The following is a 115343-nucleotide window of genomic DNA, read 5'->3' on the forward strand; positions in this document are numbered from 1 at the left end:
TATGCGTTGAACCAGTTTCAGGCCCCCAACGAATCGACCCTCTGGCTTCATTGCGAACAAGGCAGTTTGCGGATTGAGTTTCATCGACAACGCTGGGGCATTCTTCGTCACGGAGATTCGGACTGGGACTGGCATGCGGCGCCGACGGGGGACCGCGATGCCCTGTTCACCGCGCAAGCCCGGGCGTTTATCGACGCTTCCTGTGGCAAGGAGACCGACCTCTGTTCATTGGAGGAGGGGATTCGGACCCTCAAGTTCAATCTGGCGGCGTTGGAATCGGCTAGGACCGGAAGGAGGGTGGTCCTGTGAAGGCGCACGGCACCATCCGCCTCGCGATGTTGGGGATGATCGAAGGAAACGCTCATCCATATTCGTGGTCGGCAATCATCAACGGTTATGACCGTGAAGCGATGGCGGCGGCGGTCGGCCTCCGTTACCCGGTGATTCCGGCTTATCTGAACGCTCAACCGGCTGGTACGGTTGGCCTCCCAGGCGCGGAGGTCACTCATGTTTGGACGGACGATCCGCAGGAAGCGCCACAAGTGGCCGCCGCGGCGGGGATCGCCCATGTGGTAAACCGTCCCGAGGATGTCATCGGGGAAGTCGACGCGGTGATCATCGCCACCGATGACGGGGATGATCACGTGCGCCGGGCCTTGCCTTTCGTGGAGGCGAATATTCCGGTCTTCGTCGACAAGCCGCTGGCGACCAACCTTCTCGACCTTTGGCGATTCGCCCGCTGGCAGGAGTCGGGGAAGGTTTTCCTATCCTCGAGCGGGTTGCGATATGCTCCGGAAGTCGCGGCTCTCAAGGACCGGTTGGGAAATTTGGGCGAGCTCCGCTGGGTTTCGTCTACCACCGCGAAATCCTGGGCGCGTTACGGAATCCATGCCCTCGAGCCGGTGTATTCGTTGCTTGGACCCGGAATCGAGGCCGTATCCATGGTGAAATCGCGGAGTTCCGTGGTCGCTACGGTGACCCGGGCGGATGGCGTGCTTTTGACGATCGCGGTTCTACCGGAAGCTCCCGGGAGCGCCGGGCTTATCCATCTGTACGGAACCCAAGGGAATATCAGTATCAAGCTGACTGATACATACACCGCCTTCCGGCATCAAATGATGGCCTTTATCGAGATGCTGCGATGCGGAATGCCGCCGTTTCCCTTTTCCCAGACGGAAGAACTGATGCTCACTTTGATCGCGGGTGAATGCTCTTTGGAACGGGAGGGAGAACTGGTTTCGTTGGCGGAACTGCGCGGGCAACTGGCGAAGCTCTCGGCGGAAACGATCGACGTGCTACCGGGATGAGGAGCGTTGGAGGGATTTTGCAGTTTCAACGACACACACATTTATGAAACTTGAACGAAATAGCAGAGTATTGAAACGTCTTCGCGAGGGAGGGTCGGCGGTTTCAATGAAGATAAACTTGTCCGATCCCCGCGTGATCGAGATGTGCGGTATGGCGGGGTTGGACGCTGTCTGGTTATGCAACGAGCATGTCCCAAACGATTGGCTCAACCTGGAATCCCAGATCCGGGCGGCAAAACTCCACGATATGGATACGATCGTCCGGGTGGAACGGGGAAGTTACAGTGGCTACGTGAAGCCGTTCGAGGCGGACGCCACCGGCATTATGGTTCCGCATGTGACTTCGGCCAAGGAGGCGAGACAGGTGGTCGAATGGACCCGATTTTATCCGGTCGGTCGGCGGGCCATCGACGGAGGAAACGCCGACGCCCGGTTTTGCCAGACCTCGATTCATGATTACATCGAACATAGCAACCGCGAGCGTCTGATCATCCTGCAAATCGAGTCGCCGGAAGGCGTGGAGAATGTGGATGAGATCGCGGAGGTCGACGGGTACGACATCCTTTTGTTCGGTCCGGGTGATTTCAGCCATTTGATCGGCGAAGCGGGGAATTTGAGTCATCCGGAAGTCTTGAAAGCCCGGCGGAAAGTCGGAGCGGCGGCGATCCGGAACGGCAAGTTCGCCATGTCGGCCGGACTGATGGGAGCGCATCAGGAGTTGGAGAAAGAAGGTTACCGCTTCTTTAACATCGGAGCTGATGTGGTTGGAATCGGGGAATACTTCAAGACTACGCTGGGAGCCTTCCGTCAATCTGAAGCCAAACATTCGATCCCGCGCAACGGCGTGTCACGGGTCTACTGAACCCGACCGACCCATAGGATTTTTGGAGATGAGCACATTTCTCGATCGTTTTAATTTGCAGGGCAAGGTCGTGATTTTGACCGGTGGGGCCGGATTGTATGGACGCGGATTGACCACCCGGCTCGCGGAAGCGGGGGCGACGTTGGTGATCGCTTCCCGGGGAGTCGACAAATTGCAGGAGATTGCCCGGGAGGAAGCGGAGCGCGGCCATTCGGTGCATGCCGAGCGACTAGATCTCGTATCCGAATCTTCGATCAAGGAACTGGTCGAAAGAGTCGTCACGCGTTTCGGGCGGATCGACGTCTTGGTTAACAATTCTTATCTGCGCGTCGTTAAGGGCGGTCCCGAGGCTTCCATTGAGCAATGGGAAGAGTCTTTGCGCGCGAACGCGACCGGCCTGTTGACTATCACCCGGGCATGTGGCGAACAGATGTGCCGCCAGCGCAACGGAAGTATTATCAACATCGGATCGATCCTTGGCGTGGTCGGCCCGAATCCGTTCCTTTATGAGGGGACGGCGATGACGGCCCCGCCGGATTATTTTTTTAACAAAGGTGGCATGTTGTCGCTCACCCGATACTTCGCCTCGTATTACGGGAAGTTTGGGGTCCGGGTCAATTACCTGTCCCCGGGTGGCTATTTCAACCACCAGGATCCGTTGTTTCTCGAGCGGTATGAGAAGCAGACGATGCTCGGCCGGATGGCCAACGACGACGATTTGGCGGGGGCGGTGATCTTTCTCGCGAGCGATGCCGCGGGCTACATCACCGGCGTTTCGCTTCCGGTGGACGGCGGTTACACCGCGAAGTGATATCGAGGAGGTCCGGATGATGAAAAAATGGAAATCAACCTTGCGCCTGGGGCTCGCCGGTTTGGTGATGACGGGGGCGACGGTCGTAGCCGATGTGCCGTATCGACCGGTCATTTTACATCAAACGGTGGTATCCAAAGAGGAAGGACGATATCTCGGGTGGCCGAGTATTGCTAAACTTCCGAGTGGACGGCTTCTGGTGGTTTATTCGGGGGATCGGGATTGGCACGTATGTCCCTGGGGCAAACCGCATCTGGTGTATAGCGATGACGCGGGGCGGACCTGGAGCCAACCGGTCGCCTTGGCGAATACGCCGCTCGATGATCGTGACGCGGGCATCCTGGTCACGAAACGCGGCACGGTGATTGTCACCTGGTTCAATTCGGTGGCATTCGCCAATGAATACAGTCCCTTTTACGAACGGCGTTACGCCCAGTATGCCACTCATGCGGCGGGGCTCTCGCCGGAACTTCGGCAGCGATGGCTTGGTTCGTGGGCGGTCCGCAGCGAAGACGGCGGGACCACCTGGAGCGATCCCTACCGGATTCCTTTTCATACACCGCATGGTCCGATTCAGTTGCGCGACGGGCGGATTCTGATGGTGAGCGGTGCCGGCGTGGCCGAATCGATCGACGACGGAGTCACTTGGCGGGTGGTGTCCCGGTTTCGCTCAGGGTTCGGTCGATTGAGCGAAGTTTTCCCAGTGGAGCGGGCCGACGGAGAAATTGTGGTGTTGAGTCGAGCCCGGAAATTGCGGCAATTCGGCAGCAGTGACGGTGGTCGGACCTGGTCCGTGCCTTTCGAGACTGATATCCGGGGGTATCCGCCCCATATTGTTGAGCTGGAGAACGGATGGCTGGTGGCGGTGTATGGGCGCCGCGACGAAACGCCGAAGGGACAGTTTGCTTCCGTCAGTCGCGACGGAGGAAGATCCTGGGAGACCGACCACGAGATCACCCTCTCCATAGCCGAGAACCATCCCGGAACCGAGGAGGAACTTGGGTATCCGCCCAGTTGGGACTTGGGGTATCCAGCCAGCGTGGTGCTGGAGGATGGAACGATTTGGACCGTCTACTATCAGGTGGATCAGGAAGGGGAATGGCCGAGCATCCTGGGAACTCATTGGAAGCTCGAAAGCACCGGGGAGAATCAGGTCGACATCGATTTCAAGCACTTAGAACCGGTTGCGGTCGAGTCGGCCGGCGCCGATCGAACCGAGCGAATTCACCTGCAGATCGATTTTTCTGAATACATCCTCGGCGATGTTCGTGGACAACCCGAAACCGGGCCGGGAGCATGGACCGGTGGTCCGGACTGGGAGGGAATTGTGGTCGCGGTGGATGGACAGGGCGCGAGCGGGCGGGCGTTGCAACTCGGAAGCGTTTCCGGCGGAGTGGCGGGACGGGGAAGTTTTCCTATTTGCCCGGGAGCGCCCGGACTGCCGAATCGTAGCGTGTCGTTGGAATCTGAAAATAGAATCCATTGGGCGGTGGACTTTTTGTTACCCTCCGATGAGGGGGGCCTCGAATTTGTCATGAGCGACACCAGTCCCGGCGACGCCGCCCAGACTGGTTTCCGGTTGCGGATCGATTCCGCGGATCGGCCCGTGGCGTTCGCTTCGGCGGTGCGCGATGACGGCGGTCGGGTACGAAGCGAGATGGTGGAGGGCAAGTTCAAGCCGGAAAAAGGAAAGTGGCACCGGATCGAGTTCGAGATCGAACAAAGTGATGTACCTGGAGCTGGACGGTTCTCGGTCTACGTCTCGACACCTGAAAACCGGGAGCGGCGAGCGATTTTGGTCGAACACCCTTACGCCTTCCTGGCCAGGCAACTTACGACTCTGTTCGTTAATCCGTTGGGAAACCAAGCGGTTTCAAATGGGGTTCAGATCACCAATCTTCGAATCGCCAGCGGGCTCGCGGAATTTCCGGTCCGCGACTATCGCTGAACCGTTCGAGTCGCGTCCCAAACAGAGCAACCAACCCATATCCATGTTTATGAAACCAACCCGATTCAAGCAGTATTCCATGATAGCTATGGTCATCGTCATGACGTTTATGAAGTCCGGTCTGTCGGCGGGCAAAGCTGAGTTAATCGTCGATCATGTGACTGGTTGGCCGAATCTTACTCGCTTGCCGGATGGCACGATATTGTTGGCCGGCTTCGATCAACCGAGTCATGGGCAAGTGGAGGGGGATGTCGCTTGCTGGATAAGTGAAGACCAAGGCGAAACCTGGACTTGGAGAGGGCGGCTGACCGAGCACGAACCGCAAACGGTTCGAATGAATCATGCGGTCGGTCTGAACCGTCACGGCGAGATCATCGCGTTGGTTTCAGGCTGGAGCGATGTCCAGCAACCGGGGGCGATTAAGAGGAACGTCTTGCGGGATAAGATTCTCCGGCCGTGGATTTGCCGTTCCGACGATGGAGGGGAGACTTGGACGGTCGTGAGAAACGCGTTTCCCACCGATCCCATCGGTCGGGAATTAATTCCCTTCGGCGACATCCTACTCGCCGATGACGGCAGTCTCCGTGCCGCAATGTATTCAACTTCTTATTGGGACAGGCCGGGCCCGTGGGCGACCTATTTTCTCGTGAGCGAGGACGACGGACGATCGTGGCGGATTCGATCGCGGATCGGAACGGGCACGAACGAAACCGCGATTCTCGACCTTGGAAACGGGGAATGGCTGGCGGCGGCGCGGGACGCGGCCAGCCGGCTGTTTCGGTCGACCGATGACGGCGAGACTTGGGTGGACCTCGGGGCGGTCACCGAACCGCGGCAATTTCCCCCGCATCTTTTGAGGTTACGTGACGGTCGGATCGTGATGAGTTATGGCGACCGGAGGTCCGGACAGTTCGGCGTCGGCGCGCGAATCAGCGAGGACCGGGGCGCCACCTGGGGCGAGCCGTTGGTTTTGGCCCCCTTGCAGGATTGGGATGGCGGTTATCCGGCCAGTCTTGAGATGGACGACGGGCGGATCATGACGGTTTTCTATTCCAAGAAAGGTGACCTCGACGACTACGCCCTGTATCGGGTTTTCTGGGACGCCGAACAGACGAAGGCGGTCGGGAAAGTGTCGAAATGAAGGCGCTGAACCGGTTTACTGTCTTGGGGGCGGTCGGGCTTTTCGTCGGGTGGCTCGGGATCGAAGCGGACGTCCTCGAGCCCACCGTGCCTCGGCAACAAGGGTGGGCCGAAATATTGGAGGAGCGGGTGATCGCCCGCCAAGTCGACCGCTACATCGGTTGGCCGTCGATTGTGCGGGCGGAGAACGGCGACCTCGTGGTCGTTTTCAGCGGAGACCGGGATTGGCATGTCTGCCCTTGGGGAAAGACCTACCTGGTCAGAAGCAGCGACAACGGAAAAACCTGGTCGGAACCGGAAGTGATCGTTAACACGCCGCTGGACGACCGGGACGCCGGCTTGGTGCTGCTTTCTGATGGGAATTTGATGCTGACCTTCTTCACCTCGGTCGCGTTCGACAATCCCGCGGTGCCCCGTTACGAACCGTATCGGCAACACGCCGGTAAACTTTCGCCGACGATTCGCGCGGAATGGCTCGGCAATTGGTCGAAAGTTTCCTCCGATCATGGCAAGACCTGGGGGCCGTATCAGCGAATGCCATCGAGCACACCGCACGGCCCCGTGCAATTGTCGGACGGAAGGCTCTTGATGGTCCGGCAAGCGGTCCACGAGTCGACGGACCAAGGAAAGACATGGCAACAAATCGGGGCGATCCGCCGGAATCCGGAGACATGGAAAAGTCGATACGCGTTCCTGAGCGAGCAGCATGCGGTGGAGGCGGCGGACGGCCGGATCGTGGCTTTGAGCCGCTACGCCGATGGGGCCGACATCGATCTGCGGCAGATCGAGAGTGAAGACGGGGGGCGGACTTGGACGGAACCGCGTGCCACCGGGATGCGGGGTTATCCGGCCCATATTCTTCGATTGGAGAACGACTGGCTCCTCGCGGTTTACGGTCGCCGGGTGGCGCCGATGGGGCAGCGGGCCGCGATCAGCAAAGATCATGGCCGGAGTTGGTCGGTAGACGAAGAAGTCGTTTTGAGCAACGCCGTCCCGCAAGGGGCTGGCCACCTCGGATACCCTTCCAGCGCGCAATTGCCTGACGGATCTATTTGGACCGTGTATTACCAGATCGCAAACACGGAGCACGGCGAATATCCCAGCCTGATGGCGACCCATTGGCGGATCATTCATGCCGGAGATTAAAGATTGACGCACGTGTGTGTCTATGTATACATATTGAGTATGAAACCCATCTTCTTTCTGGTCATTGCCCTTTCCGTTCTCCTTCATTCACCGGTCCGTGGAGTTGTGTTGGTGCAGGAGTCGTTTGATTATTCCGGTTCCCAACTCAATCAAGCCGACGGAGGAATCGGGTGGCGAACGGCGTGGCAAAGCACCGCTCAATTGAATACCAGCAGTGTGGCGAATCTTGGTTCGGCCGGTTTGGATGCGCCCGGAAATTATCCCGTGGGAGGGGGCAGGAGCCTGATGTTGAATGATCCGGGCGGTCAGATCTCTGCCTTCCGTGGATTGGCGACGAATTCCTTTATCGATTTCGACACCGACGGTACCTACTACCTCAGCTTCTTGGCGCAGAAGACCTCGGGTAGTTTTGTGTTCCGGCTAAGCCAAGGGGCATCCACCAACGTGCTTTCGTTCACCGTGGCCACGGGGGGCGCGGTTACCATGGGATTGGGTAGCGAACAGGCCACGAGCGGAACGTTGATCGCCAACAATCACTCGTATTTGTTTGTCGCGAAGATCGTCACCTCCGCTTCCGAACCGGATCAGGTTTTCTTCCAGAGATACAGTCACACCCAGGACTTGCCGTTGGACGAGCCGCAATCCTGGTTGCTGCAATTGAGCGCGGACTTGGATTTGCTCGGTGAGCGGATCGCCCTGTTTGGGGGAAGTAATCGAACCGTCGAGTTCGACGAGATCCGCATCGGGACCACGTGGGATTCGGTCGTGGTTCCTGAACCGGCGGCTTACGCTTCCTTGGTGGGCTTGTTGAGCGTATTGGTGGTTTGGGGACGTCGGCGTTTGATGTCGAAGCGGGAAGGATGAAGAAGGAAAAACGATTTTGGAGGTCGGGGTCTTGGTGCCGGTCCGTATTTTTGCTGGGCGGGGTGATGACGGGTGCGTTGACTTGTCCCCTGCAGGCGGTCGAGGCCCAGGCGTTGGCTCGATGGGATCTGACCGGGCATTCAAGTGAAACCGGAGCGACCGCGACGTTTGCCTTGGCGCAAGAACCGACCGGGACGGTTGAGATCAACGGAGTCACCGTCTTCGAAGGTTTGTTGGCGGATGCCGGAATGCTGTCTGTGACCGGCCCGACCAGTTCGGCGGGTGTGAATCTCCACCCGCCGCGACCGCAATGGTATTTCCATGTTCCGATTGGGGACTCCGACGTTCTGCAAGTGGGGGAGAACACGGTGGTTCTCCGTTTCTTTACCGGGCAAGTGCCGCTGCTGGTGGAAGTCCAGATGGCGGTTTTCAGCGCAGAGTGATCCTTAGCGGGCGCGAGGTTCGATTCGGAGCCTGAAGGTTGCGTCTGACGGCAGGTTCTCGCGGAGGATCCGGCCATCGGGACCGGTCATTTCCGGAGTGATTTCAATCGGCATCCAGTTGCCCTGAGGGTCCAATTGTTCCAGGAGAATGGAGTAGGACGACTTGGCGGTGACTTGGATCGCCCCCAATTCGGAGTGATTGGTCAAGGACCAGACACCCGCTCCGCTCGCATGATATCCCCCGTAGATCCGGAAAGTCACCGTCCCGGTGAAATTATCCAACAGGGGAATATCGGTCAGGTCGAACGTGTAGTCGTGGGCAAGCAGGTCGGCTGGAATATGTCCTTGGAAAACAACTACATGGGTCGCGAATCCGTCGATCGACGCGCGGACGGTCATGTAGGTGGGGGCGTTCGCGTTCACCCGACGTTGGGCGAAGGAGAGGGAGCCCAGCTTCACCGGCAGGCCTCCGGTATTCACCTCCAGCTGGAAATATCGTGATTCCGCGATTTGGGCGGAACTCCAGCCGCCTGCGGCGATGCTGTTGGCGACGCCCGCCGTAGGATTGATCGCGGAGCTGTGGACGATCCTCGAAGGAATCAGGGTGTCGCCGCTGTATCCGGTGAGGCCGAGCCGGAGTGTCGGGGGAGCGGGCGCTCCGACGGGAGCGGAATCTTCCGCCAAAACCAGCGTCAATGGAATCGCCTGGCCGCTGACGAGTGGCACGGGCACCTGTTTTCGGTATTCGTAGGCGTCCTCATGATCGTTCCAGTGGGCGGGGGTGACTGCGTAAATCCGGTCGCCATGGGTCGGATTCGCCGCGGCTTCGAGGATTTCGGAGGTCAGGGCCGTGGGGGGAAGGTTGAAGTTGTAAGTCTCGATTCCAGTCGCGCCCTGAAACATATAATTGGATACGGCCCCTCGGACCTGGGCGGCGGAGACGAGCCGGGAGGTCGGAGCGGCGTAGGTTGCGGCGGTCGGTTCCGGGGGGAAGGGCCAGGAAAACTGGTTGCGGTTGAAGATCGCCGGATAGACCGCCACATCGTGCGGATCCGCGAGGGCGACAAACTCGGCGACCGGGAGATCGAAGGCGACGGTCATGGCTGGAGAGGGCACGATCACATCCACCAGGCCTTCTTCGATCCATCGTCCAATTTCGAGCCCGGCCCAGTCGCAGTTGCGCAACGAGGGCGGGACTCTCACATGCAGTGACAGAAATCTGCCCTGGCGAAGACTTTCCTCATCGAGAGATTCCCTGACCGCGGCGACCAATTCGGTCATCAAAGGAGCCCGCTCCCCGGCGGTCCCGGGGGGGAAGAAAATGGGATGGCGCATGAAATCGAGCTGCAGGCCGGCCATCAGATCGCCATATCGCTCGATCACTTCCCGGATAATAGAGAGGCGGTAGGCGCGCACTTCGGGATGCGAGAAATCGAGAAGGTATTGATAGGATGGATGACTGACGGGGGAAGCGCCGATGGTGAATTGTTCGTGGTGATTGACCCAGAATTCTCCCGTCAGCGGATTCTCCATCGGATTACTGGTGAAATGGGAATCGTTCATCCGGTAGGTGGGGATGAAAAACAGCCCCATATCCGCCGCCGCTTCGCCGGCGATCCGGACCGCGTCGGTCTCCGCTTCCACATTGGCGCGGAGTATTGGCATCCGTTCGTCCCAGGGAGGTTGGTTTTCTCCTTCGGTGAACCTCCATCCGTAGACGCTTCCGGCCGTGGACGGATAGAGCATGATGTCCGACCCGGTGGCGACCGAATGCACCAGGGTGGTCACCGGCGTTTCCGCCAAGGTATGGAGCATCGCGCGCAAGTTCGCTTCGGCCTGGACCGGATCGGCGTCCGTGAAGGAGAAATCGCCGTCCTCGTTCAGCATCAGTCCGAAATCCGGCAGCGGGCGTCGTTCGACGGAAAGATCCAATGCGGATGCCGGTCCGCAGGGAAGGAAAAGGGCGGCCAAGGTGGAGTAGAGCGCGGCGGGAAGGGCCCGGTGAATGGTGCGGGAAAAGATAATCACTGCTCCCATTGAATCGTATGCACATGCATGGAGTCAAGGCGGAAAACATGTTGACGCACTGTTGCATTCTAGTGTATGCATAATGATTCAAGAGCGGTTTCTTCGAACCAGAGTTCAACCATTCCCTTCAGCATTTCATGAAAAACAACCACTTCATCCTTCCGTTGAGCCACGTGATCCTCCGGTTTTTGGCGGTTCTTTCCGTGGTCTTGGCCATGACGCCGATCGCTTCGCTGCGAGCCGCGCCTTTCGTTCACGAAAGTTTCGATTACCCCGGGTCTCAGTTGAACGGGGCGAATGGCGGCGGGGGCTGGCGGGATTCCTGGAAGGCGACTCCCCAGCTTGACGCGGACAGCGTGGCTCAGTTGGGTGCGATCAATTTGCCGGCGCCAGTTGGGTATCCGCCGGCGACGGGCAAGAGTCTGGTGTTGGCCGATCCGGGCGGGCAACCGACCGCGTATCGGGGATTGAGCACAAACGCTTTCCTGTATTTTGACGAGGACCGGACGTATTTTGTGAGCTTTCTGGTTCGGCGAAACCAGGGAGGCTATGCCTTCGCTTTGCGCCAGGGGGCGAATACTACCGTGGTCGGTGTAAGTGTCAGCACCGGGGGAGCCATCACCTTGAGTCTCGACGGTCAATCCACCACCAGCGCGAACGTCATCGCCAATGATGTTTCGTATTTGATCGTTTTGAAAATCGAGACGTCGGCCTCCGGCCAGGACCGCGTTTTTCTCCGCCACTACGCGGAGACGCAGACGCTTCCGGCCGAGGAACCCGAAACCTGGCTGCTCGAGGTCGCCACCGCGACCAACCTGTTCGCCGAACGGGTCGCTCTTCTCGGCGGCGGGAACCGCACCATCGAGTTCGACGAACTCCGGATCGGTCCGACTTGGGCCCGGACGGTCTACGAGGTGCCGTCCACCTATGCGCTCACCTTGGAGCAATCGGGGGATCTGCAAACGTGGATTCCGATCAACGTCACCGCGGATATGATCGGTCCGGATGGACGGATTTTCCCCGCCGACGTCGACGGCAATAATTTCTTCCGCATGCGCATCGAGCGCCAGGACGATAACTGAGGTTCCCCGATCGCTGGGGGGCTCAGGAGGTCAGGTTCATTTCCCTGACCAAGTCCTGGAATTTCCCGAAAGCTTCCTCCGAGAGGCTGCTGTAAGGAGGTAGAAGTCGAAGAGGAAACTCCGGCAGGTGCAGGCGGCAGAAGAGCTGGTCGAACGCACCATCCATATGCGCTTCCGGCAGACCGAGAGCGACCAATCGTTCGGTGAAACGAATCCAGTCGCCTTGGGCGGCGAATAACGCAGAGGAATCGCGGGTTTGACCGGCTGAATGGTATTGGCGGGCCCGGGCGTAGTTTACCGTCGCGACCGACGCGAGGAACCCGCATCTCCCAGTCAGGGCGCCGTAGGCGTAGCCGGCTTCGGTGAAGAAATGGGTGAGGCTCGGCGCCCGGTCGAGCAATCCCCGGATACGGACCATGTCGGACGTGCTGTTCTTGGTCGCGACCAGATTCGGGTTCTCGTCGGCCAGGATCCCGTATTCCTCGGGAGTGACCAGTCGCTTGGTGCGAAGCAGATTGTAATGCAGAAAACGGCAGTCGGGAAAACTTCCGCAAACCTCGCGGAAGAATCGACGGGTCTCGGTCGGGGTCAACGCCCCCCAGGAGGGCAACGATATCTGGAAAACGGAAAACCCGAGATCGCGGGCGATTCGAATCCGTTCCATGATCTCCCCTTGGGATAAGCTGATCACCCCGATCATCGGCCGAACCTCGGGAGAAGCGGTTTCTTCCCGGAAGATCTCGCAGGTCCGGACGAATTGCTGGCGGGTCACCGCATACCCTTCGCCCGCCGTGCCGAAGAGATAAAGATCCCGGGTCAGACCCGCAAGAAGGCCCCGAATCGACCGGCGGAAAATGGATTCATTTAAGGTCTGGTCCGGGTTCCACGGCAGGCAACAAGCAGCCAACAAACCGGGCGGATAACGAAGGGGAGACTCACTCATAGAAAAAAGTATTGTGGTGCATGCATCCGAATGCAAGATTGGAACTCGACGGGAAACCGAGAACCAAAAACACCCACGACATGCTTCATTTCCTCGACTACGCACTGATTGTTCTCTTCCTGCTGGCGACGGCGGCCCTCGGTATTCTTTCCCGCGGACGGCAGACCCGGACGGACGATTACTTCATTTCAAAAAGTTCTCTTACGGGCGTGTGGGGGAGCGGGGTGATCGGCCTCAGTCTGACCGCCACATTTTTCAGCGGGATTTCCTTTCTGGCCTACCCGAGCGTGGTGATGAACCACGGGTTGGTGATCTTCGCCGGCACCGCCACATTTGTCATTCAGTATTTCATTGTCGTTCATTTTTTCGTCCCCCGTTTCACCCGGAAGACCTGGACCGCCCCTTACGCCATTCTCGAGGAACGGTTTGGCGCGGCGAACCGGAAAGTGACCAGTGTATTGTACATCCTGATGCGTCTCGGTTGGATGGCCGCCCTCATTTATGCTCCGGCGATCGCGATCATGGGAGCGACCGGAATCGGGATGCAGTATTTTTGGCCGATTGTGTTTTTGGTCGGGCTGACCAGCACGGTATATTCGGCGTTCGGCGGATTGAGGGGCATCATGATCACCGACGCCCTGCAGATGTTGGTTATCCTCCTGGGATCGTTCGTCACGGTCGGATTCATTCTCTTTCACCTCCCGGTTTCCTGGTCGGAAGCCTGGACCTCGCTCGGGGAGACCGGACGGTTGAAGCTGTTCGATTTTTCCTTCGATGCCGCGATACCGATCACAACGTGGTCGGCGATTTTCGGGACCTTTTTCGCGACGGTTGGGATGTATCTGGGCGACCAAATGTCGCTGCAGCGCTACATGACCGCGGACTCCCGTGAAAGCATTCGGCGCTCCTTCATCGTGAACGTGACCGGAGTGATCGCAATCCTCCTGATGTTGGCGGTGATCGGTCTCAGTCTCTCGGCTTGGTTCGCGTTTTCGCCATCGGAAGCCATGCCGGAAAACAGCGATCAGGTCTTCCCGTTTTTTGTGGCGAGTGAACTGCCGGTCGGAATCGCGGGGCTGATCCTGGCCGCTTTGCTCGGGGCGACCATGAGCAGCATGACCAGTGGAATCAATGCGCTTTCGGGAGCGATTCAAATGGATTTGCTCCCGAAAATGATGGACGGCCGGACGGATCGGGAGAAATTGAAAATCGCCCGCGGCTTGAGTTTCGGGATCGGACTGGTGGCGACACTCTCGACCGGCTTGGTGGCTCATTTGGGGCAGATTTTCGATATCGCGCAAAAACTATTGGGGGTATTTCTGGGGCCGATCGCGGTTTGCATTATTCTGGCGGTTTTGCCGGTGAACATTCTTCGTGGGTTTGTCGCGGGCGGTTTATTGTTCGGCTGCGGAGCGGGCATCCTGGTGGCGTTGTCTCCGCAACTGAGTTCGATCATCCCCGGTCTCCCGGTTTTCGGCGCGCTCTGGACTGCGCCGATCGCGATGTTCGCGGCGTTGGCGGTGATGCTTGCCGGAATCCGTCGCTCCTCGCCGCCGCCCTCCGCACGACCGGAGCGGCGGGTGGAGAGTCTGTCGGAAGGTTCCGGCCGCGTAGACGGAACTGTCTGATTCGAGTTCCCTCGCTGAAGGCATTCGATGTCAGGGCTATTTCATCTGGCCGCCTTATTGGAGTTCCGGCAAATAGCCCTGATTCGATGCTTCATCCGTGACTTTGTGGCATTGCATTTTCCGCGGTGGGCTTCCACTATCCGTCCAAATGGTAATGGATATGTTGAAAGGAGTAAAAGATCATTACGACGTGATCGTGATCGGCAGCGGCTTGGGAGGCTTGACCGGGGCAAACTGCCTGGCAAAGTGCGGTCACTCGGTATTACTCCTGGAGCACCATTATCAACTCGGAGGGTTGGCCACTTGGTTCAAGCGGAAAGGGGGGCACATTTTCGATATTTCATTGCACGGGTTTCCCATGGGAATGATCAAGTCGTGCCGGAAATATTGGACCAAGGAAATCGCCGACTCGATCGTCCAGTTGAAAAACGTCCGCTTCGTAAATCCGCAATTCAACATTTGGACGACTTTCGACCGGACCGACTTCACTCGGATCCTGCAGGAGGAATTCGGCATTGCCGCCGAAACCGTGGAGAATTTTTTCTCCACCCTCCGGGCGATGAATTTTTACGACAACGATCAGCGGACCACCGGCGAATTATTCGAAGAGTTTTTCCCGGGCCGGGATGACGTGAAACGGTTGTTGATGGAGCCGATCGCCTATGCCAACGGATCGACCCTCGACGATCCGGCGATCACCTTCGGAATCGTCTTTTCCAACTTCATGAGCAAGGGGGTCTACACGTTCACCGGCGGCACCGACACGTTGGTGAAGAAGATGCTGGCGGAACTAAAGCGCAATGGAGTCGATGTCCGCCGGAGTTCGTTGGTGGAAGAGCTTTTGGTGGACGAAGGGCCGGATGGGCGGCGGATCCGCGGGGTGGTGGCGAATGGTCGGACTATTCGCTGCGAGGCGATTTTCTCCAACGCCAACCTCAAGAACACGATTTTCAAATTGGCCGGGGAAGAGAAGTTTTCGCCGAAGTTCGTTGAAGAAGCCCGGGCGGTGCGGCTCAACAGCAGTTCCTGCCAGGTTTACCTCGGCCTGAAGAAGGGAGAGACGATCCCCGATATCGGCGACCTGGTGTTCACATCGGACGCGGAAAAGTTCTCCAGCGAGGAACTGGTCGACCTTCACACTCGGAGCCGGACATTTTCGATCTATTATCCGGATACACGCCCCGGGCACGACCGGCATGCGATCGTCGCGTCATTGAACGGCCGGTACGAAGATTGGAACCGGTTGACCGAAGAGGAATACCAAGCTGAAAAAGACCGCTTGATCGAGGAGTCCTTGGTGAGCCTGGAACGGTTCATCCCCGATATTCGTTCGAAACTCGACCACCTGGAAGCGGCGACGCCACGGACGATCCAATTTTACACCCATCACATGGACGGGACCTCGTTCGGGACAAAATTCGAGGGGCTGAAGGTTTCGATGGATTTGCCCGACCAACTCCCGGGACTTTATCACGCCGGATCGGTCGGGATTATCATGTCCGGTTGGTTGGGGACGATCAATTACGGGGTGATCGTGGCGAACAAAGTCGACCGTTATCTCTCCGGATTGAAACGAGCGGCGAAAGTCGGGTGCTCCGGCGGTGTCGAGGAGAATTGAATCATGAGCAACATTGAGGAAGTTTACCGGACGATCCCGCATCGTCCTCCGTTTTTGTTTGTCGACGAAATCGTCGAAGTAGGGGAGGCCCAGGCCGTCGCCCGGCGGGCGGTTCGGGCCGATGAAGCTTTTTTCGAGGGGCATTACCCGGGGAATCCGATCATGCCGGGTGTTCTGCTTTGCGAAGCGGTCTTCCAGACCGGGGCGATCCTGTTGGCCAAAACGGCAGTCGGCGAGAAGGAAGGGCTGACCCCGGTATTGACCCGGATTCGGGATGCCAGATTCAAGAACATCGTTCGGCCGGGCGACGAATTGACGATCAAAGTCAATCTGACGGAGACGGTCGGCCAATTTCATTTCCTGCGTGGAATCATCGAAGGAAAAGGAAAAAAGATTCTGACGATCGATTTCGGTTTGGCGATGGTGGAGGAGAAAGATAAGCCGGAGGTTTGAGGCTGTAGCGAATCTTCCTTGAAGATTCGAAGTCGGCGTCGGTGTCGGCGTCAGTGGTTTCGATGAAGGCGTGGCTTCATCGCTACCGATTGTAACGAATCTTCCTCGAAGATTCGAGCGACAGTATCTGTTTTTTTGCGTGTCTTTCGTCCGAGGGGCGGGCAATAATGGACGGTTTACATGAGTTTCCTGGACCTTGAGAACAAAAACATCCTGGTGATGGGGGTGGCCAATCGGAAGAGCGTGGCCTATGCCGTTGGGAAAACGCTCACCGCGGAAGGGGCGAACGTCATTTACAGCGTGCGATCGCCCGCGCGGCGCGAGTCGGTGGCGAAACTTCTTGGCGACGCTCCGACCTATATTTGCGACGTGGAACGGCCCGAGGAGATCGAACGGTTGGCGGCGGAAGTTGGGGCGAAGCATGGCCCCCTGCATGGGATCGTCCATTCGATCGCATTCGCCAATTATAGCGAAGGGTGGAAGCCGTTTCACGAAACGCGACGCGAGGATTTCCTGCAGGCGACCGGCATATCCTGTTTTTCCCTGGTCGAGGTCGCCCGGGCCTTCAAACCCCATCTCGATCCCAAGGCCTCGGTCGTCGCCATCGGGATTTCGTCGCTGTTGGTGACCGCCGAAAATTACGGATACATGTCGCCGATCAAGGCGGCCCTGGAAGGCGCGGTGCGCTATCTGGCCAAGTCGTTCAGCAGGGATTCCGAAGTGCGTTTCAATACGGTCAATCCCGCGCTCCTGAAGACCAGTGCTTCGGCCGGTATCCCGGGGTATTTGGAAAGCTATTTGTTCGCGGAAAAGATCACCTTCCGGAAACGGGCTTTGGAAACGCAGGAAGTCGCCAACGCCGTGGTCTTTTTGTTGAGCCCTCGGTCGAGCGGAATGAACGGAGTCGGAATGGTGATCGACGCCGGTCTCGGCTCCAACTACTTCGACGGCGAAGTGATTCGGCTGGCGATGCGTCCCGAGGAGAGTTGAACGATGCGTTTCAAAAATGTTGTCCTGGAGTCGATCGATTACAGCCTGGCCCCGGAACGCTGGACCTCGAGCGACATCGAAGAGCGTCTAAAACCGCTTTACGATCGGCTGAAGCTTCCCGCCGGACGGTTGGAGTTGATGACCGGAATTCGCGAACGGCGGTTCTGGCCATCCGGCACCGCGGCTTCGACCGCCAGCGCGGAGGCGGGAAAGGCGGTTCTGGGGAAAACCGCCCTGAAGCGCGAACAGATCGATTTGGTCATCCACGCCGCCGTCTGCCGCGACCGGCTCGAACCCGCCACGGCGGCCTACGTCCACCGCGAACTCGGGCTCGGTCGCCACACCCAGTTTCTCGACGTTTCCAACGCCTGCCTCGGCTTCCTCAATGCGATGACGCTCGTCGGCGGGTTGATCGAATCGGGACAAATCCGGGCGGCTTTGGTTGTGTCCGGCGAGAACGGCGGGCCTTTGGTCGAACGGACGATGGCGACGCTCTTGGACCGGGAATGGACTCGGCGCGAAATCAAACCGTTTTTCGCCAATCTCACCATCGGCTCCGGCGCGGTCGGGGCGGTGCTTTGCCGCCGTTCGCTGGCTCCCGAAGCCGCCCGGCTGCTGGGCGGGGCGGGGGAGGCGGCCACGGAGCACAATCGGTTGTGCGAAGGAGATAACTCCGGCACCGGCGCCCTGGAGATGTCGACCGACTCAGAGGAATTGCTGGTTGCCGGAGTCGAGGTCGCCCGCCGCACCTGGAGCCGCTTCAAGGATGTCACCGGGTGGAACGAACAAACGGCCGATTCGGTGATTTGTCATCAGGTCGGTTCCATGCACCGACTAAAACTCTTCGAAACGCTCGGACTCGATTTGTCGCGGGATTTTTCGACCTTTCCGGAATTCGGAAACATGGGCTCCGTTTCGCTGCCGTTCACCTTGGCCAAGGCGATAGAAGCGGGGCGGATTCAAAAAGGAAACAAGGCCGCTCTGCTCGGAATCGGAAGCGGGATTTCCTCCATGATGCTGGCGGTCGAATGGTGAACCTTTTTTTGCGATGAACAAAGACCAGGAGTTCGATCAACTGTATCCATTTTCCGGAGAAACTCTCGCGCTGGGCGAGGAACGGATGCATTACTTGGATGAGGGAAGCGGCGAACCGGTGCTGATGTTGCACGGCAACCCGACCTGGTCGTTCTTTTATCGCGATCTGGTGAAAGATTTGAGTCGTTTTGGCTACCGCTGCGTCGTGCCCGACCACATCGGGTGTGGCTTTTCCAGCAAACCGCAGAACTATCCCTACCGCCTGATCAACCACATCGAAAATCTGGAAGCGCTGGTCAAACACCTCGATTTGCGCGACATCACCTTGGTGCTGCACGATTGGGGTGGGGCGATCGGGATGGGCTTCGCCACCCGGCACCCGGACCGGATCAAGCGCATCATTATTTTGAATACGGCGGCGTTCCGGTCGCAGCGGATTCCCTGGCGGATCAACATTTGCCGGGCTCCGTGGTTCGGTCCTTGGGCGATTCGTGGTTTCAACGGATTTGCCTGGCCCGCGACCTTCATGGCGACGACGCGGAAAGGAGGCTTGCCCCGGGCGGTGGCGCGCGGGTTTTTGCGCCCTTACCGGAGTTGGCGGACCCGAGTGGCGACGTTGCGGTTTGTTCAGGATATTCCAATGGATCCGAATCACCCGACTTACCCGGTGCTGTTGGAGATCGAACGAAACCTCGGGTTGTTTCGGAAGACGCCGATGTTGATTTGTTGGGGAGGGAAGGACTTCTGCTTCAACGATGACTTTCTCGAACGTTGGCGGAAAGAATTCCCTGATGCGGCGGTCCATCGTTTCGCCGACGCCGGACATTACGTCCTGGAGGACGCCGGCGACCGGATTTTTCCCCTGGTGCGTGAATTCCTGCAAGGCCGTTGAAAACCTTCCAGTCCTTCAGAGGTCTGTCGGGCAGAAAGGCGCGGTCCCGGTCGATAATTCACGACTTCCGACAGACGTAAGTCCCCTTTCGAGGGCATCGCGGTCCTCGATGATCACATCATGCAGGTAAAATCGGCCGCCCGATCGCAGCATCCGGTGGATCCGTTTGAGGGCGCTCGATCCCATGCACCTTTGAAAGCAAATCCCGGATCTTCTTCGGGCCCCAGGTCGGGTGCTTTCGGCGTTCCTTCAAGATCAGCTTCTCGACGGACTCCACCGATGTCCTCAGATAAAGTGTTACCGATGTCCTCGGATCATACCCCCCTCTCAAGAGCCAATATCCGGGCTGCGCCCGACGAATTTACATGGAATGAAACTTCCTTGCCACTGGGAGGGATGGCATCCTGCCGTCCGCGGTCGGCGTCGTTTCAGGGTGAGGTCGGCTGGAAGCCAACCCTCCGATTTGCCCCCCAAGCCGTATAAACAGTGAACGTTTCATAAGAAAGGGGATCTTTTTGTAAGCAGTTCCCCCCCTCGCGCCGGGGGACCATGCGCGAGCATGGTGAGGTGTGTCGTCTTCACCGCTGTTTCAGCTAAGCGAACGCCCGAAACCCTTTTCGAATGGGGTCTAGATATCTAGCCGCAACGGAGCGAAACGAAGATGGTGGATTTTCGCCGCACGACGCGCAAGGATGCGATAATTGCGGAATGACGGTTATCTCAGGGTGGGGGGCGGGGGCTGTTGATTCTGTCAGGGAAGGTTGAGAACGGGTTCGTTGTGGTTCTTAAGTTGTTTCGAGCAAATGTTTTAAATTCGAGAGGTCTCGGGTGACGATCCGCAGGTCATTTTCAAATTGTTCGTCGGTCATGTCCGGTAACCGCCGGACGGTAAAAAGCACTTCGCTTCCTTCTTCGTTAGGCACGACTCGCATCGGCACCGCAACGACGACCCCGGGGGCGACGGTCACCACATGGTCGGCGATGAAGTATCCGTTTCGCGGGGAGAAAGCGATGGTGACCAAGCCATTGGGGGTAGTCGCGATCCAATTGTCCCCTTCCGGTCGAATGTCCATGATGAAATCACTCCAGTCCGGAAACCGCCGCGGTTCGGCCAACAACGCATAAACTACCTCTGGCGGGCGGGCGATCAAAACGCTGATGGTTCGGGATTCTTTCATAAATCGTTTTCCATGGGGGATAGTTATTGCCTGATCTCGAACGCCCTTTCACTCGTTTTTTCTCCACTGGCTGGTGTAATGGGTTCTCTGCACCAGACAGCCCATGCCGCTGCTGCATTTGCAAACAACCAGCCCCCGACAATCAGGTAATCTCATATCCGGGATACTTCAAACCAAAATCATAAAGGACTAGCCAAATCCAGAAGACGACCGATCCGCAAAGCAGTCCCCGCAGAAACAGCATTCCGTTTCGAATCCGCTTGATCTTGCTCGTCACCCATTCGGAGAAAAGAATTGGTTCAAAGACCAGCATCATGAACACTGAAAAACCCGTAATCAGGCCGAACGCCTCGCGGAATTCCATATCGAGAATTCCCAATTTAAATCGAACGTGCGCCACTAGCGTAATGCCCAGACAAATCGCCGAGAAATAGATAAGGTTCTTTTTGATCACGTTTGTTAATCCGGAACGCATGGTCCTGTTTTGTCGCTCTAATGGCCGCGATTTAAGACTATTGTAATCCCCACGCTTGAATCGATTGGGATTCCTCCATGATTCAAAATATGTTGAATCCAACGATTCCACCGAGGACACCTGTCACGATCCATAAAGAGAACTTTAAACTACTCCATTGATCGTCAACCCATTCACCTTTAAACGCCGAGATTATATCCGGTGTGAGAATGAACCTGACGGCATCAAAGAAGTCTGAATTATCTCTAAAAAACACCCTGAAAGTCAGAGCCAGGCACAAGCCTGCCCCCACCAGGGCAGAGACTATCGGAAGAATTTCAGACATATTCGTGCGACCTCAAATGATAGATTTAACCGTAAGTCCCGAAGGCAGAGTGCATGGAACGCGCCTGGGCCTCGCCTTCTCGCCGTTCCATGCGGCCCCTTGTGCGGAGACAAGGCCAACGCCTAATCTCTGGTTCCTAATTCTTCGAAACCGTCGTGAAACGGACCCGTATGTTCTGTGGTGTGGGGGCCGGGAGAGTTAATGCTCTCGGCTACCCGATTCGATCCTTGGTTTCAGATATCGCCGGGGCCGTTCACCCGTCGCTTTAATGCGTCTTCCGATTTTGCGAGCTCATCCGCTTTCTGCCCCTCATCCGGGCCGAAAAAGAAGAAAAGCAGGGTTCCGACAAGATTCAGGACTAGAACTATAAGAAGCCAAACAATTCTATCATGTGGATCTTCCGTCTTCGTGGTAGCAACGGAAACAACCGACCACAACCAGAGAAATAGGGCGACCAGAATGATCGCCAGCGTCCATCCTTCGATCTCAAATGCTATCTTTATTCCATCCATCGTATTTCCGTGATCGCATTGTTAGCCGATTTGTCGGTCATTGTCACGCAATACGCCACCCCAGCTTGCAGGATCGACGTCGGAAAGCGTTTGCGAGAACGTCCAGACATGCCCACCCACATCTCGCGCAGTATACTGCCTCTCTCCGTAAGGATAATCCGCGAGCGGATTCATTCTGTCGAACGTGAAGAGGACGATGACAAAGACCGACGTCGAACTCACGCTTACTATCCTTACAATCGAGCCGGGATACTCCCACACAAATAGTCCGGCAGCCGTAACCACGCCCACCAGGCCGAATAACACCGCTCCGAGGAGCCAGCCAGGATGAATCCACCGTTTTGATTTCATCAATATTCTCACCGACGTCGAGGACACTCGCGGGGATGGGCGCCAGCCTATTCTGTTGAGGCTCCGATTTTGTTGGCTCACCGGTTTTCCCAGTAGCCCGGCTGCCGCTTCAGGTGCATGACGGCGGCAATGAAGATCGTGTTGCCCTGGATCTGGTAAATAATTCCATGGGGAAAGCGCGAGAGAGGTGCCGCCTGAAATCGCCCCGGATGTTCGCGAAGCATGAGGGAAATCTTTGATCTCAGAAACCCCATCCCGAACCTTTGCCAAAAATGCTCTACCCAGCCCGTCAACTTCGGCTTCGTAATACGCAGCCGTTTCTTTGACTTCTTAAAGCGCGGCTGAGGAAAATACTACTTCCATCCGAGGTCGTTTTGGACGCGGTCGAAGAAATCCGCTTCTCTCATGCCCTGATCTTGGCCGGCCCGATAGGCGTTCATGCGCTCCTCCGCAACAGCGAGCCACGCCTCGTCCACCTCGGTAAGTTCCTTCCGGTGAACGCTCTCGAATAGCTTCTGGGCCAGCCGCTCCCTCTCGGGAGCCGAAAGCTTCTGCGCCTCTTTCTCAATCTCGCTGAATCCGCTACTCATGTGCCAAAAAGCAGAGCTATCGCGGTGAGTACGCATCCTCCCAATATCAAAGTTCTGGTTACGATCCTTTCATCTCTTCCAGAGAAGAACGCCCACCATGCCATCCCTGCTACAGCCAAATTCCCGGGAACTGACATCCAATCTAGATGACCGCAAGCGCACATAGTCATATTCACGTTTAGAAAGAGGATGATCAACGTCATGAACGCAGTCATTCTGGATCTATCTCTCTTCTGATTCATTTCTCCAACGCAAAAAGTAGTCACGGAGAGAGGCGACAGCCTCTCGGGATTGCCTACGGCGATTTGTTAGACCTCCTGATCTCCCGCATTCCGAACCTCGGCAGGGTCTCCTCTGATCTCTACATCGATCAGTATGTTTGGAAGGCGACGGCCCAAGTCAGATCGAATCGGGCGGGCTATCTCTTCCTGCGTCGATAAGAGGGTGAGGGCACCAACTTCATCGCCAAGCACCCAATATCGAACAGAAACGATTTCTTCGTCCTCGCGTTCCGCCACGAAGTAGGTTGTAAAACGGCTCGCCCCGTCGTCTAGATCTCCATGCAAGATTACGACTTCGGGCGGGATTGCACGGAGATGTTCCGCATTAGTCCACATCGCGACGATCGAAAATCCATTCTCTTCAAGGGAGGAGACAAGTTCACGTTCAAAAATTGAGTGATCGTGAAGATGAGTGATGCCCTCGGTATCGGGCCGGCATCCAGAGCTAATCCAAGCTGCACAGATGCTGAGTGCCAGGATTATGAATCGAAATAGAATAATCATTTTGGGTCTAACGTGGAGGACACTCGCAGAATAGGCGCCAGCCTATTCTGTTGAGTGCTCCGACTGGTTCGGCCCTTTCGGTTCAACCTCGCAGATGACCAACTCAGGGGAGTTCTCGTGAGTGATGATCGCTTTCTTGTTAAGGCGGTCGGCTAAACCTTGGACGAACTCAGATAAGCAATCCCACGCTTCCTGCGTCGCAAAATCCTCCGGCCGAAAATCCAACTCAATGTCTTCCTCAATGAAAAAATGATTGTTAACGATTGCCCCACAAACGGAAACCCCGAGGCAAATGGCATGGTCGCCGATAAGGAATTTAATCCCCTCGTATGATTTCGGCACCGGTCGCTCCTCGCCGTCGACCTCGAAACGAAGAGGCTGATAATTGGTAGCCACATAATCCAGGAAGTCGACCAAGTCTTCTTCTGCTGTATCTTTGATGTAAATGTCACGAAGTGCTCCATCGCGAGACAGATGCGGTTTTACTTCGAGAAATGATTTCATCTTCTTACTTCTGCCTAACGTCGAGCCTAGGCATTGAGCCTAGGCATCCTGAGAGGCGGCAGCCTCTCGGGATTGCCTACGGCGTTTTGTGTGCGCCCAGCATGGGCGCGTTGTAAACGGGGTGCAAGTCCCCTGTAGGAAAACCAAACATGAAAACTCATCATGACGAGACTACTACCTGAGGCCAAGGCGGAAAGGGCAACCGATCCGCTGGAGAAAGGCTAATTGGGAAACCTGCGAGCTTATGGACAAGAACCGCATAGAAGGCCGACACAGGGCGACGAGCTGGCACAACGCAGCGAAGTCGTTTGGTTTGTCCGTGGAGGTAAATGCGGAGGTTGTGCAGGGAAGCAACGCGCTCTTACCTGGGGAGATCCCGCTGCCCAAAAGGCGGCGGGAAGTCAGCAGAGGTCGTAGTAGTGAGCGAACAAGCCGGGGGCTGGAATACGCCCGTTTAAACTTGGAAACCGGAAGTCTTGATCGATCATGAAGGGCCGAACCGAAGAGGAATCTCCTGACCCCGCGAAGGACGTGGCAGACGCTCAAGCCGGACGGCCCGCGTCGCACGAGAGCCTTCGCGGCGGGAAGCATGAGGGGGTTCAAGATCGATCCTTGATGGAGCAAGTTCTCGATCGGGAAAACCTGAATACGGCCTGGAAACGGGTCAAAGCGAATAAAGGAGCCCCCGGTCTCGACGAGATGTCGATCGAGGAGTTTCCCGCGTTCCTTCGGGCCAACTGGACGAGGCTTCGCTTCATGCTGGTGAAAGGAACCTATCGCCCGGCGCCTGTGCGCCGGGTGTTTATTGCGAAACCGGACGGGTCTGAACGCCCGCTCGGAATACCGACGGTGCTGGATCGATGGATTCAACAGGCGTTGGCACAAGTGCTGGGGCCGCTCTTCGAGTGCGACTTCAGCGATAGCAGCTACGGTTTCCGTCCCAACCGATCCGCTCATCAGGCGGTGAGACAGATGGAAGCCTGTTGGAAGGAAGGACGCGTCCATGCGGTGGATTGCGACCTCAAATCCTTCTTTGATACCGTCAACCACGACCGGCTTATGGAGCAACTGCGAGAAAAGGTCCGGGACCCTCTGGTCCTTGGCTTGATTCGCCGCTACCTGCAAGCCGGCGTCGTGCTGCCCGAGGGAATCCGCGAGGCCACGCCTTGCGGCGTACCGCAGGGAGGGCCACTGTCGCCCCTGCTGGCCAATATCGTGCTCGACCCGCTCGACAAGGAGTTGGAGCGGCGCGGACATCGTTTTGTCCGCTACGCTGATGACTTCCTCGTCCTGGTCAAGAGCGTAAAAGCGGCCGAAAGGGTGAAAGAGAGCCTGACGCGATTCATCGAAGGAAAACTGAAACTGGTGATCAACCAAACCAAAAGCAAAGCCGCTCCCCTGCGCCAATGCTCCTTCCTCGGCTTCTGCCTTGGAAAGCGCGGCCAGATCATGTGGACGGACAAGGCACTCGCCCGCTTCAAGCTGCGGATCAAGGAGATTACCTCCCGAAACCGCGGTCGCCGGGTCGAGGACGTCATCCTTGAGCTTCGCCGGTATGTCACCGGCTGGCTCAATTACTTCGGGATAAGTCATACCTGCAAAACGGTATTTGCACTCGATAAATGGATACGTCGGCGGGTGAGGTTGTATTATTGGAAACAGTGGAAGCAGCCGCGGACGCGCCGTCGTCGCCTGATCGCCCTGGGTATACCGCCCGAGGAAACCAAACGGGCGACGCGCAGCCGGAAAGGCTACTGGAGAATGAGCAGCAACAGCATTCTCCAACGCGCTCTGACCAACGACTACCTGACAAAACAAGGGGTTCCCGATCTACGCAAACAATGGATCGTTCTTCACTACGGGCCAAAAGCCCGGGTCTAGTCGGAACCGCCCGGTGCGGACCCGCATGCCGGGTGGTGTGGGACCTGCTGCTGATTGACTTATCCGTCAGTCAGCGGTGGGGACCCGATTAGGCAAGCCTCGTTTGGGGGGTGAGCTGCTTTTGAAACGCGATTCTGCTTCCACCGTCGGAATAATACTTCTCAAGTTCGGCAAAGGCTTCGTAGCCCAAGCTTCGGTAGAATGCTGGCCCTTCGTGCCCCGCTGTCCATGTCCAAACCGTGTGAATACCCTGGGCATGTACAATTTCTTCGAGAATCTTCAGCAAACTTCTTCCGATTCCTCGGCGGCGATACTGCTCTTCCACAAAAAGGTCGGTAAGAAAGAACCAGCCATTATATTCATTCCCGTTCTTATAAGCGAGCCCCGAAGCGGCCCCAACAAACAAATCGCGAACTGAAGCAACTGTCCCAAACCGTTCCGGGCATTGGATCTTCAGTCCTTGTCGGATCGTGTTTTCATCGAACCCGGCATGAACTCGTTCGAGTTCGACTTCCGTCATATCTCGCGACCGAATCGTGATGGTATTGACGGTAATCTTCTCAGCCATGGGAAATCATTCCTTCTTTATTCTCTGCCTAACGTGGAGCGGAGACACCCGACCTGCGATGAGCGATAATCCGAAAACTCAAACGAATTGCGGCGCGGTCCCATCGGGTTGTCTCCCGCGTTTTGTTAGGCTCTTCAGTTCTTTTGTGCGTTGGGTTGATAGTGGGATCGATCGCCTAAATGCCCGATTGGATGATGTGTATGAGCAAAGTATTTTAGCATCAATGCGGGACAAGAATATTGATCGCGAGAAGAACCGTGATCAATGCAAATACGACCGCTGCATAAACTGCAAAGCTCGCGAAGATTAGTAGAAGGACAATTGAAAAACAAACGGGAGGTATCCATTTTAGCACGGCTTTGGTTCGTGCGTGACGCATCCCCTTTGGTCTTTGGAGAAACCACAGTGCGATTGATGAGGGAATTCCCACGGCAAAAAAGACCATCGTTTCAGACTGTAATAGAAACGCAGGGGATGCGAGGACGGCAAAAAGCGACGCCAACTGGACGCCCGCAAATCCAAGGCTCATCTTTTCTTCCATCTTATTTTTTAATCCTGCCTAACAGTTGTTTTTAACGTCCAAAAATGGACTTTTTCCCGGAAGGAGCAAATTCAAACTTTGGCGGAATCCGGTCGAAGCCTGCAAGTGATTGAGGCGAAATGGAAAGCATGGTGTTTGGCTCTTTGGTTTTGCTCGATGGCAAGGGATTTTAAGAAAAGATCTTTCCGATTGTCAACCAGGAAAAAGTCCACATTTCAGAAAAAATGAAACACGGGGGGAGGGGGCTGAAAACCGTCGCTCGGCGGGCAAAGTGACAGTCCGGGAATTGGCGGTATTCGGGTTATGGGGGGTGCCAGCGGACAAACCGGCGAAAAATCCGCTTGCCTTGTTGGTGAACATTTGTTCATTTGTTGTTTTATGAAAGCTGTATTTTTTACGAATTGGTCGAACGCTTTGGCCTCGAGTGACCTTCCGCCTCAAATCATCAAGTCCCACGAAATCGCGATTCGGTGGTTTCTGTCGTATTTAAAAAGGAATTGCCAACCGGCGACTGCTCAAGCGGCCCGCGAGTTCATTGATTTCGCGGTGGAGTCGAAAGCTCCGGCGCCTTGGATGGTCGACCGTTGGAAGGCCGGCATCCGCTGGTTTTTCGTCAACGCCACGGTGCGCAAGGAGTTGAACGATCCCGAAAAGGGTGGGGCGACCGAGGAAATGAATGAATCCGATGGATCGAGCGGCGGCGCGATGAAGCCGATCGAGCGGGTGGCGGCGGAAAAGACCGGGAGGGACATGGCGTTTCAGGAAAGGGCGAACGTGTTGAGTGGGGAGGCGCTCAAGTGGATCGAGGCGGCGCGGCGGCTGATGCGGGTTCGTCACATGGCTTTGGCGACCGAGCGGAGTTACCTTCAGTGGATTACCGATTTCTTCCGGTTTCACGGGGAAGTGGTGGTGGAGAACCTCGCCGAGGAGGACATAGCCTCCTTCCTCACCTACCTGGCGGTGGAACGTGAGGTCGCGTATGAGACGCAGCGTCAGGCTCTCAACGGCTGTGTTTTTCTGTTGCGCGAGACGATGGGCAAGGAGTTGGGCGACTTTTCGGACTTCAGGCGGGCGAAGAAGAACACGTATTTGCCGGTTGTTTTGTCCCAGGATGAGACGAGACGCCTGTTGGCGGCCTTTCCCGAAGAATGCCGCTTGTTGGCGCAACTGCAGTATGGAGCGGGCTTGCGGGTGAGCGAGGTCTGCCGATTGAGAATCAAGGATCTCGATTTCGACCGTGGTCAGATCATGGTGCGGCAGGGCAAGGGCGGGAAGGATCGGGTGGTACCGTTGCCGGAGGTGCTGGCCCCCGCGTTGCGCGCCCAAGTCGAGTTTGCCCGGAGTCTCCATGATGGGGACCGGCGAAGAAAATTGCCCGGCGTTTCTTTGCCGAACGCGTTGGAAAGAAAGTTGGGCAACGCCGGGGAAAAATTCCCTTGGTTTTGGTTGTGGCCGGCCCGGAAATTGTCGAGGGACCCCCGATCGGGAATCGTGCGTCGTCATCATCGATTGCCGAAGCCATATCAGCGGGTGGTGAGCGCGACGGCCGACCGGGTGGGAATCACCAAGCGGGTGACCAGTCATGTGTTGCGGCACTGTTTCGCGACTCATTTGCTAGAGAACGGGACGGATATCCGAACCGTTCAAGAACTACTGGGACACGCCAGCATCGAAACGACCCAAATCTACCTCCATGTGTTGGAAAAACCGGGAAGGACCCTTCCCTCCCCTTTGCGGTTGATCGCCTGAGCTTTCAGGTCCGGGCGAGCCCGTTCTCCGGGAAGGCTTCGCCCCGTCACTTCCCCGGGGAAAAGAGAATTTTGAATTATGAGGGATGAATGATGAAGGGGACTCCCGGGGAGTCGGTGGTTCCGGAGGGATCCTCTTGGTTCTGCGATTATTTATCCCACGGGTTGGGGGTCGTGGAAAGTCGAAAGTTTGTGTTTTTAGGGTTGATCGGCGGGCGGGGGGGCGATCACGGTGGGGGATGGCGACCTACATCATCGGGGATGTGCATGGGTGTTTCGAGTCGTTCCGGCGGTTGTTGGAGCGGGTGGGTTTCGAGGCGGGGAGGGATCGGGTCTTTTTCACCGGTGATTTGGTAAATGGCGGTCCGGCGTCGGCGGAGGTGTTGCGGTGGGCGATGCGGCATGGGGCAGGGGCGGTGCTGGGGAATCATGATTTGCATTTGTTGGCGGTGGCGGCGGGGGCGCGTCCGCCGCGGAGACGGGACACGTTTGCGGATGTATTGGAGGGAGGGGATTCCGGGGAGTTGCTGGAGTGGTTGCGGAATCGTCCGCTTCTGATCGAGGAGAGGGATTGGCTGTTGGTACATGCCGGGTTGTTGCCGGAGTGGGATGTGGAGGAAGCGGGGCGGCTGGCCCGGGAGGTGGAGGGGGCGTTGCGGGATGCGGGGGAGGAGGCTGGGTTTTTCCGAGGGATGTATGGGGATGAGCCGCGGATTTGGCGCGACGATTGGGGCGGGATGGACCGGGTCCGGATCGTGATTAATGCGATGACCCGAATGCGGATGCTCGGGGAGGATGGGGGAATTGATGCCGATTACAAAGGGGCGGTCGGGGATGCTCCCGAGGGGCTTCGGCCGTGGTTCACCGTCCGCCGGCGGCCTTTGGGGAAGCGGCTGTTTTTCGGGCATTGGGCCGCGCTCGGGTTCTACCGGGACGCGATGGTGACGGGGCTCGATTCGGGATGCGTTTGGGGAGGTAAGTTGACCGCGTGGCGGGTCGACGACGGGCGGGTTTTTTCCGTGGTTTCGGAGATGGCGTAGGGAGGCGGAGATGGGAGGCGGAGGGGGAAGGGATGTCCGGAGGAGGAGGGACGGGGTTCGCGGACGATTCCCGTGGTCGACGGTCTTCGGCTGAAGCACGAAGCTCCGGCTTGGGCTCGGGTTTCATCGAGTGAAAACTCGATGCTGCTATGAGGGTTTCGTGACAAGCGGAAAATGAAACCGTTGTTTGATTTATTTTTCTTAGGACATTCTTAAGATCTGCTTTCTTACCTTAGTTCCCCTAGCGGGGGTTTGGGGGCGGCAATGAGCCCCAATCTTTTGGCCTTTGGAGTTGCCCCCGGAAAGGAATGTCTCTCGTCCCCGGTCCCCTCGAACTGGCCGGGGGGACAAACTGCTATCCGCGCGTGCCTTAGAGGCAGCGCATTATAATTTATGCGACCCCCGGCGAGGCCGGAGGAAAAGAGGGACGGAGCAAGCGGCACAATCTACAGGAACGGATGAAAGTCCAAGCATCGAAACGTGCGCGCTCCACTCCGAAATCGGGTTCGCTTCAGGCAAAAAGATCAAAGAACAAAAAGGGAAGTTGGTTGCCCTCAGCCGACTGCAACCTCGGGCATCCTCAGGCCGAGCTTCTCAGGCGTGGTTTGACCGGTGGCCAACCGCCACAGATCGATGGCGAGCTTGCGGGCGGCCGCGACCGCGATCTTGCGCCGAGACCGGCCGCTGACAAGCTTCTCGACCAACTCGCGCACGGGCGGGTAATCGGGTTGCCATCGCACCATGCGCCAGACCGCTTCGATTAACAGGGCGCGTATTCGCGGATTGCCGTGCTTGTTTATACTCAGATCCCGGGAGGATCCTCCGCTTTGGTGAACCCCGGCACATAATCCGACGAAGCCGGCCACTTGACGCCGGTTCTTAAACCGTCCCCAGTCGCAGATCTCCCGCAGGAGCATCACCCAGGTCAGGGCTCCGATTCCGACCGGCAGAGGCTGTTTAACCTCCTCGACCAGTTCCTTTTTGATGGCCCTTTCCTTCTCGTCGAGCTTCAGCAGAATCTCACGCATTACCTCAAGTTGCTGGACCAGATACTCGGGTAATTCGAGACAGAGATCCTTCCATTTGCGCGGCCCCCACCAACGGCCTTTCACGTGGAATCCCTGCGCCAGCAACGCGCTTCGACCACGTGCCTCCCATCCACTCCGGCTCTTCTTGATCTGATCGCGCAGACGTGATCTCGCCCGCGCCTGTTCTTCCTCCTGGCTTGGCACACGAATGACCGTGAAGGCCTTCTTGTTGCCTCGCAAATAGCGGTCGAGTTGGTCGACCAGCCCCCGCGCATCAAGGTTATCCGTCTTTTGGTTGCGTCCGCCCGCCAGGCTCACCGGGGCAACCACGAAAACGGTGGCTCCCAATTCGGTGAGCTGGCGGTATAATCCATAGCCGCAAGGACCAGCCTCATAACAGGCATAAACCTTCAGGTCGGCGGCCACTAACTTGCCAACGAGGCGAACCAGTTCCTCGTGCTTCAAGCGCAACGGGCGTTGCGGCAAGCTGCCGTCCACCTGTAGGCAAGCCACGCCATCGCGGGCATGAAGATCGATCCCGAGCTTGACCTCCTGCCCATTGGACGAGACGATTCCGTTAATCAATTTGGAGAAGTTATTTTTCGATTGGTTATTCATATCGGGCGACATGTTGGAGAATTCTTTCCCACTTGTCGCCCTCATGTTATCTACGGGTAGCATCCGGCTTTCGCCGGATGAGGGGAGCGGCGCGCTTCAGCCGCCGTCGTTGGAGGGGTGGCCGACGGTCTTCGGCTAAAGCGCGAATCTCCGGCTTGGGCGCTGTCGGATTAGAACTTCAGGCCGCCGGGCATGCCGCCGCCCATGCCGCCGCCGCCCATGCGGGATTGGAGGGAGCGGAGCATTTTCTTTCCTTTGCCGCCGCGCATTGCCTTCATCATTTTACGCATTTGGCCGAATTGTTTGAGCAGTTGGTTGACGTCGCTCACTTTGGTCCCGGAGCCTTGGGCGACCCGCATGCGGCGACTGCCGTTGAGGAGGTTGGGGTTGCGGCGTTCCTGAATCGTCATGGAACGGATGATCGCTTCGGTGCGGACCAATTGTTTTTCTTCGTTGTCGCCGACTTTTACGCCGCTCATGCCGGGGAGCATGCCGATGATCGACTCCATCGAACCGAGTTTTTTGACTTGTTGGAGTTGGGCGAGGAAGTCTTCGAGGTTGAAGTCGGCCTTGCGCATCTTTTCGGCCATGCGTTCGGCTTCGTCCTGGTCGATCGTTTCGCCGGCCCGTTCGACCAGGGAGACGACGTCGCCCATGCCGAGGATGCGGGAGGCCATCCGGTCGGGGTGGAAAACTTCGAAGTCGCTCGGTTTTTCCCCGGTGCCGGCAAATTTGATCGGGCAGCCGGTGACGCTTTTCATCGACAAGGCGGCTCCGCCCCGGGCGTCGCCGTCGAGTTTCGTCATGATGATGCCGGTGAGCTGGACGGCGTCGTTGAAGTGGCGGGCGACGTTGACGGCTTCCTGGCCGAGCGCGGCGTCGGCGACGAGGAGGACTTCGTCGGGTTGGACCCGTTGGCGGAGGCGTTTGATTTCCTCGATCAGGTCCTCGTCGATTTGGAGGCGGCCCGCGGTGTCGAAAATGATGGCGTCGGCGCCGCGGTCTTTGGCGGCCTGGAGGCCCTTTTCGCCGATGGCGGGGACGTCGGTGTTGCCTCGGTCGGCGAAGAATTCGATCGATTCCTGGCGGGCGAGGGTTTCGAGTTGGTCGATGGCGGCGGGGCGGTAGACGTCGCCGGCGACCAGGAGGGGGTTGTAGTTGTGCCGGGATTTAAGGAGCCGGGCGAGTTTGGTGGCGGAAGTGGTTTTGCCGGAGCCGTGGAGGCCGACCAGCATGATGCGGAGGGGGCGTTTGGCGGCGAGGTCGGTGGAGCCTTCGCCGAGGAGTTTGACCAACTCGTCGTTGATGATTTTGACCACCTGTTGGCCGGGCGAGACGGTTTTGAGGACCTCGCGGCCTTCGCACTCGCTTTTGACCCGTTCGATGAATTCGCGGGCCACTTTGAAGTGAACATCGGCGGCGAGGAGAGCGTTGCGGACCTCTTTCAAGGCTTCGCCCATGTTCTCCTCGGAGAGACGTCCCACCCCGCGCAAGTTGCGCAAGGCGCCGCCCAGTTTTTCCGTCAGGTTTTCAAACATTGGTCCCAATGATTGGGGAAGGCGGTCAAATGGCAAATAGGATTTGCGGTTTGGCGGGGGGGAGCGGGGAGAGGAAGTCGAGGGGGGGAGCGGGAGGGCTTGTGCTGGAGGATCGAGTTTTCACTCGATGACGGATTGGGCGCTGGGGTCATCCGGCGAAAGCAGGGATGCTACGGGGAGTAGCATCGATTTTTCACTCGATGGAAGGCTTGGGCACGGGGTCATCCGGCGAAAGTCGGGATGCTACGGGGAGAGTAGATAACATGAGGGCGACAAGTGGGAAAGAATTCTCCAACATGTCGCCCGATATGAATAACCAATCGAAAAATAACTTCTCCAAATTGATTAACGGAATCGTCTCGTCCAATGGGCAGGAGGTCAAGCTCGGGATCGATCTTCATGCCCGCGATGGCGTGGCTTGCCTACAGGTGGACGGCAGCTTGCCGCAACGCCCGTTGCGCTTGAAGCACGAGGAACTGGTTCGCCTCGTTGGCAAGTTAGTGGCCGCCGACCTGAAGGTTTATGCCTGTTATGAGGCTGGTCCTTGCGGCTATGGATTATACCGCCAGCTCACCGAATTGGGAGCCACCGTTTTCGTGGTTGCCCCGGTGAGCCTGGCGGGCGGACGCAACCAAAAGACGGATAACCTTGATGCGCGGGGGCTGGTCGACCAACTCGACCGCTATTTGCGAGGCAACAAGAAGGCCTTCACGGTCATTCGTGTGCCAAGCCAGGAGGAAGAACAGGCGCGGGCGAGATCACGTCTGCGCGATCAGATCAAGAAGAGCCGGAGTGGATGGGAGGCACGTGGTCGAAGCGCGTTGCTGGCGCAGGGATTCCACGTGAAAGGCCGTTGGTGGGGGCCGCGCAAATGGAAGGATCTCTGTCTCGAATTACCCGAGTATCTGGTCCAGCAACTTGAGGTAATGCGTGAGATTCTGCTGAAGCTCGACGAGAAGGAAAGGGCCATCAAAAAGGAACTGGTCGAGGAGGTTAAACAGCCTCTGCCGGTCGGAATCGGAGCCCTGACCTGGGTGATGCTCCTGCGGGAGATCTGCGACTGGGGACGGTTTAAGAACCGGCGTCAAGTGGCCGGCTTCGTCGGATTATGTGCCGGGGTTCACCAAAGCGGAGGATCCTCCCGGGATCTGAGTATAAACAAGCACGGCAATCCGCGAATACGCGCCCTGTTAATCGAAGCGGTCTGGCGCATGGTGCGATGGCAACCCGATTACCCGCCCGTGCGCGAGTTGGTCGAGAAGCTTGTCAGCGGCCGGTCTCGGCGCAAGATCGCGGTCGCGGCCGCCCGCAAGCTCGCCATCGATCTGTGGCGGTTGGCCACCGGTCAAACCACGCCTGAGAAGCTCGGCCTGAGGATGCCCGAGGTTGCAGTCGGCTGAGGGCAACCAACTTCCCTTTTTGTTCTTTGATCTTTTTGCCTGAAGCGAACCCGATTTCGGAGTGGAGCGCGCACGTTTCGATGCTTGGACTTTCATCCGTTCCTGTAGATTGTGCCGCTTGCTCCGTCCCTCTTTTCCTCCGGCCTCGCCGGGGGTCGCATAAATTATAATGCGCTGCCTCTAAGGCACGCGCGGATAGCAGTTTGTCCCCCCGGCCAGTTCGAGGGGACCGGGGACGAGAGACATTCCTTTCCGGGGGCAACTCCAAAGGCCAAAAGATTGGGGCTCATTGCCGCCCCCAAACCCCCGCTAGGGGAACTAAGGTAAGAAAGCAGATCTTAAGAATGTCCTAAGAAAAATAAATCAAACAACGGTTTCATTTTCCGCTTGTCACGAAACCCTCATAGCAGCATCGAGTTTTCACTCGATGGAGGCTTGGGCACCGAGGGTTCGCGGAAGGCCGCGTGAAAAGCGGCGCTCAGCCACCCGGTTTGACGGTGCTCGATCGTATAGGTCGAGAAAACGTAGGCGTTGCCTTGATACCATTCCGAGTCGAGGCGGGGTAATTGGGAGCGGGATAGCATATGGATAAAAGTCTGGGGTGAAGAGAGTTGCTCGGCAAGGATGGATTGGGGCGGAGGTTGGGATTTCACTCGACGGAGCCTGGGCACGGGGTCATCCGGCGAAAGCCGGGGATGCTATGGGGAGTAGGATCGAGTTTTCACTCGATGGAAGGCTTGGGCACTGGGTCATCCGGCGAAAGCCGGGATGCTACGGGAGGTAGCATCGAGTTTTCACTCGATGAGGGCTTGGGCACCGGGTCATCCGGCGAAAGCCGGGATGCTACGGGGAGAGTAGCATCGAGTTTTCACTCGATGGAGGCTTGGGCACCGGGTCATCCGGCGAAAGCCGGGATGCTACGGGGAGAGTAGCATCGAGTTTTCACTCGATGAAGGCTTGGGCACCGGGTCTTCGCGTGATGAGGGGTGTTTGCGTTTGCAAGGAGCTTACCGCTTGCCAAAACCTTGGCCAATAGTCGGCGGCGAAGGGGGAGAGATCCGGGTAGCCCGGGAGCAAAGCTCCTGAGATGGCCATTTCTGGGCTTCAGTCACTAATGTCGCCCTGACCGGGTTCTGAAGGACGTAATGGCAGGTCGAGGAAAATGCGTTTTTTTCGCGTTCTTTTTCGCGGAGGACGTGGTCATGGGGTTGGCGTTGCCACCGGGCGGTTCCGAGGAACGGGCGCAGGTATCTCCGATGAAAGCGCGTCGCAATCCTTTGGTCGGAGTCTGGGTGAAGTCCGACGCCGATCCAGTGAATGTGGTCGGGCATCAGGCAGTAGGCGGGAGCCGCCAAGTGGTAGCGGATCAGCGTATGGAGCAGTGTTTCGCGGAAGGCCGCGTGAAAAGCGGCGCTCAGCCACCCGGTTTGACGGTGCTCGATCGTATAGGTCGAGAAAACGTAGGCGTTGCCTTGATACCATTCCGAGTCGAGGCGGGGTAATTGGGAGCGGGATAGCATATGGATAAAAGTCTGGGGTGAAGAGAGTTGCTCGGCAAGGATGGATTGGGGCGGAGGTTGGGATTTCACTCGACGGAGCCTGGGCACGGGGTCATCCGGCGAAAGCCGGGATGCTACGGGGAGAGTAGCATCGAGTTTTCACTCGATGGAGGCTTGGGCACCGAGGGTCATCCGGCGAAAGCCGGTATGCTACGGGGAAGCCGGGATGCTACGGGCCTTGGGATGTTACGGGGAGCTTGGGCACCGAGGGTCATCCGGCGAAAGCCGGTATGCTACGGGGAAGCCGGGATGCTACGGGCCTTGGGATGTTACGGGGAGCTTGGGATGCTGGGTCATCCGGCGAAAGCCGGGATGCTACGGCGAAAGGCGGGATGTTACGGGGAGCTTGGGATGATGGGGTCATCCGGCGAAAGCCGGTATGCTACGGGGAAAGCGGGGATGCTACGGCGAAAGGCGGGATGTTACGGGGAGTTGGGATGCTGCGGGGGAGGGGGGTTAGTCTTTTAGGTTGAGTTCCTGGCGGATTTCGGGGCGTTTGCGGGTGGCGGTGACGAATTCGTCGACTCCGAAGTCGGCGACGATGAAGTCGCCGTATTCGAAGGTGGGGGTCAGGGTTTGGCCGCTGATTTCATGCATGCGCTGGCGGGCCTGGTTGTCGCGGATGACGTCTTTGACGTCGAGGTCGAGGCCTTGGCGCTGGAAATAGGAGAGGGCGTCGGTGCACCAGGGGCATCCGGGTTTGATATAGAGTATCGGCCTTGATTTCATGGCGTAACCATAGATCATTAAACAAGTTCAGGCAAGCCACCGTTGGTTGCGCCGCACCGGGTTTGGACTGGATCGATTGAACTATGGAACTTCATATCAAAGGAGCCCGGGAGCACAATTTGCAGAATCTGGAATTGCGGATTCCGCGGGGGAAACTGGTGGTGATCACCGGGGTGAGCGGCTCGGGGAAGTCGTCGTTGGCTTTCGACACGATTTACGCGGAGGGGTATCGCAAATACATCGAGAGTTTGTCGACCAAGGCCCGGCAGATTTTGGAGCAGATGCGGCGGCCGGACGTCGATTTCATCCATGGGTTGTCGCCGGTGGTCGCGATCGAGCAGCGGACCGGCGGAGGGTCGCCGCGGAGCACCATCGCGACGGTGACCGAGATTTCGGACTACGCCCGGTTGTTGTGGGCGGTGGAAGGGGAGAGGTTTTGTCCGTTGGACGGGGGGCGGATCGAGAAGCGTTCGCTCGATGACAATGTCCGTCGGATCTTCGAGGAACCGCTCGGGAGCCGGTTGATTTTGCTGGCGCCGTTTCTCCATGCCAAGGCATCGATTTTGCGGGAGGAGTTGCCGAGGCTGCGTCAGCGGGGGTTCCAGCGGATCCGGCTCGACGGGGAGATCCGGTCGCTCGACGAATACGAGTTGTTGAAAACCGGAAAAGGGGATCGGTCGGTGGAGATCGTGATCGACCGGATCGTGCTGGCGGAGGATCAGATCAGCCGGGTGGCCGACTCGCTGGAACTGGCGTTCCGGGAAGGGGGAAACCGGGCGATCGCCTTGGTCCAGGAGGACAAGGACTCGCCGTGGCGGGAGATCTCGTTGAGTCAGGATCTAGCCTGCACTCGTTGCGGAGAGACCTATGAACCGCTGACGCCGCGGCATTTTTCGTTCAATCACTCCGAAGGGGCGTGTCCGAATTGCGGCGGGATTGGTCAGGAAATGCGGTTTTCGGAGTCGCTGATCGTGCCGGATCCGTCGAAGTCGGTGAAGAACGGTGCGATCAAGCCGTGGCGGATCGGCGGGAAGGCGCTGATTATCCGGCATAACGCGATCTTGAAGCAGTTGGCGGAGCAGATTCCGTTCGATCCGACTGTTCCGTGGCGGGATCTCGACCCGGAGGTGCGGCGTATTTTGATCCATGGCGGAGGGGAGCGGCTCTTCGTGCTGAAGGTCGGCCGGGGGAAGAAAACGCCCGAGGAAAAGCCGTTTGCCGGGGTGATCGCCGACTTGGAGAAGTCGCGGGCGGAATCGAAAAGCGAAGGGTTCCGGGCGCGGTTGACCACGTTTCAGACCAGTCAGCTCTGCACTGTTTGCCACGGGGGGCGATTGAATCCGGTCAGTTCGCACGTGTTGGTGGGAGGAAAGAGTCTGCCGGAGTTTTTCGCGGACGACATCGGCGCGGCGGGCGGTTTCCTGGCCGGGTTGGCCGCTTCCGGGGAAGGGCGTCCGGAAGGGGTGATGGAAGTGTTGCGGGGGTTGCAGGAGCGGGTCGGGTTTTTGCGGGAAGTCGGGTTGGATTACCTGTCGTTGCAGCGGGAGCATGGGACGTTGAGCGGCGGGGAGGCCCAGCGGGTACGGTTGGCGACGCAGCTGGGGATGGGGTTGGTCGGGGTGATTTATGTGTTGGACGAGCCGAGTATCGGGCTGCATCCGCACGACAACGAGCGGTTGTTGAAGACCCTGCTGACCCTGAAGGAGCGGGGGAACACGGTGTTGGTGGTGGAGCACGACGAGGAGACGATGCGGATCGCGGATCATTTGATCGAAATCGGACCGGGGGCCGGGCCGGAGGGAGGGAGGATCCTTTTTCAAGGAACACCGGAGGAATGCGAGAAGGAACCGGTCTCGCGGACCGGTCCGTATCTGGCGCACGACCTGTCGATCTGCGCGGAAGGGGCGCGGATGCGGCCCGACGGACGGTGGTTGACGGTGCATGGGGCGGCGGAGAACAACCTCCGCGAAGTGGACGTCTCGTTTCCGGTCGGGTTGATGACTTGTGTCACGGGGGTGTCGGGGTCGGGGAAGAGCAGTCTGGTCAACGACATCCTGGCGCGGGCGGCGGCCTTCCGGTTGAACCGGGCCAAGGCGATTCCCGGGCGTCACCAAAAGATCACCGGCTGGGAGCATTACGGCCGGGTGGTGGAAGTCGACCAGTCGCCGATCGGCCGGAGTCCGCGGTCGAATCCGGCGACCTTCGTGAAGTTGTTCGATTTGTTGCGCGACGTCTTTTCGCAGACGCCGTTGGCCCGGGTGCGTGGATACCGGCCGGCCCGGTTCAGTTTCAACGTCCGGGGCGGGCGTTGCGAGCGGTGCCAGGGAGACGGGGCGATCAAACTCGACATGCAGTTTTTGGCCGACGTCTACACGGAATGCCCCAGTTGTCAGGGGAAGCGTTACAACCGGGAGACGTTGGAGGTGTTGTTCAAAGGATACAGCATCGCCGACGTGTTGGGGATGTCGGTGCGGGAGGCGATGGAGTTGTTCCGGAACATCCCGAAGGTGATGGAGAAGCTGGAGACGTTGAGCGCGGTCGGGCTCGATTACCTGCAACTCGGGCAAGCGGCGACGACGCTTTCCGGCGGGGAGGCGCAGCGGTTGAAGTTGTCGTTGGAGTTGAGCAAGCGGCAGAGCGGGGAGACGCTGTATATCCTGGACGAGCCGACGACGGGGTTGCATTGGATCGACATCCAGCGGTTGATGGACCTCCTCTTCCGGTTGCGGGACGCGGGCAACACGATCTTGATCATCGAGCACAACCTCGACGTGATCCATGTCGCCGATTGGTTGATCGATCTCGGGCCGGACGGAGGGACCGGGGGCGGTCAGTTGATTTTCGCCGGACCGCCGGATGAGATCGAGTCGGTGGAAGAGTCGAAGACCGGTCGGGCGTTGAAAAAGTGGAAACGGACGAGGAAAGGGAAGTGACGGGAGAGGGGAAGAAGACAGACAGGAATGTCTGTGTCACTGGTGAGAGAAATAGACAGACGTTTTTGTCTGTGAAACAACGGCCGCCTCCGCTGGGAGGGGTGGCATCCTGCCGTCCGCCGTCGGCGTCAGAAGCAGGTCGGCTGGAAGGGAGGGTCGGCTGGAAGAGAAGGTCGGCTGGAAGCCAACCCTCCGATTTCACTTGTCCATCCGGAATGGGGTTTCGGGCGTTCGGTTGGCTGAAACAGCGGTGAGGACGACACACCCCACCATGCTCGCGCATGGTCCCCCCCTCTCAAGAGGGGATCTGCGTGAAAAAGTGCCCCTTTTGAGAGCGGTGGGGTGGGTTGCTAGTCCTTGGCGGATTTTGCGTCCTTCGCGGCCAATTTGTGTTCGCCGGTTCCGTTGCCGTTCAAGTCGGCCACTGAACGGACACTGTTTTGGCCGTTCTTTCCGTTTTTTCCGTTGTGGCCGTGGACATGGCCGTTGTGGGAGATGGGGGATTTGAATTCGAGAAGCTTCCAATAGCCTCCGACGTTGACGGTGGTCACTTTCTCCGGTCCGAACCCGAGGAGGCCGACGAAATGGTCGAGGGAGAAATCGGGTTGGAATCCGAGTTTGCGGGAGAACGGGGCCAACCGGCTTTCCATCGATTTGAGGAACGGTTTGCTGGAGGCGAAATGGTTCACCACGAGGACGGGCGTTCCTGGTTTGGTGACGCGGAACATTTCGAGCATCATCTCCCGGGGGTCCGGGACGACCGAGGCGACATACATCGCGACGGCTCCGTCGAAATGGTTGTCGGGGAACTCCAGGGCCTGGGCGTCCATCTCCAGCAGTTCTTTGACGTGAGGGTGCTTGGGTGTCTGGAAACGGCGCCGCGCTTTCTCGAGCATTTCCGGGCTGACGTCGACTCCGGTGACCTCGACGTGGGGCTTGTAAAACGGAAGGGATAGGCCGGTGCCCACTCCGGTTTCAAGAATTTTGTCGCCTGGATTTTGGTTGAACCGCGACACCGCGAGTCGCCGCCCTTCGTTGACGATTCGCCCGAACACGTAGTCGTAAACGGGCGCGTAAAACCGGTAGGCCTTTCGAACGCTGATAAGATCCATCATTTGAAAGAGACTACCTTAAGGGAAAAAAAGGCGGCATGCGACAAGTAAAATCAAATTTCGGTTCCATTCGGGGAGGAATCGTTGGGGAGGCTTGCTCGAACATGGGGCGGGGCCGGGGGGGAGGTTCCGGGGACGCCCCCAGGGTTGGCTTGATTTTCCATTGAGGAAAAACCTGTTTGCCTTTCCGCGAGAGTGTGTCTTCTTGAAGGGCAATCCATTCTGAGTATTCTTGTTTTTCGTATGCGCATTCGTAACTGGGACTTTTTTCTGTTTATCCTGGGCTACCATGTTTTATTGGTGGCGATGATTCCCTTCGTGGTCGGGCATCTGAATTGGGCTGCCCTCGCGGTCTTCCTGGTGACGTTCATCATTGGTGGATTGTCGATCACCGCCGGGTATCACCGGTTGTTCGCCCATCGGTCCTACCGGGCGCATCCGGTCTACGAATGGTCGGTCCTTCTGGGCTCGATGCTGGCTTTCCAGTGGACGGCGCTCAGTTGGGCGCACGACCACCGGTTGCACCACAAATACGTCGACACCGACAAGGACCCATATTCGATCAAGAAAGGGTTCTGGTATGCCCATCTCCTGTGGATGCTTGATTACAAGCGCGAGTTCGAAGAGCGCCGGGTGGCGGATTTGATGAAAAATCCGCGGGTGATGTTCCAGCACAATTATTACCTGCCGGTGGCGATCGTGGTGAACGTCGCGGTCTTCGGGATCGCCTGCCTGTTCATGCATCCGTTGGCGGCGTTGTTCGCCGGGGTGGTGCTCCGGATCTTCGCCCTGCATCATTGCACCTGGTTCATCAATTCCCTCGCCCACACCATCGGTTCCAGGACCTATGCCAAGGAGTTGAGCGCGGTCGACAACGCGGTCTTGGCGTTCTTGACCTTCGGTGAAGGGTATCACAACTACCATCACGCCTTTGAAGGAGATTATCGGAACGGCATTCGCTGGTATCATTTTGATCCGACCAAGTGGCTGGTTTGGACGGCGTCGAAGTTCGGTATCGCCACCAATTTGGTGACGGTCGACAAAATCCGTTTACAGAAGACCCTGGTCCAAAAGGATAAGAAGCTGTTGATGGAGCACCTGTCTGAACTCGGTCACGAAGTCGACGAATTGGCGGCCGAGACGCGGGCTCGTCTTGAGCAACTCGCGACGGCCTTCGAGGCGCGGGCGGCGGTGTTGACCCGCAAGGTCACCGAATTCAAGAAGACGTCATCCGACAAGCGTCGCCAGTTGAAGCGGGAAATCCGTCACATGGACCGTGAGTTGCGTCAGATGTGGAAGGAATGGGTCGAGTTGACCCAAATGGCCGCCGAGCGGTATCAATTGGCCCATTGATTGGGATTCGCCCGGAGCTGTTTAAAGCTCCGAGCATCCGGCTTTCGCCGGATGAAGGGAGCGGCGCGCTTCAGCCGCCGTCGTTGGACGGAAAGGGTTTCGGACGTTTCCCGTTGCCGACGGTTTCATCGAGTGAAAACTCGACGCTACGGGTAGCATCCGGCTTTCGCCGGATGAGGGGAGCGGCGCGCTTCAGCCGCCGTCATTGGACGGAAAGGGTTTCGGACGGTTTCTGGGGCCGACGGTTTCATCGAGTGAAAACTCGACGCTACGGGTAGCATCCGGCTTTCGCCGGATGAGGGGAGCTTTTCTGTGGCCGACGGTTTCATCGAGTGAAAACTCGACGCTACGGGTAGCATCCGGCTTTCGCCGGATGAGGGGAACGGCGCGCTTCAGCCGCCGTCGTTGGACGGAAAGGGGTTCGGACGTTTCCCGTTGCCGATGGTTTCATCGAGTGAAAACTCGACGCTACGGGTAGCATCCGGCTTTCGCCGGATGAGGGGAGCGGCGCGCTTTAGCCGCCGTCGTTGGACGGAAAGGGTTTCGGACGTTTCTTGGGGCCGACGGTTTCATCGAGTGAAAACTCGATGAAACGGGTAGCATCCGGCTCCGGGTTATCACGGAGGATAGGCTTGATTCGGACCGGCTGGTCGGATGATGGTGGGGTCGAACGTTTAACCGATTTCAATACATCCGTTTCCGATGACCGAAAATCTCTTGCCGATGTTTGCCGCCGGGGGCGGCCGCTCCTGGGTTTCGCCCGCCTTGACCAACTTGAACCGGCTGCCGATGCGGGCCACGTTCACCGGATTTCCGGATAAGCGTTCGGTTCGGGCGGGGCACGCTGCCGGGTCGCCATGGAAGGTCGATCTCAACGGCGAATGGGATTTCCATTACGCTCCGCGGCCGGAGGCGGTCTCGACCGCGGTCCTGAGCCGGAACGGGGGAGACGTCGTTTGGGAGAAGATTGCAGTGCCGTTCAGCTGGACGATGTGCGGTTACGGACACCCGCAATATACCAACGTTCAAATGCCGTTTCCCGATCTGCCGCCGAACGTGCCGACGGAAAATCCGACCGGTGTTTACCGGCGGAATTTTCGGTTGCCGAAGGAGTGGGAGGGACAACGGATCGTTCTTCACGTCGGTGGCGCGGAGTCGGTGGTTTATGTCTACGTGAACGGACGGCCGGTTGGGATGAGCAAGGATTCGCGATTGCCGGCTGAATTCGACCTGACCGGGTTCGTCGAAGCCCGCGGCGAGAACCAGCTGGTTTTGGCCGTGGTGAAATGGTCGGACGCCACTTTCATCGAGGATCAGGACCAATGGTGGATGGGGGGGCTTTTCCGTGACGTTTTTTTGCGAAGCACCCCTAGGATTTGGATCGATGACTTTTCGGTTCGCGCCGATTTCGATCCGGCGACCGGAGAAGGAGATCTTCAGATCGACGTTCACGCGGGATCCGATGCTGAGTCGACCGCCGGTTGCGCGGTGGAGGTGCGGGTCACCGGCCCGAATGGCAAAGCGGTTCTCAAGAAGCCGTTGACCGCGGAAACGGATCGCGGCGGCGTTGCCCGGTTGAACAAAAGGTTCGCCCGGGTTAATCCTTGGAGCGCGGAGACGCCGAACCTTTATACGGTCGAGCTGATGCTGAAGACTCCCCACGGGGAAGAGCATGCCGCCGTCCGGACCGGATTTCGGCGGGTGGAAGTCCGGGAAGGTTGCCTGTTGGTCAATGGCCGGAAAGTGATGATCAAAGGGGTCAACCGTCACGAACACGACGACCGGACCGGCAAGGCGATTTCCGAAGAAGGGATGTTGCGCGACATTCTTTTGATGAAACGTCATAACATCAACGCGGTCCGCACTTCCCATTATCCGAACGATCCGCGTTGGTACGAGCTCTGCGACGAATACGGGCTTTACGTGGTCGACGAAGCGAACATCGAGTCGCACGCCTTTTACAATGAGATCTGCCGGGATCGACGTTACACCGCCGCGTTCCTGGAACGGGTGCAGCGGATGGTGATTCGGGATAAGAACCACCCTTCGATCATCCTCTGGTCGCTGGGCAATGAAAGCGGATACGGGCCGAACCATGACGCCGCCGCCGGGTGGGTGCGGAGTTACGATCCGAGCCGTCCGCTTCACTACGAAGGGGCGATCAACCGGAACGCCGGGCGGCTTGACTGGGATCGCGGAAAGCCGTCCAGTGATTTAATCTGTCCGATGTATCCGCCGATCGCGGATATTGTTGATTGGATCGAGCGGCGCGCCGGCGAACGTCCATTGATTCTCTGCGAATATTCCCACGCGATGGGAAACAGCAACGGCAGTTTGGCCGACTATTGGGCGGCCTTCGAGAAATACCGCGAGAAAGGATTGCAAGGCGGGTTCATCTGGGAATGGGTCGATCATGGGTTGGTGAAAAAACTTCCCGACGGCCGGGAGTTTTGGGCGTATGGCGGTGATTTCGGCGATCAACCAAACGACGCCAATTTCGTTTGCGATGGTTTGGTTTCCCCCGACCGCACTCCTCATCCGGCGATGCGCGAGCTGGCTTTCCTTCATCGTCCGGTGGCGGTGACTCGCATCGATGTCAAGAACCGACGGATCCGGGTGGAAAACCGGCATGACTTTCTCGATCTGACCCACCTCCGCGGCGGATGGGAGCTCCAATGCGGAGGCGAGACGGTCCAGCGGGGACGCTTGCCGCGGTTGAAAATCGCTCCCCGGACGTCCGAGTGGGTGGCGGTCGATTGGTCGCCGGGGAAGATGCTTGAAGGCATCCCTGTCTTTTTGAATATCCGTTTCACGGTCGCTCGGGAAAGTCCCGGCTTGAAGCGCGGGGAGGAAGTCGCGTGGGATCAGTTGTCCATTCGCCGGGGGACGCGTCGCAAAGCGGGCTCGCTGAAGTCGGCGGGCTCGGCTGGCGGCGAAGTCAACGTGGAAGAAACCGCCGGGGCGATCCGTTTGACCGCCGGGGAGGTGCGCCTCGAATTTGATCCGGCGACTGGTTTTCCGCTGTCGTTGCGGCGGAAAAACCGGGAGAGCTTCGCCGGGGCTCCTGTCCCGCAAGTGTGGCGGGCTCCGCTCGACAACGACGGCATCAAACTCTGGACCGGTCAGCATCACAAGCCGCTCGGGCGGTGGAAGAAAATGGGTCTCGACCGAGTCGCCTTCCGTTTGGTCGATCTCTCCCTGAAGCGACTTAAGGATGGTTCCGTCGGCGTGGTCACCCGTCATGAAGGGAGCGGTCGGGAGGATTGGAGCGATATCGTTTGGGACGCGGAGTGGCGGCTTGCTGCGGACGGCACGCTCTCGCTGGCGACCGACGTTCGGTTCGGCGACGGAATCACCGACGTTCCCCGGGTCGGGTGGGCGTTCATCCTGGCGCCGGCGTTGGCCAACGTCGAATGGGCCGGTCTCGGTCCGTGGGAGAATTATCCGGATCGCCAATCCTCGGCGTTGCACGGACGTTATCAGTCGGCTGTGAAGAATTTGTTCGTTCCCTATATTATGCCGCAGGAAAACGGACGGCGCGGGGAGGTGGAGGAATTGGTATTGACCGCGAGCAAGGGGCGTGGAATCCGGATCACCGGGGACCGGCCGTTCGGATTCGGCGCCTCGCACCACAGCACGACGGATTTGACGAAGGCGGTGCATCTCCACGAACTGCCGGAGCGGAAAGAGGTTTTTCTCAACATCGACATCGCCCATCGCGGCGTCGGCACCGGCAGTTGCGGTCCCGACACGCTGGAGCGGTATCGGTTGCTGGAGAAGCGATATCGCTGGAGCTTGGTGTTGGAGCCGATGTGAGCTATTGAAGGGTGGGGCGTCTGCCAGTGGGAGCAAGTTCCGGCTTCAGACGGTCTTTGAGTCGAGGTGGGGACCGCCTGAAGGCGGAACTCGTGCGTCATCAAGTCGCAAACGTCTGACAGGTGCGAGACCTGTTCCGGGCAAACCGTGCGCTGCCCGCGAATCGAACCGAAACTGCGTCGCCGCGAGGCGGGGTGGAGAGCAACGGAAAGAGAGAATGCAGACCATAACGAAAGTGAACCTGATACGGCCGTCATGCGGGCCGAGCCTGCGGGTTGTTGAGCGAAGGCACGCGCGACGAATGAGTCGCGACTCATGGAGGGCGGATCCCACGGCAAAGCCCTGCCATGGCTGCATGGAGGTGGTTGGGGATAGTATGCATTCAAGGACGTCTGCGATGAAGATGAGAGATCTGATGGGAAAGGCCGACCTGTGTCCGACACCGTCCCGGAACGAGCGCGACCGGGTTACCAACGCTCAGCCAAATCGGACGTCCCGTCGCCCATCAGAAGTCAGAGTCCTCGTAGGAGCGATGAATCCGGGTAACTCCGGAGGAGCAAAGGAGGGCAGGAAGATGAAAGGAAGTCGCTCATGACCGAAGGACCAACCCCGTCGCAAGTGCCGGAAACGGCTATCCAGGACGGACAGGCCCGCGAGTTGCGCAAACGACTCGGAGCCGACCCTTTGGTCTGGACCGATCCCATGCTGGCAGCCCTCAAATCGGGGGTGAAGGGAGGCAAGTGGTTCAGCCTCAAAGACAAACTCTACAGCCGTCGCACGCTGCAACATGCCTGGCATATTGTGGCAAGCCGCAAGGGCGGTGGAGGAGTCGACAAGATCAGCCTGCATCAGTATGGCGAGCAACTCGACCTTCGGTTGGGCAAGCTGGAAGCCAAACTCAGAAGCGGGCGATATGAACCGAACCCGGTGAAACGAGTGTATATCTCGAAACCGGGAAGCAAAGAGAAACGCCCCTTGGGCATCCCGACCGTGGAAGACCGCATCGTCCAAACGGCGATGCTGCTGGTGATCGGACCGATCTTCGAGATCGGGTTCTCGACCCACAGTTACGGTTTCCGTCCCGGACGCGGCTGCAAAGACGCGCTTCGGGAAGTGGACGGTCTGCTCAAGGAAGGATACGAATGGATAGTCGACGCCGACCTCAAAAGCTACTTCGACACGATCGACCATGACATGCTCATGGCGCTCGTGCGCGAAAAGGTGGCCGACGGGATGGTGCTCGACTTGCTGGAATCCTACCTGAAACAAGGAGTGGTCAACGAACTCAAGGACTGGGAACCGACGGAGAAAGGCACGCCCCAGGGAGCGGTGATCTCACCGCTGCTGGCGAACCTGTATCTGAACGGACTCGACCACCTGCTCGCTGCCCGGGGCCACAAGATGATCCGCTACGCGGACGACTTCGTGGTTCTCGCGCGAAGCAGGGAGGAAGCCGAAATGGCCCTCGCCGCGACCTCGGAATGGACTCGCGGGCGCAAGCTTACGTTGCATCCCGAAAAGACGCGGTTGGTGACCCATCGGGAAGGCTTTGAGTTCCTCGGTTACCGTTTTGAAAACGGAAACCGCTATGTCCGGCAGAAAAGCCTGACGAAGTTGCGCGCAACCCTGCGACCGAAAACCAAACGAACCAATGGCGTTTCGCTGAAGGCGATCATCAAGGAGATAAATCCGGTGCTGGTCGGGTGGTTCGGGTACTTCAAAGACGCCCACAAGAACACCTTCGTCTGGATGGACGGTTGGGTGCGGATGCGTTTGCGCAGCATCCTGCGCAAGCGTGCCGGGCGCAAAGGCCGCGGCCGCGGACTCGACCACCAGCGCTATCCGAACAAGTACTTCGCCGAGATGGGATTGTTCAGCCTTGAACGGGCCCATCGGGAAGCGTGCCAGTCTCGATAAAGAGCAATCATCAACCGGAGAGCCGGATGCGGGAGATCTGCACGTCCGGTTCGGAGGGAGGGGCGGGGCCTCGGCCCCGTTCCTACCCCTATCAACAAAACGGCTCGCCTTGGTCTGTGTCACGCGGGCGGCGGTGGATTCGCGCTTGTTTTCGGGCGGTTTTGGGTTACCGTTTGCCGCTTTATGTCTTTGCGCGATGAGATTTCCAGGCGGCGGACGTTCGCCATCATTTCCCACCCGGACGCGGGTAAAACCACGTTGACCGAAAAATTCCTCCTTTACGGGGGGGCGGTCCACTTGGCCGGTTCGGTGACGGCGCGCAAAAACCAGCGGTCGACCACTTCCGATTGGATGGAACTCGAACGCAAGCGGGGCATCTCGGTCAGTTCGACCGTCCTCCAATTCGAATACGGCGGCTTCGCGGTCAACTTGCTCGACACCCCTGGTCACCAGGACTTTTCCGAAGACACTTATCGGGTCCTGACCGCCGTCGACGCGGTGATCATGGTGATCGACGCCGGTAAGGGGATCGAGTCGCAGACTTTGAAATTGTTCGAAGTCTGCCGACGCCGGGGGATTCCGATTTTTACCTTCATGAACAAATGCGACCGTCCGACCCTCGAGCCGTTGGCGCTCTTGGACGAGTTGGAGCGCGTCCTCGGGATCGGGGCCTATCCGATGAATTGGCCGATCGGAAACGGGAGTTTCTTCAAGGGCGTTTACGACCGGCAGGAAAAGAAGGTCCATTTGTTCGAGCGGACCCCGGGAGGAAAATACCGGGCGGCGGTTTCGATCCGGGGACTCGACGACCCGTTCGTTCGCTCGGTTACCGACGAAACGACTTTCGAAAAAGTCGCCGAGGAAGTGGAGATGCTGGAAATGGCGGGCGAGGATTTCGATCTCTCGGCTGTGTTGGCCGGAAAGATTACCCCGGTCTTTTTCGGGAGCGCGGTCAACAATTTCGGCGTGCAGTTGATGCTCGACACCTTCTTGAAGATGTCGGCGCCTCCGGCTCCCCGCGAGGCTATCTCGGGACCGGTGCCGACCGACCATGAGACGTTTTCCGGTTTCGTATTCAAAATCCAAGCCAACATGGACCCGAAGCACCGAGACCGGATCGCCTTCGTCCGGGTTTGTTCGGGGAAATTCACCCGGGACATGAACGTGGTCCATGTTCGCACCGGCAAGCGCCTGCGCCTGTCCAGTTCCCACAAGCTGATGGGCCAGGACCGCGAAACGGTCGACGAGGCGTATGCCGGCGACATCGTCGGTTTGGTCGGTCACTCGGAATTCGCCATCGGCGACACCTTGGCAGATCAACCGGGGATCGTTTACCGGGAGATTCCCCGGTTCGCGCCGGAATGTTTCGCGTATTTGCACAACCCGGTTTCGTCCAATTTCAAGCGCTTCCGGACGGGCCTCGATCAGTTGATGCAGGAAGGGGTGGTGCAATCGTTCGAACTTCCCGGGGCGGTGCAAAACATCCCGCTCCTCGGGGCGGTCGGTCCCCTGCAGTTTGAGGTGGTCCAAGCGCGACTCGAGGCGGAATACAATTGCGAAACCCGTCTCGAAGCCGCGCCATGGACCATTTGCCGCTGGATCGCGACCCCGGAAGTCGATTTGTCGCGGCTCATCGTTCCCAACGGAGTCCGAGTCGCCCTCGACGCCGACCGGCAACCGGCGGTCCTTTTCCCGAGCGATTGGCTTTTGACCTTCTTCAAGGAAAAGAACGAAGGGATCGAGCTGTCGGATCTGCCGCCGGAGCGGGAATTGGCGGAGCATTGAGGAGTCGCGGTTTGGCGGGTGTAGGTTCGTGGAACAGGCATTGCTGCGTGTTGATCACGGACAGGAATGTCCGTGCTCCTTTGGCTTTGGTGGAACAGGCATTCCTGCCTGTTGGTCACGGACAGGAATGTCCGTGCTCCTTTGTTTTTCACGGACAGGACGGAGCGAAGCGGAGATGGCGTAGCAATGTCCGTGCTCCTTTGGTGGAACAAGCATTCCTGCCTGTTGGTGTCACGGACAGGAATGTCCGTGCTCCTTTGTTTTTCACGGACAGGACGGAGCGAAGCGGAGATGGCGTAGCAATGTCCATGTCATGCGGGGGTCGGTTCGGGTTCCAGGGCGAGGCGGCGGCAGGTCTTGAGGTCGAGTTTGCCGGTGCCGAGAAAGGGGATCGTATCCACTGTCCGGATCTTTTTCGGGATCCAGAGATTCGGGAGTCCTTTCGCCGTAAGCTTTTCCCGTAATTCGGCGGGGGCGATCGGCACGGCGGTGAGAAGAATGAGTTCTTCGCCTTTGCTCTCCTCCGGAATACCAATCACCACCACCGGACAGGTGTCATGGTCGCCGAGATCGAGGGTTTCGACGATCGTTTCCTCGACCGTGCCGTGCGGCACCATCTCTCCGCCGATTTTGGAGAAACGGGAGAGGCGCCCGACGATGTGGATGAAGCCGTCTTCGTCGAACCGGACAATGTCCCCGGTGTTGAACCAGCCGTCTTTCACCGCTTCGGCGGTGAGGTCGGGACGGTCGAGATAACCGCCGAATACGTTCGGTCCTTTCACTTGCAGTAGACCGGGGGAGCCAAACGGAATTTCGGCTCCGGTATCGGGATCAAGGATACGTGCTTGGATGCCGGGCAACAGGCGTCCGACCGACCCGTTGCGTCCGGCGACCTGGTCGGCGGCCTTCGCCCGGGTGCGGGCAGGGGGAGGGAGGTTGACGCTGAGACACGGGGCGGTTTCGGTCAGGCCGTAACCTTCCAGCACCGGCAGGGCGAACCGTTCGGCGAATCCGTCGAGCAGGGGCGCTGGGACTTTCTCCGCGCCGGCCACGATCATCCGGAGGGAGGCGAAGTCTTCGGGGGTCGCTTTCTTCAAGTAAGGGCGGAGGAAGGTGGCGGTGCCGGGGAAGACGGTCGCCTGTTCCTCGCGGATCGCGTCGGCGATTTTGCGCGGTTCGAGCGGAGTCGGATAGGTGATCACCGGGAGGCCGCGCAACAATGGACACCAGAGGGTGACGGTGAAGCCGAAGCTGTGGAAGAACGGCAGGGTCGCCATGATCCGGTCGCGGGGCGATAGGAAGCTGGTCTCCGACATCTGGAGGATGTTGCCCAGGATGTTGCGGTGGGTCAGGACGACTCCTTTCGGTTCTCCCGAACTACCGCTGGTGAACAGCAAGGCGCACTCGCGGTTGCCGCCGTGTCGCGGGAGCCGCAGAAACGAAGCGAGGATTCGGCCGGGCAGCACGAAGGCGGCGGCGAGACGAAGCAGGACGGCCGGTTTGCCGACGGCGGCGATCTCCTCAGTTAGATCGCGAGCGCCTTCCGGCCACGGAATGTGGGCGGCCTTCTTTTGCAACGCTTGGGCGGTGAGAATCGTATCGATTTTCCCCAGACGAAGGGCCGATTCCCATGCGGCGGGTCCGACAGTGAAGTTGAGATTGACCGGGGTCTTGCCGGCGAGGAGGCAGGCAAGGTTGGCGATGGCCGCGCCGGCTCCGGGGGGCAGGGCGATGCCGATTCTCGCCTCCGCCGCGTGCGCTTTGCGCCAGCGGGCGGCGAGAGCGGCGGCCACTGCGAGAAGGAGGGCGCGGGAGAACGGGCGGCGGGTGGGATAACGGTCGATGAAGGCGGTCTTCCACGGGGATTTGGCCAAAGCGATCACCGCCTCGCGTCCGAGGTGGCGGCTGAGTTCGGGACGCGTGGCGAAGGTGTCGTGGCCGAGGTCGAGGAGCGCTTGCTGCAACGCCTCGGGAGTCGCGTCTTCGGCGCAGATCGGACGGCCCAGGGAGAGGGTTACCGGTGGGGCCGGGAGACGGGGCATCTTGCGGAAGAACCGTCCGCCGGAGAAGGAGAAGAAGCTCCCCCAAAGTCCGTCGAGCCATGCTGGAATCACCGGGACGTCCGCTCCTTTCGCGATCAGATGAAAACCCTTTTTGATCCCCTGCAAACCGCCGGTGCGGGTCAATTGACCCTCGGGAAAGATGCAGACGAGCTCGCCGGCGCGGGCGGCGGCGACGGCGTCGCGAATGCCCGCCCGGGCGTTGTCCCGGGAGACCGGGATCACGGCGAACCAGCGGAAAGCCAAGCGGATCCACGCTCTTTCTCGCAGCCCGGAGAAGGCCATGAAACGGACCGGACGGTCGAGGGCCGATTGGACGATCAAGGCGTCGAGGTAGGAGACGTGGTTGCAGGTGATCAAGGCGCCCCCTTCCGGCAGATTCTCCAATCCGCGGAGGCGGATTCGGTAGAAGCGGCGGAGCGCCATCCGGACCAGCATGGCGACGAAACTGTCGGGGAGGAGAAACAGGATGTAACCGGTGACGATCAAGGCGGGCAGGGCGAGGAAGAGGAATTGTCCGCTGACCGAGAGTCCGATGTATTGGCTCAGTAAATACTGGACGATCACCGCGCCGATCCCGGCGATGTTGGTGAGAAGGTTGTTGGCGGCGATCACCCGTCCCCGTTGCTCGTTGCGGGCGCGGGCTTGAAGGAAAGCGTTGACCGGAACGACGAAGAGGCCGGAGGAAAAGCCGAGCGCGCCGATCGCGCCGCGGAAAAGCAGCGAGGAAGGATCGGAAAGACCGACGAGGACAAGACTCGCCACCATGGCGATGCTGCCGAGGGGGATCAAGCCGAGCTCGATCCGGTTGCGGGAAATGGCGGCGGCGGAGAGGCTGCCGAGGGCAACGCCCCCGCCGAGGATGGCGAACAAGATGCCGGCTTCGGTGGCGGACCCGGTGTTGCCCCCGTGGAGGGTGCGTCCGAGTTCGATCAAGGTCATGTAGAAGACGCCGCCGAGCGCGTAGAAGTAGGCGTTGCCGAGGGCGGCGAGACGCAGCGGACGTTGTCCCCAGAGGCGGGCGGTTTGGCTGAAGTGTTGCCAGAAAAGGGAGAGGCGGAACGGTTCGGAGCTGACCGACTCGGTGCGGGCGACCGGCTGGAAGACGGCCAACGCGGCCACCGCGCCGACTCCGAGAATCGTCACGGCCCAAAGAGCGCCCTGCCATGGGTCGCCGGCGGAGGTGGCGGTGAAGCGATCGAACAACCAGGCTCCGCCGAGGCTCCCGGCGAGGATCGCCGCTATCCCGAGCATCTCCATCCAACCGACCGCGACGCTCAACCGCTTTTCGCCGACCAGTTCCTTGAGGATCCCTTGTTTGGCGGGAGAGAAGAAGCAGGATTGCAAGGCGAGCAAACCGAAACCGACGATCGCCCCGGGGAGATTGCGGGCAGACAGGCAAAGGCCGATCCAGGCGACGATGACGATCTGGGCGACGAGGAGTCCGTTCAGCAGCGACCGCTTGGGAAGGCGGTCGGTGACCCAACCGGCGATCGGGGCGAAGAGAATGAACGGCAGCACCAGCAAGCCGGCCATCAAACTGATCAACAGGACGCCGCCGTCGCCGGAGATCAGTCCGGGAAATTGGAGGAGCCCGATCAGGGCGAGCTTCGCCGCGTTATCGGTCACGATCACCTGCGTTTGGGCGGTGAGCAACCAGGGAAGAGATTTCGGTGATAATTCGGTTTTCATTACGGCTGTGTCTTAATCATTTGCCGTGCCAAAAACCTCGGTGGTTGTGTAGGTTGTTTCTCTTGATGGTTTTAGGGATGTTTCGGGCAGTCGATGATGATTCGTCTTGTGCAAAATTTGCTGGCATGACGCGCATTAAATGTCTTAGGTGATTCGCGATGAAGCACCAGGAAGAGGAGAGGTTGGCGGAGGCGATCGGACGGTTGGTTTATTGTAATCCGTTTCGGCAGGAGCGGATCGCGGTCGAGAAGGAGGCGTTGGGAGGCGAGTTTGAGGAACATGGGGCGGAGTGGAATCTGCGGAACGATTGGTTGGAGAAGCATCCGAATGTGGTTTCGTTGGCGAGACGGGCGGAAGGATTGTGCGATTCGTTGCGGGAGTCCTGGGGGAAGCGGGGTCCGACCGCCCGGCAGCGGGAATTGTACGAGGGGGTGGTTTTTTTCATTTGTTTCATCGTTATTCGGGGGATTTCGACGCCCTGTTGGAGGCGGCGCTCGAAGCGGGACGTCCGGTTGAGCGGGTCGGGTTTTTCGGGCGGTTTCGGGCGGAAGCGGACCGGTTGATGGTTTGGCGGGGGGAACCGTTGGCCGCGGATTACCGGGCGGATCATTTGTTCGCCTTCTTCTTTCAGATCCGACGGGCGTTTTTCCAGATCTTCCGACATTTGGTCGGACGGTCGCGTCCGGCGGCGGAGTTGCGGGCCAAGGTTTGGGAATCGATCTTCACCCATGATCTTAGGCGTTTCCGTAAGGCGTTGTATTCAAGGATGGAGGACATGGCGACGCTGATTACCGGGCCCTCGGGAACGGGTAAGGAGTTGGTCGCGAGGGCGATCGGGTTGTCGCGGTTCGTTCCGTTTGATCCGAAGGGCCAACGGTTCGAGGAGGATTTCGCGGGCTCGTTTTATCCGCTCAATCTGTCGGCGTTGTCAGCGACGTTGTTGGAGTCGGAGTTGTTTGGTCATCGCCGTGGGGCTTACACGGGAGCTTTGCAGGATCGGGCGGGGTGGCTGGAGGTGTGTCCCCCGTGCGGCACGGTTTTTTTGGATGAAATCGGGGAAGTCGATGCGGCGGTGCAGGTGAAGTTGTTGCGGGTCTTGCAAGACCGAACCTTTCAGCGTATCGGTGAAGTAAATACGAGGGTGTTCGGCGGAAAGATTATTGCGGCGACCAACCGGGATTTGGCGAAGGAAATGGCGGAGGGAACGTTTCGGGAGGATTTTTATTACCGGTTATGTTCGGATTTGGTGGCGACGCCGTCGTTGCGGGAGCAATTGGCCGATTCGCCGGAGGAGTTGGAGCATTTGGTGATCTTCGCCTCCCGGCGGATCGTCGGGGAGGAAGAGGCGGCAGCGTTCGGGGCGGAGGCGGAGCGGTGGATTGTGCGGCGTTTGGGCCGTGATTACGCCTGGCCGGGAAATTTCCGGGAGTTGGAGCAATGTCTTCGGAATCTCGTGATCCGAGGGGAATACCGGCCGGCCCGGGCTCGTCAGGAAGGTGCGGGGGCGGGGGATCCGTTGGCGGCCAGGTTGCTGGCGGGGGAATTGACGGCGGTGGAGTTGATGACGGAGTATTGCGCCCGCCTGTATGGTGATTGTGGGAATTACGGGGCGGTGGCGCGCCGTCTGGGGGTCGATCGGCGGACCGTGCGTAAGTATCTCGAGCGACGGGATTGACGTTTTCGAGGGTTGAAAGAGAAAGCCGCGGCCCCCGGGTTGACCGGTGGTCGCGGCTTTCGTGGCTTAACGCTGTGCGAACGTTTAGTTCGTCGCGTCGTCGAATTGATCGCCGGTTTCATCGACCGTTTCGTCAACGCCTTCGCCGGCCTCTTCGAAAGGCCCTTGTTGTTCGCAGCCGGTGAACAGCAGAGCGAACGACGCGAGGAATGCGATCACCACTGGAGTGAATTTTAGATTTTTCATAATCTTATCAGGTTCGAGTTATCGGTTGAATCCCGGTATTTTCCAGGCAAGAGGCCGCTAGTTTAGCATTTTGGCGGTTGCGTTGGCAAGGTTCGCGGGGGGCGGGATCGGATGGCTTGTGGCTGGGGAACTCCCCGAGGGGGCGTCAGGGGAGGGACGGCTTTTGAAAAAAAAGCGCGCCCTTTTTGGGGACGCGCCGAAGCCATTGGGAGAGGGGATGAGAGTGATCAGAAGCGGAAGATCAGGCCCGCCCGGACCGGGCTGTTGGATGTCGCCCCTGCGGGGCTGGAGAGGGTCCGCGTGTGGGCGGAAGTGATGGGGCGGGGTAGATGGGTTGTTTTTTGGTGTGGAGCGGGCGGGCGGAGGAATGTCGCCCTTTCAGGGCTGGTTTTTGTGGTGGTGCCTGGACCCAGGGCGTTGCCCTGGGCTGTTGGATGTCGCCCCTGCGGGGCTGGGGAGGGGCCGCGTGTGGGCGGAAGTGATGGGGCGAGGTTGAAGGGCTGATTTTGGGGTTTGGAGCGGGCGGGGCGGAGGATGTCGCCCTTTCAGGGCTGGTTTTTGTGGTGGTGCCTTGACCCAGGGCGTTGCCCTGGGCTGTTGGATGTCGCCCCTGCGGGGCTGGGCTGTTGGATGTTGTCCCTGCCGGGCTGGGCTGTTGGGTGTCGCCCCTGCGGGGCTGGGCTGTTGGGTGTCGCCCCTGCGGGGCTGGGCTGTTGGGTGTCGCCCCTGCGGGCTGGGCTGTTGGGTGTCGCCCCTGCGGGGCTGGGCTGTTGGGTGTCGCCCCTGCGGGGCTGGGGAGGGTTCCGGCGCGGGAGCGGGTCTGTTGGTTTTCGCTACTGTGGGTGGGGTTGAGTCGGGTGAGATGGCACAAAAAAAGCGACCTTTCGATCGCTTTTTTTGGTTGAGATTAATTTGGTTATTTCAGTTTCACGCGGATTCGCATGAAACGTTGGTCCGGTTGGTTGATCGGGAGTTTGTCCCGGACGGTGATGGTTTCCAGATCGCCGTTGGTGGCGACGTTGAGGACCGCGTCGGAGCCGAGGGCTTCCCAATTGAGGAGATCGCTCGATGCTTCCACGATGATGGTGACATCGTCGATTCCCTTCCGGCGGTTGTATTCCATCGTCAGGTGGTTTTCTCCGGTGGCCGGATTCCGTTCGACGGTCGCCTGGTGGATCGGGCCGTCTCCGCGGGTCGCGGGATCGATGCCGAGAGCGTAGCGGATGAGATTCGGAACCCCGGTGCCGTCCGGATCGGCGGTCGGGCCGGAGAGGGCGGTGTCCGAGAGGTCGCCGTCGCCATAGGTCGAGGTGAGCCATTCCTGATAGCTGCCGATTACCGGGCTGTCTCCGCCGCCGGTGTCGCCGGAGAAACGAGCCTGGATTTGATTGGCGCTCAGGTCCTTGTCGAAGATCGCGACGCTGTGGATTTCACCGACCCAGCCGCGGTTGCCGCCGATTTCATTCCCGAGGACCAAGGCGAAGTCGGAGCCCCAGTTGGTCAAGGCCCCTTCACGTTGTTCGCTCAGCTTCAGGACTCCGTCGCGGTAGATCCGGACGGTGGTTCCATCGAAGGTGACGACGTAGTGGCTGAGAGCGCTCGACACCTCGCCCGAAGCGGTGATGTTGGGCATGCCGTTGTCGTCGTCGGAACTGCCGGTCGTCCGCAACCGGACCGCGAGTTCGGGGCCCTGGTAGCCGTGGCCGCCGTGGCCGATCATGAAGTTGCGGTTGGAGTTGTCCTTCGAGATGGTGACGATTCGGGAAGGATGGGTGCCGGCGTCGGGTTGATTAAGATGCCCGGGTTTGGCCCAGACCTCGACGCTGAGGCGTCCGGTTTCGGCGATCCGGTCGACGACCTTGGCGGTTGAACCGCTGCTGGTGAGGGCCGCTTCACCTCCGGGGAACGAGACCCCGCCGCCTGGGAGCCATTTGGCACCGCCGGAGAGGGTCAGGTCGAGGGAGGAGCCGAAACCGCTTTCGTCGCGAGCGACGTTTCCGCTTCCTTCAGTGAGTGGATAATAGGCGATCAGACCTTCCGGGGCGAGAGGTTCGGTGATCGGTTCTTCCGGCCGTTCGGTCGCGTTGCCGTTGAAGCGGTCGAGGATCTCGGAATCGCTGAGCGCCTTGTCGAAGATGGCGAGATCGTGAAGTTCGCCGACCCAGCCGCGGTCGCTGCCGAGTTCGTTGCCCAGGACCAAGGCGAAGTCGGAGCCCCAGTTGGTGAGCGTCCCTTCCCGGGTTTCGCTCAATTTCAGCTCACCGTCGCGGTAGATTCGGACGGTAGTTCCGTCGAAGGTGACGACGTAGTGGCTGAGTTCGCTGGAGATGGCGCCCGAGGCGGTGATGTTGGGCATGCCGTTGTCGTCGTCGGATCCGCCGGTCGTCCGCAACCGGACCGCGAGTTCGGGGCCCTGGTAGCCGTGGCCGCCGTGGCCGATCATGAAGTTGCGGTTGGAGTTGTCCTTCGAGATGGTGACGATCCGGGAAGGATGGGTGCCGGCGTCGGGTTGGTTGAGGTGTCCGGGTTTGGCCCAGATTTCGAAGGAGAACTGGCCGGTGGCGGCGATTTGTTCGGTGATTTTCGCGCTCGATCCGCTGCTGGTGACGACGGCGTTGCCACCCGGGAAGGAAATTCCTCCGCCGCTGATCCATTGGGCTCCGCCGGACAGGGTGAGATTGAGGGCCGATCCGAATCCGCTGGTGTCGTTGGCCGTGGTGCCGCTTCCCTCGGTGAGCGGATAATGGGCGATCAGGCCGACGGGATCCGCCGGTTCGAAATCGGGATCGGGTTCGGCGGGCTGCGACGGAGGCGATTGGTCGAAGTTCAATGGATCGACCACGCCGACGCCGGCGTATTGTTTGACGATGGCCGGCACCTGGCTGGCCGGAATCACGGTGTAGGAATAAGGGGGAGACCAATCGATGCCACTGGCGCTGGTCGACTGCAAATCACGACCGATGTTGAGCAGGATGCTCCCGGTGTCCCGGAAAAAGCCGGGTTGCGAGGAGCTGTCGTAGCGGCGCCAAGCCTGGTTGGGGCCGTCCATGTAGTTCGATTCGGAGATGATCTGAGCTTCGACTCCGATGCCGATGGCGTAGGAACTGTTGTTGGTGAAGTAGTTGTTGAACACGTGGACCCGGCCGTAGCGGACCCGGGGGTGGCGTTGGACGGTGTCGTGGAAATAGTTGTTGTGGTAGGTGACGCGGAGCCGGTTGCGGTCGCCGGTGTGGCCGTCGCTGCTGCCGACCAGGCTCACTTTGCTGTGATTGGAGAAATAATTCCACGAGACGGTGATGAGGTCGGAACCGGTGGTGATGTCGACGAGGCCGTCGGCGCTGTCGGTGAAGTGGTTGTGGTCGATCCAGACCCGGGTCGTGCCGCCGGAGAGGCCGAGGGCGGTATCCGGAGCTCTGGAGAACTTGAGGTTCCGAATGATGACGTTGGTCTTTTCATGGAGGCGGAGGTCGCCGCCGGTGATATGGGCGTTGTTGCCGATGCCGACGATGGTCTTGTTCGATTCGACATGATAGCGCCCGTTCGACTTATGGTTCGGGTCGCTGGAGCTGAGACGGCCGAGGTCGATGGTGCCGCTGACTTTGATGATCAAGGGCTCCCGGCGGTCGATCGCCGCGACGAATTGGGAGGCGTTGGAGACCGTGATGGTCTGGCCGCCGGCTCCTCCAGTGGTTCCTGATCCGATGGACGCCCACCCGGTCATGCGGAAATCGGGTGCGGCGGCGTGGGCCAGTTGAACCTGGAAGAGGATGGAGATCAGGAGGAAGAGCCCTCCCAACCGCGGAAAAGGACTTCGCCGAAAACGGTGAAGTGTTTTTGATTGGATCGCTGATGGATAATTCATTTAAGCCTTTAGTTGATTCCCCTACGGCTGGGCTCAGGGAAAGACTGGTGTTTTATTCCAGTTAAATCCTGATAAGCAGCTAGGAGATCTTTTCAACCGCTGGCAAGAGTAAATCGAAGCTGGAATAGTATGGTTATGGCATAAGTGTCTGATTATTGGTTCATAATAGATGAAGAAAAATATCAGTGTTTTCCCTATGTTTTCATTAATGGGGGAGTCCGCGATCCGGAGCACGGAGGCGAGCGATGTCCCCTGGGGGGCGGACAGTCGGGGCGGGGTTTGGGGTGATTTCCTTAAGGTGATCAAAAAGAGCAGCTTATGGTGTGGTGGGTGTTCTTTTCCGGCTTTTTCTTGGAAACGCCGGAACAAGTCCCCAGAAGTGCGGTCTTTGCTAATTTCTTAGCAGCCAGTCACCTGGGAATTATGCTGGGGTTGTATGTTAATTATCATGAAACTGTATCATGGAAAATATTACATGATACGCATGATAGTAGGGGGACTACCCTAGCTGTTTATTGCATAATGCAATGTCCGTTTTGACGTTTATTTTATGGTCCGGGGATGGCGGATTCTTGCATAATGCAATGCGATGCACCTCCGGGGGTTATGAGATGACGAAGGTGCGCCGAGCCCGGGGGGTCAGCGGGACGGTTTCGGGGGGAGGACGACGCCGGTGCCCGCTCCATTTCGCACCAATCGGGGGACTTCTTCGACTCGATCGAGATGATACGAGTATGAATCGGCGGGCGACCAGGTCACTGGCGGGCGGGGTTTGGGGTCGGGGTCGACCCCGATGTCGGTGAGGACGCTGCCGGTGTCGAGGAGCCGTCCCGGCTGTTCTTCGGTGTCGTAGTAACGCCAGGCGCGGCGGGCTTGATGGAAGTAGTTCGCTTCGGAGACGACCGAAGCCTCGACTCCAATGCCGATGGCGTAGATCTCGATGCCAGTGAAGTAGTTGTTGAATAGGTGGACCCTGCCGTAGCGGACCCGGGCGTGGCGTTGTTCGGTGCCGGAAAACCAATTGTGGTGGAAGGTGACCCGGAGGCGGCCCCGGTCGCCGGTCTGATGATCGGCGGCCCCGACCAGCGAGACCTTGTTGTGGTGAGAAAACCGGTTCCAGGAAACGGTGATCAGGTCGGATCCGGTGGTGATGTCCAGGAGACCGTCGTCGCTGTCGGAGAAGTCGTTATGGTCGACCCACACGTGAGTGGTTCCACCGGAGATTCCGAGGGCGGTGTCGGGGGCTTTGGAAAAACGGAGATTGCGGATGATGACGTTGGTTTTGCCGTCGAGTCGAAGATCGCCGCGGGTGATGTGGGCATCGTCTCCGATGCCGAAGAGGGTTTTATCGGATTCGACGTGATAGCGTCTGTTGGACTTGTATTCCGGATGGGCGGGCGAAAGGGTGGACAGATCGATGGTTCCCCGGATTAAAATGGTCAGGGGATCCGGGCGGGTGATGGCTTCGACGAAGTCCTCGGGGGAGGCGACGATAACCGTGTCTCCATTGGCTCCCCCGGTCGTTCCCCGGCCGTGGGTGGCCCACCCCATCATTTCGAGGCGGGGATGCTCGGCGGCGGCCGTGGCGGTGAAGAGGCACGCGGCGGTGAGGATGAGGCGGAGGCGCGCTCCGCGCGCATAGACGATAGACGATAGACAATAGACGATAAACGATAAGCGATGGACGATGGACGATGGCCGATAGACGATAGCCGATAGGCGATGGATGATGGACGATGGCCGATGGACGGTGGGCGATAGCCGACAGCCGGTAGCCGATGGGCGATGGACGATGGACGATGGACGGTGGACGATGGACACTGGCGGTGGCGCACTTCGCGCGGTGAAGTTAGGCGATTGACGTTGGATGACGATGCTAGGGGGTCTTGGGGTCGGAGGCAATCGGCTATTGTCGATCAGTTATCGTCTATGCGATTCGCATGCGGGCGGCGCGAAGCGCTTCCTTGACTTTGAGCGGGGGAGGTGTTCGCTTAGGGCTTTTTCCAAGGAGAAACATCGAGTGGGCATTCAACTAAAAGTAGGAATCGTCGGGGCGACCGGCGCGGTGGGGCAGGAGTTGTTACGACTCCTTGTGAAGCGGGCGTTTCCGGCGGCCGAGATTCGGTTGTTCGCGTCGGCGCGGTCGGCCGGGAAAGGGATTCGGTATGAGGATTATTCCGGGGTGGTGGAAGAAGCCCGGCCGGAAGTCTTTGAGGGGCTCGATATCGCCATCTTTAGCGCGGGAAGCGATATTTCGCGCAGATTGGGGCCGGAAGCGGTCAAGCGGGGATGTCTGGTGATCGACAATAGCTCCGCTTTCCGGATGGAACCGGATGTGCCCTTGGTGGTGCCGGAGATCAACGGCGAGGCGTTGCGGGAGCACCGCGGAATCATCGCCAATCCGAATTGTTCGACGGCGATTGCCTTGATGGGGCTTTATCCGCTCCACCAGGAGTTCGGCTTGAAACGGTTTTTCGCGGCGACTTATCAAGCGGTCTCCGGGACCGGTGCCGAGGCGATGCGCGAGCTCGATGATCAAATCCGGGCTTACGTGGCGGGGGAGCCGATGAAGGCGCAGGTGTATCCTTATCAAATCGCTTTCAATGTGTTGCCGCAGGTCGATTCTTTCGCCGACAACGGTTACACCAAGGAAGAGCTGAAGATGCTCAACGAGGGTCGGAAAATCATGAATTTGCCGGAGTTGCGGGTATCGACCACCTGCGTTCGGGTGCCCGTGATGCGGGCCCATTCGATCGCGATCAACGCCGAGTTCGAACGTCCGGTCGATTTGTCGAAGGCTCGCACCGCTCTGGAAGCTTTTTCCGGGAGCGAAGTGGTCGACGACTTGGAGGCGCGGCGTTACCCGATGCCGATCCATTACACGGAGAAGGTGAAATGCGGCGTCGGTCGCATCCGGCGCGACATGGTTTTCGAGAACGGACTCTCCTTTTGGGTGGTCGGCGACCAACTCTGGAAGGGGGCGGCCCTCAATGCGGTGCAAATCGCGGAAATGATGTTCGAACAAGGTTCGGTGGCCGTTCCGGTCGGTGGTTCCGCCTGAGGAGGGCGACGAAATCGGGCGTGTTACCGTCCAGCACCGGATCATGAAAACCAGTCAAGAGACGGTCCGTCTCGGCATCCGGGGGATGAATTGCGCCGGTTGCGTCGGCAAGGTGGAGAAGGCGCTGGCCCGGGTGGAAGGGGTGCGGGACGTGCGGGTGAATCTCGCCGCCAACGAGGCCCGAATCGCTTACGACCCCGAAACCGCCTCGCCCAAGGCGTTCGAGGATGCGATCGAGTCGGTCGGGTTTGAGCCGCACGCGATTTCCGAGGAGGCGGAGGAACTGGAGCGGGAGGAGCGGCGGACGAGCCGGGCGGAGCTTTCCCGGTTGGTGATCGCCGCGGTTTTCACGGTACCGGTGATGGCGCTGGAGATGGGAAATGTCGCCATCCCGCACCTCGGCTGGATCTTGCTGGCATTGACTGTTCCGGTTTTGTTCTGGGCCGGCGGGCCGATCTACCTTGGGGCGTTCCGGGCGTTGGCTTTCCGGACGGCCGACATGAATACATTGGTCGCGCTCGGAACCGGCGCGGCGTTTGTTTACAGCAGTTTCGCGGTGGCGGCGCCGTGGCTCTGGTTGGAGGCCGGCAAGAATCCGCACACCTATTTCGAAGCGGCGGCGGTGATCATGTTGTTTATCCTCACCGGCCGTTACATCGAACATCGGGCCCGGGGGCGGACCTCGGACGCGATCAAACGCCTGATCGGATTGCAACCGCGGACCGCCCGAGTCGTGGGGGAGGACGGAAGTGAAAAGGATGTCCCCATTTCCCGGGTACGGGTCGGCCAGGTGGTCCGGGTGAGGCCGGGGGAAAGGATTCCGGTCGACGGGGAGATCCAGGACGGGGACTCGGCCATCGACGAATCGATGATCACCGGCGAATTCATGCCGGTTTCGAAGGGGGCGGGGGACGAAGTGACCGGCGGAACGATCAACAAGACCGGCACGTTTACCTTTGTCGCGAAGCGGGTCGGTGCGGACACCGTGCTGAGTCAGATCGTGCAAATGGTGAAGGACGCCCAAGGTTCGAAGCCACCGATCGCGCGTTTGGCGGACGTGATTTGCAGTTATTTCGTGCCGGCGGTGGTGTTGATCGCGGTGGTGACGCTGGTGGCGTGGCTCTTCCTGGCCCCGGCGGATCCGGTGACTTTCGCCCTGATCGCGTTTGTATCGGTATTGATCATTTCCTGTCCCTGCGCCCTCGGACTGGCGACTCCGACCGCGATCATGGTCGGGACGGGGAAAGCGGCGGAAAAAGGGATTTTGATCCGTGGCGGGGAAGCGTTGGAAACGGTGCAGCACCTGACCAAAGTGATCTTGGACAAGACTGGAACGATCACCGAAGGGGAGCCGGTGGTGACAGATGCGATCCCGTTTGGCGGGATGACCCAGGAGCGATTGTTGAAGTTGGCGGCCTCGGTGGAAGCCGGGTCGGAACATCCGTTGGCGGCGGCGGTGGTGGCGTGCGCGAAAGAAAACGGGTTGGAAATGCAGCCGATGGAGCATTTCCAGGCGTATCCGGGGTTGGGGGTGACCGCGGTGATCGGCCGCGACGCGATTCTGTTGGGCAACCGCGATTTCATGCAGGAGATGGGGATATACATCGCTCCGCTGGAAGCTGAAATGGAGAGTTTGGAAAAGGCCGGCAAAACCGTCCTGGTGGTCGGGATCGGTGACGAATTGGCCGGAATCATTGGCGTTGCCGACACGGTCCGTGATCACGCCGCCGAGGCGATCCGTCGGATGCAAGGGCTCGGCATAGAAGTGGTGATGGTCACCGGGGACAACGCCCGGACCGCCCGGGCGATCGCCGATCAAGTCGGGATCGACGTGGTGATGGCGAATGTCCGTCCTCACGAGAAGGTCGAGAAGGTCCGGGAGTTCCAGGAGGAAGGAGCCCGGGTGGCGATGGTCGGCGACGGGATCAACGATGCGCCGGCGTTGGCCCAGGCGGACGTGGGATTCGCGATCGGGAGCGGCACCGATGTGGCTTTGGAGGCGAGTGACGTGACTCTCTTGAAAAACGATTTGCACGGGGTGGTCGATGCGATCGAGATCTCGCGGAGAACCATCCGGACCATCAAACAAAACCTCTTCTTCGCCTTTATTTACAATTCGCTCGGGATCCCGTTGGCGGCGGGGGTCTTTTTCCCCGTTTTCGGATGGATGTTGAATCCGATGTACGCGGCGGCGGCGATGGGGTTGAGCAGTATCTCGGTGGTCTTAAACAGCCTTCGTCTTCGTGTATCCAAATGATCGTGACGAACCGGGAATTCGACTATCTGATCGTGGGCCAGGGATTGGCCGGATCGATTCTGGCCCGGCTGCTTTTGTTGAAAGGTCGGACGGTTTGCGTCGTCGATCGGAACGACCCTTCGGGAGCCTCGCGGGTGGCGGCGGGATTGGTCAATCCGGTCACCGGCCGGAAGTTGGTGGTCACCTGGAAGGCCGACGAAATGCTTCCGTTCGCCCGGGAGTTTTATCGAGCCTGGGAGCGGGAGTTGGACCAATCGTTTTATTCGGAAAAGACCATTTGGCGCTTTTTTCAGTCCGAGGCGGAAGAAGAACAGTGGAGGACGCGGCGCGACGATCCGGAATTCGCCAAATACGCTGAACCGTTGCCCCCCGAGGCCTGCGCCCTGCCGGGAGTGCGGCCCCAGCGGGGTGGTTTCGAGTGTCGTTCGGGCGCGCATGTCGATACTCGGAAGCTCCTTGATTCGTTTCGGAGCGAGTTGCGGGCGTGCGGAGCGTTGGTGGAGGAGACCGTTTCGTATGCCGAGCTCGGGGTGGAACCGACCGGAGTCACTTGGCGGAACCTCCGGGCGAAACGGATTGTTTTTTGTGAAGGGCATGCGGCGAGTGGAAATCCGTACTTTTCCTGGATTCCGTATCGGCACGCGAAAGGCGAAGTGCTGACCGTGCGGGGACCGGAGTTACCGGAGGATCGGGTGTTGAACCGGGGGAAGTGGCTGTTGCCGGTTGGCGACGGACGTTTTTGCGCGGGGGCGACCTACGGTTGGGATGACCTCACGACCGAGCCGACCGAATCCGCCCGCGAGCAGATCCTGGCGGGAATGGGGGAATTGGTCGAATCCGAGCTCGAAGTGGAACGGCACGAAGCGGGAGTGCGACCGATTGTCCGTGACATGCGTCCGGTGGCCGGGGTTCATCCGGCCCATCCGGCGGTGGCGATATTCAATGGCCTTGGGTCGAAAGGGGTGCTTTGGGGACCGTTTTTCGGGGAGCAATTGGTCCGCTATTTTGAAGATGGCGGAGAGCTGGATCCGGCGGTGGACGTCCGGCGGAATCTTTGAGTTAAAGGCCGATGGAAATCACCGAGTTGGCTCAGTTTTGGGTCGGACGCTTTTTGCGGGAAGGCGATCTGGTGATTGATGCCACGGTCGGAAACGGTCATGACACGCTCTTTTTGGCCAAGCGGGTCGGCGAGACCGGACGGGTTATCGGTTTCGATGTGCAGGAATCGGCTTTGAATGTGGCCCGACGACGGTTGGAAGAAGCGGGGGTAGCGGAGCGGATGACTTTGATTCACGGTTCCCATGTCGCAATGCGGCGAGCCTTAAACGAAAACGGGGCAGGAGGTCGGGTGCCCCGGGCGATTTTGTTTAATCTCGGTTACCTCCCCGGCGGCGACAAGCAGCTGACCACCCGGGCGGAGGAGACCGTTCCGGCGTTGGAGGAGGCGTTGTCGTTGTTGGAGCCCGGCGGGATTTTGGGTGTCGTGGTATATCCCGGGCATCCGGAAGGAGACCGGGAAGCCCGGGCGGTGGTCGCCTGGAGCGAACGATTGTCGGCGGTCTACGAGGCGACCCTGTCGAAGATGGTGAATCGGAGTGCCGCGGCGCCGTTTCTATTGACGGTAGAGCCGCGGTGACGACTGATCACTCGAACTGGTTGCGGAAACGTTCGAGTTCGGCGCGGAGTTCGGTGATTTCGGCTCGGAGCTCGCCTACTTCCTGTTCGAGCCGGACCAGGCGTTCCTGAGTGGGGGTGAAGACGGTTTGCACCGGTTCATCGGAGGTCGCTTGCGCTTCTTCGGGCGGCGGTCCGCTGAGGAGGTGGGCGTATCGCTGTTCCTTTTGCCCGGGTTGGCGGGGCATGCGGGCGACCAATGCGTTCACCGGATACTCGATCAAGGACTGGAGTGCTTTTTCGACGGCGGCGGCGTCGGCGAAAGCGTGCATCCGTTCGCAGCGTCCGCGCAACTCGCCGGGGGTTTGGGGACCCCGGAGGAGAAGTTCGCAGAGAATGGCGGTCTCGCCGGGGTCGAGTTCGAAGACGTTCGGCAAGGTGTGTTTGAATTTCGGGACTCGCGCGTCGGCCCCATGGAACATCATCGCCAACTTTTTCTCGCGCAGGGCGTCGGCCCCTTCGCGCACGGTTGCTTCCTCGAGAAGCATTACCGGGCGGCGGTTGGACTTCTGGTTGCAGGCGTTGGTCAAGGCGTTCGCGGTCAACGGATAATATTCGGGCGTGGTCCGTTCTTTTTCCAGCAAACAACCGAGAACCCGGGCTTCGACCGGGGTCAAATGGAGAGAATCGCTCATTGAAGAGAATTATGAATGATGAGTTATGAATTATGAAGGAAAATTCCTCGCCGGTTGGGGGACGTTCGATTTCCACCTCCCATTCATCATTCATAACTCATCATTCATAATTTTCTTCAACTCGTCGGGGGTGTCGATGAGGTGGTCGGGGGAGTGGCGGGCGAGGAGTTCGCGGTCGTTGAAGCCCCAGGTGACGGCGATGGCGGGGATTCCGGCGTCACGGGCGGCTTCGATGTCGCGTTGTTCGTCGCCGACGTAGCAGGCGTCGGCGGGGGCGAGGCGGGCGCGTTTGAGGACGCGGCGGATCAGGCGGCCTTTGCCGAAGAGGGTGGAGCCGGTCTCGATGGTTTCGAACCAGTCGCGCCAGCCGTGGTTTTCGAGGAAGGTGGCGACGTTTTCGGCGGAGTTGGATGTGACGATTCCGAGGCGGCGGCCTTGGGCGCGGAGGGAGGCGAGGGCGTCGTGGAGGCCGGGATGCGGTTCCAGGGTCGGGATGCGAAGCTGGAGTTCGCGTTTCAAGGTGCGGACCATGCCAGGAAGTTTGCGGATCGGGATGCCGGACTCGCGGATCAGGTCGTGGGCGCCCTTGTTGCGCAAGTCGAGGGCGGCGGCGAGAGCGATCGGTTTGAATCCGTAGGACGGAGCGAGCCGGTTGCAAATGGTGAAGGTGGCTTCGAAGCTGTCGGCGAGCGTGCCGTCGAAGTCGAACAGGACGAGGCTGGGATTCATGAAAGGATGCGATTTTTAACCACTAATAAACACTAATGAACACTAATCGGAAAAAGAGGGAAATGCCGACTCTCATGCTCAGGATTCGGCTTCATAAGTTCTTTATTAGTGTTCATTAGTGTCCATTAGTGGTTAAAATCAGATTTCTTCGGCGGGGAGCCAGACTTTCATGACGGTGCCGTCGGGGCCGGTGCGGGCGAGTTCGATCTGGCCGCCATGGCTTTCGACGATCCGTTTGACGATGCCGAGGCCGAGGCCGGTCCCTTCGGGGTGGCCGGTGAGGAGGGATTGGAAAATGTCGGGTTGCAATTCCGTCGGAATGCCGGGGCCGGTGTCTTCCACTTCGAAGAAAGCTCCCGGCGCGTCGTTGCGCTTTTCGGGGCCGGTGCGGAGTTCGATCCGGCCGCCCGGTTCGACGGCGTTGAGGGAGTTGAGGAGGAGGTTGAGCAGGACCTGTTGGAGTTGGCCCTTGTCGCCGGGAACTCGCGGGGTCTGGGCGATCGATTTGTGTGAGACCAGGATGCCGGCTTGTTGGCATTTCAGGCGGACGAGTTGCAAGGTTCCGGCGACGATTTCGTCGAGGCGCCAGAGGGTGTGGGGTTCTTCGGCCGGGCGGGCGAAGGAGAGGACGCGACCGACGGTGCTTTCGAGCTGGTTGAGTTTTTCGCCGATGATTTCGACATCTTTGTGACGGGCGTCGTCGTCGGGGAAAGACAGGTTGAGCGATTGGAAGAGGAGTTTGAGGACGGTGAGCGGATTGCGGATCTCGTGGGCGATTTCGGCGGCGATCAGTCCGAGGGTGGTCAGTTTCTCGCGGCGGCGGAGGGTTTCCTCGCTCTGGAAGACCCGTTCGTAGAGGCGGGCGTTGTGGATCGCGACCGCGCCAAGGCTGGCCATCGCTTCGAACAGGTTGCGCTCGTCGTTGCTGAAGCGGTGGGGAATTCCAGTGTAGGCGGTGAGAGTGCCGAGGACCCGGTTTTCGAAAATGATCGGGGTGCAGAGAAGGGAGACCAAACCCTCGTTTTGGGCGAATTCGAGGAGCGGACCTTCTTCCTCGGTGACGAGGACCTCGGCGATTTCGACCTGTTTGTGGCGGTGGATGGCGACGTCGGCCGAAGTTTCCCCGACGGGGAGGACCGGATGGTCGAGTCGGCCGGAACCGCCGGCGGAAGCCTGGGGGAGGAGGAGGGTGCCTTCTTCGTTGAGGAGGTGGATCGCGCAGAGACGACAACCGCTGATGGCGACGGTTTCGCGGGTGATGCTTTGGAAAATTTTTCGTTGGTCGAGGCGGGCGACGATCCCTTTGCCGACGGTGAGAACGGCGCCGAGGTGGCCCGCGGTGGTTTTGAGGTTGGCGACCAGCCAAAGTTGACGGAGGAGGGCGGCGGTTTCGGCGGCGATCTGGGTCAGGGCATCGAGTTTCGTTTCGTCGAAGGCACCTTCCTGTTCGCTGTTGAGGTTGATGACGCCGATCACTTGGCCGCGGTCTTCGATCGGGGCGGCCATTTCGGCGCGGACTGATTCGAGGATTTTGCGGTAGCGTGGATCGAGCGTGACGTCGGGAGCGAGGATCGGTTTGCCGTGAAGGGCGACCCAGCCGGTGATTCCCTCGCCGACCTTCAGGGGGGCGTCGCCGCAGTCGGGGGGCAAACCGCGGTGGACTTCGATCTGGAGGCGGCCGTTGTCGGGATTGATCAAGGCAATCGATCCGTTGTCGGCTCCCGTTTGGAGGAGGGCTTCCCGCAAAACGGCTTCGAGGGCCTCGGGCGCGGAGGGTGAAACCGTGGCGAGTTTGCTGATCCGATAAAGAGAGTGAATCAGGTCGGGGGCGATGTCGCAACGCATGGGACGAAATCAGGCGCCGGGAGCCGTGGGTTCCTCGCGTTTGGGAGCGATGATGGCGGTGAGGTCTTCCCGAAGTTGAACCAGATCGGGTTCTCCCTCCTCGGTGGCCTCCACCTCCGCGCGCCGCTCGATGTAAAACGTGTCGATGGCGACGCCGCGCTCGGTGGCGATACGGGCGAAGGAGATGTTGAAACCGTGGCTGAAGATAACCCGGGAGAGCCGGTAAAGGAGTCCGATCCGGTCGTTGGCCTGGACCTCGACCACGGTGCGGTTGAGGGCGAGTTCGTGGTAGACTTTGATCTTCTCCTGGATGGGAGCCTGGAGGATCTCCTCCTCGCGGCCCCAGGCGCGGGCGTTTTGTCGTTTGGCGGCCGCCTCGATTTCGGGGAGAAGGTCTTTGTCGGTGAGAAGAGCCTCATGGAGGGCTTTTTCGAAGACCTCCTTTAGCTTTTCGCTTTCGACGGTGCCTTGGTTGGGTTCGACGACGGCGAAGGTATCGATGGCGATGTGGTCGGCCCGGGAGATCGCCTTGGCGCTGAGGATGTTCAATCCGGCCCGGGCGAAGGCCCCGGCGAGTTTGGAGAAAAGGCCGACCCGGTCCCAGGTGACTACGTCGACAACGGTCAGGCCGCGATCGACATCGTCGTTCCAGTCGATGATCGGGAGGAGAGCCTCGGTCGATTCGGCCTGGGCGATGTTTGCGAAGAGCCGGTGGACCATCTCGATGTGGAGGATGATGTCGGCAGTGTCGGTGTGGAGGAAATAGCGGTCGGGCATCTGGCGATAATGCGCCTCGATTTCCTCGTCGGTGATGCCGGACCCGACCCGTTCTTTGATCTCGTTGAGAGTCATGGCTTTTCGTTCTTCATTCAACCGTTCGAGACGATCTCCGTAGGTGAGCTTTTCGAAGGTGCCTTGGTAGAGTTTGGTGTGGAGAGAATCTTTGTAACTGTTCCAGAGTCCGTTGGCGGTCCCCCGGGCGTCGCAAAAAGTATGGACGTAGAGGAACCCGAGTTTTTCGAGGTCCCCGACCTGTTCGGCGAAAGAAGAGACGGTGTCAGGATCATCGATATCGTGCTTCTGCCAGAATCGTGCCATAATCAGGTGATTCTCGATAATAAAGATGATCAAGTCCCAAAATTTTCTCGGCACCTGCAATCGTTCGAGGATCACCGGGGCGATTTTGGCTCCCGATTGGGCGTGTCCGGCGATGCCGAAGGCTTTGCCGATGTCGTGGAGGAAAAGGATCAGGTAGAGGAGGGTGGAGTTGTTCAACTCGTGGAGGATCGACCGGTATTTCTCCATGTTCGGCTCCTTGAGGATGTAAACGTCGTCGAGTTCCCGGATGGTGTTCAAGGTATGGACGTCGGCGGTGTAGCGGTGGTAATACTCGTGCTGCACCAGGCAGGTCAGGCGGTCGAATTCGGGGACGAACCGTCCGAGGACCCCGAGTTCGTGCATCTGGCTGAGGATTGGGGCGACCATGCCCGGTTCCTGGAGGATCGAGCGGAAGGCGGTGTTGGCTTTCGGGGAATTGATCACTTGCCGGGTGATAAGTGGAAGTGATTCCTGGATAAGGGATTCCAATTCGAAATCGGGCGCGCATTTGAAGCGCTGGCAATAGCGGAAAACCCGGATCAGGCGCTCCCGTTCCTCCTTGAAAATCTTCGGGGAGGCGAAGCTGAGTTCGCTCCCGCGGAGGACGAAACCGTCAAATTTCCGTTGCCGTTCCACCTTGCGGGCGGCGATGACGTCGCGGAAGGTGACCTTGCCGGTTTCGCCGTTGGCCGGGCGGAGGGCGAGCCGTTTTTCGAGCAGTTTGGAGTAGCGGTAAATCGTTTGGGCGTGCCGGTAGTAGTCGCGCATGAAGACCTCGACCCGCTCGAAAACCTCCTTTTGCTCGTAGCCGAGGTGTTGGGCGACGATCGGTTGTTTTTCGAGGTCGAGCAGGTCGGAGGGCCGCTTCAGGGTGAAGTGTAGGTCGTTGCGGACCCGGAGCAAAAAATCGTAGGCGCGGCGGAATTCCCTCTGTTCATTTTTACCCAGATAATTGTGTTCCGAAAGATCTTCGACCCGATCGATGTCTAATTTTATCCGGGCCATCCAAAGGGTGTTCTGGTAATCGCGGAGGCCGCCGACCCCGTTCTTGATGTCGGGCTCCTGAAGAAACACCGTATCGCCGAAACGCCGCCGCCTTTCGGCTTGGTCGCGCAGGCGCATTTCAAGGTAGGCCCGCGGTTTCTCCTTTTGGTAGAAGTTTTTGTAGGCGTGTTGAAAGATGTCGAACAACCCGGGTGAGCCGATGATGAGCCGGGCTTCGAGGAGGGAGGTTTTGGTCTGGATGTTCTCCCGGGCGGCTTCGATCGCCTCGGTGATGGTTCGGGTGGAGTGGCCGACCTTGAGTCCGAGATCCCAGAGTGGGTAAAGGATGCCGTCGGTGAGGAAAGTTTGGAATTCCTTGACCTCCTTTCCCTTGGCGTCGGCCGGAAAAAGGAACATGAAGTCGATGTCGCTCAACGGGGACAATTCGGCGCGACCGTATCCGCCCAGGGCGATCATGCAGGCCGGACAGGGGGGCTCGTTCCCCTTCCGCCGGTAGTCCTCCAGGGCGGTGGTGAAGAGATGTTTGAGGAGGACGTCGATGATCTCGGAGTAAAGATTGACGATCCGCAGACCGGATTCACCGGCCCGGTGGCGGCGGAGAGTCATCACCTGTTCGAGTTTCAGGAACCGCTTGTACAGCTCCAACCGTTTCCCTTTATCGGTTTCCCCTTGGAAATCGAGTCGGGAACGGGCGTGTTTATGAATACGGCCGAGCATCATCAGGAGCCTTATCTTTCGCGACATCTTCCGTTTCGCAAGTTTTTCGCAAGCGGCGGTCATGGGGAACTTTCCAGCGAATTCCGGGCCAATCCACCGAATCGATCGAAAAGAAATCAATTTTCCCTTTGCGCCGGATGCCAGTCGGCTTATTCGTTTTCCTTTTCACATGTCGACCATCGCCAAAGCTTACGAACCGCAAGACGTCGAAACGAAATGGTATGCCGCCTGGACCGGGGCCGGTTGTTTTTCGGGCCGGCCGGACCCGAAGAAGGAGCCGTATTCCATCGTGATCCCGCCGCCGAACGTCACCGGGGTCCTCACTATGGGCCACGTCCTCAACAACACCTTGCAGGACATCCTGATCCGGCGCGCCCGCCAGCAGGGGAAGGCGGTGCTCTGGCAACCGGGCACCGACCACGCCGGCATCGCCACCCAGACCCGGGTCGAGCGGGAGCTCCGTCAGAGCGAGAAGAAAACCCGCCGCGACCTCGGCCGGGAAAAGTTTCTCGAAAAGGTGTGGGAGTGGAAGGAGAAGCACGGCGGGATCATCATCGAGCAATTGAAGAAGCTTGGCGCCTCCTGCGATTGGGAGCGCGAGGTCTTCACCCTCGATCCGGAATACAGTCGGGCGGTCCAGCACGCCTTCGTCGAACTCTTTCGCCGCGGCTACGTTTACCGGGGCAAACGGATGGTCAACTGGTGCCCCGCCAGTCTCACCGCCCTTTCCGACGAGGAGGTGATCATGAAGCCCCAGAACGGCCTCCTCTACAAAATGCGCTACGAAATCGTGGAGCATCCGGGGGAGTTCTTGGAAATTTCGACCACCCGTCCGGAGACCTTGATGGGCGACACCGCCGTCGCGGTCCACCCGGAGGACGAGCGTTACAAACACCTGATCGGCAAACACGCCTGGCGCCCCTTCCCCCGGAAGGAGATTCCGATCATCGCCGATTCCTACATCGACCGCGAATTCGGCACCGGTGTTCTCAAAGTGACCCCGGCCCACGACCGGAACGACTTCGAGATCGGCCAACGCCACGGCTTGGAGATCGTCGACGTGTTCCATCCGGACGGCACTCTCAACGATCTGGCCGGACCCGATTTCGCCGGAATGGACCGGTTCAAGGCCCGCAAAAAGGCGGCCGAAAAGCTCAAGGAACTCGGTCTGATGGTCGCCGAAGAGCCGTATGAGAACAACGTCGGATTCAGCGAGCGCGCCGATGTGCCGATCGAACCGCGGTTGTCGGAGCAATGGTTCCTCAAATACCCGGCGGTCGAGGAGGCGAAACAGGTGGTCCGCGACGGCGTGATCCGGTTCCACCCGCAACGTTGGGCGAAAACCTATCTCCATTGGCTGGAAAACATCCAGGACTGGTGCATCAGCCGCCAGCTCTGGTGGGGGCACCGCATTCCAGTCTGGTATCGGAAAGGGGCCGACCGTTCCGCTCCGGAAAACTGGCACGTCGACCTCGAACCGCCCGCCGACGCCGAGAATTGGGAACAGGAAGAGGACGTCCTCGACACCTGGGCCTCCTCCTGGCTTTGGCCGTTCGCCACCATGGGCTGGCCCGACGAAGAGCGCCAGCGCGAGCAGGGACTCGATTTCTTTTATCCGACCTCCAGCCTGGTCACCGGGCCGGACATCATTTTCTTCTGGGTTGCCCGGATGATCATGGCCGGACTCGAATTCATGCGTCCCGGGGAGCCGGTGGAAAAACGGATACCGTTCACCGACGTTTATTTCACCGGGATCATCCGCGACATCCAGGGCCGGAAAATGTCGAAATCGCTCGGCAACTCCCCCGATCCGCTCGACCTGATCGCCAAATACGGCGCCGACGGCCTCCGCCTCGGAGTGGTGTTGATCGCCCCCCAAGGTCAGGACATCCGTTTCAGCGAAGACCGGGTCGAGACCGGCCGCAATTTCTGCAACAAACTCTGGAACGCCTGCCGGTTCCGTCAGATGTCGGGCGAGACCGGCGACAACAGCGACCTCGCCACGATCGTCACCCGCCTCGATCCGGCCAAGCTCGACAACGACGACCACGCGATCCTGCAAGGCCTGATCGACCTCACCCGCGACGTCGACCAGGCGCTCGACGCCTTCGAGTTCAACACCGCCGCCCAGCGGATTTTCTCCTACTTCTGGAGCGACCTCTGCGACTGGTACGTCGAGGTTTCCAAGGCGAAGCTCCAGGACGAAGAAGCGAAAGGCACCTGCCTCGCCCTCCAGGACCTGGTGATCCGGCAGGTTTTGTTGATGCTGCATCCCTACGCGCCGTTCATCACCGAGGAACTCTGGCATTCGATCGGCTACGGACGGGAAGGGGAGTTCATTCAAAACCAACGCCTTGAAAACGCCGCCGAATTGCAGGCCGCCCTCGCCGCCCGCGGCGTGGAAGTGCGGACCGAAGCGGCCCGGGAAGTCGGTTTGCTGAAGGAACTGGTCACCCAGGCCCGGGCCTTGAAGGCGGAATACAATCTCGCCAGCAAGCGGGACACCACCTTCTTCCTGGCGGCGAACGCCGATCAGGAGAAAATCGTCCGGGAGAGCGCCGACAAAATCAAACGCCTCGCCGGGGCGAAGGAGATCGAGTTCCGGGAAGCCGAAGGCACGGCTCCGGCGGTGGTGACGCCGCTCGGCACGTTGTATCTCGACCTGGCCAGTTCGGTCGACGTCGAAGCCGAGAAGAACCGGTTGCAAAAGGAATTGGAGCAATTGAACAAACAGATCGCCGGGACCGAAGGGCGCTTGAACAACGAGTCGTTCATCAGCAAAGCCCCGGAAAACGTGGTCGCCGGGGCTCGGCGTCAATTGGACGCCCTCCGCGATAAACGCGACGAAGTGAAGCGGTTGCTCGCGGGATTGTGAAATCTGGGTCACGCACGGGCGGTATCTTGAGTTCATAGCCTTAGATACTTTATTTAAGTTGACGAATCCGGTTCGCGGGTCTTCTTTAGGAGTGTATGGGCACTGAAGTGGCGGAAATTCTTTCGGAGAACGAGCAGCTGGAGACCGCCTCCGCCGAGGAGCGGGTTCGTTGGGCGGCGGAGCAGTTCGGCGACAAGCTGGTCTTGAGTTCGAGTTTCGGGGTGCAGGCGGCGGTGATGTTGCATTTGGTCAATTCCGTCGTGCCCGGCGTTCCGGTGGTTTTCATCGACACCGGTTACCTCTTCCCCGAGACCTACCGGTTCGCCGAAGAGCTGCGTCAGCGCCTCGATCTGAACATCAAAAAGTATCACGCGACGATGACCGCCGCCGAACAGGAGGCGCTTCACGGGAAACTGTGGGAGCAAGGGCTCGAAGGGCTGGAGAAATACAATTTCATCAACAAGGTCGAACCGATGAACCGGGCTATCCAGGAACTCGGGGCGACGGGTTGGTTGGCCGGTTTGCGGCGCAACCAAGCGCAGAGCCGCCAGAGTCTTCAAGTGGTGCAACGACAAAACAGAGTCACGAAGATCCACCCGATCATCGATTGGACCGACCGCGACATCTACCAATACCTGCAAAAGCACGGTCTCCCTTACCATCCGCTCTGGGACCAAGGGTATGTATCGGTCGGCGACTGGCATAGCTCCAGCAAGCTTGGCGCCGGAATGACCGCCGAAGAAACCCGGTTCAACGGCCTGAAACGGGAATGCGGCCTTCACGAGCTTTCCGGCCGGATCGATTTCCAGATTTAAGACGTTCTTGGGGGTCTTGGCTGGAGCTTCGTGCTTTAGCCGAAGACCGTCGGCCACGGGAATCGTCCGCAAACTCCGTCCGTCCAACGACGGCGGCTGAAGCGGGGCTGAAGCGCGCCGCTCCCACATCCGGCGAAAGCCGGGGATGCTACCCGGAGCTTCGTGCACGGAGCCGGGACGGCCCCGCCACTTTATTAGAGTTCCCCGACTACGGCTTTGGGCGGTATTTCAGGAGAAGGGTCGAGGGGGCGAGTTTCTCCATGCCGATCAACTCCCCGCGGAAATCGAGGCGGGTTTCGGCGAGTTTGATGCCTTCGCCGAAGAGCAGCGGCTCGATTGTCAGCCATAGTTCGTCGACGGCTCCGGCCGCGAGGAAGAGTCCGTATATTTGGCCTCCGCCGAGAAGGCAGGCGTTTCGGTAACCCCGGGCGGCGAGGTCGCGTGCGATTTCCTCCGGTCTGGCGGAGGTGAATTCTAATTCACCGGGAATAGCGTCGTCCGCGAAACGCCCGGGATCGCGGGTGAGCACCACTTTCAGTTGGTCCTTACGCAAATGTGACCGAATCCATGGGGCGGACTGCCGGTAATTGGCCGATCCGAAGATGACCGAGTCGAAGCCGAGCACGCTGTCGTGGAAGAAGCGCTTGTCCTCCGGGGAGGTGAACCCGCTTCCGGGCGTGTCGTGACGGGTGATGAAACCATCGAGGGAGATGGCCGCCATCAGGGTGATTTGGATCCCGCTCATCGTTTTTCAATCATTTTTCAGGGCCGAAGGCGATCGCGGTAGGCTTTTCCCCGTTCGAGGTAATTGGCCACCTCGAAGAACTGTTGGTTGCTCAAGGCCGCCTGGAAGGCTTCCAGTTCGTCCTGGAACTTCCGGATCGAGCGGACCACTTCGTGTTGGTTTTGTTCGAGGATTTCCCGCCAGAGGGTCGGACTGCCGCCCGCGATGCGGGTGGTGTCGCGGAGGCCGTTGCCGGCGAAGTTGCGCCATTGGGGATCCTTGGTTTGAAGGAAACTGCACAACACCGAGGCCAAAACGTGGGGCAAATGGCTGATGTGGGCGACGATCTCATCGTGTTTGTCGGGGTCGATGGTGCTGACCTGAGCCCCGAGGGCGTCCCAGAAAGCGACCACCTTTTCCACGGGCGCCGGGTCGGTTTTTTCCATCAGGGGTGTGACGAAACAGGGCCGGTTTTCGAACAGATCGGGGGTGGCGTGGTCCATGCCGGTTTTTTCGGAACCGGCCATTGGGTGGGAACCTACGAAGAAACGGCCTGTCGGCATCAGGTCATGGCTCCAACGGCAAATTTCGCTTTTCACACTCCCGACGTCGGTCACGATCGTGCCCGGGGTGAGGACTGGGGCGATGTCGCGAACCAACGGCACGATCGCGTGGACGGGAGAGCAGATGATTACCAGGGAGGCCTCCCGGCAAGCCTCTTCCGGGGTGGCGTGGACGGAGTGGCACCATTCCTTCGCTTCCAATTCGAGACGGGTTTCGGGGCGGCGGGCCCAGACGGCGATGCGGGACGCCAAACCCCGTTGATGGATGGCGAGGGCGACGGAGGCTCCCAACAGGCCCGGGGCGAGGATGGTTATTTGTTGCTGCACAAGAGGAAAACTTTGATAACGATAAACTGTTCTGGACTAAAACGAAGAGGATCGCATGGTCTTAACGTTGGCAATCGCGGCCGCAGGCGGGCGCGCTTAACTAAGGTTGGCAATATCCGCTTCGCCTCAATCACAAATTTGCATGGGACACTTTAAAATCGTTCGCCGCAAGAGGCCCCTTCGGACGCTGGGGCGCATTGCAATGGGTATTCTGGGGATCTCCCTGATCGTTTGGGTCTTTTACCTCGGGGCGACCTGGGGGCCTGGGCCGGCCGACGCCGGACCGATCCGGGCGAGCGATACCGACACCCGGGAGTTGGTTGAGCAGAGCCGGGAGCTGGTCCGCCAGTTCGATGCCGTCGCCAATTACCGGGACCCGACCGGCGAAGAACTCGACCTGTTGCGCCGGGCGATCGATCTGCAGCGGGAGCATAATCTGAATCCGAGCGCCACTTCGGCGGACCGTCGTCGCCAGGATGAATTGGAAATCCGGTTGGCGAGTTTTTTGGCGAAAGAACTGCACGAAACCAGCCTGGCTGCCGAGCAACGGGCGCGAGAAGCGGTGGAGAGAGGGGAATTGACCGAGGCGGTGAAGGCGATCCAGGAAGCGTTCGAGCTTCAGCGGGATGTGAACCGCCGGTATGGCCGCACCGGTTACCGGGATGCGATGCGGGAAAATCGCCTGCAACAGGAGGTCGTTTCGATGGAGGCGGCGCCGTGGCACGAGCGAAGCCGCGAATTGGAAGCGCAAGCGGATGCGGCGATCGCCGAAAACCGTTGGAGCGACGCCCGCACTTATCTGACCGAAGCCCGGCAGTTGCAAATTCGGATCAACGAAGCATCCCGCCGGAGCGTTTATTTCGACACCGCCCGGGCGGGGGAGCTTCAGCAGAAAATCGACTCGTTGCGAGTGGGGGAAATGAGCGGCGAGGTGGAGAAGCTCGAAGCCAACGGCCGATCCTTCGAAGAACGGGGCGAATGGACCCGGGCCGCTCAGGAATACGAGCGGGCAATGGCGTTGCAAAACCAGATCAACCGGGAACATCCGCAGAGCCGGTTCGTCTCCCGCGAGAAGTCGGAAGAACTTGATGTCGCCCGGCAAACCGCGTTGAGCGCTCCGCAGGGACGGCAACTTCAACAGGTGGTTGGCGAGATGCGCGAAGCGGTGCGGGCCGGGGATTTCGGCCAGGTCCGGGAAAAAGTGGCTGCGGCCCAGGCGTTGGTCGGCCCCTTGGCGGAACGGTTTCCGCGGAGCCGTTATGCGGATGCCGATCTTCGTTTGGAGTTGGGCTTTCTGGCCGCGGCGGACCGGGCATTGCCCGAGGTTCAGGGATTATTGCGGGAAGGTTTGTTGCCGGTTCCGGGAGACGCGGGCTGGAGAATGTCGGCCCATCCGGTCAATCAACGGTTGTATCGTCTGGTGATGAACGCCAATCCGAGCCGCAACGTCGGCGAGGACTTGCCGGTCGATTCAGTCACGTTGCGCCAGGCGCAGGAATTCTGTCGCCGGGCCTCGTGGATTCTGGCGAAGCCCGTGGAGTTGCCGGAGAAACGTCACTTCGAGGCGGCGATGGGAGAGTGGAGTCCGGAAGTTTATGGATTGGCCAGCTGGCACAGCGCAAACAGCGAGGGCCGGAGTCATCCGGTGACCACCGGGACGCCCAACGCGCATGGTTTTTACCATTTAATCGGCAACCTGCGGGTTTGGTTGGGCGAACCGGGTGAAAACGGTTCGGTTTGGACCGCCGGAGTCAGTTTCGCCGACGAGTTTCCGCCGCAGGAGATGTTTCGGGTAACCAATGCCGGACAGCGCGCCCCGACGATCGGACTGCGCTACCTGGTGGGCGAGGCCGTTCGGCGTTGATCCGGACCGCGCCGGGGGAACGAATACCATAAAAACCTCTTCGCCACTGAGAGGGATGGCATCCTGCCGTCCGCGTGTCGGCGTCGGACTCAAAAAAAGGTCCGCATGAACAGAGGGAGAACAGTTTCAGCCGCTGCTGTCGGGCGGCGGAGCCAACCCGACTACAGTGAGCATCCTGCCGTCCGCGTGTCGGCGTCGACCCTCCGATTTCGTCGCGCGGCAATTGAGAGGAGGGACAGGCGGGGAATGCCTGCCTTCACCGGTTCATTCGATGGTGTCGGAGGTTTTGAACTGGCTGCTTTGGGAGATGACCCAGTCGATCAGGCCGTCTTCGTTGTCTTCGAAGGCCCAGGCGGCTCGGAGGAAATCGGCGGGGTGGATGTCGTGGGTCTTGAAGAAATTCCGGTCGCCGCCGCAGCAAAACATCAGGGTGGTCGGCATTTCGCCCCGGAGTTTCGCGTAGGCTTTCGCGATCACCCGGGGAAGCCATTCGATGTCCCGGACTTTGGCGGACTTCTCCGGGAGGCTGTCCATGTCGATGGTGGATTCGGAGAATTTCCGGTCCTGGGCGTTGATGAAATATTGTCGACGGACCGCTTGGATCAGGAGAAAGGTTTCCCAATCGGGCTCTCCGTGTTCGCAAAAATCTTCCACGAAGTCGTAGACCTCGTTCGGAGTCGCTCCGATGGTGCGGAGAAATTCGAGCTGCACGCCATCGAAAAACATGTTCACGTTCCGGCCGCCTTTGGCGTAGTAATCGAGGGATTTGTCCCAGATGGCCCGCAAGGTCTTCGGATAGTCGTAATGTTCCATACCGGTCAAATTACGGTAGAACAGGAGGTTTTCCAGTTTTTTTCGGGGGACCAGAACGCTTCTCCGAGGGGAGAGGGTCAAACCGCCGTGGCGGCGCCGGTGGCCGGAGGGGAGGGTAGAGCATCCTTCATGCAATCGCGGATGGCGGCGGTAAGAAGTTCGGAGGGGGCTCCTTTGGTTATGTAACTGACGGCCCCGGCTTCCCGCATGGCGTTGGCCATGTCCTCTTTCTCGTGCATCGAGAGGCCGATCACTTTGATGTGAGGGAGCTCGGAGGTGAGGCGACGGGTGGCTTCGACTCCGTTCATGCGAGGCATGGTGACGTCCATGATGACGACGTGCGGGTCGGTCTCATGGGCGAGTTTGATCGCCATCTGGCCGTCGGAGGCTTCGCTGACCACGTCGATGTCGGGCTGGTCGCGAAGCAGTCCGGCGAGGCCGTCGCGGAGCATTTTGTGGTCGTCGGCCAGGAGAACCCGGATCGCGTTGGCGCTTTTTTTCCGGACCGGGGGCGTTTGTCCTTTTGAGGAATCGAATTCGGCCGTGGTTTGGGAGACGTCGGCCGGGTTCGCCTGGGAAGGTTCCCGCAAGGGAACGTAGAGGGAGACGCAGGTTCCGCGGTTGCGGGCGCTGGTGATCACCATCCGGCCACCGAGGTATTCAAGTCGTTCCCGGATGCTGAAGAGGCCGAAGCCGCCGTCGCTAAAGTTTTTGTCGTCGGAGGGTTTGGGGTCAAACCCGAGCCCTTCGTCTTTGACTTGGACGACGACGGAATCTTTTTCGCCGCGCCCGATGGAGACGGTGGCTTCTTCGACGCCGGCGTGTTTGACGATGTTGAACAAGGCTTCCCGGACCGCTTGGAAGAGGAAGGCGCGGATATCGTCCCCGTCCGGTTCGGCGTCCGGGTCGGCATTCAGGAGGACCCGGAGGCCGTGTTCGTCCTGCATCCGGCGGGCGAGCCATTCGAGCGCGCGGCCAAGGCCGGCGTCGTAGAGGATCGGCGGGCTGAGTTCGACGGTGAGGGTGCGCGACTCTTCGACGGACCGGTTGAGGAGTTCCTCGACGTGGATCATGTCCTTGCAAAGTCCGTCGTCGGCGACTCGGTTGCGCATCATGCTGACCTGAAGTTTGGCGGCGACGAGGATTTGTTGGAGGTTGTCGTGAAGACTGTGGGCGAGGCGGCGGCGTTCGCGTTGTTCGGTCTGAGTGAGTTCGGAGGCGAGGGCGCTGAGTTGGGCGGCGCGTTGCTCGGCGATAGCGGCGCGTTCGGCGACGCGCAACTCGAGGTTTTCATTGAGGGCCTTGAGTTGTTGTTCGGCCAGTTTGTGGTAGGTGATGTCGTGGACGACGAGGACGGATCCGGTCGGTTGGCCGTCGATGATGATGGCGGCGTTGGAGCAGGATACATTAAGCCGGGAGCCGTCTTTGCAGTGGAACTGGTCCTCCAGGTCGCGGAGGGTGAGGCCGGAGGTGAAGACGGAGTGGAGGGGGCAATCAATCTTGGCCACCCGGCTTTTGTGGTAATGGACGTGGTCGTGCAGGACCTTGCCGATCAGCTCCTCCTTTTTCCAGCCGAAGGTTTTTTCGGCGGCCGGATTCATGAAGGTGACCCGGCCGTCGGGATCGAGCAGGAAGAGGGAATCGGCGGCGTTGTCGGTGATCGCCTGGGTGATACCGAGTTGGTATCGCAGGTTTTCCTCGGCCTGTTTGCGCTCGGTGATGTCGGAGGCGAAGATGGAGATGCCGGATCGGGAGGGATAGATCCGGTTTTCAAACCAGCGTTGGGAAGGAACGTGGTAGAATTCAGTCAACGTTTCCTGTTGCTTCTCGAACGCCCCTTCGATCTGGCCGCGGTAGGGGGCGCGGTCGAGTTCGGGAATCGCGTCCCAGATGGTTTGGCCGATCAGCGATTCCCGGGACCGGCCGTACATGTCGGCGGCCTTTTGGTTTAAATAGACGAATTTCCAAGTCCGGTCGACCATCACGAAGGAATCATTGATGCTGGCCAGGACGCTGTGGCGTTGGGCGAGGAGTTCGCGGACCTGGTATTGCCGTTGGCGGGCGCGGAGGGCGACTTGCAAGGAACTGGTCAGAGTGGCAGCCTGGACCGGCCGCCGGATGGTGACCATGTTGCTGTTCTTGCGCAGCCCTTCCAGGGCGGGGATCTTTTTCTGCTTCGTGTCGGGACCGGCGATCAGGAGAAGCGGGAGATCGGACCAGGTCTCCTGGGATTGGAGGAGATCGCGCAGCAAGTTGGCGGCTTCGGTATTGACGGCTTCTTCGGAAAGCAAAATGGCTCCGAAGGAATGGTGGGTGGCGAGCTCAGCCAATTCGTTGATTCGGAGGCAGGTGTGAAACGGAATCGATTCGGCGGCGAGTGTTTCGGAAACAAAAAGCGACTCGTCCCCGTCGGGTAGGAGGAGAATGACGTGGTTATGGAAACTCGGTTGACTGGCTGGGGCTAACGATTTGGTCACTTAATAGGAGGGTGTGTTTGATTGCCTCGAATGGTCTGTCGGGTTTTACCAGTACGCCCCTGATTTGTAAAGGAAATGTGAGGGGATAGCGGGATGATTTTTGTTTTATGCGTATTCGTGGAGTGGCCGGGGAGGTGTGCTAATAATCAGGCAACTCCCGGAGCGCTTGTCGCTAAAGGACGTAGCTCTGATCTTGCGTGAAAAAATCGGTCTGTTAGATTGGACTGAGGTATTCATTTTAATCCGGCTATTTTGACTAACTACATCCAGGCAAACACGGACGGGCGATTGCACGACGCCGCGGAACCGTCGATCAGTCCTCTGAACCGGGGCTTTCTTTACGGAGACGCCATTTACGAAGTATGGCGCACCTACAACGGGGTCCTGTTCGCCTTCGAGGAGCATTGGGAACGCTTGAACCGGTCGGCCACGGCATTGCAAATGGACCTGCCGTTCGACGACGGGGTGTTGTTGACTGAAATTCGACGGACGGTCTCGGCTTTTTTCGAAAAGACTCAAAAGAAGAAGGATGTTTATATCCGCTTCCAGCTCAGTCGTGGCGCGGGTCCGATCGGGATCGACACGACCCTGGCGGATAAGCCTTCGTTCGTGATTTTGGTCCAGTATTTGGTGGAAAAGCCGGAAGGGAAGGGACTCCAACTCTCGCTGGCGAAGAGTCTCTACCGGAATCACCCGAAGACGTTGAATCCGGCCTGGAAGAGCGGGAATTATCTTAATAACATCCTTTGTCTGCGGGAGGCCAAAGCCCGGGGGGCCGACGATGTGGTGATGTTGAACCTCGACGGAGCGGTGACGGAAGCGTCCCTTTCGAACATCTATTTTGTCAGCGGGAAGGAGATCCTCACTCCTCCGGTGAGCGCGGGGCTGCTTGAAGGGGTGACCCGTCGGATTTTGATTTCAGAGGCGGCCCGCAACTGGGACTTCGATCTGCGGGAAGAGAATGTGTTTTCCCCCCAGTTGGGAGACTTCACCGAATGCTTCCTTTCTTCCACTACCCGGGGAATTGTTCCGGTGGGGAAAATCGACAAAATCGATTACAAGGTCGGTCAGAAAACCGTGACCCAAAAGCTGAGAAAAATCTTCGACACTTATGTGAAGGAGAGGTGCGAACGGCGTCCGGATCTGGCGGTCTTTTAGGGAAATAAAGCAATTGGCGGAAGTGCCCAGTCACTCTTCCTTTTGCCGGAGGTCGCGATCTCGTTTCCCTGCCGGTCGAGGCGTGGGTTTCGTTTTCAGGAAGGTGTAGTTCGCCAGGAACGGAAGACCGACCAGAGCGCCGATCTGACGCATCGACCGCATGGCGCCGATGACCTGGCGGACTTTGGCCGATTCCGGTTCGTGGATCTTGAGGAGGATCAGGCAGCCGGCGAGGCAGAGCGTCGGTTGGATCAGGAACGAGACGTGGTAGGTCCGCAACGGATCGAAGCCGGCGGCCGCGGTCCAGGTGAAAAAGAGTCCTCCCAGGATCGGGGCCACCGCGCCGAGGAATGACGTGAAGGCCAGGTAGAGGCTGATTCCGGTGGTTTTTGCCCGCGGCGGCATCAGTTTCAAGAGCAGGTTAAACGAGCCGAGCACGTAGCCGGCCGACACGATGCCGCCGAAGGCCCACATCGGATAAAGGAGCCAGGCGTTTTCGGGGGTGAGAATGCACCACAGGTAGTTTTGGGTCTGCCAGGTCGCGAGACAGAGGATCATCACCGGCTTGTTGCCGTATTTGTCGAGAAGCCGTCCCCAGCCGGGAAACGACAACGCTCCCCCGGCACTCGCGATGATGATCAGCCAACTGACCTCGGTGGCCGACATCTCGAGGATTTCGTAGATGAAAATCATGTAGAACGGCCCGATCAGGTTGGTCGCGAACCCGAACAAGCCGCCGAAAATGATGAATACTAGCAGGGAGCGAGATTGACCGAGGATGCTCGGGTAGTCCCGCCAGTGGAAACGTTCGACGGTGCGGACGGTTTTGCCGGAGGCGAGGATCCGGTGCTGGCCGATGATCGAGATTCCCCGCAGGCCGACCGCCCCGAGGAGAATGAGTTGGTAACCGAGGACCGAGTCGTCGAACCAACCGAGCGATTTCCCGACGGCCAGCAGGAACGCAATGGTTCCGAGGGTGATCAGACGGTTGCGGTTGCCGAAGTATTTTCCGCGGAGTTTTCCCGGAATCCATTCCTGGATCCATGAGGTCCAACTGACTCCGACAATCGCGGCCAGCACACTGGAAAACGCGAAGAAAATCAGGAAAACCAGACCGGCCAGGGTCGGGTTTTCGAAATGGAGAAACGGCAGCGCCAGGGCGAACACCAGCCAGCAGCCGAGGTGAGCCCAGGCGGCGGTCAGGGTCAGGCGTTTGGCGTCCATCCACCTGGAGAGCAGTGGGATCAAGGAGAGTTGGAGCACGTTGCTCCAGGCCGGCAGCGAGACGATCAGTCCGAACCACCCAGCCCCCAACGCGAAGTGTTTGGTCAGAAGGGCGGCGATAATGAAGTTCGCGGGAAGGGAAAGGAAGACCAGGGGCAGGGCGGCGATCCCTTCCCAAGTACAAATATTCAGGTTCCTCCGGAGCAAGTCGGGAGGATCGTTCGCAGGTGCGGCGGGAGGTGGCGTGGAACCGGTGATCACGGGAAATGAGCCAGCGTTTGGATCAGGTGCAGCACCCTCGCGTCGCCGGCGGAATCGCCTTGCCAGATCGGTTGGCCGAGGGCGTTGCAGACTCGGTTCACGGGCACGAGGCCGCGAACGGAGTTGGTGATGAAAACCGCTTCAGTTCGGTCGGAGGTGAGATCGGCGGGAACCAATTCTTCCTCCGCCACCTCGAATCCGAGGCCCGGGGCGAGGGCGAGGAGATGGTTTCGGGTGATGCCGGGGAGAATGCCGGTCTCCGGCGGGGGAGTTCGCAGACGTCGTTCCGAGAGCAGAAAGAGGTTGCTCGTCACCCCCTCGGCGAACCGTCCGTCCCGGGTGAGAAAGAGTCCTTCGTCGCCTGGAGCGGCGTTTCGGTGACGTAATTCCCGCAGGCCGACGATCGAGTTCATGTAATGGCCCGATTTCGGGCGGGGGAAGACTTCCGGCTCGGTGCGGTGTGTATTCAGAATATGGAGCGAAATTGACCCGGCGGGTTTCGTTGGCGGAGGGATCGGGCGGACGAAAACGATTTCGCCGGGGCGGTCGAATTCGGTCCCGGGAAGGCCGGCCGGTGATTCCCCCGCCGAGAGGGTCAGGCGGAAAATGGCGTCGGTGAAGCCGTTGGCCCGAAGCAGATCGCGAAGAACCGCACGTAACCTTTCGAACGGGGGACCGCCGGACACCAGGAGTTCGGGGCCGGGGCGGATGCCATAGCAGCCGCAACCGGCGAGAAGACGGGTGACATGGGCTTCCAGCAGAAACGGTTCGCCCCCGAAGGTCCGGAAGGTTTCGAACAAGGTCGCTCCATAAAGGAAACCATGGTCGAACGGTGAAATCCGGGCCTCCTCTGGGGAGACGATGCGTCCGTGGCAATAGATCCGTGCCATGTTGAGTTAACCCTTGGCGGCGCCGACCAGCGCGGCCCCTTCAGCGGCTTCGACAGCGGCCCAGAGGGCACGGGCCTTCTGGATCGATTCCTGGTATTCGCGGGCTGGGACGGAGTCGATCACGATCCCGGCTCCGGCCTGGACGTGGGCTTCTCCGTTCATCGCGAGGAGGGTGCGGATGGTGATGTTGAGTTCCATCTCCCCATTGAAACCGATCCATCCGATCGATCCGGTATAGGGGCCCCGGCGGACCGGTTCCAATTCCTCGATGATTTCCATGGTGCGCACTTTCGGGGCGCCGGTGATGGTCCCACCGGGAAAGGCGGCGGCGATCACGTCGAATAGGTCGAGCCCCGGAGCGAGTCGTCCCTCTATGTGGGAAACGATGTGCATGACGTGCGAGTAGGTCTCGACGGTCATGAATTCGCTGACCCGGACGCTGCCGAAAATGGAGACGCGGCCGATGTCGTTGCGGATCAGGTCGACCAGCATCAGGTGTTCGGCCCGTTCCTTGGCGTTGGCGACCAAATCACGGTTGAGGTCCTCGTCTTCCAAAAGGGTGCTGCCCCGCGGTCGCGTGCCGGCAATCGGGCGGGCCTCGATGGTTCCGCCGCGGAGTTTGACCAGGAGTTCCGGAGATCCGGACACCAGGGAGAAACCGGGCAGACGGAGGAGGCCCATGTAAGGGGAAGGATTGATGCGGCGGAGTTGTTCGTAAACTTCTTCCGGCGAGACGTGGAGCGGGCGCGATTCCCGGACGGAGAGATTGGTTTGATAGGTGTCGCCCGAGCGGATGTAGTTCTGCACCTTTTCCACCGCTTGGATGAATTCCGGTTCGGAAAAGGAAAAGCGGGCCGGGCTGGGAGGAGCCGGTTCCGAGGCGGGATCGTGGTCGTCAAGAAGCGACGCGCGGGATCGTTGGTCCCAAAGTTCCACCATCGCCCTGGCTTCCTCTGTGGCGCGGGCATGGGCGGCGGTCAGGCCGGCGTCATCGAGTCCCGCGGCCGACCGGGCGACGATGGTGTAGAGGGTTTGATCGAAATGGTCGTAAACGTAGACCTGTTCGACCACGGCGAACGCGGCGACCGGCAGGGCGAGATCGCGGGCGGCCCGGGCGGGAAGCTTTTCCAGGAGCCTAACCAGGTCGTAAGAAAAAAAGCCGATCAGGCCGCCGGCGAACGGAGGAATTCCGTCGATGCAGGGCATCCGGTTTTCCGCGGTCCAGGCGCGGAGGGTCTGCAGCGGGCGGCCGGGGAGAATCGAGGTCGGGGAGAAACCGTCGGGGCCATGGCGGAGGAAGGAAGTTTCGGATTCGCCGCAGAGCAGAAGCTGGTCGATCGCCGGGGCGAGGAGAGTGTAGCGGCCGGCCTTGCCGGTTTCGAGCAGCGCGGAGACGGAGGCATCGTTCCACCAGGGGAGCCAGGATTGCGGGAACCGGGCATTGGGAGTCGCGAAAATGGCGGGAAGCCGCGGGAAACTTCCTTGCCATTTTCTCCAATCGTCGATGGATGGCATTCGCATCGTGAATCGAGGGTTCGGCCGCGGGGTTAGTCCCGTCCGGCGATATGCCAGAAATTCTCTTCCGGAGGGAACGGTTGGTAAGTGTCCAGATACGTGAAAGCCTCGTCGATCGAGGGCGCGACTTTATAAAACTCGCGGTAAAAGGGACGGGCGAAATTGGCTTCGAAAATCCGGTCGAAAAACTGGAGGAGCGGATCGAAAAAACCGTCGGGATCGAGGAAGACGATCGGTTTGTGGTGCTGGGCCAACTGCTTGAGGGTGATGATTTCCACCACTTCTTCCAAGGTGCCGAAACCGCCGGGGAGGACGATGAAGGCGTCGGACCGTGCTTCCATTTCCGCTTTGCGTTCCCGCATGGTTTCCGTGATCACCATCTCGTCGACTTCGTCGAAAGCGAGTTCTTTGGCGCGCATGAATTCCGGAATGACCCCGACGATGGAACCTCGCTCCCGGGCGACGGCGCGGGCCAGGGCCCCCATCAAACCGATGCTTCCCCCGCCGTAGACGAGAGTCAGGTCCCGTGCGGCAAGGGAGCGGCCCAGGGATTCGGCCAGGTCGAAATACGGCCGGGCGATCCGGTCGCTGGAGGAACAGAAGACACAAACCGAGGAAATGACGGGCGCGCTCATGGCAAGGAACCTCCGGGAATCAACGACGAGCCGCCGTGTCGCGGGCCAGACCGAACACGGATTCGCCGAGGGCGAAGAAATCGGAAAACACGGCGTCGGCCCCGTCCGCCTCAAGTTCCTCGGCGGAATGGGTGCCGGTGGTCACGCAATAAACCGGCATTCCGACCGCGCGCGCGGTTTGGATGTCCCAGGGGGAATCGCCGACCATGCAGGTGGAGTCGGGAGTTGCTCCCATCTCGGCCAGGACGTGGCGGGTGAACTCCGGGTCGGGTTTTCGGTAGGGGGTGTCGAGCGATCCGAACACCCGGTCGAGGTGACGATCGAGGCCGGTGTGGGCGCAGATGGCGCGCGAGCCGGGGCCTTGTTTGTTGGTGAAGACGGCGGTCCGTTTGCCTTGGCCCTTGAGTTCGGCCAGGAGCCATTCGACGCCCGGAAGGACGGTGATATCCTCCAGGAAGATCTCCTTGAAATGGTCGCGGTAGATCCGGACCGCCTCGGCGTGCGATTCGTCGTCGACGAATTGGCGGATGGTGTTTTCCATCGCTCCGCCGACGGCTCGCCGCACCGCCTCGTAAGTGGGGGCCGGACGGCCGAGCGCGTTCATCGTATGGACGAAGCAACGATGGATGACGTTGAAATGGTCGATCAACGTGCCGTCGAGGTCGAAGAGAATGGTGGTGTGCTTGCTCACGAAAGGAGGAGACTATAGACGGAGGCGAAAGAACATCAAAAAAGAAAGGAAGATTTTGCCTGCCGCTCGACTTTTCGGTCGAAACGTTTAAAGACGGCCTGACGAGAAAAATGAAAGCGGGCGAAGAAACGATACGGATGATTCCGTCGTCCCGGTTTTACGACCGGCCGACGCTGGAGGTGACGCGGGATTTGTTGGGGAAATTCCTGGTGCGGCGTTGGTCGGACGGCCGGGAGGTGGCGGTGCCGATTTGGGAGGTCGAGGCATATGACGGCTTCGAAGACCTCGCTTCCCATGCCCGGCGGGGAGTGACTCCACGGACGGAGGTGATGTATGGACCTCCCGGGGTCTTCTATGTCTATTTTTGTTACGGGATCCATTGGTTGTTGAATGTCGTGACCGGACCGGCGGAATATCCGGCGGCGGTTTTGATCCGGGGAGCCGGACAGTGGGCGGGACCGGCCCGTTTGACCAAGGCCTTGGAAATCGGCAAGAACCACAATCGAAGCAGTGCGACCGACCGGGGAGAGTTATGGATCGAAGACCGGGGAGTGGTGGCACCGGCGGCGGAAGTGACTCGCAGTCCGCGGATCGGAGTCGACTACGCCGGACCGATTTGGGCCGCCAAGCCGTATCGGTTCGTCTGGGCGGCTGGGAAGACGGTCTGACGGCAGGGCTATTTCATCTGGCCCCCTTCTCGTGAAACAGGCATTCCTGCCTGTTTTTTCACAGACAGGAATGTCCGTGCCACGGTGGTTGTGGGCCCGCGTTCCTGCGGTCCCCATCTCGATCTAAAAACCGGCTAACCCACTCTTGACGCGTTGATTCTCCTTTGTCCGATCACTGCCGCCGCTGCTGTCGGGCGGCGGAACCAACCCGAACGACAGGCGGGCTCCGGGCTTGATCGCGAGATTGCCGATCCCGGGATTTGCGTTGCGGGATGAAAATGCTACAATGGCGTTTTCTCATGGACGATAATTATCGGAAAATACTCCCCTTCCTGGTCGCGCCGTTCGCGGCCGTTTCTTTGCTCACCGCCGAAACACCGGCATTGGATCCGATCGCCGAGGAGCCATGGCCGTTTGAGGTCAGCGATATCGTGGCCGATCCTGCAGTGCAGTGGGGGCAACTCGAAAATGGGGTTCGTTTCGCGATCCTGCCGAACAACGAACCGCGGGAACGGATCAGTCTTCGGCTCTACGTGCGGGCGGGATCGTTGCAGGAGAAGGAAGAACAGCGGGGGTTGGCCCATTATTTGGAACACATGGCGTTCAACGGCACCGAGAACTTCGGTCCCGGGACGTTGGTCGAGTATTTTCAACGCCTCGGCATGGCGTTCGGCGCGGACACCAACGCCTACACCGGTTTCGATCGGACCGTCTACATGATCGAACTCCCGAACACCGAGGCGGCCTCCATCGACGAAGGGTTGCTCGTTCTGCGCGATTATGCCGGACGGATGTTGCTCAAAGAGCGGGAAATCGAGTCGGAGCGCGGTGTGATTCTGAGCGAGATGCGGTCACGCGATTCGGTCGGGTTTCGCACGGCCCTCGCGGAGTATCGTTTTCTCCTGCCGGAGGCTCTCTTGCCGGACCGTTTTCCGATCGGGACCGAGGAGGTCTTGCGGGCGTTGCAACGGGAGGATTTCGTCGATTTTTACGACACCTGGTATCGTCCGGAAAGAACGGTGATCGTGATCGTTGGGGAGGTGGAACCGGATACCGCGGCGGAATTGATCGAAAAGAATTTCGGCGACTTCGAACCGCGGGCGCCGGCCCGGGAGGAGCCCGATATGGGCGAGGTCGTTTCGGAGGGAATCCATGCGCATTTGCATACGGAGATGGAAGCGTCGTCGACGCGGGTCTCGATCCAGACGGTTCAGCCGTATTCATTCGAGCCCGACACATTAGAAAAGCGTATTCGCGATCTGCATCGGGCGGCGGCGATGCAAATGTTGTCACGAAGATTGGATACGTTATCCCGGGCGGAAGACGCTCCGTTTTCGCGGGGGTCGGCTTCGGCGGGAGAGGTTTTCGATTTTGCTACCAGCGCCGGGATCAGTCTGCATGGGGAACCGGAGGAGTGGGAAGCGTCGTTGAAGATTGCAGAACAGGAGTTGCGCCGGGCCTTGATCCACGGCTTTCAGGAAGCGGAAGTGCGGGAGATCCGGGCGGAGTTGTTGAACGCCTACGAAGAGGCCGCGCGCCAAGCGGTGACCCGGCGTTCCCCCAGTCTGGCGGAGTCGATTATTCGATCGCTCTCCGACCGTCGGGTGTTCACCAATCCGGAAATGGAACTGGAAATGATGCGGTCGGCGTTGGAAGCGATCTCGGCGGAAGAGGCTCATCAGGCGTTGCGGGAAGCGTGGGCCGGGGAAGGGCGATTTGTTTTTGTGACCGGAAACCTGCAACTCCCGGACGCCCGGGAGCGGATTCTCGAAGTCTTCGAAGCGAGTCGTGCGATCGAAGTCGAGCCGCCGGAAGAAGTGGCGGAGCTCGAATTCGCCTACACCGATTTCGGACCGGCGGGGGAGATCGAAGAAAACGAATACGTTGAAGATCTTGATTTGCACCAGATCCGTTTCGCGAACGGGGTGAGGTTGAACGTCAAACGAACCGATTTCCAAGCCAACCGTATTCAAATGTTGGTACGCTTTGGCGGCGGAAGTCTGACGGAGCCGGAGGAGAAGGAAGGCGTCGCCTTGCTCGCCTCCAGTGCGTTCATCTTGGGCGGACTCGGAGAGCACAGCGCTGACGAATTGCGCCGGATATTGGCCGGACGCAATGTCGGGGTCGACTTCCGGGCCGGGCAGGATGCGTTCGTCCTTTCCGGAGGAACGACCCCGGCCGACCTGTTGTTGCAGCTTCAGTTGTCGGCCGCTTATTTGACCGAACCCGGTTTCCGTCCGGAATCGTTGCGGCAAGCCCGTAATCGGCTGCGGGAGGACTACCGGCGGAGCCGTCACACTCCCGAAGGAGTGATTCAATCCGAGGTGGCCCGATTCCTCGCGGGCGGGGATCATCGTTTCGGTTTGCCGCCGGAAGAGCGGGTGATGGCGCTGGACCTGGATGACGTGCGAACCTGGCTTGAGGAACCGTTGGCTACCGGGTATCTGGAGGTATCCCTTGTCGGCGACCTCGCGGTGGAAGACGCGATCGAGGCGGTGGCCGCGACCTTTGGTGCTTTGCCGGAACGGGAGCAGGTGAAACCGGGACGGGAAGATCTGCGCCAGGTCGGCTTCCCGAAGGACGTCGAAAGCCGGGAATTTCGTTTCACGTCGGAAATCCCGAATGGATTCGTCGCGATTTATTGGCCGACCAGTGATATTTGGGATATTCAGCGCACCCGCCGTCTTCAAGTGTTGGCCCGGGTCTTCTCGGACCGGATGCGTTTGCGGATCCGGGAGGAGATGGGCGAAGCCTACAGTCCCTATGCGGTGAGTCAGGCGAGCGATACGTATTTGGATTATGGATTGTTTTTCGGATTGGTCGGAGTTGCTCCGGACCGGGCGACGGATGTCGCGGATGTGGTGGCGGAGATTGCCGCCGACCTTCAGGAAAACGGAGTCACGGAAGACGAAACCGAACGGGCGTTGCGACCGTTGGTGACTTCGCTTCGGACGACGGTGCGGGACAACGGGTATTGGCTGCAATCGGTGATGGCGAGTTCGCAGGAGTATCCGCAACGCTTGGATTGGGCGCGCCAGATGGTTCCCGATTTCGAGGCGGTCGAAGCGGAGGAACTGACGGAGTTGGCGAAGCGTTATCTCCAGGCCGAACCATCGGTCCGGATTTTCGTGATGCCGGAGTGATTCTCGTGATGACGCCGCCGGCGATTATCTGCGAAAATCCGTCGGGCCATCCAGGTCCTCCGGTGGAGCGAAGCCGTGGCGCAGGCGGTTCTCGCTGATGGTTCGGGGAAACATAAACTGTTTGAGATAGTCCCGTCCGCCGGCTTTTGTTCCGCTCCCTGACATCTGAAAACCGCCGAAAGGTTGACGTTCGACGATCGCTCCGGTGATTGTCCGGTTGATATAGAAGTTGCCGACATTGATTTGCCGTTTGGCTCGTTCGATATTCGCCGGACTCCGGGAGAAAATACCTCCGGTAAGAGCAAACTCGGTGTCGTTGGCGAAAGCGATCGCCTCGTCCAGATCGGAGGCACGGATCACCGACAAAACCGGTCCGAAGATCTCCTCCCGGGCCAGCCTGGCCGTCGGGGGCACATCACCGAAAATGACGGGCGCCGCATAAAACCCGTTCGATTGCCGAGTCTCTCCTTGGAAAACAAGGGTGGCTTCGCCCTGGCCGATCTCGACGTAGCGGGCGATTTTGTCACGCGCCCTTTCGTCGATCATCGGTCCGAGGAAAGTCGACGGTTTCGCCGGGTCGCCGATTTTCAAGTCGGCGGTCGCCTCGACTAATCGGGCCATGAACGGTTCGTAAATTCCGTCCAACAGGATCAGCCGGGACAATGCCGAGCATTTTTGGCCTTGGTATCCAAAAGCCGAATATACGACGGCCGGCACCGCCTCGACGAGATCCGCGTCCGCGTCGATGATGATCGCGTTTTTGCCTCCCATTTCGCAAATTACTTTTTTCAAGTTGATCTGTCCGGCCCGGGTTTCTCCCGCATTTTTCCAGATTTCCAGTCCGACTTCTTTGGAACCGGTGAAGGCAACGAGATCGATCTCGGGATGATTGGCCAGGGAGGCGCCGACGTCGCCGAAACCGGTCAGAAAATTTAAAACACCGGGGGGAACTCCGGCCTCCGTGAAGACCTCCATGAGCCAAGCGCCCAGGATCGGAGTCTGCTCCGCTGGTTTCATGATCGCTGTATTGCCGGTGACCAGCATGGCGGCGGTCATCCCGCAAGGAATAGCGAGGGGGAAGTTCCACGGCGCGATGATCACCCCCGTCCCGCGCGGCAGCCAATGCTCGGTGTTTTCTTCGCCGGGAATCTCCTGGGTGAGACGCGGTTTGCCGAGCCGACGCATTTCATGGGCGTAAAACCGGCAAAAGTCGATCGCCTCCGCCACGTCCGCGTCCGCTTCGATCCAGTTTTTGCCGGCTTCGTAAACTTCCAGCGCTGCGAATTCAAAGCGGAGCTTTTCCATCAATGCTGCCGCTTTCTCCAGGATGTCGGCCCGTTCGACGACGGGAACCCGAGCCCAGGCGGGGGCCGCGCGGCGGGCGGCCAACACCGCCCGTTCGGCATCTTCGACCCCCGCGCGAGCGGCGTGGCCGACGACGACCGACGGATCCGCCGGACTGAGCGACGGAAAGGTCTCGCGAGTTTTTATCCGTTTGCCATCGATCACTAATGACCAGGTTTCGCCGAGTTGTGCCCGGACGCTGGCCAGGCCCTTCCGGAAGCCGGTCCGCGCCTCCTCTCGGGTGAAGTCGAGGTGAGGGAGGTTTTGAAACCGCGCCGGCCGATCTACGGACGGTCCGGGCGGGTTCTCCTGTTCCGATTCGGCTAGTTCCGCCGGATTCCTCAAAAGCTCCCCGGCGTTTTGCCCGAGGGCGAATCTTGCGGCGAGGAATCCTTCGTTGGAACTGTTCTCCAGCAAGCGCCGGACCAGATAGGCCATCCCGGGAACGAGGTCGCCGACCGGACAATACTCCCGCACCCGGTATCCGAGTCGAAGCAAGGCCTGGGCCAACGGATCGGCCATGCCGTGGAGAATCTGGATTTCGAATGCCTCTTTGTCGACGCCGAGGGCCGTCGCCTGGGTGATGGCGTGGGACAAACTCCGGACGTTGTGCGAGCCGAAGGCTGGGGTGATCAAATCAGCATTTTCCAACAGGAGAACCGAGAGTCGTTCGAAGGAGGCATCGGTTTCATGTTTGTGCAGAAACACCGGGATCGGCCAATTCCGTTGCCGTGCGACCACGGTTTCGTAATCCCAATAGGCTCCTTTGACGAGGCGGACGGTGAACGGTTGTCCGTGTTCGCGGCCCCAATGAATCAATTTCCGGAGATCCTTTTCCGTGTCGCGCAGGTAAGCCTGCAGGGCGATACCGATATCGCGAAAGCCCCGGAACTCCTCTTCGGCGAGTAAGGAGCGGAAGAGGGCGAGCGTGAGCTCCTTCAGGCCGTAGTGCTCCATGTCGAAGTTGATGAACGCCCCGAGTTCGCGCGACCGGCGCAGCAGCGGACGGAGACGCTTTTTCAGATGGAAGATCGCATCCTCCGGGTCCGCCGGATGGATCTGGGAATAAAGGGCCGAAATCTTGATCGAAAGGTTCACGCAAGGGGTATTGAAGGGTTGGATTATTTCCCGCAACCTGACGGTTTCGTGGGAAAGTAACTCCAGGAGATCGGCGCAGTTTTGGGCATAGGCGTCTGCCTCTGTTTCGCTGATGACGGTTTCGCCGAGCAAATCGACGGTGAAGGCCAATCCTCGCCGCATCAATTGTCTGAGCGTTTGGACGAGCGCATCTTTCTCATTGTCGATCATGAAAAAGCGGGCCATTCCATGGATATTGGCGCTCACCCCCGCCTCCAAAAGCCTAGTGGAAGCGGTTGAAGCCTTTAACCCGAAACGAAGAAGAGGCGGGGCGCGATCGAGGTAAGGTTCGATGTATTCCTTAAAATGCCGTTCCACCTCATCCCGCGACTGCAAAGCGGGGAATACATCGACGAATCGAAATAGCTGCGTCTTGAAAGCTGGGTCGTACATGCTCCATTCCATCAATCTGCCGTATAAGCCCCGGCTGCTGAAAAATGCCGGACGCCCCGTCTTTTCCGAATATTTGAGAATCAATTCGCCCAGTTTTCGGGTCGAATCCTCAATTGCCCGGGAGACCCGGGCATCCATTTGGAGTGCCGCACGTTTCATATTTCCTGCCGTTTCCCTACCATAACCCCCGAACGACCAAGGAGCAAGACGACCAACCGGAGCCGGTGCGTTGCAGGACGGCGGCCCCTCCGACGCTCGGCAGTCACCGGCGAAAGCCGGGCTACGCTTCAATGGAGCCGCGCTCGGCTGAGCGCGGAAGGCACCATTGGGTCGACTGCCTTTGTCGCGGAAAATCTGCTTCAATGGAGCCGCGCTCGGCTGAGCGCGGAAGGCTCCGGATTCCTCCAGAAGATTGTCGGAAGCAGTCCAGCTTCAATGGAGCCGCGCTCGGCTGAGCGCGGAAGGGGCTCGCGCTTTGTTGATACTCCCATCGGGGTTCCTGGCTTCAATGGAGCCGCGCTCGGCTGAGCGCGGAAGGACCAAGGCGCTGGGCCTGCTGCACAAGCAGCTCAAAGCTTCAATGGAGCCGCGCTCGGCTGAGCGCGGAAGGTGCCGCAACTGACCGACGAGCAGATCGACGCCTACGGGGCTTCAATGGAGCCGCGCTCGGCTGAGCGCGGAAGGGTTGCCCAACGCGGCCTCATGCGGTCCCGAGCCTGGCTTCAATGGAGCCGCGCTCGGCTGAGCGCGGAAGGGGAACAAGCCGAACGCGATGCCGAAGCGCGTAGGCAAGCTTCAATGGAGCCGCGCTCGGCTGAGCGCGGAAGGGGCCGGGCAGGAACTCCCCCCGATCGACCTCTTCGAGCTTCAATGGAGCCGCGCTCGGCTGAGCGCGGAAGGATTGGGGTAGTCTCAGCGGCGTTGTATGCCGCACTCTGGCTTCAATGGAGCCGCGCTCGGCTGAGCGCGGAAGGGGTCGAGCGCCTTCCGGGGGATCACCGTGCTGACTCGGCTTCAATGGAGCCGCGCTCGGCTGAGCGCGGAAGGGCCCGCTCATCGGAGGAACAAGGCCCTGGTTCTGCCGCTTCAATGGAGCCGCGCTCGGCTGAGCGCGGAAGGTCCCCTCGGGATCACCGACGGCGGCGCGGATGTTTGGCTTCAATGGAGCCGCGCTCGGCTGAGCGCGGAAGGACCCCAATCGGCTTTACAATGAGAAGCCCTACCTTCGCTTCAATGGAGCCGCGCTCGGCTGAGCGCGGAAGGCTCGATGACGGCCCGCATCACATGCACATCCGGCGCCCGGCTTCAATGGAGCCGCGCTCGGCTGAGCGCGGAAGGGGGCAGAAGGCGCGGCTTCCTGAGATGGTGATTCCTGCTTCAATGGAGCCGCGCTCGGCTGAGCGCGGAAGGCCCGGCCACCGCCACCGAAGGCCTGCGCGGCGTATCGCTTCAATGGAGCCGCGCTCGGCTGAGCGCGGAAGGACGGAGGAAAACCGATGCAGGGAGAAATAAACGGAAGGCTTCAATGGAGCCGCGCTCGGCTGAGCGCGGAAGGACGTGCAAACAACCCCGGCCCTTCCAAAAGACGGGAGTGCTTCAATGGAGCCGCGCTCGGCTGAGCGCGGAAGGCGCCGAGTTGATGGTCTTGCGCCAAAGCTTCGCCGAGCTTCAATGGAGCCGCGCTCGGCTGAGCGCGGAAGGGAGGACCGGGAAGCCTGGGCGACCTGGTTGGAGCCGGCTTCAATGGAGCCGCGCTCGGCTGAGCGCGGAAGGATAAATCCTGCCATTGTGGTAACCATAGTTCATCATTGCTTCAATGGAGCCGCGCTCGGCTGAGCGCGGAAGGCGGAGAAAAACAACCAAATCGGAAATTACGAAAATGCTTCAATGGAGCCGCGCTCGGCTGAGCGCGGAAGGTCCTACTAAAGTTACTTTTAGTAATTCTTGCATACCGCTTCAATGGAGCCGCGCTCGGCTGAGCGCGGAAGGGCGGAAAGCTATACCAAACATCCCCATGTGGGGAGGAAGCTTCAATGGAGCCGCGCTCGGCTGAGCGCGGAAGGAGAGGGAAAAAAGTCCAACGCTCAACGTTTTAGGCTAGCTTCAATGGAGCCGCGCTCGGCTGAGCGCGGAAGGGCCAGCCAGGCCGAACGCGCCGCCAAACTTGCCGAAGCTTCAATGGAGCCGCGCTCGGCTGAGCGCGGAAGGATCGGGCCGTCCGGATTATCTCCCTCGCAAATTTCCTGGCTTCAATGGAGCCGCGCTCGGCTGAGCGCGGAAGGGGTTGATCAGTTCGATCAGGGTGAGGCTGCCGACGGAGCTTCAATGGAGCCGCGCTCGGCTGAGCGCGGAAGGTCCGAATCCGCCACCGAACCCGCCACCGAACCCGCAGCTTCAATGGAGCCGCGCTCGGCTGAGCGCGGAAGGAGTGCGTCGATGTCGACCATTCCAGCGGGGTGGGTGCTTCAATGGAGCCGCGCTCGGCTGAGCGCGGAAGGCCACCGACCTGGACACTGTATTAGGGATGTGGACCGGCTTCAATGGAGCCGCGCTCGGCTGAGCGCGGAAGGACATTCCGCATGTAAAAAACATTGCCGGTCCCGTCGCTTCAATGGAGCCGCGCTCGGCTGAGCGCGGAAGCACCACCCCGCCTGAATTGAGTCGTCGGCATTCCCGCTTCAATGGAGCCGCGCTCGGCTGAGCGCGGAAGGAAAATCCGCTCCCGCATGGCCGATTCCCCTTGTGTCGCTTCAATGGAGCCGCGCTCGGCTGAGCGCGGAAGGCGGTCCGATCTACGAAGATCGCGACGAATGGGGTCGCTTCAATGGAGCCGCGCTCGGCTGAGCGCGGAAGGGATGCCAACGACAGCTTTACGGATGGCGGGGAAGGTCCGCTTCAATGGAGCCGCGCTCGGCTGAGCGCGGAAGGGTGTTCATAGTTTCAGTATAGATCCTTAACATTCCTGCTTCAATGGAGCCGCGCTCGGCTGAGCGCGGAAGGATCCCGTCAGTGGGAAATGGATACCTACACCTGCATCGCTTCAATGGAGCCGCGCTCGGCTGAGCGCGGAAGGGAATAACTATGGATGACGAAAACACGAAAGACAATGGCTTCAATGGAGCCGCGCTCGGCTGAGCGCGGAAGGCTGCTCGCCACCAGATCGGTGACGAGGCCTTCCTGGCTTCAATGGAGCCGCGCTCGGCTGAGCGCGGAAGGATGGCGGAATTCGCAGGTATCCGGCGCCTGGTTGTCGCTTCAATGGAGCCGCGCTCGGCTGAGCGCGGAAGGGTGATGGCGGCGTGTTTGATCGGGGTTAAGCTGGCAGGCTTCAATGGAGCCGCGCTCGGCTGAGCGCGGAAGGTTGCGAGCGGGCCGGGCGCTACTCCGACATGGGGACTTGCTTCAATGGAGCCGCGCTCGGCTGAGCGCGGAAGGAGCAGATCGAGGCGATCGAAACCGCGATCGCGGACCGCTTCAATGGAGCCGCGCTCGGCTGAGCGCGGAAGGGTCCTCCTTCCGATTCACACCCACATGGCATCCTCGCTTCAATGGAGCCGCGCTCGGCTGAGCGCGGAAGGAACCTCCATCTACCAAGCCATCGGCTTGGAATACATCGCTTCAATGGAGCCGCGCTCGGCTGAGCGCGGAAGGACTCCAGGGGGTCATTGTTGTCGGCGTGGTACCATCGCTTCAATGGAGCCGCGCTCGGCTGAGCGCGGAAGGATCGGAGAAACGCTGGGAGTCTTCGGCACGACACAGGCTTCAATGGAGCCGCGCTCGGCTGAGCGCGGAAGGGCCGCTCGCGGAAGTGGTTGAAGGCACAGGGGTTGACCTGATGGTTGCGAGCGGAGACGGCGTGGAGGCGGATTGCGACATTCTGCGAAACTGAATTCGGAAACGTTTTTCTTCTAAGTTATTGATTATCAGGTGGTGCGAGAGGGGGCGGAGTTCTTGGCACCACTTTGGCGCTCGCGGCCTCCCGCTGTCAAAGAACTATACTTCAGGTGCGGGTTCAAGGGAATCATCGAATCGGGGAAAGTGGAATTTTTTTCTAGTCTTGAACCGAAATCAGGCGACGTAGCAGGATTGGTCGATTTTCGTGTAGGCTTTCCCGAGAGCGGAGATGTCGCGGCGACCGCGGCTTTCACTGGGGCCGAGAGCAATAAACAGGACTTGGTCTTCGCGGACGTTGATGATTTCAGAAAGTTCCCGTTCGAATTGCACCTTTTCCGAAGGATTCAGATCGCATTCAAATACCGAGTATTGAAGGTGGTCCCCATAATTGCGGCAGGTGCGGAACACCTTTCGCAGTCGTTTCGGATCGCAGATGTCGTAGGTCACGATGAAGCAGCTTCGGTTCATTGGAGGCGAAGAGTTATCGGGTCATGAACGGGATATAGGCTTCGATTTCGCCGGTGAGGGTTTTCGCCAGCAGGCGGAATTGCAACTCGATCGCCCGCCGGTAACTGACCTTGTAGTCGAAAACCGGATGCGTCACGACGGTGTTGAGACGTTTTTCGTAGTAATCGAAAAAGATCTTCCGCCCTCCGGCGGTCAGATTGACGGCATCTCCGGCTTGCACGAAATCCCGCGGTCCCAGAATCCGGTTGTTCAGGAGGGTCAAAACGACGGAGTCGGCGACGATGGGACGGAATTCCTCCATGAGGTCGAGGGCGAGGGCGGGGCGACCGAAACGGGGTTGGTGGTAGAAACCGATGTAAGGGTCAAAGCCCACGGCGTAGGCGGCGAGGGTGCAGTCGCGGGCGAGGAGGCTGTAGCCGAGCGAGAGGAGGGCGTTGACCGCGTCCTTCGGCGGTCGGCGGTTGCGTCGGGAGAAGTCGAAGGTGAAGGTGGTTTGATCTTCGTGGGTGGCGTCGGCGTCGCGGCCGTTCTTGATCATTCCGGCGAAGTTTTGGAAAAACGTCAGGGCGGCGGCGCCTTCGATTCCGAGCAGTTCTTCAAGGGATTCGGCTTCGAAGCAGTTTCGGGCGGCGTATCGCAGTTTTTGCAACGCTTCGCGCGGGGCTTCGATATGGTTCCGCATGAGAAAGGTCCGTTGGTTGCGGATTTTTCCGTGGACGAAACTTTTCGCGAGGTTCAGGCAAAGCGCGGGGTCGTCGGCCTGGCGGAATTGTTCGATGCGGGTGAATACGTTTTTGAGTCCGTGTCCGCGGGTCATTCCGTAAAACCAACCTCCCATGGAGAAGTAGGTGATCGGGACGTCCTTTTGGCAAAGCATTTGGATGACCGGGGTCGAAATGCCGATCGAGCCGAAAAGGGCGACATGGTGAAGGTCGTTGATGCGGACCTTCATGATCGTTTCCTTCTTGTCCTTCACGGTGAGGACTTCGGAACTGCGGCCGACGTAAAGGCCGGGGGTGTTGAGGTAGAGGGGGCGTTTTTCGTCGCTGGCCGCGATGAGGCGCCGGGCGGGGCGGACGACGGGAAGGCGGCCGTTTTTGAGGGCGTATTCCTGACTGAAACTGAGAATGGGGAGACGGGGGGCGGGAAAATCGCGGTCGAAGGGGAAAGAGGCCTGTTCGGCCGGAGTGATGTCCTCGTCTTCCGGATACGCCGGCGACTCCGTGAGCAGGCGGGTTTCGTCGGGGAGGCAGATGGTGGCGAGCGAGCAGCGGGGGCATTTGGGGGAGTCGTCGAGAGGAGGCGGAATCGGACCGGCGGTGGCGGCGCGGGCGGAAGCGATCCTTTGAAGAATCCATGACTCGAGTTCGGGCGTCATTTCGAGTCGGACCCGCTGGCGGGTGCCGCGGTAGTAAATGATGCCCTCGGAACATTGGTAACCGTTGTCGCGGAGCAGCAGGATCTGAAGACCGAGTTGGATCTTGTCGGTGTCCCAGAGTTCCTTGCCATCGTCGCCTTCGCGAGGGGAGCCGACCTTGTAGTCGACCGGGCAGACCCGGATGGCGGAGAACAAATCGCGGTCGCCGTTCCCGTCGGTTTGGATTTCCACGAGATCGAGTTTGGCGGTGACCCCGAGGCGATCCGAGGCCAGGGAAACCGAGCGGGAGTGGATCGTTTCCGGGGACGAAGGCTCTTGCCCGTGTGCCGTCGGATCATTACCGGAAGGGGCATTTTCCGAATCGGAGTTGGTCTTTGCGGGCGGCAGGTCGCCCTTGCCGGAGTCGACTCGTTTGTGGGCGGCGGCGCCGGCGAGGGTATCGGCGTTGTGGGCGAACAAACCCTCGACGAACTCGTAATAGAAGAGACGGGGGCAATAGACGAACTCGTTGAGCATCCGGGCCGGGATGGCGTCGGGCGGAGCCGGAGGGATGGCGTGTCGCGTGGACATGGCGGGATGTGAAAGCGGGAAACGTTGGGTGACGACGATGCGTAGTGTAACAGGTCCCGGTCGATTGGGGAAGGAAGAATTTCGGGCCGAGTCGGGCGGTCGGGGGGCGAGGCTGTTTCATCCTTAACCGGCAGTATTTAGCCGCGAGAAGACACAAAAGGCGCAAAGATAAAAGAACCAAGGCGGAAGGACCACACTTGTTGGAGTTCCGTGTTCACGCGGGCCCTGCCTCGACTCATATTTCGGTTTTTGTCGGGACTTGCCTCAAAACGGGATGTCGTCAGCGTCCGGGCGTGTCGATCGTTTTCGGTTGCCCTTCCCGGCATCGGACTCGGCGGAATGCTGATCCGAAGCGGACGACGATTCCATATGTTCCCACATTTCATTTTGGTGTAACCAGATTGGGTCGGCATTACGCCAGACGGAATCACCGTCCGTGGTGTCGGTCGAGGGCGAGCGACGGACACGCTTCTGTTTGCCGTTGAGAAACACGATCATGGTTTCTTTCCGGCGGAGCTTCTTCGCCCGGCGTCAGCTTCTTCTTTTGCTTGCCTGGTTTTTTCTTCTTTTTCTTGGGCATTCGGATTGTTTACCCGGACAGGAATGTCCGGGCTCCTTTGGGACCGGCATCCCGTTGTGATTGTCAGTGGCGTGGAAGATTTCGCGAAGCCGGTGTTGGCCGTTCTCGCCATCCGTCCATTCGCGGAGTTGTGTCGTGGCGGCCTCGGTCGCGGCGCGATGATCGGGGGCGTCGGCCGGCAAGCTCCGGTGGGCGGCCTTGTGCAGGAGGTTGAAGACGAGGCATACGCGGTTGCCGGATTCAACAGGTAATACCTCGTGCTCGCAGTCGGCGTAAAACGCGGCGAAGCGAATTTCGCCGGGATCGTCGGAGGAGAGATCGGCGCGAATCTCCTGGCCGGCATGGCGAATCAGCAGGTCGCCGCCGGTGTGGGCGGAGGGAAGGGTGACGACCAAGGTGCCGAACATGCCCTCCGTTTTCTCGGTGTCTCGGTGAGCCTTGAAGAACCCGCCCTTGTCGTAAACCAGAAGCTTGTAAAGCTCGGTCTCGATGCTGCCCGCGGGTGAGCCGAGACCCTGTTCGACGCGGGCGACGAGGACCTCCAGGGTGTCCGGCCAAGATTTGCCGTCGAGTTTGACTTTGTCGGCGGCGATCTGCCAAACCTTCCGGACGGACTCGTCGTGAAGCGTTTGATCGCCCCGACCGTATGGAGCTCGTTCGGCGGCGGTGGCGATGAGTTTTTGGCATTGGTCGGCAGGGACCGGAAAAGAGACGGCGCCCACGCCCTCGACCTGGAGAAGCGGCATTGGCGTCTGCATGGCGCCGACCGCGAAGAAATCGCCCGGGCGTTTAACCTCGCCGAGGATCTCGGCGAGGGGAGCCAGTTCTTCCGCGTAGGAAATTTCGAGTTAATCGTCGGACATGATGGCAAATAGCGTTCAGAGCGGAGCCTGTGTGTCGAGAAAACTTCAGACAATTGGAAAATCACTGTAGCAGCCAGCTTGGCCCCTGCACCTTTCGTTGGGGAGGAGGCAAACTTTCACGTAACTTCGTATTGCGGATTGCGGCGAAGGGTAATACCTTTGCTGGCATGAAAACATTGACGGTAAAACTTCCGGACGAATTGGCTGTGCGCCTGGAGAAGCGGGCGAAGCGTTTGGGGGTGTCTAAATCGGCTTTGTTGCGGGAATCGCTGGAGCGGGAGTTGGCCGGGCAAACCGGAGCTGTGGAGGAGGAGCCATCCGCGTATGATTTGATGAAGGACGGCTGCGGGTGTGTCGACAGCGGTGTGACCGACCTGGCGACGAATCCGAAATACATGGAGGGTTTCGGGCGGTGAGAGAGAGGCTTTTGCTCGATACCGGGCCTTTGGTCTCATTTCTTGATCGCCGGGAATCTTCTCACTCCTGGGTGCGGACAACTTTCACGACACTCAAGACGCCGTTTTTGACATGCGAGCCGGTTTTGACCGAGGCTTGCTTTCTCTTGCAGGGGATGCCCGGGGCCATTCAACAGGTCCGGCAGTGGATCGGGAGCGGCTATATTCAGATTCCGTTTAGCCTGCAGGATGAAGCGCAGCGGGTCTTCGGTTTGATGGAGAAATACGGTAATCTCCCCATGTCCCTTGCGGACGCTTCTCTCGTTGCGATGGTTGAAAATGGCGTCGGGGACCGGGTCTTCACGTTGGACGCGCATTTTCGGATCTATCGTCACAGCGGCAGGCGGATCGTGCCGGTGTTGATGCCGGAGGCGGCGTCTTAGTAGCCGGGATTGGGGAGGCGCCGGTCGCGGTCGAACGGAAGATCCCGTTTGGCGGGAAGGGGGCTTTCGGGAAAATCGAGCGCCCATTTCTCCCGGATTTCGTCATCGGCGTAATAAGCGAGCCAGCAGTCGGTCGGCTCGGGGAATTCGGGGGTGGGAAACTCGGCCATGTGGCAGCGAGTGTTCCATTCGGAACCGTCCGGCATGATCGATGTTTTTTCCGGGAGAACCTCATCCACCAGCAGTCGGTAAAGCTCGCGGTCGCTGAGGTGGTCGGTGAAGTGGAGGAAATAGCGCGTCGAAGCGAGGGCCTTGATCAGTTCCCAAAGGGTGCGGTGAAGTTTCTCTTCTGTATCCAGTTTGTGGATTGGGACCGCGCGGAATTTCCGCCGGTCCCAGAGGAGCCGGTCGAGAGTCATCCGCGGCGCCGTTTCGAAATCCAGCACATGCTGCCAAAACGCCTCCTGCAAAGCGAGCGGGGTTCCTGCCGAATGGCCCTCGGCGACAGGCTGCCCGGCCACCTTCTCGACCTCCGCACGAAGCTCGCCGATCCGGAGGGCGGTGTCGATCAGTTCGTCGGAAGAACTGCTTTCAGGGTTGCTTTCAAAGAATTTGTGTTCGTCGGGGGTGTTGTTTTTCATGGGAATGGAACTGTTTGTAGGTTGGAAAGAGTCCGAGGCCGAAGTGGGACGAGTCATAAGGCGCGGGCCGGGGTGAAATTGCGAAATTTGCCGATGGTGATACGCTGACTGCGGAAAACGGCGGAGACGCCGCGCGCGCGCAGGTCGGCGAGATCGGAGTCTTTGGATTGCAACTCGCGAAGGGCGAGAAGGGAGCGTCCGGTGTCCAAGGGAATCGCCACATCCCAAATCGGCCAAGTGAAGAAGGTATCGTTGCTTTTGTGCCCGGAAAAACCCGTCGTTTCGAGACGGGAGTTCACTGGGGCGGTTGGTAGAAGAGGCAGGGCTTCGATGGCAAGGCGGTTGGCGCCGCGCTGGGTCATTGTGGTGTCTGTGCTCGGGTTTTTCCAAGCTAGAGCGTAGCGTTTGTCTTCGCCGGGGTCCCATCGCAAGCCAACCTTTTCGTCGGAATATTTCCAAGCTTCAAACAGAGCGCTGTATATTTGCTCGGGCGTGGTCATTGACGCCAGATCGTTCATGGTTTTAAGGAAGTGCTGATGCCCGGCTCCGCTCATCGTGCGCAATGCGGTATCTTCGATGTCGCCTTGATTGTTGATCGCGACGGAGGATCCGAATGCCGCGAGAAAGGCTCCGGAAACGAGATCGTTGTCATCGAAAAAACGTTCCATGACTTTCTTAGCCTGGGCGGTAAACTCAGCTGGTTGGAGCTTGAGGTTATCAGCGAACGTGAAGGCCGAGTGGTCTTTCATTTTGAGGAGCCCGTCATGCAGTGCATGGGACAGCGCTTCTTGGGACAGTTGCGCTGGAACGAGCACGATGGGCGCCCAGTGGCCGCCATACGGCTTCCAATACATCCGCGTGCCGGGATGGAGGGAGTCGGTCGTTCGCCAGGTTCCAAGTGCGGCTAGAAAGCCGAGAGGATTGGCGCCGTCGATGCCGGGAAGCGGGATTTCGTGGAGTTGGTTCATGGTTGGGACGGCGATGGGAGGTTGGCGTCTGATTCGGCGTACCATCTCTCGGATTCGGCTTCGCTGGCTTGTTGGTCGGCGAGGCGTAGAAGCGTTTCCAAGTATGCGAGGCCCCATGGGTCTTGCTGGCGAAGAAGTTGCCAGAATCGCTCCGAGATTCCGGAATCAAGCCGATGAGACGGACTGGAAGCTCGTTGTTCGGTGTTCAGTGAAACACTGAGAAATCCTTTCATTGGTGGGGCGTAAATAACGGGCGGTTCGGGGTCGTCGACCACAGGTGCGAAAGGTCGGGCGTATCCATGATGGGCCGCGATGAGATGAAGGACGAGGTCTGGCGAATCAATATCGGAATGCGACATTCTCTCGTCGGCGACCGCTTCCGCGACTTGGAGGGATGCCATTTCGTGCCGGAATCCTTTCGGCAGGCCGGCACGGCGGCGGGCGTGCTCATGCTCGGCGGCCGACAATCGCTTTCGGGGGGATTTTGCGAGAGGTTCCGAAAGAGCATACGCGGCGTGAGGGTTGCCGCCGAGAAGGAGGGCTTGGAAACGCGGATCGGCTTTGCCGAGGTCGTGCAATTCGGCGGCGGTCCGAAAAACGTCTCGAAGTGCCTCAGAGAATCCCAGCGCCTTTGCCGTGAGTTCGGCGAGTTCGGCGACATGCCTGGTGTGGGAACTCAAGGTGATCGCTTCGGGGGCGTCGGTGCGGCTCCAGTCATCCAGGTCATCTTCCGCCTGCTCGAATATGGCGGCTTGATCGAGTCGCTCCCGAACACTCGCCAAACGTCGTCGGGTGACCAAAACCATACCGCGTTCGTCGGCGTAGCGACTTTCCTCGAAGTCGAGTTCGACGAGTCTTTCGAGTGTCTTTCGAATACGTTCCGGGAGTTGATCGTCCCGTGATGCTTCCGACAGGGCGGCAAGCAATTCCGAGCGTGGCATAGATTTTTCCGAACTGGCGGCGTATTCACAGACGCGCTGCCATGCTTCGCCTCCTTGAATCCCGTGGAGGAGCTGGGGATGAATGCGGAGGACCGCTTTGGCTTTGCTCGTCTGAAAAGCGGCTTCGGCGCGGTCAATATCGTGTAATTGGGCGCCGGGCACGGACTCTTCGGGCGGCCTTTGGGCCCCCGGATCGGCGGGTGCGCCGGGAATATGGCCGAGCTGACTCCAACCACCAACGGCTGCGGGGATGACGATGGTGGCCCCTGGGTAAACATCGGCTGGGTGCTTTAATATGCGACTTTCCTTCGCCCCCCTCCAGAGAAGCGCGGGGCCAATACTTTCTCGTGAACCATTTTCAATGGTTTCGACAGCGCTGGCTTCGGAAAAGAGGTCGCCGGTATCGATCTCTCCGACCGCCTTTTTCGCCTCCGGAAAGAACCACGAACGAAACACAGGGAGCGGAACAGGCAGGGCTTCTGTCTGCGATGGAGAACACAAGCTGATGTCGTGGATAAGCGATTCGGGCGTCGCCTCGGGGGAAAGATCAGCCCGCCAGACGACCAGCACATCTGGGCGATTAGACTGACTGCCGTGCAGAAAGTGAGCGGGATCGGGCGTCGGAAATGGAAAGGGAGAGGTTTGCGCCCATGCGTCCAGATAGGCCGGGAAAATGACCGGGGCGGGGGAGGTTGGCGCGTTCAGGCGAGTGATTTGGCTGGCCTTGGCCAAGAGTGGCTCGGAATGCGTTTGCATTGCTTCAAGGCCAAAATCCACGACGTTGTCGGCGACAATGGAATTGAGCCAATTCCAAGTAGCGGAAAGGGCGTTGCCGTAGATGGGATCGAGCAAATCGCCCTTTTGTGCGCGTTTGTCGAGAGTTTCATCTGTTTCGATCAAATGATCCGGCATGACGATGGTGGCGCGGGCGGAGATGTCGCGTCCGGTGCGATTGAGTCGGCCAAAGCGTTGTCGAAGGGCATCCAGGCTGGCGCATTCTGTGACGAGCGCGTCGAAATCCAGATCCGCGCCGACTTCGAGACACTGCGTCGCGACGACGATCTCGACCGCACCGGAGGCATCGTCGGCTGTCGATTGTTGTTGCACTGTGGCCTTAAGCGCCGCTTGGAGGCGGCTGGTTTCCATGTCTCGCTCGATCGGACGCATGCGGCCGATGAGCAGGGTGATGTTTGCGCGAAAGCGCGCCTTTTTACTGGAAACTTCAAGATGCAGCTTTTCCGCGACGAGGCGGGCGGTAGCGACCCGGTTTACCATGATCGCGAGCGAACGCGAGCCGGTTTCTTGGATGATTGTAACGGCTTCGTCGATCAGGCGGGATGCGAGGTCGTCGAGCTGCTTCGCTTTGGATTTGGATTCGGAAACGATGAGTTTCGCCGGCTTTGAAGCGGTCAGTCGGCGGTTAAGGACCGGGTGGTCGCGGTCCGCGGGGCTGAGATGGAGTGTGTTCCTGGCGCTCGGGGGCGGAGTGGCGGTTAGCTGGACCCAGTGAAAGACCGGCACTCGGACGGTCTGTGGATGGCGTTCGAGATGGTGGTTGCGGAAGTGTTGGATTTGTTCGACCGTTTCGGCGAACGGCCTGCCGATGTGGGCCTCGTCGAGCAACCAAAGCGCGTCATTGGCGACAAGCGCGGCGTGGATGGGGCACGCATTGGGAGTGATGCCGTAACCTCGAAAGAGAAGCCGGGACCCCACTTGATCAATGGTGCTGGCAATGATCGTCGGTTGAAGAAGCGAGCGGGCCCAGCGTTGATCGCGGTAGATGGCTCCGCGCAACTGCACTGAGTCGAGGGGGACACGTGGAAAGCCACTGGCATTCGGGGGCGCCGGATTGAGCGAAAGCAATGCCTCGGCGATCGCCTTGCACGCGAGGCGATTCGTGCCGGGATTCGCGAGAGCGTTCGTCATGCGGCAGGCACGTTCGAAGGCCTCATCGACAATCACTCGGCGGTTGACGATGAAGAAAATCCGTCGCGGGGCGTTGCGCTCCGTTGGGGGCAGGTGCGCTTGGGCCGCGAGTGCGTAAACCGCCACCTCAAGAGAGGCGGTTTTGCCGCTGCCGGTAGGCGCCGCGATGAAGTCCGGCCACTCGCCGGAGACGGCGCGTTTGGCGAGGTCGCTCTGCCAAGGGAAAGGGTCGTATCCCCAGAGGTCGTGGAAGAATTCGGTGAAGGTGGGGAAGCTCGTGTGCATGATGATGGGCTGACTCGCTAGCGCTGGCCGACGCCGGGGGCTGGTGGAAGGGTTAAGCCGAACAGGGAGAGCTTTTGTCGGAGCACGGTGTCGAGGCGGGGTTTGTCGGATGGGTAGAGGGAAATGAGCCGCTTGCCCTCTTGTTGATAGAGTTGCTGCTTCTTGAACATGCCGATCTTGTAGTCGGTAGTATCCATCCCCCAGTATTCGATGTAGATGTCGAGCTCGGGCAGATAAAAGTCGGGCCGGATCGCGTGGCCGCTCAGGATGCGAAACCGTTCGTCGTAGCGGTAGGCGATGTTTTGGGCGGAGAGCCAGTCGGCGATTCGCCGTTCCCCGTCGGACTGGACGAGGGTCCCGGCTTTGGCGACGATAGTCTTGTTGAGTTCGACCTTGGTTTCGAAATTTCGTCGATCAAGATAGACTTCGTCGAAGCAGGGGTCGCAGTATACGCGCTGAAAGGCTTGGTGGCTGCGGGTGTGTTCTTCCGGGCTGACTTCGCGGCCACAACGGCCGCATTTGTGCCGGGCGTTCTCCTGCTCGAGGCGAATCGCCTCGCGAATGGCGGTGGCGGCGGAGTGGGCGGCGCGGCGCACGTATTCTTTCGCGTGTTCGTTCCGGGAAAGATCGTCCAAATCCTGTAGGTGATCGCGGGCGGCGCCACCGTACGCTTTTATTGCTTTGAGGGCGTATTGCCGGGCTTGCGGGTGTGGATCGCGAAAAGCAATGGGAACCAAGGCTGCGAGAGCCGTCGCTGGTTCGGCCCCGAATGGGGCAAGCTTGCCGATTGCGGAGGCCGCAAGCCGTCGGACCTCGGCGGATGGAAAACCTGCGAGGTATGCGAGTTCGGACAATGCGGACGGATCGGTCCCGCGCCCCAGGGCGAGTGCCCGTTGCACGGACTCGTGGTGAAGTTGACGGTCTATCGGAGTATTCATGTCGTCGGCGAGCGGGAGTGAGTCAGTGGAATTTTCAGGTTTGGGGTTTCCATGGTTTGCATAGGCCGTAGCCGCGATACCGGCCCGAGCCGAGAAGGATCGGGCCGATGACGGGTTGGTCGAAGCGCAGCCAGACATGCACCTGACGACGGTTGGGGCCATTCGGCCGCTGTGGCATCAGAGGGAAGCCGTCCGGCCCGGGTTTGGCTTGCGGGGCGCCCCGATGCCAGGATGTTTTGTCGATGTCGATCTCGGCGGGATCCGGAAGACCGATCCGGCGGCAACTGGCGGAGACGATCACAGCGACCTCGGCGAGATATCCGCCGCGGTCTTTGCGCGGATCAATTTTCGGGTGCTTGTCCAGCACTACCGGTGAGACGCTGGCCCAGACTTTGGATGGACCTGTCCATGTCCTTGCGCGCAAAGCTTGGGGCGGGGCGGGGCGCTGTTCTTCACCGAGTGTCCAGACGCCCAGTCTGCCCATCGTCAAACATAAGTCTTTGGGCATCCCCGTAGCGTCGTATAGCAGACGGCCGACGAGTTTGCCGCGTTCGTTGAGTGGAATATTTCGCGGAAATGCGAGGGCAACGCCGAGCAGATGTCCGTCGGCATGATCGTGGCCGACGAAACCAAGGGGGAACAGGGCGAGGTGTGGTTTTTCGGAGGGCCTGCCGTCCGCCTGATGGCCGCTGATCCACTCGGGCGAAGGCGAAGCTGCCTTTTCGATGGCGCCGCGCAGCGCGCTGAGGAGTTGCCAGGTGGATTCCAAACCGAGCACCGGACCTTCGCGCTTGTCGAGGATGAGCAATTGATCATCGAAGACCGACTGAACCGGTGTCGCGGAATCGGTGGTCGGGGATTCGGATATACAGTAAGGGTGGGTCATACTGAGGACGGGACGGCGGGATGAGGGCAACTTTCTATTCTTCCACGCAACGCCAAAGACTTCTTCGAATTCGGCTTGAATCCGTTTTTGCTCCTTCCCTTTGGATGCCTGCATGCGAACGGTGAAATCGTAAAAACGATCCACCGCTTCGCCGTTGTATTGGTCGCGCAGGTAATCAAGACACCCTTCCGAGACGACACGCAACCGCTCAACGGACCCGGCAGTGCGCGAGGTGGCGACGTGTTCCTCGGGTATCCAGTTGAAGGATGCGGGGAGCTCGTTCTCCTCCACCCACATGCGGACCATTGAGGAGGAATGTCCAATACGGATCACTTTCGCGCAAAGCCGTTCCAAAGCGACCCGCATATCGGGCGAGGATGGCCTGTTTGGCCATTGGAGGAACACCGTGCTCTGGTGCGGGCGGACTCTTGGAAAAGTGCGTTCTTTCCCATTCCGAAAACTTGGAAAAATCTGTAGAAGGTCCTTGATGCCACTAACTTGCTGTTGTTTCTGCTTCGCGCTAAGGCTGGCTTCGAAGGGATCGGGAATCCTTCTGGGCTTACCTCTTTCATCGAAGATCGAGAAATCATTTGGCTTCACGTAAACCTCCACTACCGATCGGCGGTCGCATTCCGTGGCAAAGATCTTCGGCGCGTCCTGTCGCTCCAGCCAGCGCAACGCGTCCGCCTCTTTCTCCCACGTAGAAACGGCCGGGCCTTCGGAAGGGTCCGGGCGCGTTTCAAAGTAGGCGGCGGCCAAGGCCATGAAAATGCGGCCAGGGTGAGGGGGCCATTCGGGCAACGTCCGGTCGCCGGTCGAAGTCGCTACCGCGTATCCGGTCAGGTATTCGATGCCAAGTGTCAGCATGGCTCAATCCCCAGACTCTGCGGCCGATTCGACGGCGATCTCCTGGCTGCGGCGGAGAAGCTCCACCAACTGCGGGGCGGGGGTCAGTTTCAAAGGCTCCTTGCGCCAGGTCAGGCCCGCACTTTCGGCCGCGGCGATGGCCTCCTTGAGCGTTTTGATGGCATCGTCCGACGTGATTTCCAGCTTCGTCGGATCGGCGCCGGGCTGGCTGAGGAGTTCCCATTGGAGGGGCTCCGTCGGCCAAAGAAGGCAACGGGAGCGCAAGTCGTATCCATTTTCGGCGGCCAGCGCGGCGGCGGTGAGCCCGAGCGCGGCAAGGACCGTGCGCCCGGCGGCGTCGGTTTCCGGAGTAGGCTTTCCACCATTGACCGGGAACCGCAGGCGGCGGAGTGCGGGTAGCGACAGAACGGTGATTTGTTCGGCGTAGTCGATCGTGACGCCGCCGGTCTTCCGATCGATATCCGGAGGAATATTGCCATGATTCACTTCGGAAGGAGATACAGCCCCCTTCGTCTTTTCATCTTTCGCTAAAACATATCCATCCTTGGACTTCACGACTCGTGCCGCAGCACGAATTTCAAGCGGGTCAATTCGGCTGCTGGTCTTGACGCCAAGCTGAGCATTCACCCCCACCATTTCAGAAACGAGCGCCCGTTGAAACTTCGCGCCCAAGCCACCTTTCGGGCCGGTGGAGTCCCAAATGCCGAAGACAAGGGCGGTGGGGCAAATCTCATAGAGAGGCGTCGCGTTGTTGAGACTGACATGATCGAGCTTCACTCCGAGAGACGACTTACGGAAGGGGGCGCCCTTTTCGTCGCCCGCCGCGACCAAGCTGTCCCTGAGGATGGCGTCGGCCGCACGATGGGGGGCAGTGAGACTGGTGATGACACCGATTTCCGCGAGTAGATCTTCACCGGAAAAGTCCACCTCGATGACGGGAATCGGGCAATCGGCGAAGCGGCCCGCATCAATCGCCTGCTGAAGGGCTTCCTCCAAACGATTGGCCTGAGACTGAACGGAGTCCAAAAGGACGCACGGCGTGGTAACCCATTCGCCATTTTCGTTCCTGGTCCGCCGTTCTTCCACGGCATAAACCGCGCCCGCGTAGGTGGGAGGGAAAACCTTGTCGCCTTCACCACCGGCAGGTTGGAAGCGGGTGCGGGCACGGAACGCCGCTGAAGTGCCGACGATCGCGGATTGAAGTGTTGGGAGGTCTAGTTTTTTCATTGTTTTGTAATCGATTGGATTAGTAACATGCGTGTTCAAAGTAATACACCGGCCAAATGGCGGTGGCGGTTACCGGCCTCCGTAGCGGCAGGGTGGCGAGATTGACAAACCGGCTCTTTGGCAAAGCGGCATCGCCAAGGGGTGGCGCTGGGCGATTGTCCGGGGCGGAACAGAAGAGTCGGGTAGGAAAGCTTCATGGTGAGAACAGGAAAGCGCTCGAGTTGGCCATTGGCAAGTCGTTTAGGGGCGGAATGTTGGATTGAGTGGTAGTCGAGTGTGTTTCGAGCGTGAAGCGGGCGGGCGGGCATCCATTCGGAGGGAACTGCCGAAGACGGTTCCGCATTTTCGAGGGCCAGTTTACCGGGTGAGGTCGGACAAATACGGTCCGAGGTGGAAAGAAAATTTTGCCTGCGGGAGAAGGTGCCGTCGTGGGGGGGGCGGTCTTGGATTTCGAATTCGAGGGTCTTACAGCGGAGAAGACGACACACCCCACCATGCTCGCGCATGGTCCCCCGGCGCGAGGGGAATGCCCTTTAAAGAGCGAGGCGAAACGAGTCGGGTTTTTCGTCGTCGCGCAGGCTTTGGGTTGCGTTCAGCGTTATCTTTCCAGAAGGGAAAAATGTGGACCCATTCAAGGTATGCGTTTGACCGAGGGCGGCAATGGGAGTGAAAAAGAACGGGGAGTATGAAAGACGAATTCGACAGTCATGAAGGGATGTGGGCGGTTTGCCGAAAGCTGCCGACCGATTTTGAGCCGTATGGGGAGAGGAAGCGGGAGGAGGGGGCCGATTGTTCGGGCGGCTGCCGCTTTTTCGTTCCGTTGCATGGGGATTTGGCGTTTAACTGGGGAGTTTGCGCCAACGCGAAAAGTCCGCGAGCAGGACTGCTGACATTTGAACATCAGGGGTGCCCGGAGTTCGAGGCAGAGGAGGGGGCCGAAACAGAGGTCTCGGAAAACGCGGCCGGGCCGGGCGTCGATCCGGTGGAGGGTGACGAAGATCCTCGGCTTCAACCCCTCGCGATCGATTGGAATTCTTTGGAACTCGCCTTGGATTCAAGCTCCGATATGGAGAGCGAGGGTTATCTCAACAAGAGAACCGGCGAAATCATTGTCATTTTTTCCTACGGCGATGACGAAGAAGAGCTTCGAGAGAGGGTTGATGAGGATTTGGACGCTTGGATTCAGATCGAACCGATCGATTCGCGCACCGGTTTTGCGATCATGGAACGGTTCGCCTCCTCCCGAAAGAAAGCACACGTGCGAAAACTGTTGTCCGACGCACTCTCCGGGCCGCGGCCGTTTCGGCGTTTCAAGGACGTGGTGCATCAGGATGAGGATCTGCGGCAGGAATGGTTCGATTTTCAGGCCATCGCGGAGAAGGAGGCGATCGAGGAGTGGCTCGCCGGCTACGATATCAAGCCGGAGTGGAAGTAGCGTTCGCGAATCGGTTTTTTTCTAGAGGGGACAGACAGGAATGTCTGTTTCACGATTTGCGGGAATTACTTCAGGACTGTTTTCAGGAAAGGTGCGGTGGGACTGGCTTTGCGTTGGGTGAGGGCGGCGACGGGGCCTTGGTAGAGGATGCGGCCGCCGGCTTCGCCGCCGTCGGGGCCGATTTCCACGACGTAGTCGGCTTCGGCGATCAGGTCGAGGTTGTGCTCGATCACGATCACGGTGTGGCCTTGATCCACCAGGCGGTGGAGGACGCGGATCAACTTTTCGCAGTCCGTGAAATGGAGGCCGATCGTCGGTTCTTCCAACATGAAGAGGTGACGGCTCTGGAGTCCTCGGGTCTTTTCCGTGTAGGTCGGGAGGCCGCGCATCACTTCGCTCACCAGTTTGAGGCGCTGGGCTTCACCGCCGGAGAGGGTGGGGCTGCTTTGCCCGAGAGTCAGGTAACCGAGTCCCGTATCCACCATCAACTGACAGGCTTGCTGGAGGCCGCTGTGGAAATCGAAGAAATCACGGGCTTCCTCGAAGGTCATGCGCAGGACGTCGCCGATCGATTTGTCTTTCCAGCGGATCTCCCGCAACTCCGGGCCGTAACGGTCGCCGCCGCAATCTTCGCAGGGGAGGAAGGCGTCGGGGAGGAAGTTCATTTCGAACTTGATCCGGCCGGCCCCCTGGCAGGTTTCGCAACGGCCGTTCGCCGTGTTGAAGGAGAAACGTCCGGGTTGATAGCCGCGCATCTTGGCCTCCGGCAGGGTGGCGAAAATTTTCCGTATCAGGTCGAAAATACCGAGATAGGTGGCGGGGGTCGACCGGGGCGTTTTTCCGATCGGGGTTTGATCGACTTCGATCACCTTTTTGAACAGATGGCCATTGATCAGGCTTTGGAACGGAGCGGCGCCGTTTCCGCCCTTGAAGGTTTCGGCTTTTTCGGTGCCCGCCAGTCGGACGGCCGGGAGCAAGAGGTCGCGGACCAAGGTCGATTTGCCGGCGCCGGAGACTCCGCAGACCATGGTCAACCGTCCGAGTGGGAGGAAGAGGTCGTCGCCTTTGAGGTTGCGGAGGGCCGGTTTC

At 59.5% G+C, this 115343-nt stretch carries 88 protein-coding genes and 1 CRISPR repeat array (2 of these 89 only partly in view); of the genes, 40 read left to right on the forward strand and 48 right to left on the reverse strand.

The window, feature by feature from the left end; translation table 11 throughout:
• The 9 genes in view from ACWUI2_RS14300 to ACWUI2_RS14340 are tightly spaced (at most 49 nt apart) and all read left to right on the forward strand, a layout consistent with a single transcriptional unit that may run on beyond the window.
• Window positions 1–309, forward strand: the 3' portion of a protein-coding gene (locus ACWUI2_RS14300; RefSeq protein ID WP_486983530.1) for a Gfo/Idh/MocA family protein. 702 nt of this gene lie to the left of the window's left edge; only the last 309 of its 1011 coding nucleotides appear in the window; the start codon falls outside the window, past its left edge; its stop codon occupies window positions 307–309.
• A complete protein-coding gene (locus tag ACWUI2_RS14305) occupies window positions 306–1307 on the forward strand; it encodes a Gfo/Idh/MocA family protein (RefSeq protein WP_486983531.1) in 1002 nt (333 codons plus the stop codon). Before ACWUI2_RS14300 ends, ACWUI2_RS14305 begins: the two co-directional genes overlap by 4 nt.
• 43 nt (window positions 1308–1350) lie before the next feature.
• A complete protein-coding gene (locus ACWUI2_RS14310) occupies window positions 1351–2169 on the forward strand; it encodes an HpcH/HpaI aldolase family protein (RefSeq protein WP_486983532.1) in 819 nt (272 codons plus the stop codon).
• 28 nt (window positions 2170–2197) lie between these two features.
• Entirely contained in the window at window positions 2198–2980 is a 783-nt protein-coding gene (locus ACWUI2_RS14315) for an SDR family oxidoreductase (RefSeq protein ID WP_486983533.1), read from the forward strand.
• A 16-nt stretch (window positions 2981–2996) separates the two neighbouring features.
• Window positions 2997–4928: a sialidase family protein gene (locus ACWUI2_RS14320; RefSeq protein WP_486983534.1), complete on the forward strand. Its 1932-nt coding sequence runs from the start codon at window positions 2997–2999 to the stop codon at window positions 4926–4928.
• 49 nt (window positions 4929–4977) lie between these two features.
• Window positions 4978–6069 (forward strand): sialidase family protein, encoded by a 1092-nt coding sequence (locus ACWUI2_RS14325; RefSeq protein WP_486983535.1) that lies wholly within the window; start codon window positions 4978–4980, stop codon window positions 6067–6069.
• On the forward strand, window positions 6066–7214 hold the full coding sequence (locus ACWUI2_RS14330; protein ID WP_486983536.1) for a sialidase family protein: 1149 nt from the start codon (window positions 6066–6068) through the stop codon (window positions 7212–7214). Before ACWUI2_RS14325 ends, ACWUI2_RS14330 begins: the two co-directional genes overlap by 4 nt.
• Window positions 7215–7253: 39 nt before the next feature.
• Window positions 7254–8078 carry a hypothetical protein gene (locus ACWUI2_RS14335; protein WP_486983537.1) on the forward strand — a complete coding sequence of 275 codons (825 nt, stop codon included), beginning with the start codon at window positions 7254–7256 and terminating at the stop codon, window positions 8076–8078.
• Window positions 8075–8521, forward strand: coding sequence for a hypothetical protein (locus ACWUI2_RS14340; protein WP_486983538.1), 447 nt, complete (start codon window positions 8075–8077; stop codon window positions 8519–8521). The genes ACWUI2_RS14335 and ACWUI2_RS14340 overlap by 4 nt, the downstream gene beginning before the upstream one ends.
• A 3-nt stretch (window positions 8522–8524) precedes the next feature.
• Here ACWUI2_RS14340 and ACWUI2_RS14345 read toward each other — a convergent pair whose 3' ends face one another.
• Window positions 8525–10549 carry a glycoside hydrolase family protein gene (locus ACWUI2_RS14345; protein ID WP_486983539.1) on the reverse strand — a complete coding sequence of 675 codons (2025 nt, stop codon included), beginning with the start codon at window positions 10547–10549 and terminating at the stop codon, window positions 8525–8527.
• 137 nt (window positions 10550–10686) lie between these two features.
• Here ACWUI2_RS14345 and ACWUI2_RS14350 point away from each other — a divergent pair, with 137 nt between their 5' ends.
• Window positions 10687–11631 carry a hypothetical protein gene (locus ACWUI2_RS14350; RefSeq protein WP_486983540.1) on the forward strand — a complete coding sequence of 315 codons (945 nt, stop codon included), beginning with the start codon at window positions 10687–10689 and terminating at the stop codon, window positions 11629–11631.
• A 22-nt stretch (window positions 11632–11653) separates the two neighbouring features.
• On the opposite strand, the gene ACWUI2_RS14355 is transcribed toward ACWUI2_RS14350, so the two are convergent.
• Window positions 11654–12574: a dihydrodipicolinate synthase family protein gene (locus ACWUI2_RS14355; protein WP_486983541.1), complete on the reverse strand. Its 921-nt coding sequence runs from the start codon at window positions 12572–12574 to the stop codon at window positions 11654–11656.
• Between the two features lie 80 nt (window positions 12575–12654).
• Here ACWUI2_RS14355 and ACWUI2_RS14360 point away from each other — a divergent pair, with 80 nt between their 5' ends.
• The 6 genes from ACWUI2_RS14360 to ACWUI2_RS14385 all read left to right on the forward strand — a co-directional run bounded on the left by ACWUI2_RS14360 (window position 12655) and on the right by ACWUI2_RS14385 (window position 19190).
• Window positions 12655–14202, forward strand: coding sequence for a sodium:solute symporter family transporter (locus ACWUI2_RS14360; RefSeq protein ID WP_486983542.1), 1548 nt, complete (start codon window positions 12655–12657; stop codon window positions 14200–14202).
• A 148-nt stretch (window positions 14203–14350) separates the two neighbouring features.
• Entirely contained in the window at window positions 14351–15820 is a 1470-nt protein-coding gene (locus ACWUI2_RS14365; RefSeq protein WP_486983543.1) for a phytoene desaturase family protein, read from the forward strand.
• 3 nt (window positions 15821–15823) lie between these two features.
• Entirely contained in the window at window positions 15824–16273 is a 450-nt protein-coding gene (gene fabZ, locus ACWUI2_RS14370) for a 3-hydroxyacyl-ACP dehydratase FabZ (protein ID WP_486983544.1), read from the forward strand.
• A 180-nt stretch (window positions 16274–16453) separates the two neighbouring features.
• A complete protein-coding gene (locus tag ACWUI2_RS14375; protein ID WP_486983545.1) occupies window positions 16454–17263 on the forward strand; it encodes an enoyl-ACP reductase FabI in 810 nt (269 codons plus the stop codon).
• A 3-nt stretch (window positions 17264–17266) separates the two neighbouring features.
• Entirely contained in the window at window positions 17267–18298 is a 1032-nt protein-coding gene (locus ACWUI2_RS14380) for a 3-oxoacyl-ACP synthase III (RefSeq protein WP_486983546.1), read from the forward strand.
• Between the two features lie 13 nt (window positions 18299–18311).
• On the forward strand, window positions 18312–19190 hold the full coding sequence (locus tag ACWUI2_RS14385; protein WP_486983547.1) for an alpha/beta fold hydrolase: 879 nt from the start codon (window positions 18312–18314) through the stop codon (window positions 19188–19190).
• Between the two features lie 785 nt (window positions 19191–19975).
• Here ACWUI2_RS14385 and ACWUI2_RS14390 read toward each other — a convergent pair.
• The 9 genes from ACWUI2_RS14390 to ACWUI2_RS14430 form a co-directional block, all read right to left on the reverse strand.
• On the reverse strand, window positions 19976–20368 hold the full coding sequence (locus ACWUI2_RS14390; protein WP_486983548.1) for an SRPBCC family protein: 393 nt from the start codon (window positions 20366–20368) through the stop codon (window positions 19976–19978).
• A gap of 142 nt (window positions 20369–20510) precedes the next feature.
• The gene (locus tag ACWUI2_RS14395; protein ID WP_486983549.1) at window positions 20511–20822 is read right to left on the reverse strand and encodes a hypothetical protein; all 312 of its coding nucleotides are present in this window, start codon (window positions 20820–20822) and stop codon (window positions 20511–20513) included.
• Between the two features lie 103 nt (window positions 20823–20925).
• A complete protein-coding gene (locus tag ACWUI2_RS14400) occupies window positions 20926–21168 on the reverse strand; it encodes a hypothetical protein (protein ID WP_486983550.1) in 243 nt (80 codons plus the stop codon).
• Between the two features lie 233 nt (window positions 21169–21401).
• Window positions 21402–21680: a PLDc N-terminal domain-containing protein gene (locus tag ACWUI2_RS14405; protein ID WP_486983551.1), complete on the reverse strand. Its 279-nt coding sequence runs from the start codon at window positions 21678–21680 to the stop codon at window positions 21402–21404.
• 21 nt (window positions 21681–21701) lie between these two features.
• Window positions 21702–22031: a hypothetical protein gene (locus ACWUI2_RS14410; RefSeq protein WP_486983552.1), complete on the reverse strand. Its 330-nt coding sequence runs from the start codon at window positions 22029–22031 to the stop codon at window positions 21702–21704.
• A gap of 77 nt (window positions 22032–22108) precedes the next feature.
• Window positions 22109–22255, reverse strand: a complete 147-nt coding sequence (locus ACWUI2_RS14415) for a hypothetical protein (protein ID WP_486983553.1) — start codon at window positions 22253–22255, stop codon at window positions 22109–22111.
• A 129-nt stretch (window positions 22256–22384) separates the two neighbouring features.
• The gene (locus tag ACWUI2_RS14420) at window positions 22385–22621 is read right to left on the reverse strand and encodes an addiction module protein (RefSeq protein WP_486983554.1); all 237 of its coding nucleotides are present in this window, start codon (window positions 22619–22621) and stop codon (window positions 22385–22387) included.
• 308 nt (window positions 22622–22929) lie between these two features.
• Window positions 22930–23406 carry a hypothetical protein gene (locus tag ACWUI2_RS14425; RefSeq protein WP_486983555.1) on the reverse strand — a complete coding sequence of 159 codons (477 nt, stop codon included), beginning with the start codon at window positions 23404–23406 and terminating at the stop codon, window positions 22930–22932.
• Window positions 23407–23448: 42 nt separating this feature from the next.
• A complete protein-coding gene (locus ACWUI2_RS14430; protein WP_486983556.1) occupies window positions 23449–23910 on the reverse strand; it encodes a hypothetical protein in 462 nt (153 codons plus the stop codon).
• 486 nt (window positions 23911–24396) lie between these two features.
• On the opposite strand from ACWUI2_RS14430, the gene ltrA (ACWUI2_RS14435) reads away from it, so the two are divergent.
• Window positions 24397–25791 (forward strand): group II intron reverse transcriptase/maturase, encoded by a 1395-nt coding sequence (gene ltrA, locus ACWUI2_RS14435; protein WP_486983557.1) that lies wholly within the window; start codon window positions 24397–24399, stop codon window positions 25789–25791.
• A gap of 88 nt (window positions 25792–25879) precedes the next feature.
• On the opposite strand, the gene ACWUI2_RS14440 is transcribed toward ltrA (ACWUI2_RS14435), so the two are convergent.
• Both ACWUI2_RS14440 and ACWUI2_RS14445 read right to left on the reverse strand, forming a co-directional pair.
• Window positions 25880–26359: a GNAT family N-acetyltransferase gene (locus ACWUI2_RS14440; RefSeq protein WP_486983558.1), complete on the reverse strand. Its 480-nt coding sequence runs from the start codon at window positions 26357–26359 to the stop codon at window positions 25880–25882.
• Between the two features lie 220 nt (window positions 26360–26579).
• Complete coding sequence (locus ACWUI2_RS14445; RefSeq protein WP_486983559.1) at window positions 26580–26900, reverse strand: hypothetical protein; 321 nt, start codon at window positions 26898–26900, stop codon at window positions 26580–26582.
• A gap of 378 nt (window positions 26901–27278) precedes the next feature.
• Here ACWUI2_RS14445 and ACWUI2_RS14450 point away from each other — a divergent pair, with 378 nt between their 5' ends.
• Together ACWUI2_RS14450 and ACWUI2_RS14455 are read left to right on the forward strand one after the other, a co-directional pair.
• A complete protein-coding gene (locus ACWUI2_RS14450; protein WP_486983560.1) occupies window positions 27279–28649 on the forward strand; it encodes an integron integrase in 1371 nt (456 codons plus the stop codon).
• Between the two features lie 238 nt (window positions 28650–28887).
• Complete coding sequence (locus tag ACWUI2_RS14455) at window positions 28888–29688, forward strand: symmetrical bis(5'-nucleosyl)-tetraphosphatase (protein ID WP_486983561.1); 801 nt, start codon at window positions 28888–28890, stop codon at window positions 29686–29688.
• A 554-nt stretch (window positions 29689–30242) separates the two neighbouring features.
• Here ACWUI2_RS14455 and ACWUI2_RS14460 read toward each other — a convergent pair.
• Window positions 30243–31379 (reverse strand): IS110 family RNA-guided transposase, encoded by a 1137-nt coding sequence (locus ACWUI2_RS14460; protein ID WP_486981276.1) that lies wholly within the window; start codon window positions 31377–31379, stop codon window positions 30243–30245.
• 125 nt (window positions 31380–31504) lie between these two features.
• A complete protein-coding gene (ffh, locus tag ACWUI2_RS14465; RefSeq protein ID WP_486983562.1) occupies window positions 31505–32872 on the reverse strand; it encodes a signal recognition particle protein in 1368 nt (455 codons plus the stop codon).
• A gap of 263 nt (window positions 32873–33135) precedes the next feature.
• Here ffh and ACWUI2_RS14470 point away from each other — a divergent pair, with 263 nt between their 5' ends.
• Window positions 33136–34272 (forward strand): IS110 family RNA-guided transposase, encoded by a 1137-nt coding sequence (locus tag ACWUI2_RS14470; RefSeq protein WP_486981276.1) that lies wholly within the window; start codon window positions 33136–33138, stop codon window positions 34270–34272.
• A gap of 401 nt (window positions 34273–34673) precedes the next feature.
• Here the strand turns inward: ACWUI2_RS14470 and ACWUI2_RS14475 are convergent, their stop codons facing one another.
• The 3 genes from ACWUI2_RS14475 to ACWUI2_RS14485 all read right to left on the reverse strand — a co-directional run bounded on the left by ACWUI2_RS14475 (window position 34674) and on the right by ACWUI2_RS14485 (window position 36560).
• The gene (locus ACWUI2_RS14475) at window positions 34674–34856 is read right to left on the reverse strand and encodes a hypothetical protein (RefSeq protein WP_486983563.1); all 183 of its coding nucleotides are present in this window, start codon (window positions 34854–34856) and stop codon (window positions 34674–34676) included.
• Window positions 34857–35279: 423 nt separating this feature from the next.
• Window positions 35280–35792: a transposase gene (locus ACWUI2_RS14480; RefSeq protein WP_486983564.1), complete on the reverse strand. Its 513-nt coding sequence runs from the start codon at window positions 35790–35792 to the stop codon at window positions 35280–35282.
• A 495-nt stretch (window positions 35793–36287) separates the two neighbouring features.
• A complete protein-coding gene (locus ACWUI2_RS14485; RefSeq protein ID WP_486983565.1) occupies window positions 36288–36560 on the reverse strand; it encodes a glutaredoxin family protein in 273 nt (90 codons plus the stop codon).
• A gap of 83 nt (window positions 36561–36643) precedes the next feature.
• Here ACWUI2_RS14485 and uvrA (ACWUI2_RS14490) point away from each other — a divergent pair, with 83 nt between their 5' ends.
• Window positions 36644–39493: an excinuclease ABC subunit UvrA gene (uvrA, locus tag ACWUI2_RS14490; RefSeq protein ID WP_486983566.1), complete on the forward strand. Its 2850-nt coding sequence runs from the start codon at window positions 36644–36646 to the stop codon at window positions 39491–39493.
• Between the two features lie 350 nt (window positions 39494–39843).
• Here the strand turns inward: uvrA (ACWUI2_RS14490) and ACWUI2_RS14495 are convergent, their stop codons facing one another.
• Window positions 39844–40608, reverse strand: coding sequence for a class I SAM-dependent methyltransferase (locus ACWUI2_RS14495; protein ID WP_486983567.1), 765 nt, complete (start codon window positions 40606–40608; stop codon window positions 39844–39846).
• A 240-nt stretch (window positions 40609–40848) separates the two neighbouring features.
• Between ACWUI2_RS14495 and ACWUI2_RS14500 the strand changes: the two genes are divergently transcribed.
• The 4 genes from ACWUI2_RS14500 (at window position 40849) to ACWUI2_RS14515 (ending at window position 49476) form a co-directional block, all read left to right on the forward strand.
• A complete protein-coding gene (locus ACWUI2_RS14500) occupies window positions 40849–41958 on the forward strand; it encodes an acyl-CoA desaturase (RefSeq protein ID WP_486983568.1) in 1110 nt (369 codons plus the stop codon).
• Between the two features lie 702 nt (window positions 41959–42660).
• The gene (locus tag ACWUI2_RS14505) at window positions 42661–45774 is read left to right on the forward strand and encodes a glycoside hydrolase family 2 TIM barrel-domain containing protein (protein WP_486983569.1); all 3114 of its coding nucleotides are present in this window, start codon (window positions 42661–42663) and stop codon (window positions 45772–45774) included.
• Between the two features lie 591 nt (window positions 45775–46365).
• Window positions 46366–47691, forward strand: coding sequence for a group II intron reverse transcriptase/maturase (ltrA, locus tag ACWUI2_RS14510; protein WP_486981817.1), 1326 nt, complete (start codon window positions 46366–46368; stop codon window positions 47689–47691).
• A 183-nt stretch (window positions 47692–47874) separates the two neighbouring features.
• On the forward strand, window positions 47875–49476 hold the full coding sequence (locus ACWUI2_RS14515; protein WP_486983570.1) for a peptide chain release factor 3: 1602 nt from the start codon (window positions 47875–47877) through the stop codon (window positions 49474–49476).
• A gap of 311 nt (window positions 49477–49787) precedes the next feature.
• Here the strand turns inward: ACWUI2_RS14515 and ACWUI2_RS14520 are convergent, their stop codons facing one another.
• Window positions 49788–53228: an MFS transporter gene (locus ACWUI2_RS14520; protein WP_486983571.1), complete on the reverse strand. Its 3441-nt coding sequence runs from the start codon at window positions 53226–53228 to the stop codon at window positions 49788–49790.
• 158 nt (window positions 53229–53386) lie between these two features.
• Between ACWUI2_RS14520 and ACWUI2_RS14525 the strand changes: the two genes are divergently transcribed.
• Window positions 53387–53791, forward strand: coding sequence for a hypothetical protein (locus ACWUI2_RS14525; RefSeq protein WP_486983572.1), 405 nt, complete (start codon window positions 53387–53389; stop codon window positions 53789–53791).
• Window positions 53674–54903: a sigma-54-dependent transcriptional regulator gene (locus tag ACWUI2_RS14530; RefSeq protein WP_486983573.1), complete on the forward strand. Its 1230-nt coding sequence runs from the start codon at window positions 53674–53676 to the stop codon at window positions 54901–54903. Before ACWUI2_RS14525 ends, ACWUI2_RS14530 begins: the two co-directional genes overlap by 118 nt.
• 84 nt (window positions 54904–54987) lie before the next feature.
• On the opposite strand, the gene ACWUI2_RS14535 is transcribed toward ACWUI2_RS14530, so the two are convergent.
• The 3 genes from ACWUI2_RS14535 to ACWUI2_RS14545 form a co-directional block, all read right to left on the reverse strand.
• Window positions 54988–55149 carry a hypothetical protein gene (locus tag ACWUI2_RS14535; protein ID WP_486983574.1) on the reverse strand — a complete coding sequence of 54 codons (162 nt, stop codon included), beginning with the start codon at window positions 55147–55149 and terminating at the stop codon, window positions 54988–54990.
• Between the two features lie 916 nt (window positions 55150–56065).
• Window positions 56066–59011, reverse strand: coding sequence for a pectate lyase family protein (locus tag ACWUI2_RS14540; RefSeq protein ID WP_486983575.1), 2946 nt, complete (start codon window positions 59009–59011; stop codon window positions 56066–56068).
• 639 nt (window positions 59012–59650) lie between these two features.
• On the reverse strand, window positions 59651–60832 hold the full coding sequence (locus ACWUI2_RS14545; RefSeq protein ID WP_486983576.1) for a pectate lyase family protein: 1182 nt from the start codon (window positions 60830–60832) through the stop codon (window positions 59651–59653).
• 205 nt (window positions 60833–61037) lie between these two features.
• Between ACWUI2_RS14545 and ACWUI2_RS14550 the strand changes: the two genes are divergently transcribed.
• Genes ACWUI2_RS14550 through mnmM form a run of 4 tightly spaced genes read left to right on the forward strand, consistent with a single transcriptional unit; the run spans window position 61038 to window position 65965 of the window.
• Entirely contained in the window at window positions 61038–62072 is a 1035-nt protein-coding gene (locus ACWUI2_RS14550; protein WP_486985069.1) for an aspartate-semialdehyde dehydrogenase, read from the forward strand.
• 43 nt (window positions 62073–62115) lie between these two features.
• A complete protein-coding gene (locus ACWUI2_RS14555; protein ID WP_486983577.1) occupies window positions 62116–64329 on the forward strand; it encodes a heavy metal translocating P-type ATPase in 2214 nt (737 codons plus the stop codon).
• Window positions 64326–65387 carry an NAD(P)/FAD-dependent oxidoreductase gene (locus tag ACWUI2_RS14560; RefSeq protein ID WP_486983578.1) on the forward strand — a complete coding sequence of 354 codons (1062 nt, stop codon included), beginning with the start codon at window positions 64326–64328 and terminating at the stop codon, window positions 65385–65387. Before ACWUI2_RS14555 ends, ACWUI2_RS14560 begins: the two co-directional genes overlap by 4 nt.
• Before the next feature lie 11 nt (window positions 65388–65398).
• The gene (gene mnmM, locus ACWUI2_RS14565) at window positions 65399–65965 is read left to right on the forward strand and encodes a tRNA 5-(aminomethyl)-2-thiouridylate-methyltransferase MnmM (RefSeq protein WP_486983579.1); all 567 of its coding nucleotides are present in this window, start codon (window positions 65399–65401) and stop codon (window positions 65963–65965) included.
• Window positions 65966–65972: 7 nt separating this feature from the next.
• Here mnmM and ACWUI2_RS14570 read toward each other — a convergent pair whose 3' ends face one another.
• The 4 genes from ACWUI2_RS14570 to glnD form a co-directional block, all read right to left on the reverse strand.
• Entirely contained in the window at window positions 65973–66638 is a 666-nt protein-coding gene (locus ACWUI2_RS14570; protein WP_486983580.1) for a YceH family protein, read from the reverse strand.
• 90 nt (window positions 66639–66728) lie between these two features.
• Window positions 66729–67367, reverse strand: coding sequence for an HAD hydrolase-like protein (locus ACWUI2_RS14575; protein WP_486983581.1), 639 nt, complete (start codon window positions 67365–67367; stop codon window positions 66729–66731).
• Window positions 67368–67505: 138 nt separating this feature from the next.
• Window positions 67506–69212, reverse strand: a complete 1707-nt coding sequence (locus ACWUI2_RS14580) for a GAF domain-containing protein (protein ID WP_486983582.1) — start codon at window positions 69210–69212, stop codon at window positions 67506–67508.
• 9 nt (window positions 69213–69221) lie between these two features.
• Window positions 69222–72059 carry a [protein-PII] uridylyltransferase gene (gene glnD, locus ACWUI2_RS14585; protein WP_486983583.1) on the reverse strand — a complete coding sequence of 946 codons (2838 nt, stop codon included), beginning with the start codon at window positions 72057–72059 and terminating at the stop codon, window positions 69222–69224.
• 142 nt (window positions 72060–72201) lie between these two features.
• On the opposite strand from glnD, the gene ACWUI2_RS14590 reads away from it, so the two are divergent.
• Window positions 72202–74907 (forward strand): valine--tRNA ligase, encoded by a 2706-nt coding sequence (locus tag ACWUI2_RS14590; RefSeq protein ID WP_486983584.1) that lies wholly within the window; start codon window positions 72202–72204, stop codon window positions 74905–74907.
• 95 nt (window positions 74908–75002) lie between these two features.
• On the forward strand, window positions 75003–75722 hold the full coding sequence (locus ACWUI2_RS14595; protein ID WP_486983585.1) for a phosphoadenylyl-sulfate reductase: 720 nt from the start codon (window positions 75003–75005) through the stop codon (window positions 75720–75722).
• Window positions 75723–75930: 208 nt separating this feature from the next.
• Here ACWUI2_RS14595 and ACWUI2_RS14600 read toward each other — a convergent pair whose 3' ends face one another.
• Window positions 75931–76467 carry a dihydrofolate reductase family protein gene (locus tag ACWUI2_RS14600; protein ID WP_486983586.1) on the reverse strand — a complete coding sequence of 179 codons (537 nt, stop codon included), beginning with the start codon at window positions 76465–76467 and terminating at the stop codon, window positions 75931–75933.
• Window positions 76468–76484: 17 nt separating this feature from the next.
• The gene (locus ACWUI2_RS14605; RefSeq protein ID WP_486983587.1) at window positions 76485–77336 is read right to left on the reverse strand and encodes a prephenate dehydrogenase; all 852 of its coding nucleotides are present in this window, start codon (window positions 77334–77336) and stop codon (window positions 76485–76487) included.
• A 202-nt stretch (window positions 77337–77538) separates the two neighbouring features.
• Here ACWUI2_RS14605 and ACWUI2_RS14610 point away from each other — a divergent pair, with 202 nt between their 5' ends.
• Window positions 77539–79200 carry a formylglycine-generating enzyme family protein gene (locus ACWUI2_RS14610; protein WP_486983588.1) on the forward strand — a complete coding sequence of 554 codons (1662 nt, stop codon included), beginning with the start codon at window positions 77539–77541 and terminating at the stop codon, window positions 79198–79200.
• 264 nt (window positions 79201–79464) lie between these two features.
• Here the strand turns inward: ACWUI2_RS14610 and ACWUI2_RS14615 are convergent, their stop codons facing one another.
• Together ACWUI2_RS14615 and ACWUI2_RS14620 are read right to left on the reverse strand one after the other, a co-directional pair.
• On the reverse strand, window positions 79465–80013 hold the full coding sequence (locus tag ACWUI2_RS14615) for a DUF5069 domain-containing protein (RefSeq protein WP_486983589.1): 549 nt from the start codon (window positions 80011–80013) through the stop codon (window positions 79465–79467).
• Window positions 80014–80090: 77 nt separating this feature from the next.
• On the reverse strand, window positions 80091–82490 hold the full coding sequence (locus ACWUI2_RS14620) for a PAS domain S-box protein (protein WP_486983590.1): 2400 nt from the start codon (window positions 82488–82490) through the stop codon (window positions 80091–80093).
• Window positions 82491–82742: 252 nt separating this feature from the next.
• On the opposite strand from ACWUI2_RS14620, the gene ACWUI2_RS14625 reads away from it, so the two are divergent.
• Window positions 82743–83648, forward strand: coding sequence for an aminotransferase class IV (locus ACWUI2_RS14625; protein ID WP_486983591.1), 906 nt, complete (start codon window positions 82743–82745; stop codon window positions 83646–83648).
• A gap of 30 nt (window positions 83649–83678) precedes the next feature.
• Here the strand turns inward: ACWUI2_RS14625 and ACWUI2_RS14630 are convergent, their stop codons facing one another.
• Genes ACWUI2_RS14630 through ACWUI2_RS14650 form a run of 5 tightly spaced genes read right to left on the reverse strand, consistent with a single transcriptional unit; the run spans window position 83679 to window position 88864 of the window.
• Window positions 83679–85133 (reverse strand): MFS transporter, encoded by a 1455-nt coding sequence (locus ACWUI2_RS14630; RefSeq protein WP_486983592.1) that lies wholly within the window; start codon window positions 85131–85133, stop codon window positions 83679–83681.
• A complete protein-coding gene (locus tag ACWUI2_RS14635) occupies window positions 85130–86023 on the reverse strand; it encodes an aminotransferase class IV (RefSeq protein ID WP_486983593.1) in 894 nt (297 codons plus the stop codon). The genes ACWUI2_RS14630 and ACWUI2_RS14635 overlap by 4 nt, the downstream gene beginning before the upstream one ends.
• Window positions 86024–86029: 6 nt before the next feature.
• A complete protein-coding gene (locus ACWUI2_RS14640) occupies window positions 86030–87544 on the reverse strand; it encodes an anthranilate synthase component I family protein (RefSeq protein WP_486983594.1) in 1515 nt (504 codons plus the stop codon).
• A gap of 26 nt (window positions 87545–87570) precedes the next feature.
• Window positions 87571–88173: an LOG family protein gene (locus tag ACWUI2_RS14645; RefSeq protein WP_486983595.1), complete on the reverse strand. Its 603-nt coding sequence runs from the start codon at window positions 88171–88173 to the stop codon at window positions 87571–87573.
• 19 nt (window positions 88174–88192) lie between these two features.
• A complete protein-coding gene (locus tag ACWUI2_RS14650) occupies window positions 88193–88864 on the reverse strand; it encodes an HAD family hydrolase (RefSeq protein ID WP_486983596.1) in 672 nt (223 codons plus the stop codon).
• A 137-nt stretch (window positions 88865–89001) separates the two neighbouring features.
• Here ACWUI2_RS14650 and ACWUI2_RS14655 point away from each other — a divergent pair, with 137 nt between their 5' ends.
• Complete coding sequence (locus ACWUI2_RS14655; RefSeq protein WP_486983597.1) at window positions 89002–89532, forward strand: DNA-3-methyladenine glycosylase; 531 nt, start codon at window positions 89002–89004, stop codon at window positions 89530–89532.
• Window positions 89533–89831: 299 nt separating this feature from the next.
• A complete protein-coding gene (locus ACWUI2_RS14660) occupies window positions 89832–92675 on the forward strand; it encodes a M16 family metallopeptidase (protein WP_486983598.1) in 2844 nt (947 codons plus the stop codon).
• Window positions 92676–92699: 24 nt separating this feature from the next.
• Here the strand turns inward: ACWUI2_RS14660 and ACWUI2_RS14665 are convergent, their stop codons facing one another.
• The 5 genes from ACWUI2_RS14665 to ACWUI2_RS14685 form a co-directional block, all read right to left on the reverse strand.
• Complete coding sequence (locus tag ACWUI2_RS14665) at window positions 92700–95708, reverse strand: proline dehydrogenase family protein (protein ID WP_486983599.1); 3009 nt, start codon at window positions 95706–95708, stop codon at window positions 92700–92702.
• A 125-nt stretch (window positions 95709–95833) separates the two neighbouring features.
• Window positions 95834–99344: a CRISPR direct-repeat array (repeat unit 36 nt; unit sequence GCTTCAATGGAGCCGCGCTCGGCTGAGCGCGGAAGG).
• 273 nt (window positions 99345–99617) lie between these two features.
• Window positions 99618–99911 carry a CRISPR-associated endonuclease Cas2 gene (gene cas2 / locus ACWUI2_RS14670; RefSeq protein WP_486983600.1) on the reverse strand — a complete coding sequence of 98 codons (294 nt, stop codon included), beginning with the start codon at window positions 99909–99911 and terminating at the stop codon, window positions 99618–99620.
• Between the two features lie 13 nt (window positions 99912–99924).
• Window positions 99925–101859, reverse strand: coding sequence for a CRISPR-associated endonuclease Cas1 (cas1, locus tag ACWUI2_RS14675; RefSeq protein WP_486983601.1), 1935 nt, complete (start codon window positions 101857–101859; stop codon window positions 99925–99927).
• Between the two features lie 264 nt (window positions 101860–102123).
• The gene (locus ACWUI2_RS14680; RefSeq protein ID WP_486983602.1) at window positions 102124–102357 is read right to left on the reverse strand and encodes a hypothetical protein; all 234 of its coding nucleotides are present in this window, start codon (window positions 102355–102357) and stop codon (window positions 102124–102126) included.
• Between the two features lie 33 nt (window positions 102358–102390).
• Window positions 102391–103197 (reverse strand): 2OG-Fe(II) oxygenase, encoded by an 807-nt coding sequence (locus ACWUI2_RS14685; protein WP_486983603.1) that lies wholly within the window; start codon window positions 103195–103197, stop codon window positions 102391–102393.
• Between the two features lie 272 nt (window positions 103198–103469).
• Here ACWUI2_RS14685 and ACWUI2_RS14690 point away from each other — a divergent pair, with 272 nt between their 5' ends.
• Window positions 103470–103718, forward strand: a complete 249-nt coding sequence (locus ACWUI2_RS14690) for a ribbon-helix-helix domain-containing protein (RefSeq protein ID WP_486983604.1) — start codon at window positions 103470–103472, stop codon at window positions 103716–103718.
• Window positions 103719–103825: 107 nt separating this feature from the next.
• On the forward strand, window positions 103826–104140 hold the full coding sequence (locus ACWUI2_RS14695) for a type II toxin-antitoxin system VapC family toxin (protein ID WP_486983605.1): 315 nt from the start codon (window positions 103826–103828) through the stop codon (window positions 104138–104140).
• Here the strand turns inward: ACWUI2_RS14695 and ACWUI2_RS14700 are convergent.
• The 6 genes from ACWUI2_RS14700 to cas7g are packed head-to-tail and all read right to left on the reverse strand — an operon-like array spanning window position 104137 to window position 112819.
• Window positions 104137–104781, reverse strand: a complete 645-nt coding sequence (locus ACWUI2_RS14700; RefSeq protein WP_486983606.1) for a hypothetical protein — start codon at window positions 104779–104781, stop codon at window positions 104137–104139. The two genes, ACWUI2_RS14695 and ACWUI2_RS14700, sit on opposite strands and share 4 nt — an antisense overlap.
• A gap of 53 nt (window positions 104782–104834) precedes the next feature.
• Window positions 104835–105749 carry a type I-G CRISPR-associated protein, Cas3-extension family gene (locus tag ACWUI2_RS14705; protein WP_486983607.1) on the reverse strand — a complete coding sequence of 305 codons (915 nt, stop codon included), beginning with the start codon at window positions 105747–105749 and terminating at the stop codon, window positions 104835–104837.
• On the reverse strand, window positions 105746–108901 hold the full coding sequence (gene cas3g / locus ACWUI2_RS14710) for a type I-G CRISPR-associated helicase/endonuclease Cas3g (RefSeq protein ID WP_486983608.1): 3156 nt from the start codon (window positions 108899–108901) through the stop codon (window positions 105746–105748). The genes ACWUI2_RS14705 and cas3g overlap by 4 nt, the downstream gene beginning before the upstream one ends.
• 17 nt (window positions 108902–108918) lie before the next feature.
• Window positions 108919–109839: a hypothetical protein gene (locus ACWUI2_RS14715; RefSeq protein ID WP_486983609.1), complete on the reverse strand. Its 921-nt coding sequence runs from the start codon at window positions 109837–109839 to the stop codon at window positions 108919–108921.
• A 34-nt stretch (window positions 109840–109873) separates the two neighbouring features.
• Window positions 109874–111592 carry a type I-G CRISPR-associated protein Csb2 gene (gene csb2, locus ACWUI2_RS14720; RefSeq protein ID WP_486983610.1) on the reverse strand — a complete coding sequence of 573 codons (1719 nt, stop codon included), beginning with the start codon at window positions 111590–111592 and terminating at the stop codon, window positions 109874–109876.
• 3 nt (window positions 111593–111595) lie between these two features.
• The gene (gene cas7g, locus ACWUI2_RS14725; protein WP_486983611.1) at window positions 111596–112819 is read right to left on the reverse strand and encodes a type I-G CRISPR-associated RAMP protein Csb1/Cas7g; all 1224 of its coding nucleotides are present in this window, start codon (window positions 112817–112819) and stop codon (window positions 111596–111598) included.
• A gap of 685 nt (window positions 112820–113504) precedes the next feature.
• Here cas7g and ACWUI2_RS14730 point away from each other — a divergent pair.
• Complete coding sequence (locus tag ACWUI2_RS14730) at window positions 113505–114254, forward strand: UPF0158 family protein (protein WP_486983612.1); 750 nt, start codon at window positions 113505–113507, stop codon at window positions 114252–114254.
• Between the two features lie 65 nt (window positions 114255–114319).
• Here ACWUI2_RS14730 and uvrA (ACWUI2_RS14735) read toward each other — a convergent pair whose 3' ends face one another.
• A protein-coding gene (uvrA, locus tag ACWUI2_RS14735; RefSeq protein WP_486983613.1) for an excinuclease ABC subunit UvrA crosses the window boundary here: on the reverse strand, window positions 114320–115343 show its 3' portion. It continues 4586 nt past the right edge of the window; the window shows 1024 of its 5610 coding nt (coding positions 4587–5610); its start codon lies off the right edge, out of view; it ends in the stop codon at window positions 114320–114322.

The organism is Verruconatronum alginivorum (assembly GCF_056590205.1).

Bases quoted from the DNA above. Each gene is read 5' to 3' on its own strand.
- ACWUI2_RS14310 (WP_486983532.1), top strand. From the start codon at position 1,351: ATGAAACTTGAACGAAATAGCAGAGTATTGAAACGTCTTCGCGAGGGA.
- ACWUI2_RS14315 (WP_486983533.1), top strand. From the start codon at position 2,198: ATGAGCACATTTCTCGATCGTTTTAATTTGCAGGGCAAGGTCGTGATT.
- ACWUI2_RS14320 (WP_486983534.1), top strand. From the start codon at position 2,997: ATGATGAAAAAATGGAAATCAACCTTGCGCCTGGGGCTCGCCGGTTTG.
- ACWUI2_RS14325 (WP_486983535.1), top strand. From the start codon at position 4,978: ATGAAACCAACCCGATTCAAGCAGTATTCCATGATAGCTATGGTCATC.
- ACWUI2_RS14330 (WP_486983536.1), top strand. From the start codon at position 6,066: ATGAAGGCGCTGAACCGGTTTACTGTCTTGGGGGCGGTCGGGCTTTTC.
- ACWUI2_RS14335 (WP_486983537.1), top strand. From the start codon at position 7,254: ATGAAACCCATCTTCTTTCTGGTCATTGCCCTTTCCGTTCTCCTTCAT.
- ACWUI2_RS14340 (WP_486983538.1), top strand. From the start codon at position 8,075: ATGAAGAAGGAAAAACGATTTTGGAGGTCGGGGTCTTGGTGCCGGTCC.
- ACWUI2_RS14350 (WP_486983540.1), top strand. From the start codon at position 10,687: ATGAAAAACAACCACTTCATCCTTCCGTTGAGCCACGTGATCCTCCGG.
- ACWUI2_RS14355 (WP_486983541.1), bottom strand. From the start codon at position 12,574: ATGAGTGAGTCTCCCCTTCGTTATCCGCCCGGTTTGTTGGCTGCTTGT.
- ACWUI2_RS14360 (WP_486983542.1), top strand. From the start codon at position 12,655: ATGCTTCATTTCCTCGACTACGCACTGATTGTTCTCTTCCTGCTGGCG.
- ACWUI2_RS14365 (WP_486983543.1), top strand. From the start codon at position 14,351: ATGGTAATGGATATGTTGAAAGGAGTAAAAGATCATTACGACGTGATC.
- fabZ (WP_486983544.1), top strand. From the start codon at position 15,824: ATGAGCAACATTGAGGAAGTTTACCGGACGATCCCGCATCGTCCTCCG.
- ACWUI2_RS14375 (WP_486983545.1), top strand. From the start codon at position 16,454: ATGAGTTTCCTGGACCTTGAGAACAAAAACATCCTGGTGATGGGGGTG.
- ACWUI2_RS14380 (WP_486983546.1), top strand. From the start codon at position 17,267: ATGCGTTTCAAAAATGTTGTCCTGGAGTCGATCGATTACAGCCTGGCC.
- ACWUI2_RS14385 (WP_486983547.1), top strand. From the start codon at position 18,312: ATGAACAAAGACCAGGAGTTCGATCAACTGTATCCATTTTCCGGAGAA.
- ACWUI2_RS14390 (WP_486983548.1), bottom strand. From the start codon at position 20,368: ATGAAAGAATCCCGAACCATCAGCGTTTTGATCGCCCGCCCGCCAGAG.
- ACWUI2_RS14400 (WP_486983550.1), bottom strand. From the start codon at position 21,168: ATGTCTGAAATTCTTCCGATAGTCTCTGCCCTGGTGGGGGCAGGCTTG.
- ACWUI2_RS14405 (WP_486983551.1), bottom strand. From the start codon at position 21,680: ATGGATGGAATAAAGATAGCATTTGAGATCGAAGGATGGACGCTGGCG.
- ACWUI2_RS14410 (WP_486983552.1), bottom strand. From the start codon at position 22,031: ATGAAATCAAAACGGTGGATTCATCCTGGCTGGCTCCTCGGAGCGGTG.
- ACWUI2_RS14415 (WP_486983553.1), bottom strand. From the start codon at position 22,255: ATGCTTCGCGAACATCCGGGGCGATTTCAGGCGGCACCTCTCTCGCGC.
- ACWUI2_RS14420 (WP_486983554.1), bottom strand. From the start codon at position 22,621: ATGAGTAGCGGATTCAGCGAGATTGAGAAAGAGGCGCAGAAGCTTTCG.
- ACWUI2_RS14425 (WP_486983555.1), bottom strand. From the start codon at position 23,406: ATGATTATTCTATTTCGATTCATAATCCTGGCACTCAGCATCTGTGCA.
- ACWUI2_RS14430 (WP_486983556.1), bottom strand. From the start codon at position 23,910: ATGAAATCATTTCTCGAAGTAAAACCGCATCTGTCTCGCGATGGAGCA.
- ltrA (WP_486983557.1), top strand. From the start codon at position 24,397: ATGAAGGGCCGAACCGAAGAGGAATCTCCTGACCCCGCGAAGGACGTG.
- ACWUI2_RS14440 (WP_486983558.1), bottom strand. From the start codon at position 26,359: ATGGCTGAGAAGATTACCGTCAATACCATCACGATTCGGTCGCGAGAT.
- ACWUI2_RS14445 (WP_486983559.1), bottom strand. From the start codon at position 26,900: ATGGAAGAAAAGATGAGCCTTGGATTTGCGGGCGTCCAGTTGGCGTCG.
- ACWUI2_RS14450 (WP_486983560.1), top strand. From the start codon at position 27,279: ATGAAAGCTGTATTTTTTACGAATTGGTCGAACGCTTTGGCCTCGAGT.
- ACWUI2_RS14455 (WP_486983561.1), top strand. From the start codon at position 28,888: ATGGCGACCTACATCATCGGGGATGTGCATGGGTGTTTCGAGTCGTTC.
- ACWUI2_RS14460 (WP_486981276.1), bottom strand. From the start codon at position 31,379: ATGAGGGCGACAAGTGGGAAAGAATTCTCCAACATGTCGCCCGATATG.
- ffh (WP_486983562.1), bottom strand. From the start codon at position 32,872: ATGTTTGAAAACCTGACGGAAAAACTGGGCGGCGCCTTGCGCAACTTG.
- ACWUI2_RS14470 (WP_486981276.1), top strand. From the start codon at position 33,136: ATGAGGGCGACAAGTGGGAAAGAATTCTCCAACATGTCGCCCGATATG.
- ACWUI2_RS14475 (WP_486983563.1), bottom strand. From the start codon at position 34,856: ATGCTATCCCGCTCCCAATTACCCCGCCTCGACTCGGAATGGTATCAA.
- ACWUI2_RS14480 (WP_486983564.1), bottom strand. From the start codon at position 35,792: ATGCTATCCCGCTCCCAATTACCCCGCCTCGACTCGGAATGGTATCAA.
- ACWUI2_RS14485 (WP_486983565.1), bottom strand. From the start codon at position 36,560: ATGAAATCAAGGCCGATACTCTATATCAAACCCGGATGCCCCTGGTGC.
- uvrA (WP_486983566.1), top strand. From the start codon at position 36,644: ATGGAACTTCATATCAAAGGAGCCCGGGAGCACAATTTGCAGAATCTG.
- ACWUI2_RS14495 (WP_486983567.1), bottom strand. From the start codon at position 40,608: ATGATGGATCTTATCAGCGTTCGAAAGGCCTACCGGTTTTACGCGCCC.
- ACWUI2_RS14500 (WP_486983568.1), top strand. From the start codon at position 40,849: ATGCGCATTCGTAACTGGGACTTTTTTCTGTTTATCCTGGGCTACCAT.
- ACWUI2_RS14505 (WP_486983569.1), top strand. From the start codon at position 42,661: ATGACCGAAAATCTCTTGCCGATGTTTGCCGCCGGGGGCGGCCGCTCC.
- ltrA (WP_486981817.1), top strand. From the start codon at position 46,366: ATGACCGAAGGACCAACCCCGTCGCAAGTGCCGGAAACGGCTATCCAG.
- ACWUI2_RS14515 (WP_486983570.1), top strand. From the start codon at position 47,875: ATGTCTTTGCGCGATGAGATTTCCAGGCGGCGGACGTTCGCCATCATT.
- ACWUI2_RS14520 (WP_486983571.1), bottom strand. From the start codon at position 53,228: ATGAAAACCGAATTATCACCGAAATCTCTTCCCTGGTTGCTCACCGCC.
- ACWUI2_RS14525 (WP_486983572.1), top strand. From the start codon at position 53,387: ATGAAGCACCAGGAAGAGGAGAGGTTGGCGGAGGCGATCGGACGGTTG.
- ACWUI2_RS14535 (WP_486983574.1), bottom strand. From the start codon at position 55,149: ATGAAAAATCTAAAATTCACTCCAGTGGTGATCGCATTCCTCGCGTCG.
- ACWUI2_RS14540 (WP_486983575.1), bottom strand. From the start codon at position 59,011: ATGAATTATCCATCAGCGATCCAATCAAAAACACTTCACCGTTTTCGG.
- ACWUI2_RS14555 (WP_486983577.1), top strand. From the start codon at position 62,116: ATGAAAACCAGTCAAGAGACGGTCCGTCTCGGCATCCGGGGGATGAAT.
- ACWUI2_RS14560 (WP_486983578.1), top strand. From the start codon at position 64,326: ATGATCGTGACGAACCGGGAATTCGACTATCTGATCGTGGGCCAGGGA.
- mnmM (WP_486983579.1), top strand. From the start codon at position 65,399: ATGGAAATCACCGAGTTGGCTCAGTTTTGGGTCGGACGCTTTTTGCGG.
- ACWUI2_RS14570 (WP_486983580.1), bottom strand. From the start codon at position 66,638: ATGAGCGATTCTCTCCATTTGACCCCGGTCGAAGCCCGGGTTCTCGGT.
- ACWUI2_RS14575 (WP_486983581.1), bottom strand. From the start codon at position 67,367: ATGAATCCCAGCCTCGTCCTGTTCGACTTCGACGGCACGCTCGCCGAC.
- ACWUI2_RS14580 (WP_486983582.1), bottom strand. From the start codon at position 69,212: ATGCGTTGCGACATCGCCCCCGACCTGATTCACTCTCTTTATCGGATC.
- glnD (WP_486983583.1), bottom strand. From the start codon at position 72,059: ATGTCGCGAAAGATAAGGCTCCTGATGATGCTCGGCCGTATTCATAAA.
- ACWUI2_RS14590 (WP_486983584.1), top strand. From the start codon at position 72,202: ATGTCGACCATCGCCAAAGCTTACGAACCGCAAGACGTCGAAACGAAA.
- ACWUI2_RS14595 (WP_486983585.1), top strand. From the start codon at position 75,003: ATGGGCACTGAAGTGGCGGAAATTCTTTCGGAGAACGAGCAGCTGGAG.
- ACWUI2_RS14600 (WP_486983586.1), bottom strand. From the start codon at position 76,467: ATGAGCGGGATCCAAATCACCCTGATGGCGGCCATCTCCCTCGATGGT.
- ACWUI2_RS14610 (WP_486983588.1), top strand. From the start codon at position 77,539: ATGGGTATTCTGGGGATCTCCCTGATCGTTTGGGTCTTTTACCTCGGG.
- ACWUI2_RS14615 (WP_486983589.1), bottom strand. From the start codon at position 80,013: ATGGAACATTACGACTATCCGAAGACCTTGCGGGCCATCTGGGACAAA.
- ACWUI2_RS14635 (WP_486983593.1), bottom strand. From the start codon at position 86,023: ATGGCACGGATCTATTGCCACGGACGCATCGTCTCCCCAGAGGAGGCC.
- ACWUI2_RS14640 (WP_486983594.1), bottom strand. From the start codon at position 87,544: ATGCGAATGCCATCCATCGACGATTGGAGAAAATGGCAAGGAAGTTTC.
- ACWUI2_RS14645 (WP_486983595.1), bottom strand. From the start codon at position 88,173: ATGAGCGCGCCCGTCATTTCCTCGGTTTGTGTCTTCTGTTCCTCCAGC.
- ACWUI2_RS14655 (WP_486983597.1), top strand. From the start codon at position 89,002: ATGATTCCGTCGTCCCGGTTTTACGACCGGCCGACGCTGGAGGTGACG.
- ACWUI2_RS14660 (WP_486983598.1), top strand. From the start codon at position 89,832: ATGGACGATAATTATCGGAAAATACTCCCCTTCCTGGTCGCGCCGTTC.
- ACWUI2_RS14665 (WP_486983599.1), bottom strand. From the start codon at position 95,708: ATGAAACGTGCGGCACTCCAAATGGATGCCCGGGTCTCCCGGGCAATT.
- cas2 (WP_486983600.1), bottom strand. From the start codon at position 99,911: ATGAACCGAAGCTGCTTCATCGTGACCTACGACATCTGCGATCCGAAA.
- cas1 (WP_486983601.1), bottom strand. From the start codon at position 101,859: ATGTCCACGCGACACGCCATCCCTCCGGCTCCGCCCGACGCCATCCCG.
- ACWUI2_RS14680 (WP_486983602.1), bottom strand. From the start codon at position 102,357: ATGATCGTGTTTCTCAACGGCAAACAGAAGCGTGTCCGTCGCTCGCCC.
- ACWUI2_RS14685 (WP_486983603.1), bottom strand. From the start codon at position 103,197: ATGCAGACGCCAATGCCGCTTCTCCAGGTCGAGGGCGTGGGCGCCGTC.
- ACWUI2_RS14690 (WP_486983604.1), top strand. From the start codon at position 103,470: ATGAAAACATTGACGGTAAAACTTCCGGACGAATTGGCTGTGCGCCTG.
- ACWUI2_RS14700 (WP_486983606.1), bottom strand. From the start codon at position 104,781: ATGAAAAACAACACCCCCGACGAACACAAATTCTTTGAAAGCAACCCT.
- ACWUI2_RS14705 (WP_486983607.1), bottom strand. From the start codon at position 105,749: ATGAACCAACTCCACGAAATCCCGCTTCCCGGCATCGACGGCGCCAAT.
- cas3g (WP_486983608.1), bottom strand. From the start codon at position 108,901: ATGCACACGAGCTTCCCCACCTTCACCGAATTCTTCCACGACCTCTGG.
- ACWUI2_RS14715 (WP_486983609.1), bottom strand. From the start codon at position 109,839: ATGAATACTCCGATAGACCGTCAACTTCACCACGAGTCCGTGCAACGG.
- csb2 (WP_486983610.1), bottom strand. From the start codon at position 111,592: ATGCTGACACTTGGCATCGAATACCTGACCGGATACGCGGTAGCGACT.
- cas7g (WP_486983611.1), bottom strand. From the start codon at position 112,819: ATGAAAAAACTAGACCTCCCAACACTTCAATCCGCGATCGTCGGCACT.
- ACWUI2_RS14730 (WP_486983612.1), top strand. From the start codon at position 113,505: ATGAAAGACGAATTCGACAGTCATGAAGGGATGTGGGCGGTTTGCCGA.